Raw genomic sequence first — 104,593 nt, 5'->3', positions numbered from 1 at the left:
CCTGCCACTTTGCCTGGAGCACCTTGGCGTAAGGAGCCGCCGCAAGGCCGCCGACACAGGCGCCCCGCAGCTCGGTGGGGAGCCGTTCCTGGGTGTCCTTGAGGGCAGCGACCACGTCGTCCGGCGGCATGACGCTGCGGATGCCGGCAAGGGACATCTCCGCCGCCATCATGGCGACCGAAACCCCCATGGCGTTGCGCTTGATGCAGGGGACCTCCACCGGGCTGGCGGGCGGATCGCAGATGAGGCCCAGGGTGTTTTTGATGGCCAAAGCCGCCCCATGGGCCACTGCCTCCGGGGAACCCCCCGCCAGCCAGACGGCACCGCCTGCGGCCATGCCGGCCCCAATGCCGATCTCCGCCTGGCAGCCGCCGATGGAGCCGGAGAAGCTGCAGGTGTTGCCCACCACCATGCCCACAGCAGCTGCAACCAGGAAGGACTCCGCCAAGGCGGTTTCATCTTTGTGGAGCTGCTGGGCTACGGTGAACAGCACGCCGGGCAGGGTGCCCGCTGACCCGGAGGTGGGTACCGCCACCAAAAGCCCTGCCGAGGCGCTGATCTCCGCCATGGAGAGGGCCCGGGCAATGGCCATGGAGAAGGTCTCCCCCAGCAGGGTGCGGCCGCTTTTGGCGTAGTCGGCCATGGCCTTGCCATCGCTTCCGGTGCACAGGCCGCCGATCAATTGGTTGTTCCCCTGGATGCCCTGCACCATGGACTTTTGAATCACCCGCACCGACCGCAGGGCTTCTTCCAAAATTTCCTGACGGGTGCGGTGGCTGCGCTGCTCCTCATAGGCGTAGACGGTGTCGATGAGGGGACGGCCTTTACATAAATCCATCCACTCTTCAAAAGTGGTGAACAGCTGGGGTGCATCCCCCTTGTCCGCAAAGGGGTAGAGAGGCTCCACCCGGCGGGAGAGGATCAGGTTTTCCCTGCCGCCCAGATCGATCCACCCGGCAAGCTCGTCCTGGGAGACGGCGTCCCGGGTCTCGGCGATGAGCAGGACTTCCTTCTTGTCCGACCCAAAATACAGGTGGAACAGGTCTTTGCGCCCGGCCCGGATGGCCTCCTGGAGAACGGCGCAGTCGGTCCCTGGGCGGAATAGGAGCAGGGTGAGATAGCAGTTGCCGTCGATGTCGGTTTTCACCTCGTTGACCTGGTCAAAGACGATGTTGCCCCCGCCCACCGAGATGCCGTTGAGCAGCCAATCCACCCCGTCTACCCGGCCGGTGATCCGCATGGTGTTGCGGTCGACTTCCTCCCCTTCGATGGGCCGGCAGGCGAGGGTGATCCCCTCTTTGTCCGCCAGCTGTTTGGAGAGGTTACAGGCTTCGTCATACTCCCGTAGGCCCAGGCACCCGGCCAGCATGGCGATGTGGGTGCGGTGTCCGGGGAACATGCCCATAAAGATGGGGTGGAAGCCGAAGGTCAGTTGCCGGGGCGCGCCGCCCATGATCTGCCGGGCCAGGTACCCAATGCGGTTGGCGCCGGCGGTGTGGTTGCTGGAGGGGCCGTGCATAATCGGCCCTACCACGTCAAATAAACCCAGGCTCATAGGGGTCAACTCCTTTTGTTATGATAAAGTTCTTCAGCGGCAACGGAAAAGGGATTCCGCGGTGGATGTACCCGCCCAAAGGGGATTTTGGGTAGAATTGCCGGTTTAGTCCGCCGCTTCCTCCGAGAAGGTGACGGTCACTGCCAGGCCGGCGTTGCAGTCCACCTCCCGGAAGTTTTCCGAGAGTACCACCGACAGGCCGTTTTGATCAGTGCCAAGGCGCAGCCACAGGGGGATCTCCTTCCCCGCTGCAATGGGGGTGGGATTCGATAGGCGGGATTGCCCAGTCATGGTCGCGGCGCTGAAGTCGGCCTCGTTGGGAAAGCTGGATTTGGTGTGGCCGCTCTTTGTGATCTCGTAGAGGTCGCAGGTGGAATCGTTGACCCGGACGGCGATCCGGTGGCTGCCAGGGGAGGCGTCGCCGTAGACCTTGCCGGCGCTCCGCCACTGGCCCTCCTCATAAAACCACAGGTCATAGGAAACCGACTGGATGGGCTCCTCCACCACGTAGTCGAAGAAGGCGATCTCATCGTCTAGAATTGTCAGCACATCCCGGGTTTCCTGGGAGAAGGATGCGGGGGAGACCTCCATTTTAGCGGGAGAACCGCCGCAGGAGGATAAGGCGAGGGTTGCGGCGAGGGCCAGCAGTGCAGAGATGAACTTTTTCATGGCAGTTGCCTCCTTTACCTACGGGCTGGAAAAGACCAGCTGCCGCAAAACAAAAGGGAGGCGCAAAAGCGCCCCCCTTATACTACCCCTGTGATGCGGGGGCAATGGTCCAATGGAAAATTTACAGAGCGGAAACGATGTCCCGGGTGTCGCGGGCAATGAGCAGTTCCTCGTCGGTGGGAACAACCCAGCACTCGACCTTGGAATCGTCGGTGGAGAATTTCATCTCCTTGCGGGAAGCCTTCTCGCAGCAGTCTTTGCAGACCTTGATGCCCAGGAACTCCATGTTGGAGCAGACATTGTACCGCAGGGAAGCGTCGTTCTCGCCGATGCCGCCGGTGAAGAGGATGGCGTCCAGGCCGCCCATAGCAGCAGCAAAGCCGCCGATGTATTTCTTGATCTGGTAGGCCAGAATGTCCACGGTCAGCTGGGCTCTCTCGTTGCCCTGCTCAGCGGCGGCGATGACCTCACGCATATCGCTAGAAACGCCGGAAACACCTTCCATACCGGACTTCTTGTTGAGCATGTTGGTGACATCCTTAATGGATTTGCCCTCTTTCTCACAGATGTAGTTGAGGATGGAGGGGTCCACGGAACCGGAGCGGGTGCCCATGATCAGGCCGTCCAGGGGGGTGAAGCCCATGGTGGTGTCCACAGACTTGCCGCCGTCCACCGCGGTGATAGAGGAGCCGTTGCCCAGGTGGCAGGTGATGATCTTCAGGTCTTTGATGTCCTTGCCCATCAGCTCAGCCAAGCGGGCGGACACATAGCGGTGGCTGGTGCCGTGGAAGCCGTAACGGCGCACGCCGTATTTCTCATAGTACTCGTAGGGGACGGGATAGGTATAGGCTTTTGCGGGCATGGTCTGATGGAAGGCGGTGTCGAACACGCCGACCATGGGAACATCCTTGCCAAAGACAGACTGGCAGGCTTTGACCGCCTTGACACCGGCGGGGTTGTGCAGGGGGGCCAGGTCGGAAAGGGCGTCGTAAGCGGCCAGCAGCTCATCGGTGATGGGCTCGGACTTGGTGAATTTTTCGCCGCCGTGAACCATGCGGTGGCCAACTGCGTCGATCTCTTTCAGGCTGTCTACCACTTTATACTCGCCGGTGGTGAGCAGTTCAGTCAGTTTTTCAAAAGCCTCGGTGTGGGTGGGGAAGTTGCAGTCCAGCTCAACTTTTCTTCCATCGGGCAGTTTGTGGATAATGCGGCCGTCGATGCCGATTCTCTCACAGAGGCCCTTGGCCAGGACAGACTCGTCGGACATGTCCATCAGCTGGTATTTCAGGGAAGAACTGCCTGCGTTGATAACCAATACTTTCATCGGGTGAAATCCTCCTACTATTTTTTACAATGGCGGGGTCCCCGGAAGGGGAATCCGGTCCCTGGCTTGACACCATAGGATACTATTCTATATTATTACAATACTGGGAAAAATTCAAGCGTTTCCCCTTAGCAGGGCGAAAAAAGCCCCGATTCCCCTCGGCTCCGAGGGGGCTGCACAGGCGGGGGAGAGAAGGAGGGGAGTTTCATGAGGATCGGCGGGGTGGTGGCGGAGTACAACCCGTTCCACAACGGCCACGCCTACCAGCTGATGGAGCTGCGCCAGGCTGGGGCAACCCACATCGCGGTGGTGATGAGCGGCAATTTTGTCCAGCGGGGGGAACCGGCCCTCCTGGATAAATGGACCCGGGCAGAGGCAGCCCTCCTCTGTGGGGCGGATTTGATTTTAGAACTTCCTCTTCCCTATGGGGCGGCCACAGCGGAACGGTTCGCCTTTGGGGCGGTCTCCCTCCTGGAGGGGCTGGGCTGTGTGGATCTGTTGGGGTTCGGATGCGAGTCAGGGGATCTCCCCGCCCTGCAAAGGGCGGCCCGGGCGGTAGAGGACCCGGAGGTCTATGAAGCGGTCCGGGAGAGAATGGCGGAGGGGATTTCCTTTGCCGCTGCCCGGGAAGAGGCGGTTCGGGAGCGCTGGGGAGAAGCCGGGGACGCCCTTCGCCGGCCCAACGACATCCTGGCAGTGGAGTACCTGCGCCAGCTGGGGCGGCTGGGCTCCCCCATCCGGCCGGTGGCGGTGGCCCGAAAGGGGGCCGGCCACGACGGTGGAATCGGGGAGGACGGCTTTGCCAGCGCCTCTTTCCTGCGGGCCCGGTGGGAGGATGGGCTGGAGGCGGTTCTGCCCTACCTCCCCCAGCAAGTCCACGGGGGATATAAACAGGCCAGGGCGGAGGGCCGGGGTCTGGACCGGGAACGGGGGCAGTGGATGGAGCTTTCCGGCCTGCGGACCCTCTCCATAGAGGCGTTTGCCCAGGGACCCGACCTCTCAGAGGGGCTGGAAAACCGGCTCTACGCCGCCTCCCGCCAGGCGGGGAATTTATCGGAGTTCTACAGCCTCTGTAAGGCCAAGCGGTATTCCCACGCCCGGATGCGAAGGCTGGCCTTGGCCGCCTTTTTGGGGGTGGAAGGGGATTTGTGCCGCCTGCCTCCGCCCTACCTGCGGGTGCTGGGCTTTAATGGGCGGGGCCGGGAGATCTTGGCAAAGGCGGCGAAAACTGCCCGGCTGCCCATCTCCCACTCCCTGGCGCGGTTGGAACAGCTGGGGGATGCAGCTGCCCGGTTTGCCGCCTTGGAGGCAAAGGCCGGGGATCAATACGCCCTTGGGTTGCAGTCCCCCCGTCCCTGCGGCTGGGAGTACACCCACAAACCGGTGATCCTGACAAAGGCAAAGGATTGAGTCCCCCCCCTCAGAAAAGACCTTGTGCATTTGGTTTTTGCCCGGTATAATACAGGGTAAAGCGGCATTTTCCAGGTTGAGGGGGAGAAAAAATTGGCAAGTGGAAAATTTATCCTCAAGAAGACGGTATCCGGCGCTTACCGGTTTAACCTTCTAGCCACCAACGGACAGGTAATCGCCACCAGCGAAAACTACAAATCCCTGGAGAACTGTAAAACAGGGGTGGAAAGTGTGCGGAAAAACGCTTTGGCGGAGGTGGAGGACCAAACCGCCCAGGGGTATGAGGCAAAGGCGAACCCCAAGTTTGAAGTCTACCGGGATAGGGCGGGGGAATACCGTTTCCGCCTTAAAGCTGTGGGCGGGGAGATCATCGCGGTGAGCGAGGGGTATAAAACCAAGGTGAGCTGCTTGGGCGGCATCCGCAGCATCGGCCGCAACGCCCCAGAGGCAGTGCTGATCCAGGTGGAGCGGTAACAGTCTGCCTGGGTGGAATAGAATATGGGTATGGGGGGAGAAAAGTGATGAAACAAGCGGTGGTTTTGGCCCCTTGCAAGGTGAATCTGACCCTGGATATCACCAGGCGGCGGTCGGACGGTTACCATGAGATGGAGATGATCCTCCTGGCGGCGGATCTCTGCGACCGGGTGACGGTGACCCTCCATTCCGGGAGGGGAATCCGGGTAGAGTGCGACGACCAGATGGTCCCCTTGGACGAGGGAAATTTGGCGGTGCGGGCGGCCCGGATTTTTTACCAGAGGACAGGGTTGCCGGCACAGGGGACGGATATCGCCATCGAAAAACGGATCCCTATGGAGGCGGGCCTCGCCGGGGGGAGCGCCGACGCGGCCGCAGTTCTGGTGGCCCTCAACGCCCTGTGTGGCACTGGGCTCCCCTTGGAGGAACTGGAGGCGATGGCACTCCCCTTGGGAGCGGACGTGCCCTTCTGCCTGCGGGGCGGGGTGGTCATCGCCCGGGGAATTGGGGAGGAATTTCGGATTCTCCCGGCGCTGCCCGACTGCTTTTTGGTCATCGCAAAACCCTGGGAAGGGGTCTCCACCGCCGCGGCTTTCCGCCGGGCAGATGAGTTGGGCATCCCCCGCCACCCCGACACCCAGCGGATGGAAATGGCTATCTGGTCCCGCAAGCTCCCCAAAATCGCCAAGCACCTGTACAATGTCTTGGAACCCGCCGCAGGTTTGCCCATCATCTCGGAACTGAAGCGGCTCCTTTTGGAGCAGGGGGCGCTGGGTGCGGTGATGACNGGCAGGCTTTGACCGCCTTGACACCGGCGGGGTTGTGCAGGGGGGCCAGGTCGGAAAGGGCGTCGTAAGCGGCCAGCAGCTCATCGGTGATGGGCTCGGACTTGGTGAATTTTTCGCCGCCGTGAACCATGCGGTGGCCAACTGCGTCGATCTCTTTCAGGCTGTCTACCACTTTATACTCGCCGGTGGTGAGCAGTTCAGTCAGTTTTTCAAAAGCCTCGGTGTGGGTGGGGAAGTTGCAGTCCAGCTCAACTTTTCTTCCATCGGGCAGTTTGTGGATAATGCGGCCGTCGATGCCGATTCTCTCACAGAGGCCCTTGGCCAGGACAGACTCGTCGGACATGTCCATCAGCTGGTATTTCAGGGAAGAACTGCCTGCGTTGATAACCAATACTTTCATCGGGTGAAATCCTCCTACTATTTTTTACAATGGCGGGGTCCCCGGAAGGGGAATCCGGTCCCTGGCTTGACACCATAGGATACTATTCTATATTATTACAATACTGGGAAAAATTCAAGCGTTTCCCCTTAGCAGGGCGAAAAAAGCCCCGATTCCCCTCGGCTCCGAGGGGGCTGCACAGGCGGGGGAGAGAAGGAGGGGAGTTTCATGAGGATCGGCGGGGTGGTGGCGGAGTACAACCCGTTCCACAACGGCCACGCCTACCAGCTGATGGAGCTGCGCCAGGCTGGGGCAACCCACATCGCGGTGGTGATGAGCGGCAATTTTGTCCAGCGGGGGGAACCGGCCCTCCTGGATAAATGGACCCGGGCAGAGGCAGCCCTCCTCTGTGGGGCGGATTTGATTTTAGAACTTCCTCTTCCCTATGGGGCGGCCACAGCGGAACGGTTCGCCTTTGGGGCGGTCTCCCTCCTGGAGGGGCTGGGCTGTGTGGATCTGTTGGGGTTCGGATGCGAGTCAGGGGATCTCCCCGCCCTGCAAAGGGCGGCCCGGGCGGTAGAGGACCCGGAGGTCTATGAAGCGGTCCGGGAGAGAATGGCGGAGGGGATTTCCTTTGCCGCTGCCCGGGAAGAGGCGGTTCGGGAGCGCTGGGGAGAAGCCGGGGACGCCCTTCGCCGGCCCAACGACATCCTGGCAGTGGAGTACCTGCGCCAGCTGGGGCGGCTGGGCTCCCCCATCCGGCCGGTGGCGGTGGCCCGAAAGGGGGCCGGCCACGACGGTGGAATCGGGGAGGACGGCTTTGCCAGCGCCTCTTTCCTGCGGGCCCGGTGGGAGGATGGGCTGGAGGCGGTTCTGCCCTACCTCCCCCAGCAAGTCCACGGGGTATATAAACAGGCCAGGGCGGAGGGCCGGGTTCTGGACCGGGAACGGTGGCAGTGGATGGAGCTTTCCGGCCTGCGGACCCTCTCCATAGAGGCGTTTGCCCAGGGACCCGACCTCTCAGAGGGGCTGGAAAACCGGCTCTACGCCGCCTCCCGCCAGGCGGGGAATTTATCGGAGTTCTACAGCCTCTGTAAGGCCAAGCGGTATTCCCACGCCCGGATGCGAAGGCTGGCCTTGGCCGCCTTTTTGGGGGTGGAAGGGGATTTGTGCCGCCTGCCTCCGCCCTACCTGCGGGTGCTGGGCTTTAATGGGCGGGGCCGGGAGATCTTGGCAAAGGCGGCGAAAACTGCCCGGCTGCCCATCTCCCACTCCCTGGCGCGGTTGGAACAGCTGGGGGATGCAGCTGCCCGGTTTGCCGCCTTGGAGGCAAAGGCCGGGGATCAATACGCCCTTGGGTTGCAGTCCCCCCGTCCCTGCGGCTGGGAGTACACCCACAAACCGGTGATCCTGACAAAGGCAAAGGATTGAGTCCCCCCCCTCAGAAAAGACCTTGTGCATTTGGTTTTTGCCCGGTATAATACAGGGTAAAGCGGCATTTTCCAGGTTGAGGGGGAGAAAAAATTGGCAAGTGGAAAATTTATCCTCAAGAAGACGGTATCCGGCGCTTACCGGTTTAACCTTCTAGCCACCAACGGACAGGTAATCGCCACCAGCGAAAACTACAAATCCCTGGAGAACTGTAAAACAGGGGTGGAAAGTGTGCGGAAAAACGCTTTGGCGGAGGTGGAGGACCAAACCGCCCAGGGGTATGAGGCAAAGGCGAACCCCAAGTTTGAAGTCTACCGGGATAGGGCGGGGGAATACCGTTTCCGCCTTAAAGCTGTGGGCGGGGAGATCATCGCGGTGAGCGAGGGGTATAAAACCAAGGTGAGCTGCTTGGGCGGCATCCGCAGCATCGGCCGCAACGCCCCAGAGGCAGTGCTGATCCAGGTGGAGCGGTAACAGTCTGCCTGGGTGGAATAGAATATGGGTATGGGGGGAGAAAAGTGATGAAACAAGCGGTGGTTTTGGCCCCTTGCAAGGTGAATCTGACCCTGGATATCACCAGGCGGCGGTCGGACGGTTACCATGAGATGGAGATGATCCTCCTGGCGGCGGATCTCTGCGACCGGGTGACGGTGACCCTCCATTCCGGGAGGGGAATCCGGGTAGAGTGCGACGACCAGATGGTCCCCTTGGACGAGGGAAATTTGGCGGTGCGGGCGGCCCGGATTTTTTACCAGAGGACAGGGTTGCCGGCACAGGGGACGGATATCGCCATCGAAAAACGGATCCCTATGGAGGCGGGCCTCGCCGGGGGGAGCGCCGACGCGGCCGCAGTTCTGGTGGCCCTCAACGCCCTGTGTGGCACTGGGCTCCCCTTGGAGGAACTGGAGGCGATGGCACTCCCCTTGGGAGCGGACGTGCCCTTCTGCCTGCGGGGCGGGGTGGTCATCGCCCGGGGAATTGGGGAGGAATTTCGGATTCTCCCGGCGCTGCCCGACTGCTTTTTGGTCATCGCAAAACCCTGGGAAGGGGTCTCCACCGCCGCGGCTTTCCGCCGGGCAGATGAGTTGGGCATCCCCCGCCACCCCGACACCCAGCGGATGGAAATGGCTATCTGGTCCCGCAAGCTCCCCAAAATCGCCAAGCACCTGTACAATGTCTTGGAACCCGCCGCAGGTTTGCCCATCATCTCGGAACTGAAGCGGCTCCTTTTGGAGCAGGGGGCGCTGGGTGCGGTGATGACCGGTTCCGGATCGGCGGTGGTGGGGCTGTTCGAAGAGGAATCCGCCGCCCAATCTGCCCGGGAATGGTTAGCCCCCCTCTGCCAAGGGGTGTTTGTGGCCCGGCCCTGCGCCCAAGGGGCGCACTTGGTGCAATTGGATGGCCAATGAATAGAGTGCAAAATCCCGCCCATACTGTCACTGGAAACAATTGACAGGAAGGCGGGACTTTTTATGAAACGTTGGGAATGGGCGATGGCCATCGGTTTGGTGCTTTCGGTGCTGCTGAGCGGGATGACCGCTTTTGCCGGGGAGTGCCAGGAGATCCGGCAGGAGACGCTGCGGCTGCACATTTTGGCCAATTCTGATTCGGCAGAGGACCAGCAGCTGAAATTGGCGGTGCGGGATGCGGTCCTCACCCAATGGGGGAAGGAATTCTCCCGCCCCATGACCCAGGCGGAAGCCCGCGCCCTGGCCGAGGAACTGCTCCCCCAGATGGAGGAGACCGCCCGGAAGGAAATCGCCGCCCGGGGGTATTCGTACCCGGTAAAGGCAAGCTTGACCCGGATGTACTTCACCACCCGAAGCTATACCGGGTTTGCCCTGCCCGCCGGGGAATATGAGGCCATCCGGCTGGAAATCGGCGAAGGGAAGGGAAAGAACTGGTGGTGCGTCATGTTCCCGCCCCTGTGCGTCCCCGCGGCGCAGCCGCGGCAGGAGACCCCGTTGGAGGAGGAGATCTACAGCCTTGGAACCCCCACCTATGAACCCCGCTTTGCCTTAGTGGAGTGGTGGGAATCCCTGCAAAAGAACCGGTAACCTCCGGGCGGGTGCACAAATTCGAAAAAGCAGAGGATGCCGGGGGATCTTTCCCGGACATTCCGCCCTTACAATGTAGTATAATAAAAAGAGCCGCCTTATATGCGGCTCTTTTTTTGCGAAACAGGGGATGGCTGGTGCCATTGGAACTGCCGTCCCCGCACAACCCTGCCGAATATAGGTGTTAATTGAGAAAGGATGGAGTGAACATGGAGCGGATGACCAAACGCCTGGAAGGGGATTTCCCATGGGTGGATGAGGGAGCGGTACAAGCTGTGGAGGGCGGATATACCGGCCCAGCGGTGGAGAAGCTGGCCAAACTGGAAGAACTGTGTGAAATGCTGGCAGCCCAGCAGGTGCAGCTCTCCGGGGAGCTGGAAACCCTGCGCAGGGCAGGGAAGGCAAAATCCCACAAATTTAACGAGCTGTTGGGGAAAAAGCTGACCAACAGCTACTTCCTGGGCCTTTTAAAGGTGTATGGGCTGGATGGGGAATAGCACTGCCCCAGAAATTCGGCGCCGATAATTAGATGGGTTGATAAGTATTCCAAAATGATGTCATTGGCGTACGGAGCATTTGTGGTTATGGTACCATACAGACAAACATCCGCTTGATATGCAGCGCGAATTTGGCCATACTCCTCACTGATCGCCTGCACAGATGGCATTCCCATAAACGGGCCGGCAATTTTGCCATGCAGGGCATTCAATTTGTGTGCTCCCTCTTATAAACATTCGCAGAGGATCTCATAAATATCATCTCTGCTCAATTCGCGGGGATTGCACTTGATGATATTGCAGGTATCCGCTACCTGGCGCAGCACTTGGGGAGCAGTCTCCACTTTGGATTCCAGCTGGCTCATTTTTAATGAGATATATCTTGGAAATTGGCCTGAATGATTTCCTCCAAAGAGATGTGCTCATTGCGGTAGCGGGCCTGGGGGTTCTTCTCCTGGACCGTCAGCTGAATGGCTTTGTGGGGGCAGGCATGGACACAGGCCAGACACGTTTGACAATGTCCAGGCGTATGCCCCGCCTTGCCATTCACCATATGGATAGAGCCGGAGGGGCACACCTTCTCACAAATCCCACAACCCACGCAGCTTTCCGTCATGCGCAATAGGTGTTGCCATGTGTCTGGTGGCATCTGGCTCATGCGGTCCAGGAACTCTTGGTGGGCTGCCCGGTCCCGATCGGTCACAGGAGAAATCCAATGTCGGCGGATTTTTATATCCGCCAAGATATGGGCCAGTTGATTCTCCACCTGTTTATCCAGCAGCATTTGTTCCCCCATGTCAAAACTGGGCAGCCAATTATCTACCATCAGCACCACATTGATATAGGCTACCGGAATGCCGCATTGCCGGCAAAGCTGATGGGCCAGTTCGGCGGCACCGCCATGCCGGTTTCCATAAGTAAGGATCATGTAGAAATACTCTGTTTGGAAAGTTGCCTTTTTCAAGAACTCCTTCACCATAGGAGGCACTTCGTGGCCATAGACAGGAGCAACCACACCGATGGCATCTGCTGCAAAGGCCATGTTCTCTTGCCGCATTACCTGTGGAATGCTGATGGGGCTCCCCTCCAGTTGTTTTGCCACATACAGGCTGTTGCCAGTTCCCGTAAAATAGAAAACCATAAATCTATCTCCTTTCTTCCAAAAACTTGCAGCGCAAATGAATTTCTGTTATAATCGGGTGGATTCAATCGATTGTTACCATCGATTATAAATTCCGATTGTTACAATCGGTCAAGAGGTTTTTCAAAAAAACTTGAATTTTCTGTGAAGAAGCTGGAGGCTACCATGATTTACACCATGATGCAGGTCTGCAAGGAGGCAGACCTAACATATCAGGCCCTAAAGTTCTACTGCAATGAAGGGCTGATTCCCAATGTCAAACGGGATAAAAACAACCGGCGCATCTTTGATGAAAAGGATTTGAAGTGGATTAAGGATCTCGTTTGCTTAAAGAAGTGTGGCATGAGCATACAGGAAATGAAATCATACCTGGATTTGTGTTTGAAAGGGCCGTCCTCCATCCCGCAAAGAAAGGTGATGCTCGCCCAAAAACAAGAATTGCTCCGCCAGTCAATCCGGGAACTGGAGGATAGTGTTGCCTATATCGACTGGAAACAGAATTTCTATGATGAGGTGCTCTCTGGGAAGCGTCCTTATGTGAGCAATCTCATCTATGTAGAAGAATAAAGATGCACAGGAAATGTTTTCGGGAATAAATAAAAAGATATAAACAGATGCAATGCTGAAAAGGAGAAGCCAAGCTTCTCCTTTTTTCCTTTTAGAGAAGAGAGGACCGTTATGGCGCGATGGCGAAGGACGCGGATATACAGAACAGCCCTAAGAGGGGGGATGGTTCGTTTTGGCAGAAAAGGGAATCCCATCCCCCACGCTTGACAAACGCAGAAAAGAACCGTATACTTAAGTAAAGCTACTGAATCAGTATAGAATCCCAATTAAAGGAGCTACTGCAATGCATATTACGCTGGAGACCGACTATGCAGTGCGCATTGTCTACTGCTTGGCAATCAACCGGGAAAGAAAACGGATGGACGCCAAGACAATCGCGGAACAGACGGGGGTAACCCTGCGTTTCTCTCTAAAAATTCTGCGCAAGTTGGTGGCCTGCGGTATTGTGCGGTCTTTCAAAGGGACCCAAGGTGGGTATGAGTTGGCCAAGCCATTGGAGGAAATCACCCTCAACGATGTGATTGAAACGGTGGAAGGGCCCTATGCTCTCAGCCGCTGCCTCAACCCGGAGTTCTGTTGCCCCCGCAATGGAGATGGCATGTGCAAATTCCACGCCATCTACGACGACATTTCAGAGATGGTGCGGGAAAAGCTGAAAGCGGTACGCTTTTCCGATTTGGTGAAATAAATCCGCCGTTGTTTTGGCAAAAGGGTGCTCATTGGAGCGCCCTTTTTCTGTGTTTTAGGTGCAAATGGAGCCAGAATCCAGTATAATGGAATCATTCCAATGGAAGGAGGGGGCGCTATGGCCCGCGCTGCCGGCATTTTGCTGCACATCACATCCCTGCCATCCCCCTATGGGGTTGGCACCCTGGGCCGGGAGGCCTGCCGTTTCTTGGATTTCCTGGAGCGCTGCGGGGTGAAGGTTTGGCAGATCCTCCCCTGGGGGCCCACTGGCTATGGGGATTCCCCCTATCAGTCCTTCTCCACTTTTGCGGGAAATCCCTATCTCATCGACCTGGAAGAATTGGCTGAGGAGGGCCTGCTGGAAAAAGAAGCCCTCGCCGCCATCGACTGGGGGGAGGACCCCGGCAGAGTGGATTATGAGAAGCTGTTTGCCCACCGGTTTGCGGTGTTGGAAGAGGCTTTTTCCCAGGGATTTGACCCGAGCGAGGAGGGATATCGCTCCTTCTGCCAAGAGCAGGCCCACTGGCTGCCTGATTACGCCCTCTTTATGTCCATCAAGGAACAGTATAGCCAGCGGCCTTGGTGGGAGTGGCCCCGCCCCCTGCGGCTGCGGGAGGCGGCAGAGCTTGCGGATTTTGCCCAGGAACACCGAGGACGGATCGCCTTTTGGCAGTTTGTGCAATACCTCTTTTACCGCCAGTGGAGGGAGATGAGAGCCTACGCTGCCGCCCGCGGGGTGAAAATCCTGGGGGATTTGCCCATCTATGTGGCACGGGACAGCGCCGACGTCTGGGCCCGGCCAGAGCTTTTTCTCCTGGATGGGGAAGGGTTCCCCACCGAGGTGGCTGGGGTGCCGCCGGATGGGTTCTCCGCCGACGGGCAGCTCTGGGGGAATCCTCTGTACCGCTGGGACGTGCTGGAAGCGGAGGGGTTCGCCTGGTGGATCAGGCGGGTCCAGGGGGCTTATGCTTTCTGCGACACCCTGCGGATGGACCACTTCCGGGGGTTTGAGGCTTATTATTCCATCCCGGCAGGAAATGCCACCGCCGCCGGCGGGGAATGGAGGCCCGGCCCTGGGCTCAAGCTTTTCCAAGCGTTGCAGGATGCCCTGGGGGAGCTGCCTATCGTCGCCGAAGACCTGGGCTTTTTGACCCCTGCTGTCCACCGGCTTCTCCAAGAGACGGGCTTCCCTGGTATGAAGGTGCTTCAGTTCGCTTTTGAGCCCTGGGGGGACAGCATTTACCTCCCCCACAAATACACCTCTGACTGTGTGGTTTACACCGGCACCCACGACAACGACACCAGCACGAGCTTTTTACAGGGAGGAGGCCCCCAAGCCGCTTTCTGCCGCGAGTATTTGGGGGCGGGGGAGGAGGCCGGTTCCTGGGCGCTGATCCGGGCAGCTTGGCAAAGTGCAGGGGATTTGGCCATCGCCCCGATGCAGGATTTCCTGGCCTTAGGCAGGGAGGCTCGGATGAATACCCCCTCCACTATAGGTGGCAATTGGCAGTGGCGCCTCCTGCCAGGGCAGCTGACCGATGATCTGGCCCTGCGTATCCGCCGGATGGGGAGGCTCTATGGCAGGGATGAAGGAAAAACGGAGGATTGGAAGTAAAAATTCAATGATTTGTTAACGAAATTGTCATATTTCTCCTGGGGAATTGTGCTATAATAAACGCAAATCCTTTTTCAAAATGTCCCAAAGCTGGAAATACCCCAGAATCCAGGGCAACACGGCCTCAAAAATATGAGGAGGAAAATTCATAGAAAAACGAACTGTCCCCGGAGATTGGAGCGTTGGTGCAGTGCGTTGGCAGTCCAGGTCCCTTGGGGCTTGGTAGTGCGCGCGCCTCTAAGCGGGGGAGTTTTTCCATCTGCAAGGCTCAGCGCAAGCTGGGCTTTTTCTATTACCCAAGGCGAAGATGCAGCCTGTGCAGAAGTTGCTTTCAGATTGGAGGGTGGAGGGGGAACCGGCAGGCGGCTTTGTGCTCTGGGTGGAAAAGCGAAACCCCCAAATATCCAAAAAATTCGTGGGCCGATAAGTTTTTGTCAAGATTATGGGAATCGTAAAATAATCTTGCAATTTCCACTAAAAATATAGTATAATATTTTAAGTAATACCAAAGGAGAACAAAAAGCAATGTCCAATCAGAATAAGATGGCCAGGGCCTTAAAAAACCTGGCGTATGTGACGGAACTAGGCTTTTTACTTGTAATTCCGTTGGTACTTTTGTTGTTTTTGGCCAATTTCCTGCAATCCCGGTTTGGGTGGGGCCAATGGACCACAATGGCTGGCCTCCTGCTGGGGATTTTGTGCGGAGTGGCCAATTTTTGGAGTTTTGCCAAATACTGGACCCGTGAAGCCAAGAAAAATGAGGACGAAAATCTATGGAAGTAGTGCTTCAGGAGGCCCGCTTTGTAACAAAAGGGGTGGCCGTCTGTTCTTTTTTGTTCTTGGCGGCTTCTTTGCTGTTTGATTTTTTCAGCCTTCCCCTCCTGTGGGGGGCGGTTTTAGGAGGGGCCTATGCAGTGGCAAACTTCCTGTTGATCGGGTATTCGGTTCAGGAGAGTTTGACCAAAACGCCGGAGAAGGCCAAGGGGTATATGTCCCGGCAGTACTATCTTCGTCTAGCGTTGACAGCATTGGTGCTGTTTTTGGCCATCCAGGTGGATTTCATCAACCCCTGGGGGGTGATTCCGGCACTGTTTTACCCCAAAATTTCTATCTATGCCCGCAGTGTCTATCAATACGCCACTCGCGACCGGTAGCGGCCGGCATCCTTTTTGTTAGAATCGGCATAGGCCGGTTTTATAAATTCTATCAGGATTCCATCTCTTTGTGAAACCAAATGGAAACACTGGGCATCAATCAAGAAAGGAGGCGAGAAAAGTTGAATATCACCGGTCCAAAGGTAATTTTCACCATTCCAGTTCTGGGTGGGATCCCCATCTCGGAAACGGTGGTGAACTCCTGGATTGTCATGGCAATTCTGGTGATCGGGAGCATGCTCCTTACAAGGAACCTTCAGAAGGTGCCGAAGGGGGCGCAGGTCCTGGTGGAAAAGGTTGTTGAGACCTTATACAGCTTTGTGGAAAGCACCATGGGCAAGGACAAAGTGTTTTTTGCACCTTACATAGGCACCCTGTTCCTGTTTTCCTTCTTCAGCAACATGCTGGGGCTGTTTGGTCTGCGGGCTCCCACAGCCGACATCAATACCACGGCTTGCTGGGCATTCATCGAGTTTATGCTGGTGCAGATTTTCAGCATCAAGCGCAAGGGTGTTATCGGCAGGATTAAAGGTCTATGCGATCCGCCCATTGTCACCCCGCTAAACTTGATCAGTGAGTTTTCTACACCAGTTTCGATGGCATTCCGTCACTTCGGCAATATTGCCGCCGGTTTGATCATCACCACCCTTTTGTACGGCGCCTTGACAGGGCTCACCCATATGGTGTTTGGCGCCAACTTCCAAATTCCGATCCTCGCGATCGGCCTGCCTGCTGTGCTTTCGGTCTACTTTGACCTGTTTACTGCATTTATGCAGGCGTTCATCATCAGCATGCTCACCATGGTATTCACTTCCATGGCGATGGATTAACTCTGATTGCCTCAGAGCAAAGGAATTATGTTTTTATATTAAAGGAGGATTTTTCTCATGGAAAGAGCTATCGTACTTGCCGCTTCCGCCATTGGCGCTGGTATCGCAATGATCGCAGGTTTTGGTCCTGGTATTGGCCAGGGTTATGCAGCCGGTAAAGGCGCTGAAGCCGTCGGCCGTCAGCCCGAAGCCCAGTCCACCATCACCACCACCATGCTGCTCGGTATCGCTTGTGCTGAGTCCACTGGTATTTACTCCCTGGTCGTTGCTATGATCCTGATCTTTATGAACCCCCTGGTGAACATGCTGTAAGAAGCAACCCCACTTGGAACTTCATGAAAGGAGGATAAAGCATGACTATGCCATTTCTTTCGATTGATTGGACCTTGGTTGTTCAGTTGATCAATACCGGTATCCTCTTTCTTCTATTGTCAAAGTTTCTCTTCAAACCCGTCAAAGCAATGATTGACTCCCGGGAAGCCGAGGTCTCCAAGATGTATGAAGATGCAAGCGCCGCCAAAGAGCAGGCTGACCGCCTCCAGGCGGAGTACGCCGCCAGCATTTCCGGCGCCAAGGAGGAAGCCAATCAGATCGTCAAGGACGCCCAGAAGAGAGCACAGATGCGCTCCGATGAGATCCTGACCGACGCCCAGACCAAAGCCTCGGCGATGATGACCAAGGCCGAGGAGGAGATCGCTAGAGAGAAGAAGAAGGCTGTCAATGAGATCAAGGATGAGATCTCTGACCTGGCTGTGATGATCGCCACCAAAGTGGTGGGCAAAGACCTTAACACCCAGGACCATGAGCAGCTTATCCAGGAGTTTATCGACGGCGCAGGTGATTTGTCATGGAAGGAATAGTAGCACAAAGATACGCCGCTTCTCTATTTGAGGTCGGTGTGGAGCAAAACTGCCTGGACAGCTTCCTGGAGGAGATGACCGCCCTCAATGAGGTCTTTACCCAGAATGAAGAGTTGGTCAAGCTGCTGCACACCCCCACGGTCTCCAAAGAGGAGAAATTGGAACTGGTTGAGAACATCTTCGGGGGCAAAGTGTCCCAATATGTGCTCAACTTCTTAAAAATTATGACCGAAAAGGGCCGGATGGATCAAATCTTCGGGGTGTACAACCAGTTTAAGCTGTTGTACAACAAGGAGAAAAACATCCAGGAGATCACCGCGGTGACCGCCATCCCCTTGCAAGGTCCTTTGTTTGACAAACTGAAAGAGAAGCTGGAACAGGTGACCGGGAAACAGGTAATCCTAACCAACCAGGTGGACCCTTCCATTTTGGGCGGCGTGATTATCCGGATGCAGGACGACCAGGTCGACGCATCGGTCAAGACCCGCCTGGAAGACCTGAAACAGCACATTTCTGCAATTATTGCGTAAAGGAAAGTTGGTGAGACCATGCAGTTGCGCCCTGAAGAAATCAGCGCGATTATCAAGGAGCAGATAAAGAACTATCACTCCCAAATAGAGCTCAACGATGTCGGCACCGTTGTGGAAATCGGCGACGGTATCGCAACCATACATGGACTGGAAAAATGTATGGCCAACGAGCTGCTGGAATTTGAAGGCGGCATTTATGCGATGGCACTCAACCTGGAAGAAGACAGCGTCGGCGCGGTTATGCTTGGCTCTGATGAAGACATCAAAGAAGGCGATACCGTTAAGAGAACTGGGAAGATTGTATCCGTCCCGGTCGGCGAGGAACTTCTTGGCAGAGTTGTAAATGCACTGGGCCAGCCCATTGACGGCAAAGGCCCCATCGCTTCGGACAACTTTATGCCCATCGAGGCAGTTGCCCCTGGTATTATTGAGCGTAAATCCGTATTTGAACCCCTGGAAACCGGCATCAAGGCCATCGACGCCATGATCCCCATCGGCCGCGGCCAGCGCGAGCTGATCATCGGCGACCGCCAGACCGGTAAAACCGCCATTGCCCTGGACACCATTGTCAACCAGAAGGGCAAAGACGTCATCTGTATCTACGTTGCCATCGGCCAGAAGCGGTCCACCGTAGCCCGTGTGGTCAGCACTCTGGAGAAGACTGGCGCAATGGACTACTCTATTGTCGTAGCCGCTACCGCTTCTGAGCTGGCCCCCCTGCAGTACATAGCTCCCTATGCAGGCTGCACCATGGCGGAGTTCTTCATGCACAAGGGCAAACACGTCCTCATCATCTATGATGACCTGTCCAAACACGCGGTCTCTTACCGCGCCATGTCCCTGTTGCTGAAGCGTCCTCCGGGGCGTGAAGCTTACCCCGGCGACGTCTTCTACATCCACTCCCGCCTGCTGGAGCGCGCGGCGAAGCTCTCTGATGAAAAAGGCGGCGGTTCCATCACCGCGCTGCCCATTATCGAGACCCAGGCCGGTGACGTTTCTGCATATATCCCCACAAACGTCATCTCCATCACCGACGGCCAGATCTTCCTGGAAACCGAGTTGTTTGCCGCCGGTGTCCGCCCCGCTGTCAACCCGGGTATTTCGGTATCCCGTGTCGGCGGCAGCGCCCAGATCAAGGCCATCAAAAAGGTTGCCGGTTCGCTGAAACTGATCTACTCCCAGTATCGTGAGCTGCAGGCATTCAGCCAGTTTGGCTCCGATCTGGATGACGATACCAAAGCCCGTCTGGCACAGGGCGAGCGGGTGGTTGAGGTTTTGAAACAGGGCCAGAACAGCCCCCTGACCATCGAGCATCAGGTTATCATCATCTTCGCGGTGGTCAACAACTTCCTCACCGATATCAAGGTCGAGGACATTGCCCGGTTCCAGGATGAGCTGTTCGAATTCATCGACAACACCCATCCCGAGATCATCGAAAGCATCCATACCACCAAGGATCTGAAACCGGAAAACGCCGAGGCGATTAAAGCTGCAATCAATGAATTCAAAGGGAAGTTTGTGGCATCCAAATAATGGAGGGAGGTAGTATATCCGATGGCAGGCGCTAACACAAAGGATATCAAGCGGCGCATCAAAAGCGTCGAAAGCACCATGCAGATTACAAAAGCAATGGAGCTTGTCGCTTCCTCTAAATTGAGAAAAGCCAAAGAGCGGGTAGAAACTGCCCGGCCTTTCTTCACCATGTTGTATGACACCATGCGGGATGCTGCGATCTCCAACCGCGACTTCTCCTCCGCCTACGTTGCAAAACGGGAAGTGAAGAAGAGCGCGTTTGTGGTCATCGCCGGCGACCGCGGTCTGGCTGGCGGATACAATGCCAATGTGCTGAAATACGCCACCCAGCTGATGGAAGGTAAGAATGCCCTCGTCATCCCCATTGGTAAAAAAGTCGGCGAGTATTTCTCCCGCCGCGGCTACGAACTTCACACCGAAAAATACCATGAGGCGGAAGGGCTTTATCTGGAAGATGCTTATGACATTGCCCAGATGCTCACCGCTATGTACCGGGCAGGCAAAATTGATGAGATCCGCATCGTGTACACCAAGTTTGTATCGATGCTGACCCAGACTCCCGACGATCTGAAGGCGCTCCCCCTGAACTTTAGCGAGGAGCTGACCGAGAAACCCGCCGCGAAAGAGACTTTGTACGATCCTTCGATGGTGGAAGTCCTGGATGTGGTCGTACCCCAGTATGTGGGCGGCCTCATCTACGGCGCGGTCACCGAATCCTTCGCTTCGGAGCAGGGTGCCCGCCGCACCGCCATGGAGGCGGCCAGCGACAACGCTGACACCATGATCTCTGATTTGAACCTGAAGTTCAACCGTGCAAGACAAGCTGCCATTACCCAGGAGCTGACCGAGATCGTCTCGGGTGCAAACGCCCTGCAGTAATGTGCTTCCCATTTGGTCCCGTTCCCCTTCCGGCGCGGGATCCCTTGGCCCTTTTGCCAAGGCCAGCCGATGCTTTCGGCCAGCCGGAAAATATGGGTAGAAGGAGAAGATACAGATGAACGAACCAAATATCGGCACCGTTGTAACCGTCATCGGGCCAGTTGTGGATATTCGTTTCAAAGCTGGCCAGCTTCCCAACCTTCTCAACGCCATTGAGGTCATGAACAACGGCCAAAAGCTGACCTTGGAGGTCGCACAGCACGTTGGCGACGATATTGTAAGATGTATCGCAATGAGTTCTACCGATGGCTTGATGAGGGGAGTTGACGCGGTTGACACCGGCGCCCCCATTTCCGTTCCTGTAGGCAACGAGACTCTGGGCCGCATTTTCAACCTGCTGGGAGAAGCGGTTGACAACAAACCCACCCCCGTCACTGAGGAAAGATGGCCCATCCACCGTCCCGCGCCTTCCCTGGAGGAGCAGGGTGGAACCACCGAGATCCTGGAGACCGGCATCAAGGTCATCGACCTGATTTGCCCCTATGTCAAAGGCGGTAAAGTCGGCCTGTTCGGCGGCGCCGGCGTGGGCAAGACCGTTTTGATCATGGAGTTTATCCGGAACATCGCCCAGGAGCACAGCGGCCTTTCGGTCTTTGCCGGCGTCGGCGAGAGAACCCGTGAGGGCAACGACCTGTACAATGAGATGCTGGAGTCCGGCGTTATCAATAAGACCGCTTTGGTCTACGGCCAGATGAATGAGCCTCCAGGGGCGAGAATGCGGGTTGCCCTGTCTGCTTTGACTATGGCGGAGTATTTCCGCGACAAAGAGGGCCAGGACGTGCTGCTCTTCATTGACAACATTTTCCGCTTTACACAGGCGGGTTCTGAGGTGTCGGCTCTCTTAGGCCGTATGCCTTCGGCAGTAGGTTACCAGCCCACCCTGGCCACCGAGATGGGCGCTCTGCAGGAGCGCATCACCTCCACCAAGAAGGGCTCCATCACCTCCATCCAAGCGGTCTATGTCCCTGCGGATGACTTGACTGACCCGGCCCCTGCCACCACCTTCGCGCACTTGGATGCAACCACCACTCTGTCCCGTGCGATTTCTTCGCTGGGTATTTACCCTGCGGTTGACCCTCTGGATTCCACTTCCACTGCGCTGACCCCCGAAATCGTGGGTGAGGAGCATTACCAGGTGGCCCGTGCGGTCCAGTCTATCCTGCAGCGGTATAAGGAGCTCCAGGATATCATCGCCATTCTGGGTATGGATGAGCTGTCTGACGAAGATAAGCTGACTGTATCTCGGGCGAGAAAGATCCAGCGTTTCCTGTCCCAGCCCTTCTCGGTTGCGGAGCAGTTCACCGGTATGGCTGGCAAATACGTCCCCATCAAGGAAACCATTCGCGGATTCAAAGAGATCATCGAAGGGAAACACGACGATCTGCCTGAGTCTGCATTCCTGTTTGCCGGAACCATTGACGATGTAGTGGAGAAGGCTAAGAAGGGGGTATAGCAAATGGCTAATACCTTTCATCTTCAGATTGTCACCCCCGATGGGCTGGCTTTTGATGGAGAGACCGAATCTCTCATCGTCAAGACCACTCAGGGAGATGTGGGCATTTTAAGCGGACACGCCGACTATTTTGCAGCCATCAGCGTAGGGCGCATCCGGGTGAAAAACCCCGATGGCAGCTACCGCAAGGCGGCGGTCAACGGCGGGTTCCTGCGGGTAACCAAAGAAGTAACCCGCGTGGTGGCCACCAGCTTTGAATGGGCGGACCAGATCGACCTGGAGCGGGCACAGCGGGCAAAATCCGGCGCAGAAAAGGCGTTGGCTTCTGCCTCTGACCCCGGCGAGGTGGAACTGCTGAAGCTTCGGCTGCGGCGGGCCAACAACCGCATCAATGTGGTTGAAGGCAAGTAAATAAAGAAAAGCGACTGGCTGTATGAAAGGCCAGTCGCTTTTTTATGGATAGAGAATCGTTACAGATTTACGCAGGCTTTTTCTCTCTGATGGAGGGTTAGGGCCATGGTGATTGCGATCACCGAACCCAGCCAGGAAGCGCGGATGCCCATTTGGGTGCAGACCAGAGCACCGACCGCGCATCCAACGGCAAAGGAAAAGGCAACCATGACATACCGGGCAAGCTTGGACCATTCCTGGTTCTGATTTTTATCCAAGGCGTCATAAAGATACAGGCCAATGGAGCGCAGGTTTCCGGTAGAAACAATGGTGTTGTGGGCAGCGCCTTCCCACTTGCGGAACAGACAGGACTGAAAACCGGCCAAAAAGGTGAAAGCTGCCCCCACATACACATGGGGGATGGTGGTGGGAACAAACCCGGATAGAAACAGAGCAAACGCCAGAAGCAGCAGCCCCCGCTTGCGCCAATCCCCTTGAAACCAGTGGAGCTTATGCTGCACCACCTGGGAGAAGCAAGCACCCAGAACGCAACAGAACATGACAAAGAAGCATTCATTGACCCCTTTCCAGTTTTGCTGAGCAAAGTGGATACCCAGTTTAGCCATATTTCCGGTTTGGTTGTTGGCGAAGATCCCCCCGCGGGTCATGAAGGTATAGGCATCCATGAAACCGCCCAAGAAGGTGATTCCAGCCATAAAAATGGTCCCTTCCACTAAGGAAGATGTGGTGTTTTTGGTCATACAGCACCTCAAATCCGAAGTATTTCCGGGAAAAAGAAAAAATCGCCTCCCGGTGATTGATACATAACCCATTATATAGCGGTTGATGTCGGATGTAAAGGCTTAGGGGAGAAATTGGAAGGGGATCGGAGCAAGAAAAAACGGCCCCTTGGCCAAAAGCTAGGGAAACCGTTTAATACCCAATTATTTGAGATATTTTTGAAACCGGGGAAGCAGCCCTTCTGCGTCTTTAAGGTGGGCGGGAATCTGCATCAGCAGATGGCCGGGGTACTCGTTCCCCTCGATGAGCTGGGCGCTGTCTTCGGTGACGGCGATATCCCACCCCACATAGCGGATCTCAGGAATCAGCCGGGCAGCAGTGGAAGCGACCTCCTTGACCGCGTCAAAGTTGGGAATTTGGAACCCCACAATCTTGACCCCGGTGTTGGGATGATTTTCAAAAACCATCCCGTCGTAGTTGGCGGCGGGGGTGGTGATTACACCGGTATAGCGGTCTGCCCAAGCGCAGATGCCGCCTTCCGCAACGTTGTCCACCACCGATCCGTTGCTCCCGATTTTCAAACCTACCCACATAATGTCCACCACCGTGCCGGTGAGGATGGTCACCACCCGGACGGTGTTGACCCCTTGGGGGTACAGCTCCTGCAAAGCGTGGTGCTGCTGGATGACCTCTTCCACTAGAGTGCGTTTTTCCTCCAACAGGGAATTATAGAGCTGTTCCACATCGGTGTTCTCATCAACGCCAATCCGTTTGACCCCATGGCCGCCGATGCCGTCCACTGGCTTGGCGATGATCTCGCTGCGTCCTTTGAGGAAGCGGCGGAAAGATTCCACATTCACATCCCGAACATCCAAGTAAGGGCGGGTGACCAGCGGGGAGAACAACTGGTTAAACTCCAGCTTATTCTGAAAACAGTGGTAAAACCTCCGGTCGTTGAGTTTGCGGACCAATTCATTCTGGATGGTGCGGGTCAAGTAGGTTTTGCGCTTGTCCCCATTCAATTTGTAAAACTGGCAGTAGGTATAGTCGGTATACCCTGCCCCGTACTTCAAACCGCACCAAGCCATGTCACAGACCAAGCTGAGCTTGCCTTTGCCAGAACGTTTGGAGACGGTATCCAGTGTTTGGTTTAGATTTTGAAAATCAATGTTGACCACCCGGTCGATCAGGTAGGAGAATTTCATAGGGGAATGGACTCCTTTCGCGAAGTTTCCGTATTCTTATTCAGTCAGGGCTGCCGGCACAAAAAATAGGGGAAGGGGGATGCTCCTGTAAGCCCTTGTGAAACACGATAGCCCAATATGCTGCTGGGAAAACAGATGGCAATGCCACCCCATCAACCATTTGATGATGGAGGTGGTGCTTTCATTGTCGGGGAATTCATCCCCAGCAACCGCTTTGCAATTATTATACCACAAAGTCTGCACAAACTGTAAGCATTGCGGTGCGGCTGTTGCCGCAAAGGGCTTCGCCCTGCAAGCAATTCTTCGAATGGCACAGCTTTGCTGTGGCTATTGTACCACAAAACCCGTATGGAAAACAGTGGGGATTCCGTTTTCCTCTAAAATTATTTCCCCATTGAGCTGGGTTGTCCGGATCAGGGGCTCCACCGGATTTGAGCTGGAGGCTGTTTCTATCTGGGGGTTGCAGAGGAGGGATGCCCGCTGGGCGCACAGGGCGGCGCCTCCCAGAGAGGAGACAAAAACGGCGGCGGCAATCCATAGAGAACAGCGGGTAGTCAGCTTCATATTCATATAAATTCCCCTTCCCTTTCTCTTTGCCCAAGCAACAGGCGGCAACATTGTTCTATCTCTAGGATACTGCAAAAAGGGAATCTTTTTGGGGGGAAATTCCAGTCGGTTTTCTTACGATTTCAGTGGGACAACAAAAAGCGGGCAGGCCAAGCCTGTCCGCTTTTTGCAGGGTGCGAATTGCTCGCTGCACTGCTCTTGTTAGAGCCGTTCCCTAATTATCTTTGGCAAAGAACTACTTAATGGAGTTCTCGTAAGCCTCGATCATTTTTTTGACCATCTGGCCGCCCACGCTACCAGCCTCACGAGAGGTCAGGTCGCCGTTGTAACCCTGCTTCAGGTTTACGCCAACTTCGTTGGCAGCTTCCATTTTGAATTTGTCCATAGCCTCACGAGCTTCGGGAACGACGATACGATTGGAACCGCTGTTATTAGAGTTGCTAGCCATAATAAAATACACTCCTTGATTTTTATTCTTTCAGATTGAAGTTTTGCCGCTTTGCGTTTGCAGTAATAGTATCCTCCTGACCGCTTGTGTTATGACTGTCAATTTTTGTGAAATTTTTAGGAAGGATTCGACGTGAGCTGCAAACAGGGAAAGCGGTTCTACAAGGAGAGTTGGGCAAATTGGGGCAGGTGATCCAGTAGGAGCAGGACAGCGGCCACCGGCAACACCAGGAGCGGATTGCGGGGACAGGAGAGGGTGAGGGGGATTTCCACCGGCTCCACTGGGGCGCCGGAGAAGCTGGTGATCCCCCGTTGCAGGCTGATCAGAAGGCTGTCTGCAGTGCTGCTGGAAAGAGTGATAGTATCTTTGGCGGAAAGGCCGCAGGTAATGGCGGGCAGTCCACTTTGGGCCACGGCCTTTCGCACCTGTGGGGAGGCAGTTGCCACCACAGCGATCCCGTGTTTGGGGATTGCGGGCGGGCGATCCATGCTGCCGGTATAGATCGCGATGGCGTTGCCCGGCAGTTCCACCCGGAAAAAGTCCCCTTCCACAATCAAAAAATCCGGCGGGGAGCTGCTGGCTGCAATCCGTTCCCGGGCGATCAATGCGGTGGAGTGAAATGGGCGCAGCGCCCGCCACAGGGCGGTGGAAAGGCGGCATTCCGGATCGCCGGATTGAATGACAATGGGTATCATATAACATTCACCTCGGCCTTAGTTTGCCCATCTAGCCGCATAATAATGCCAAAATCCCCTGGAAGGCCAGCCTTCCAGGGGATTTTTACCAGTCGTGCAACTAGGCGCGATGAGTCAATTCAATGATTTTTTGCTTGGGCATCAGGCCGATTTCCCGGCTGACCTCTTTGCCATCCTTAAACAGCACCAAAGTGGGGATGGTCATGACGGAGAATTTGGAGGCGGCAATAGGGCAGGCATCCACATCCAGCTTGCAGACGGTGACTTTGCCTTCCAGCTCTTTTTCCGCTTCTTCCAAAATAGGGGCCAGCATCCGGCAGGGACCGCACCAGGTAGCCCAAAAATCCACCAGGACAATGCCTTTGGATTCCAATACATCAGTTTTAAAGGTTTCTTCAGTCAGATGAACAATAGCCATACGTAACACTCCGTTTCTCCGGCGGCAGCGAAGGGCCTGTCCATTTCCGCCGGTCTTTGGACAAGGTGCTCCCGACCGCAATCCGGCGGAAGCGTTCGCCCTTATATGCAAAATTTAGCACATCCTAATCATACACCAGAATGGTATGAATTGCAATACCTTAGGCGTGCCTTTCGGGGCTAGTTTTCACAAAAATCCTCTAATTATGAGGGCAGTAGGCATTCTACCGCGCTTTTATGCCAAATTGCAGGGCAGCCCAATGGATTTTTTGAAAAAACCGGTATGGCAACGAAAGCCATACCGGTTCCTTGGTAGGACTTCACCTTTTCATTAGATGCGGGCGTCACAGTATTCGCAGCAGGTGTGTTCCCCGTCTTTGTGGCAGGCATGGGGAAGGTATCCTTCGCTCTTGGTGATGCATTTGGGGTTGGGGCAGCGGAAGGAAGCATCCTCGCCGCCAAAGGTAATGCCTTGGGCAGGGGTTTCTTCCAGCAGGTGGAGAATGAGGGACATCCGGGCGTAGACGCCGCATTTAGCCTGGTAGAAGTACAAGGCGCGGGGATCGTCATCCACTTCATTGGTGATCTCGTCCACCCGGGGCAGGGGATGGAGGACGATGAGGTCGGCTTTGGCTTTTTTCATCTTCTCAGGGTCCAGGACATAAACATTTTTCAGCCGCTCATACTCCTCCAGGGAATCAAACCGTTCCTTCTGGATACGGGTCATGTAGAGGACATCCAAGGAGGGGATAGCCTCCTCCAGGGAATCACAGAAACTGTAGGTGCAGGGGGAGTGGTCTAGGATTTCGGTGATGTATTCCGGCATGGTCAGCTCCTTGGTGGAGATAAAGACAAAGTGGGCCTTCAAGCCGAATTTGGCCATACTGTTGCACAGGGAGTGGACGGTGCGGCCGTTCTTTAGGTCGCCGCACAGGCCAATTGTGAGGCCCTCCAAGGTGCCTTTCTGATCTTTGAGGGTAACCAGGTCAGTGAGGGTCTGGGTGGGGTGGAGATGGCCGCCATCTCCGGCGTTGATGACAGGGCAGGAAGCATACAATGCCGCGGCTTTGGCAGCGCCCTCCATGGGGTGGCGCATGGCGATAATATCCGCATAGCCGCTCATGATGATGGTGGTGTCTTTCAGAGTTTCCCCCTTGGAGACGGAAGTGCTCATGGGGTTGTCAAACCCGATCACCTGGCCGCCCAACCGCAGCATAGCGGTTTGGAAGGAGTTGCGTGTCCGGGTGGAGGGCTCATAAAACAGGGTGGCAAGGATTTTGCCCTTGCAGCGGTCGGCATAGGCGGCAGGATTTTTTTTGATCTCCAGTGCCTGGTCGATGACTGCCGTCAGTTCCTCCAACGAAAGGTCGGTCAAATCGATGATGTTTTTTGCACGCATTGCATTACTTCCTTTCATTTTATCTCCTACCATTTTAGCAAGATCCGGTGGGAATGGCAATGTTTCTGAAAGAAATATTTTGGCGGATTGCAGGAAAGAAAATGGCTATTTTCCCGAAAATGGGCGAGTTGGGGCCTATGAAGAAAAAGAGAAAAAATCCCAAATAATAGGTTGACAAATAGTGGCTGGCATAGTATAATAATAAAGTCGATTGAGGGAATACTTCAAACGATTGGTTGTTGCCCGATTGTGTAAAGGTAGCACGACAGACTCTGACTCTGTTTGTCTGGGTTCGAATCCTAGTCGGGCAACCAATGAAGAAACCTTGGAAAATAGCTTGAAAAAGCGGTTTTTCAAGGTTTCTTTTTTTGTAAACTGCCTACATTAGGCCGCTCTATATTTTGGTCGGAGACCTGCTCTGAGAGCTTCTCCAACAGGTAGGGCGAGGGCCTGCCGGACTGATTTTAGCTTTTGATCCCCCAAAATAATGGCCGCCCCCAACCAGAATTTTATGATGGTTGGGGGCGGCTTTGTAGTTTTCTTAGCTGTGTATTTGGATAGCTTTCAAACAGCATCCTTTATGGATGGCATGGATGCAAGAACTGGGGTACCTATCCATTCTTGCGCTCTGGGTAGGTGTAATCGTCCACCAGCCAGATACCGTTTTGTTTGACAACAGTGAATGGAACCGTATCATATTCCGGGACATAGGCGGGGTCCTCGCCGGCGCCAGCGTACCCGGGATTTTTGATATAGGTGGCCTCTGCCACAATTCGATCCGGCTGAACCTCTAACCCGCGCAGGTCAGTCAGCGCCCATGCGTAGGAGTAGCCGGTGCGCCATGGCCCTAAACGGTATACTTTGCCGTCAGCGGTCTTTTGAATGAGGACGACATCGCTGGCTTCATATTGGGCGATGGCGCGGGGGGTGAAAATCTTCGGGAGCACTTCATCATAATTGGTCAGTTCGATGAACTGGGGATGGTTATCCAAAAGGCTGACCCAATCCCCGGTCTCAAACACCACCATTCCGTCTACGTCATAAGCGTCGCTGGCACAATACCACAGGTCGATTAGGATTTTGGATACATCGTTTCCATCAGCATCCAATACTTGAATGCCGCTGTAATCCCGGTCGGCGTAGGCATCGCCAAAGCGTTTGCCGCTCAGCCCATATTCAGAAGGCATCAGATGCAGGCTTTGGGCGATGGTGCGAAGGGTCCCCTCATCCACCCCATAGCCCTCAGCGAATTGTATGGCTGTATAGACAGTAAGGTCATCGTTGTAGCAGAGAATACCGGGAACTTGAACCTGAGGAACTTCTGCCATGGCTCCAGGATGGTTCTCCAGCTGAGTGGGGTTTAAATAGGTGACGGTGGCCAGGGCGCTTTCTGAGCCCTCCTCGGTGCGCACCGGGGTGTAATCCCCCCAGTTCACAAAACTGCCAAGGCGCAGGTTGGGGTATACGGCCTTGTAGTATTCCTCCCGGGGCAAATCGCCGCCTTCGTACCGCTCATAGCGGGAGAACCCCATGGTGGCCACCGGGCCATTTTCATCATAGATTTCCACCGAGGTCCAAAGGGGGCCGCCAGTTGCCCGTTCTTCCCGAGCGGGGAGGGAGACCTTCCAGTTTTGCGGGAGCTGCAGGACTGCGTCAAATGGCTGTGTATCATACTGGAAGCTGTTGTCTGCCGTGCGCCCGTCCTGGTAAGCGGGGAAGGTGACGTAGACGGTGTTGTAACCATGTAAGGTGGTATCGCCTCCAGTTTTGGCCAAAAGGTCTACCGTGCGGGAAAGAGATTCGTCACTGTATAGGGAGATATCCATAGAGAGCTCTAGGTACTGTGCTTCTGCCAAGTCGATGGTGTAGGTCTTGCCCGCTTGCCAGCTGCGGTCGCTGTTTTCCGCTTCGAATAAGTGGATGCTCATACCTGCGCCGTCCATTCCGGCCCTGCCGTAGACCTGGATGTTCCAATCTTCGGCATTGGCATAACCGGCGGGCAGGGTGAACGCGATGCTGTTGTCCTGGAAATGGATGCTCTGTTCCAAACTGTCCACAGCCTGTGCCCCAGTGAGGGTTTTGCCGGTAAAGGTACAGCTCACCAGCAGGGCAAGGCATACCAGGACAGCCGCCAGCGCCGAACAAGAGGTCTTGGGGGATTTGACGATCATAAGAATCCGCTCCTTCATATTGCTTTGGCCCAAGGCCATAGTGGTGGCGGTGTAGGCCAGGTGGGAGAACCGGGGCTTCTCCCGCACCAGCTCCACCAGGGTTCTGCTGTAGGCCAGCTTTTGTTCCTCCCCCAGGGTGGCTACCGCGAGTTCGTCACAGGCCAATTCACAGTCGGACCGGCTATAGGCAGCAGCGGCCCACACCAAGGGGTGGAACCAATAGAGGGACAAACATAGTGTCCGCACCAACGACCAGATATGATCCCATTGGCGGAAGTGGCAATACTCGTGGGTGAGAACATGGGACAGGGTGCTCTCATCCTCTGCCGCCTGGGGGGAAATGTAGATGCTGGGCCGCAAGAGGCCGAAGAGGCAAGGGGAGGGGATATCCTTTGCCAGATAAACCGGCAGAGGGCATCCGGGCGCATCAAAAGGCTGTCGTTGGCGCCGCAGCCGCCGGGAGAAGGAAAGGTTCACCACAGCAAAGGTGAGTCCGGTGGCAACGGCTCCCCCCAGCCATACTGCGTGCAGCAGCATTCCCCTAGAAATGGGGGAGGCCGCAGGTTCCCTTGAAGGGGAATCTTCCTCTGTGGAAAGGGCATCGGAAAGGTCCGGGTTGACCCGGATGACCTGCTGGTTGATAAATTGCTGTGCTCCGGAAGGGTCTACCGCATTCATGACACTGACGGGAGAGGGGATTGAAATGGGCAGAAGAAGCCGCAGAGCCACCACCAGCCACAGACCATACAGCATACGCCGGCTGACCCGCCCGCGGAGCAGCATCCGCAGCAGCAGCACCGCCAGGATGAGGAAGGATGAAGTGATAAGCTGTTCTATCATGGCTGCTCCTCCTCCGCTTTCTTTAAAATGGCATAGAGTTCGTCGATTTCCTCTTTGGAGATCTCCCGTTCCTGCACCAAGGTGTTGAGCATCAGGCCAAGGCTGCCATTGTAAAGCCGTTCCAAGAAGCTTTGTGTCTCCCGGATTTTGGTCCCCTCCGGGTCGATGGCCGGGTAAAACTGTTTGGCGCGGGCGCCCTCCTCATGGCGCACAGCTCCTTTGGCCTCCAGCCGGGAGAGCATGCTGATCACCGTGTGCTTGCTCCAACCGGTGTCCTCCTTAAGCTGGTACACCAATTCGGTGATGGTGCGGGGGGCATCTGCCCACAGCAGGTTCATCAATTTCCACTCGTTGTCCGATAGATTGACTGTCTGCATTTGATGTCTCCTTCCATTCATTTGATTGGTATACAAACGTCTACCTTTGATTCCAGTATAGACTATAGGTAGACAAATGTCAACCCAAATGGGGAAAATTTGCCCGCCGGATGAGGGTGGCCTTGTTGCAGCAAAGAGGGAAGAGCCTTAAGATAATTATGGTTCGATGACCGAAACCCATGAAAAAAGGTGCGGCAGTTGCCGCACCTTTTTTGGAATCTCTGATTTTGTTAAATTATGTAGAGATTATCTGCGTTTCCGGGAGAAGGTCGCACCGGCAACAGATACTGCGGCAAGGGCAGTAATCAAAGCAGCCATAGGATAGGCATCGCCGGTGGAGGGGTTGGACTTATCGGGTTCAGAGGGCTGTTCAGGGGTTGTGCCGGGTTTGTCTTCAGAAGGCTGCTGGCCTTTGTACAGCTCTGCCAGAGAGGAGAGAGGCCAGTACAGGCGGGACCCCTCTGTGGACTGGGCTTTGCCAGCGGGGATGGTGATGGTATCACCGCCGTCCCACTCGATAACCAGGGTGACATTGTGTTTCCCCAGCAGCTCCATAACAGTCCAGGGCATATTCTCGTAGCTCTTAGCGTCGATCTTGATAGTGTCGCCGTCTTTGGATTCGGAGATCTGGTCTTTCACATCCTGCCAGAAGTCATCGACTTTATCCTGGTAGGAGCCGCCGCTGTGGCCGCTGGAACCACCAGAGCTGGGTTTGGAATCGGTGAAGGTCAGGGTGAAGGGGCTGAAGTGGGTGGCGGACAGCTCAACGTATTTGGCGCCGCCTTCGCTCAGGATATCAACATACTGAGTTTTGTCGCCTTTGTGCTCAACTTTGGCATACTTCGCGGTGACGGAGGAAGGAACAGGCAGACGGAAGGTAATGGTGTTGCCGTTCAGGTTCGAGATGAGGCCGCTTGTATTGCCGACGACCCATTTGGGCTCTACGTCGAACTGAACAGAGGTGACAACGACAGACACGGTGCCATCCTCATTTTTGACTTCTTTGGTCCCTACTTCTTCCACCACAGTGGAGATGACCACTTTGATCTCAGCGGCATTCTGCTCTTCCGCAGCTTTTTTCGCCTCTTCGGGGATCACAACAGTCTCAAGGCCGGTGGGCGCAGTGGTAGCAGCCGGGTTGTCCCGAGAAGTCAGGTCGTTTTTGGCTTCTTCAATGGCCTTCTTCTCTTCCTCGGTTGCGCCGGAGGGAATGGTCACTTCATCTGTGGGGGTGCTGGGGGTGGGGTCTACTTTAACGTCATCGTCTGCGCTCACTACCACAAATTTGTCGCCGGACTTTCTGCACTCATAGCCGGGAACCAGGTATTTGGCATCGACTTCTTTGTTAAAGGTGCCGCCGGAGATAGAGGGGGCATGGGGGGCTTCGGGCTTGGTGGCAGTCGAACCGTTGAAGGTGCCGCCGGTGATGTTGAGGTGGCCGCCTTTGGGTTGGTCTGCATTGATGTCGCTCGTCACAACACCATAGCCAAACAGGGAGCCTTCGCCATTGTTGGCCGCAGTAAAGGTGCCGCCGGTGACAGTCATTTGGCCTTTGTCTGCGTTCTCGTCTATATAGCCGTTGGCGAGAACAGACTTGGAAGCGTTGTTTACAGTAAAGGTGCCGCCGGTGATGGTGGCTTTATTCCAGTTGAGGACAGCGGGGCCATCGGTGTTCTCAAAGGTGCCGTCCTCAATGGTCAGCACGCCGTAGTCGTCGTTCTTGACGGTGTTCATGCCGCCGGAGAAGGTGCCGCCGGTGATGGTCAGGGCGATGGTGTTATCTACAGGAGGTCTTACTCCAAGGTCACCGTCACCGCCGCTACTACCAACAAAACCATTGTCGATGGCACTGGAGCCAGCATGCTCCTGAACCAGGTCGGCGCCGCTCATGGTGAGTGTGCCCAGGTTTTTGATGACATACCATGTGTTACCGGTAAAGGTGCAGCCCTTCAGGGTGGCGGTGGCGCCGGGGTAGTTGGCCAAAGCCGCTCTGCTCCCGGTAGTATTTTCCACTGTGCCGGAACCGGTGACGGTCAGGGTACCATGGTTTTCAATGGTATGGCTGCTGGTATTTTTCAGGGTTATACCGCTGGCAATATCCAGGGTGATGGTTGTTTTTTCCGGGATCACCACGTCCTCGGAGATATCCTTGGTGATGGAAATGGTCTTGCCGTCGCCTTCCTTAATGGCGTCAGCGATGCTGTTGTAATACTTGCCATCGATGGCAATGCCGGTTTCTTGGGGAGCGGGAGCAGCCGGGGTCAAAGGCTGAGCCGGGACCTGCTCCTGGGGAGCTGTAGGGGTAGAGCTGCTGCTCTCCCCGGGCACTTCAGGAGTAGAGCTGGAAGCATCTTCTCCTTCAGGGGCTGTGGGGGTGGAGCTGGAAGCATCCTCCCCTTCGGGGGCTGTAGGAGTAGAACTGCTATTCTCCTCTTCGGGAACTGTGGGAGCGGAGCTGGAAGCATCCTCTCCTTCAGGGGTTGCGGGAGCGGAGCTGCTGCTCCCCTCTTCGGGGGCTACAGGGGCAGAACTGACCTCTTCAGCAAAGACAGTCATGCCGCTCATGGTTACAACAACCATAGCTGCCAGAATCGCAGATAGGATTCTGTTTGCCCGTTTTTTCATGGTTAATTCCTCCTTGTTCTCACAATAGTTACCAAAAACCCAATATGAAACCACTGGGAAAATGGTACAACAAAAAAAGCGATTGTCACACGGAGGTCACAAATTCACTTTTCTCCAATATTATACACCATAAAAGGCCGAATTTAAAGGGAAAATAGAAAAAATTAGGGAGAATAGGCTGGAAATAAAATAATCCTACCCTTTTATAATCAGGGTTTTTGACGGATTTTATCGAAAAAAGACAGCACGGATATGGAACCATCCTGCGGAAAGCCAGATAGGGGAGGATTCTGTGATGGTCTTGTGAACAAGTGATAGGTCTATTCATATATTTCTGGAATTTCTTACAAAATGTTCACAATGTTTCCTTGACACTCACAAAATCCTCACGCTATAATAAATAGCGTGCTATTTCCCATTCTAAAAGGAAGGAGGACTGTAATTGGTGTATAGCGTCGGGACAGAGGGGCAGCTTCTCCAATTGTTTAAAATGGTACACAATGCTATGGTGGAGGAGTTTAACCGCAAGGTCAAAAGCTTAGAACTCACCTCCGCACAGGTCCTGGTTCTCGGGTGTTTGGATCAGGCCGAGGAAAATGAGCTTTGCCAAAAGGATTTGGAAGAAATCCTGAATCTATCCAACCCCACTATAACAGGGATTGTCAAACGTTTGGAGGCCAAAGGCTTTATCGAGCGGCGCTCTTGGGAGAAAGATGCCCGCTATAAGCGGATTTGTTTGACCGAAAAAGCCCGCGACATAAAAACAGAAGCGCTTAGCTGTGTTTCTGAGGTTTGGGGCAGATTCCTCTCATGTCTCACCCCTGAGGAGGTTGACACGTTGATTTCCTTGCTTTACAAGATTCAAAATAATCAGCAAAATCACTGAAAATAAATATATAGCTTGCTATGTATTTGTAAAATAGAAATAGTATCTCTCTGTGTATTGTTTCTATACCGTCCACAAACCCACTACTATTTACTATCTAGGGGGCGTACTCAATGAATCAATCTCATCGTTTCCAAAGAAAAACTCTCGCCATTTTGTTGGCGGGCCTCTTGGTTTTTGTCGCCGGCTGCGGCAATGAAGCAGCTCCGGCCTCCGCTCCAGTGGAGTCAGAGGCTGAAACCTCGGCGATCCGTGTACTGACTACCACTGCTAGCCGCGGGGATTTGAGCCGGGGCACTGAGTTTGTCGGTCGCTTGGAAGCTGCGGAAAGCGTCAAGGTTTTCCCCAAAAACCAGGGGCAGATTGTACATACCTATTTTAGTGCAGGCGATGTAGTCCAAGCCGGAGACCTCCTCTTTGAGCTGGATACCGAGGACTTGGAGACCAACCTGGAACTGGCCTATTTGCAGTATCAGACTGCGGTGATTGGTGCGGAGACCAGCTTGATGAATGCGGAGCGCACCAAGGAGAACAGCGCCCGGCAGTATGTGACCGTCAAGGACAATTGGGAAGACCTGGAGGAGGACTACGACGACCAGCGCAGCGCCCTGCGGGATGCTAGGGATGCGGCAAAGGAAAAACTGGAAGCTGCCCGAAAAGAGCTTGCAGATGCAGAACTAGCAGGGAAGACAGAAGAAGAATTAAAGACATTCAAAGAGCAAGTCAAAACGGCCGAGACGGCATACGAAACAGCCGCCACCGCTTTCACCACCTTTGTCAACACCTATGAAAAAACCGAGGACACCTATAAAACCAACAAGAAAAACGCCAAAACCGATTTGGAGTACGCAGAGCGTGCCTATGATTTGGTCAGCGGCGGTGGAGATGGGGAGACCCTGGGCTCTGCGGAAAGCGCTATTCGCCAAGCCCAGCTGAGCTACGAAAGAGCCCAAAAAGCTCTGGAAGACGCCAAGGTTTACGCCCCTATCTCCGGGGTGATCACCACCAAAAACGCCGATGACAGCGATATGGTCGCCATGACCAACCCGGTGTATGTCATCTCCAGCCAGGACAAAGCCCCGGTGGTCTCCTTCAACCTGTCGGAGGACGGCGCCAACGCCCTTTCGGTGGGGGATGGGGTCACTGTGGTGTACAACGGCAAGGAGTACCAGGCCACTATCATTGAGATGGCTGCAGAGGCCGATGCTGCAACCGGCTTGTATGCGGCGAAAGCCCAGCCAGTGGTCCCCCTGGAGTCCGTTCGCTCCGGCGCTGTAGTAAAAGTGAAAGCTTCCACCGCCAATGCCCAGGACGAGCTGATCCTCCCCTTGGACCTGATCGAATACGATGAAAACCAGCCCTATGTCTATGTATACCGGGATGGGGTGGCTGTCCGGGTAGACTTGGTCACCGGTGTGTCTACCGCCGATTCCATTGTCATCGAAAGCGGCCTCACAGACGAGGATCAAATCATCACCACCTGGCATCCCGATCTGAAGGATGGCGCGGCGGTTTATGCCCCCTCTTTGGAAGCCAGTGCTTCCCAGCCGGAGGAGGCCCCTTCTGGGGATTCCAGTGAAGAGCAGCCTCAGGAGAGCTCTTCTTCTGCAGGCGATGAGAAAGGGGAATAAGGAATATGTTTTCTCTCCCCAAGTTTTCCATCAAACGGCCGGTCTGCATTCTTATCTGCATTGTCAGCCTGGTGACCTTTGGTATTTCTTCCATCTTTGAGATGCCTTTGGAATCCACCCCGGAGATTGAAATGCCGGTGCTGATGGTCATGACCCAATATCCAGGCGCCTCCCCTGAAGAGGTGGATAAAATGGTCACCGATCGGGTGGAAGCGGCCATCGCCAACGTGTCCGAGGTGGACAGCACCCAGTCGGTCTCCAGTGAAGGGGTGTCCATGGTGGTCATGATGTTCGAATATTCAGCGGACATCGATAAAAAATATCAGGATGTCTCCTCTGCCTTGGCATTGGTCCCGCTGCCGGATGATTGCACCGACCCAGTGCTCATTGAAGTCAACACCAGCAACCTGAACAACAGCATCATGTCCCTCTCCATCAAAGCGGAGGCGAACGACAATGTCAAGGCCTATGTGGAGGACAACGTGGTGCCGGAGATTGAGAAGATTGAAGGCGTGTCTGACGTGTCGGTGAGCGGCGGATCCCGAAAATACGTCCAGGTACTGCTGGATGAGAACAAGCTCTCCCAGTACAAAATCACCATGCAGCAGGTGGTCTCGGCCATTGCCACTGCCGAATATGAGGTCACCCTGGGTGACCTGGACCGGGGCAACGTCACTGTCGGTTTGATCGGCAGCCAGGAGTTCACCGAATACCACAGTTTGGAAGATGTGCCCATCACCCTAAGTTCCGGGGACATTATCCACGTTTCGGATGTGGCCCAGGTCAACCTGGCCGACGAGGAAATCTCTTCCTACTACCGCCAGGACGGCAAAGAGACCATCGGCATCTCGGTAGCCAAAAACCAAAGCGCCAACACGGTGGACATCTGCAACCAGGTGCTTAAGGTGGTAGACAATCTGAACAGCCAGCAGCTGGGCCTGGAGATTGAGGTCACCAGCAACAGCGGCGAGGATATTATGGAGAATATCCGCAGCGTGGCCTCCGCTTTGGTGGAGGGCCTTGCCATCGCCGTAGTGGTGCTGTGGGTCTTCCTAGGGGAGTGGAAAGCTTCCCTGATTGTGGGCCTTTCCATGCCCTTCTCGGTGCTTGCTACCTTGATCCTCATGTCCTTCTTCGGCATGACCATCAACCTCATCTCCCTGGGCGGTTTGGTCATCGGCATCGGCATGCTGGTGGATAACTCCATCGTGGTTATCGACAGCTGCTTCAAAGCCCAGGCAGGGGAGCGCAGCTTTGAAGAAAACGTCATCAAGGGCGCGGAGCTGGTGCTGGGGTCCATTGTGGCTTCCACCTTGACCACCATCGTGGTCTTCCTGCCCATCGGCATGATGCAGGGGATGAGCGGCCAGCTCTTCCACGACATCTGCTATACCATTGTGTTCTCCTTGACCGCTTCTCTGGTCAGCGCGTTGACTTTGGTACCCCTTCTGTTCGTCCGCCTCAAACCGGTGGAGCGCAAGGACTTCTCTTTTGCCCGGGCTGTGCGGCGGCTGGAGGAGCGCTACGGCCAGCTGATGCGCAAATTGCTTGATAAGCGCGCCCTGGTGGTGGTCACCGCCATTGTGCTGTTTGTGGCGGCCTTGGGCATGTATTCCCAGATTGACATGGAATTGATGCCGGCTATGGAAAACGGCCGGATCTCTATGAGCGTCGATGTAAAAAACGGCCTCAACCTGGAATCCACCAGTAAGATCATGACCCAGATTGAGGACATTGTCAAAAAGGAGCCGGATGTGGAGACCTACTCCATGTCGGTGGGCGGCGGTTCTGGCCTGGCCAGCATGATGGGCAGCGGTTCCGGCGGCTCCATTTCCTTAAAGCTGAAGGACGACGCCTCCATGACTAGCGACGAGTTTGTACAGCGGATGCGGGACTTGACTGCCGGCATCCCCAACTGCAGCGTGGAGGTCAGCAAACAAAATATGATGTCCATCGGCACCGGCGACTCGATACAGCTCACCTTGCAGGGCAAAAACTTGACTTCCCTCAAGGAGCAGGCAGAGCTGGTGCGGGAAGAACTGGTGAAGATGCCGGAATTCCAGACGGCCAGCACCAGCCTTTCCGATGGTAGCCCCCGCGCCAAGATCGAGGTGGACCCCATTTTGGCCGGTTCGGTGGGGATGACCCCTTCCTCGGTTTTAACCAATGCCAGAAGCAAGATCTCCGGCTCCCAGGCGATGACCCTTCAGCAGGGGGACACCGAATACTCGGTCATGGTAGAATATGACCCTGAGCGGTTCCAGGATATCAGCGACCTGTACGGCTTGATGATTGACACCCCACGGGGCGGACAGGTGGCCTTGACCGATGTGGCCACCATCACTTACTCCACCGCCCCCTCCTCTATTATGCGGATGGACGGCGAGTATCTGGTCACTGTGACAGCGACCCCTCCCGCCGGGTCCAACATCAATAATATGACCCGGCTGGCCATCCAGCAGGTACAGAAGATGGGCCTTCCCGAAGGCATCAAGCTGGGGGAGGGCAGCAACATGGAGATGATGTATGAGGAATTCGCGGCCATCGGCCGCGCCTTGGTCATCGCCATCTATCTGGTGTTTGCCGTTATGGCCATCCAGTTTGAATCCCTGCGGTTCTCCTTGGTTGTCCTGATGTCGGTGCCTTTTGCACTGACTGGGTCCTTCTTTGCTTTGCTTCTCACTGGGAGCTCCATCAACATGGCATCCCTCCTTGGCGTTGTCATGCTAGTAGGCATCGTGGTAAACAACGCTATCGTCCTCATCGACTACGCCAATATCTTGCGCCGGGATGAGGGGATGGAGATTCGCGACGCTTTGGTAATGGCGGGAAAATCCCGTCTGCGCCCCATCCTGATGTCCACCCTTACCACCGTTGTGGGGCTGGTTCCCATGGCCTTTGGCTCTGGCGTGGAGATGATGGAGAGTATGGCGGTAGTAGTCATCGGCGGCCTGTTGTTCTCCACCTTGCTAACCTTGATTTTGATCCCCACCTTGTATTTGATTTTCGACAAAGAGGACCGCAAGTCCCGAAAACAGCAGAAACGGCAGAAGAAGTTGGAAGCCGCTGCGAAATAAAATCCATCCTAGCCAAAAGCCACCCCCGGAGGGAATCCTCCAGGGGTGGCTTTTGCTGTGTGGGTGGAAGGGGGAGATACTCTGGGGGGTTAAATAGGTAGGGATTCGCAAAGGCAGCGCCGCAGCTGTTAGACAGCGGTCACCAAGAAGAGGGCAGACCCTATGCTAAAGGAAGGCAAAAAGAAAAACAGCACACCCTTATAGGGTGTGCTGTTTAATTCCGGATGATTATAATTATCTTCTGTTTGCAAAGCAATCACTGCAGTAAACAGGGCGATCCTCTCTGGGCTGGAAGGGCACTTTGCAGGGTTTGCCGCACTCAGCGCAAACAGCATCAAACATCTCACGGGTGCCGTTGCTGGATTCGCCTCTGGCGTTTTTGCGAGCGTTGCGGCAAGCTTTGCAGCGCTGAGGCTCGTTGGTGAAGCCTTTCTCAGCGTAGAACTCCTGCTCGCCAGCAGTGAAGATGAATTCGGATCCGCAGTCTTTGCAAATTAAAGTTTTGTCCTGAAACATGGAGTAGTATACCTCGTTTTTTGAAAAAATTTTCTGAACCATTCGTTCAGCTTGACTTTAACTATACGTGAAAAATGTGAAGCTGTCAACTGTTTTGGCAAATTAAATATTTTCGCTGTAGGATGTTCCAGAAATTCATTGATTTTTTATCCAGAGATGTCAAAAATGGCTATGGCACGGTAAAAAGATGGGAAGGAACTTTCCCGCCTAAAGGCGCTGGATGACAGCTTTTCCCCGGTGGTACACGGCTCGGATATCCTCCGGCTTGGTGACCTCCAAACCGGGGATTCCCCTCGCTGCCAGGAAGGTGGCCTCCATCCCCGGCAGGAGCTGCCCAAACCGGTTTTCGCATCCCATGACCTTGGCGGGGGCGGCGGTCAGCAGGCGCAGGCAATCGTTTTCGCTCCAGCCTTTTTCCCGCAGGAGGACCATGGCCGGCTGGGCCAGCAGCATCAGGCTTTCGGTTCCGTAGAGCTTTCCGGGGGAAAGGCCCAGCCCCTCCGAAGGGGGCAGGTAAGCGTCGGTGGCGATGGCGACCTCCACACCGGCTTCCAGGAGGGATAAAATCTCCTCTGGCTGGTTGGGGGAAAGGTGGGTTCCCCCCAAGGGGGTGGCCACCACCATGGCCCCTTGGAGGGCTGCCTGCCGCATTTGGGCGGGTGTGATGCCATGGGCGTGATGAAGGACATCCACCTTGCAGTCCAGGGCCATCTGGATGCCCTGCCTGCCGCCCACGTGGACCCCGACCCGCTTGCCCTGGCGGTGGTATTCCTTGACGATTTGCAGCAGTTCCTCCCGCCGGAAGACCAGTTCCCCCGCCTGGGGGGTCAGGGAGAGGGGCAGGTTGGCTGGGGTGGCGTTGAGAAAGACATTCTCCCCCGGGTAATCGTTCCCCTCTACCAGGTCCCCCAGCAGCTTGGGGGAGAGAAGGTCGGATTTCCCCACAGGGGTACTTCCTGTCAAGGCGGAGTAATGGGGTGCCCCTTCGGTGCCCAGGGTGATGCCGCAAAGGGCAAACCGGACGGTGAGAGGAAGCCCTTCCACCGCTTGGCGGTATTCCTCTACCGAGAGGCCGCAGGCCGGGTGCCCGCAGATCTGTTCCCCCAAGGCGGTTACGCCGCTGCAAAGGGCGTTCAGCAGGAGGGCTTTCCCCGCCAGCAGATGGGCCGGTTCCGCTACCGGATACAAAGACCCGGCTGCGTATTCCAGCAGGTGGCAGTGGCAGTCCGCCAAGGCGGGGGTGACGGTCAGTTCCCCAAAGTCCACCAAGGGGAGGGCCCGCTCTTCGGGCGTGAGCTCCCCTTCCGGGACAACCCGCAGCAGGATACCATCCTCCACCACCAAGGCGCCTTGTTCGATGGCGCCAAGAGGCCCTGCTGTGACAATTTTTTTGGCGCGGACCACATACGTTTCCTTCATGGCGCTACCTCAAGATGAAAGGGGTGAGCCAGTAGGCGAGAGCCGCCGCTGTGGCCAGCCGGATGCCGCAGCCCAGCACCGCGGCGATGAGGCCGTCCTTCTCCGGCAAGCCGGTGGACTCCGCCCAGGTGGCGGGGACTTGACCCAGCACCACTGAAAGCGGGAACCCGGAGTTGGCGAGGACGAAGCCTCCTACCACCAAGCGGGGGTCGATGCCGGTGAGGGCCGGCAGCTGGGCTACCGCCAGGGTGGGGCTGACCAAGACGCTGAGCACCCCAGTGCCGGGCTCAATGCAGAGGGCGGAGAGCAGGGAGCCAATACCAGCCTCTATGGCGGCCCAGACGCCCAGAAAATCCAGCACGCCGATGAGGGTGAACACAACGGCCACTGCGGGGATGATCACCAAGAGGAGAAGCTGCATCCCCTCTATGCCGGAGTCGAAAAGGACCTTCATCATCGGGGTTTGGGGGGTGAAGCGGGGAAGGGTTTCCAGCTCCACCGCTTTGGTGTCCCGATACAGGGTGCGGGAGAGGAGAAAGGGCACCACGATGAGGGGCAGGAAGATGGAGAGGAGAACCACCGGCAGCGGGTTGATGCCGAAGGCGGTCAGGGCCACCAAGCCGATGGCAAAGGTGGCGAAGGACTGGGGGTTCTGGATCATAGTGGCGATGGAGAGCTTGATCTCATCCCGGGTGGCGCCCGCTTTGACCAGGATGGGGCCGGCGATTTTGCCGGAGGCGTTGATATCCCCTAGGATATTATAGACGCTGGGGATGATCACCGAGGGGTTGATTCCCATGGTCCCCATCACCGGCAGGAAAATGCGGATCAGGGCGTCGGTGAAGCCAAGGCGTTCCAACACCCGGCCCACAATGACACTGACCACAATGGCTACTCCTACGTCGCTGGTGAGAAAGACATCCACCACAATGGGGCAGACCCGCGCGGTGATGGCGGTGAAAAGGCCCGACAAGCTGTCGGGGGCATAGAGCAGTGCCGCGAGAGAGGATAGAACCAGGGCTAGGCCGGTCAATTCCATGGCGGACCACCTCTGGCGGCTCGGTTTGGATGGTTGGTTGTTCATAGGTTTGCCTCCACAACTGCATGTATTTGCCGCATGCCCTGCGGCGGAAAAAGAAAAAAGGCGCTGCGCCTATTGGTATACTATGAAGGTTTGGGGGTGGAGGCTCCCCTACAGGGTTGAGTTCCAGGGGGGAAGGATGTCGAAATAAGGGGATGGTGTTTCCGCCAGTCGTCAGTAGGGCAGAGGGAAGAGGTGGAGGGAGCCGGTCACCGAAATGGGGGCCGGGCTGTTGGTGGCCAGCTGCAAAGTCAGGTACATTGGGTTGGCTGCGGGGAGTAAAAACCCTCCGGAGACTCCTACCCGTTCCTCTTGGATTCCGCTGTGGCCGGAACTGGAAAAGGGGATGGGGTCCTCGCTCCCAAAGTAAGGCAGCACTTCCAGGGATGCCCGGGGAGGAAGTACCCCTTGAATCAGGTAGGAGACAAAATAGTCCCTGCCCGGAGTGAGGGCTAACGTAGCTTCATCCGGGGAGATCCCCACTCCTTCCCCTCCACGGTAGGACCAGCGCAGGGAATCGCCGCTCTTGTACCAGGAGGGTTCCACCAGCCATTGGGATGCAGAATAGGGCACGGGGTACTCCCCTGGGCAGGATGGGCTAGAGGGAGCTGCCCCACATCCGGCACAAGTCCCGCTGTAGAGAGGGGTGCAGTAAAAGAAAGGGCTTGATTGGTTTCGATAAATGTTCATCAGCATAACCTCCTATCCCCAAAGTATGCCGGGGGCAATGGCAGGGTTCCTCCTCAAATGGGGAGAAACTGGCGGAATTTTGCCTCCAATTTTAAAATTTGGGGTGGATTTGCATTTTTGAGTGTTTTCAAAATAAACAAGGCCCCCGCACATAGCGGGGGCCAAAAAGGAGAGAAAAGTGGGATGAAAGCACGACCTCATCAGAGGAAATTGGAAATATCAGTTAAAAATCTGTTCTTCTGTTCAAGCCGATTCTACACGATTCAAAAAACGAATATATAGGTTTTCTGTTTACTGATGGCTTAGATTGCTCATCATTCGGGTAAATCACTCAAACGGTTGAGCGTCAGCGCAATATCACTGAGTAAAAACCCAGGTGTACTAGAAGAAACCTGGATTGTGGAAGAGGTTTCTGATACCGCGAATGCGGTACTGAGAGAAACCGTTGCATATTCATTGCTTGACTGGAATGTGTGGCGAGCTACACCGCCAGGAAGAATATCACCATCTTGTAGAATTGAAATTTGTATTGCCGCAGGCGTCACCTGGGAAGCGGAAACGGTACAGTGGAAAAACACTTGATAGATACCAGATTGGTTGATTACGATATTTCCAGAATCGATGGTGTGGGTGATGTTGCTTCCGGAGAATACCACATTGTCATGAAAAGTCATCGGCAAGTTATTCCCACTGGGCTGCGGTGGCGCATCAGCTACAGTAATGAGCTGTGGTATAGCAGCACTACTACCAGTAGCACCACGAGGAATAGTAAACTCAAATACGGCGTGAGCGGAAGAGCCAGAATTTCTAACTGTGGCCTCAGTGCCGGGTTCCGTAGTTGTCACAGAGCCAATTTGAACGGTAGCAGCATCCCCGTCACTCCCAGTGGGTCCAGTTGGGCCGGTAGGACCTGTGGGCCCGGTCGGCCCAGTCACACTGGCGCCAGTTGCACCTGCCGCACCGGTAGGACCAGTTGCGCCAGTAGGCCCGGTTGGGCCGGTAGGACCTGTGGGCCCGGTCGGCCCAGTCACACTGGCGCCAGTTGCACCTGCCGCACCGGTAGGACCAGTTGCGCCAGTGGGTCCAGTTGGCCCAGTCACACTGGCACCAGTTGCACCCGTCGCACCGGTAGGACCAGTTGCGCCAGTGGGTCCAGTTGGCCCAGTCACACTGGCGCCAGTTGCACCCGTCGCACCGGTAGGACCAGTTGCGCCAGTAGGCCCGGTTGGGCCGGTAGGACCTGTGGGCCCGGTCGGCCCAGTTACACTGGCGCCAGTTGCACCTGCCGTACCGGTAGGACCAGTTGCGCCAGTGGGTCCAGTTGGCCCAGTCACACTGGCGCCAGTTGCACCCGTCGCACCAGTAGGACCAGTTGCGCCAGTAGGCCCGGTCACACTGGCGCCAGTTGCACCAGTGGCACCGGTTGCACCCCGGGGGATAGTAAAGGAGAGCACGGCATTGCTGGCGGTACCTACGTTGACTACGCTGGCTGGGGTGCCAGGCTCACCAGTGGTCACGGTACCGATAGCCACAGTGGCATTTTCACCGGCAGGGCCCTGTGGGCCTACAGGCCCCGGGCAGCAGCAGACCGACGGGCAGGGCGGAGGACACGGCCTAGGGCAGGGAGGAGGACAACAGCCATCGTTGGGACGATATATATTCAAATCGAATACCCCCATTTGGATAAAATTTTGGATTACTCCACTGCCAGTATATGAAAATCCCAAAAAGTTGCTACAGCAAAAGAGGGTTTTTTCTCGGCTGTGGGAAAAAATCTGTCTTTTCAAGGGGAGAAAATCCTCTTTTTTATCGAAGTGGCACCCATGGGATCCCTCCCGTGGGGAAAAGAAAACAACCGGAGCTCATCCTTTGAGCTCCGGTTGGAATGGTTAGCGCGCGATGCCGTTTTGGAAGGCGTTGTACTCCACTACCCGCCAATCGATAAGGGGGAACCACTGATCTAGGTATTCGGCCCGGCGGTTTTGGTACTGGAGGTAGTAGGCGTGTTCCCAGACGTCCACCAGAAGGAGGGGCCGCAGCCCTTGGGGAAGCGGCGTGTCCTGATTGGCGGTGGAGAGGATTTTGAAATCCCCTTTGGGGTCTTGGACCAGGTAGGCCCAACCGGACCCGAAGCGGGCTAGGGCCGCCGCCTTCAGCTGCTTCTGGAATTCCTCCAGGGAGCCGAAGCAGCGGTTCAGTTCCCGCTCCATCCGCGGGGAGGGGGAGGTCTTATCCCCGGTCATACACCGGAAATACAGCTGGTGGTTGTACACGCCGCCGGCGTTGTTGCGCACTCCGGTGGCAGCTTGAGGCGGCAGGGAGCCGTAATCAGCGCAGAGGCGTTCCAAGGTCCAGTCTTGAAACTGGGGATAGGGTTCCAGCGCCTTGTTGAGATTATCCACATAGGTTTGCAGGTGCTTGTCGTGGTGGAAGTGGAGGGTGGTCTCGTCGATGTTGGGGGAGAGGGCGTCATAGCTGTAAGGCAGGGGTTCCAGCTGAAAGGGGTAACGGGAGTTTTCCATAAAATCAAATCCTTTCCCATGGGTATTTCCCCAATAGTTTTTGCAGTTGCGGCTGGAATATCAGCAAATAAAGGAAATTGAGCTGTGAACAATTAGACAATTTTAACACGGTAAACAATTGACCAAGCGGCGGAAACCTGCTACAATAAGACCGTCCCCAAACGAGACAAATTTAGTCGAGAAAAGAAACGGAGAAAACACAATGAGCGATTTGATGAAACGAGCCGAGGAACTCAAAGACGTGATTGTCAAGGATAGAAGAACCATCCATGAGACTCCTGAAATCAACGCTGAGCTCCCCGAGACCACAAAATATGTGATCAAGTGCCTCAAGGAGATGGGGTACGAGCCCAAGGAAATCTGCAACTGCGGCGTAGTGGCCACCACCACCCCCAAGCCCGGCAAGGTGCTGCTGCTGCGGGCCGATATGGATGCCCTGCCCATGCAGGAGACCAGCGGTGTGGATTTTGCCTCGAAAAACAACTACGCCCACACCTGCGGCCACGACTGCCACACCGCCATTCTTCTGGGCGCTGCCCGCCTGCTGAAAGAGCGGGAGGACGAGCTGGAGGGCACTGTGAAATTCATGTTCCAGCCCGATGAAGAGGGCCTGACCGGCGCCCAGGCTATGATCGACGCCGGCGTTATGGAAAACCCCAAAGTGGATGGCGCCTTTGGCATGCACATCACCGGCGAGGGCCTGCCCTGCGGCCACATCGGCTTCCATGAGGGGCCCTTCATGGCTTCCTCTGACCGGTTTACCATCACCATCCACGGCAAAGGCGGCCACGGCGCTTACCCCCACACCAACATCGACCCCATCAATGTTGCGGCTCATACCCATATCGCATTGCAGGAGATCATCAGCCGTGAAGTCAACACCGCGGAACCCGCCGTGCTGACCATTGGCTCCATCCATGCCGGCGACGCCCCCAACATCATCCCCGAGTATGCGGTGATGGAGGGTTCCATCCGCACCTACAACAACGATGTGCGGGAGTACATCAAATCCCGCCTGGTGGAGATCGCCCAGTACACTGCCCTGAAATTCCGCTGCACCGCTGAGGTAGTGTACACCGGCGGCGTCTGCCCGCTGATCAATGAGAGCGCCTTCACCAAGGAGATGCACGGCTACATCAGCGACTTCCTGGGTGCGGACAAGCTCCACGAGATCCCCGCAGTCATGGGCTCTGAGGACTTCGCCCTGCTGACCGGCCTGGTGCCCGGCGCCTTCTTCAACATCGGCGCTGAGGTTGCTGACCCTGAGGGCCGTTACTCCTGCCACAACCCCAACGTGGTCTTTGACGAGAGCGCCCTGCCCATCGGCGCCGCCACCTTTGCCAACTGTGCCATCCAGTGGCTGAAACACAACAAATAACCTGGTAAAACGGCGAAAGAGGCCGGCCCAATTTGGGCCGGCCTCTTATTATTATGCGGGGACTTTGGAAAAGATGCCAGGGGTTAACCTACTACATTGATGGGGTTTCCCGCCAAATACGCATCGATATTCTTTTTGAGGAGGGAGAGGAGCCGCTGCCGGGTCTCCAGCCCTTTCCAGCCCATGTGGGGAGTCAGGATGACATTCTCCATGGTGTAAAGGGGGTTGTCCTCTGCCGGGGGCTCAGTCTCCTGGACATCCAGCGCCGCGCCTGCGATAACCTTGTTTTGCAGTGCCTCAATGAGGGCGGCCTCATNCGCACCGGTAGGACCAGTTGCGCCAGTAGGCCCGGTTGGGCCGGTAGGACCTGTGGGCCCGGTCGGCCCAGTTACACTGGCGCCAGTTGCACCTGCCGTACCGGTAGGACCAGTTGCGCCAGTGGGTCCAGTTGGCCCAGTCACACTGGCGCCAGTTGCACCCGTCGCACCAGTAGGACCAGTTGCGCCAGTAGGCCCGGTCACACTGGCGCCAGTTGCACCAGTGGCACCGGTTGCACCCCGGGGGATAGTAAAGGAGAGCACGGCATTGCTGGCGGTACCTACGTTGACTACGCTGGCTGGGGTGCCAGGCTCACCAGTGGTCACGGTACCGATAGCCACAGTGGCATTTTCACCGGCAGGGCCCTGTGGGCCTACAGGCCCCGGGCAGCAGCAGACCGACGGGCAGGGCGGAGGACACGGCCTAGGGCAGGGAGGAGGACAACAGCCATCGTTGGGACGATATATATTCAAATCGAATACCCCCATTTGGATAAAATTTTGGATTACTCCACTGCCAGTATATGAAAATCCCAAAAAGTTGCTACAGCAAAAGAGGGTTTTTTCTCGGCTGTGGGAAAAAATCTGTCTTTTCAAGGGGAGAAAATCCTCTTTTTTATCGAAGTGGCACCCATGGGATCCCTCCCGTGGGGAAAAGAAAACAACCGGAGCTCATCCTTTGAGCTCCGGTTGGAATGGTTAGCGCGCGATGCCGTTTTGGAAGGCGTTGTACTCCACTACCCGCCAATCGATAAGGGGGAACCACTGATCTAGGTATTCGGCCCGGCGGTTTTGGTACTGGAGGTAGTAGGCGTGTTCCCAGACGTCCACCAGAAGGAGGGGCCGCAGCCCTTGGGGAAGCGGCGTGTCCTGATTGGCGGTGGAGAGGATTTTGAAATCCCCTTTGGGGTCTTGGACCAGGTAGGCCCAACCGGACCCGAAGCGGGCTAGGGCCGCCGCCTTCAGCTGCTTCTGGAATTCCTCCAGGGAGCCGAAGCAGCGGTTCAGTTCCCGCTCCATCCGCGGGGAGGGGGAGGTCTTATCCCCGGTCATACACCGGAAATACAGCTGGTGGTTGTACACGCCGCCGGCGTTGTTGCGCACTCCGGTGGCAGCTTGAGGCGGCAGGGAGCCGTAATCAGCGCAGAGGCGTTCCAAGGTCCAGTCTTGAAACTGGGGATAGGGTTCCAGCGCCTTGTTGAGATTATCCACATAGGTTTGCAGGTGCTTGTCGTGGTGGAAGTGGAGGGTGGTCTCGTCGATGTTGGGGGAGAGGGCGTCATAGCTGTAAGGCAGGGGTTCCAGCTGAAAGGGGTAACGGGAGTTTTCCATAAAATCAAATCCTTTCCCATGGGTATTTCCCCAATAGTTTTTGCAGTTGCGGCTGGAATATCAGCAAATAAAGGAAATTGAGCTGTGAACAATTAGACAATTTTAACACGGTAAACAATTGACCAAGCGGCGGAAACCTGCTACAATAAGACCGTCCCCAAACGAGACAAATTTAGTCGAGAAAAGAAACGGAGAAAACACAATGAGCGATTTGATGAAACGAGCCGAGGAACTCAAAGACGTGATTGTCAAGGATAGAAGAACCATCCATGAGACTCCTGAAATCAACGCTGAGCTCCCCGAGACCACAAAATATGTGATCAAGTGCCTCAAGGAGATGGGGTACGAGCCCAAGGAAATCTGCAACTGCGGCGTAGTGGCCACCACCACCCCCAAGCCCGGCAAGGTGCTGCTGCTGCGGGCCGATATGGATGCCCTGCCCATGCAGGAGACCAGCGGTGTGGATTTTGCCTCGAAAAACAACTACGCCCACACCTGCGGCCACGACTGCCACACCGCCATTCTTCTGGGCGCTGCCCGCCTGCTGAAAGAGCGGGAGGACGAGCTGGAGGGCACTGTGAAATTCATGTTCCAGCCCGATGAAGAGGGCCTGACCGGCGCCCAGGCTATGATCGACGCCGGCGTTATGGAAAACCCCAAAGTGGATGGCGCCTTTGGCATGCACATCACCGGCGAGGGCCTGCCCTGCGGCCACATCGGCTTCCATGAGGGGCCCTTCATGGCTTCCTCTGACCGGTTTACCATCACCATCCACGGCAAAGGCGGCCACGGCGCTTACCCCCACACCAACATCGACCCCATCAATGTTGCGGCTCATACCCATATCGCATTGCAGGAGATCATCAGCCGTGAAGTCAACACCGCGGAACCCGCCGTGCTGACCATTGGCTCCATCCATGCCGGCGACGCCCCCAACATCATCCCCGAGTATGCGGTGATGGAGGGTTCCATCCGCACCTACAACAACGATGTGCGGGAGTACATCAAATCCCGCCTGGTGGAGATCGCCCAGTACACTGCCCTGAAATTCCGCTGCACCGCTGAGGTAGTGTACACCGGCGGCGTCTGCCCGCTGATCAATGAGAGCGCCTTCACCAAGGAGATGCACGGCTACATCAGCGACTTCCTGGGTGCGGACAAGCTCCACGAGATCCCCGCAGTCATGGGCTCTGAGGACTTCGCCCTGCTGACCGGCCTGGTGCCCGGCGCCTTCTTCAACATCGGCGCTGAGGTTGCTGACCCTGAGGGCCGTTACTCCTGCCACAACCCCAACGTGGTCTTTGACGAGAGCGCCCTGCCCATCGGCGCCGCCACCTTTGCCAACTGTGCCATCCAGTGGCTGAAACACAACAAATAACCTGGTAAAACGGCGAAAGAGGCCGGCCCAATTTGGGCCGGCCTCTTATTATTATGCGGGGACTTTGGAAAAGATGCCAGGGGTTAACCTACTACATTGATGGGGTTTCCCGCCAAATACGCATCGATATTCTTTTTGAGGAGGGAGAGGAGCCGCTGCCGGGTCTCCAGCCCTTTCCAGCCCATGTGGGGAGTCAGGATGACATTCTCCATGGTGTAAAGGGGGTTGTCCTCTGCCGGGGGCTCAGTCTCCTGGACATCCAGCGCCGCGCCTGCGATAACCTTGTTTTGCAGTGCCTCAATGAGGGCGGCCTCATCCACCAACGGCCCCCGGGAGGTGTTGATCAGATAGGCAGAGGGCTTCATCAGAGCGAGGGCTTCCTTGTTGATGATGTGGTGGGTGGAGGGCAACAGCGGGCAGTGGAGGGTGACATAGTCGCTTCTGCGCAGCAGCTCCTCCAGGCTGACAAAGTGGACCCCATCGGCGTCCTCCTGTGCAGGCACCGTGTAAGAGATAACCTCCATCCCCAGGGCCTGGGCGATCTTGATGACCTCTTTTCCGATGTTGCCTGCGCCGATGACCCCCAGGGTCTTGCCGTTGACCTCGGTATGGGAAACCTGGAGGCACTTGGTGAAGTTGTCGTGATTGCCCCGGGTGAGCATCGCCTGCTGGATTTGCAGGGAAGAACTCAGGTTCAGAAGCAGGGCGATGGCGGTGTGGGCCACCCGCTGGGTGCTGTAAGCGGGGATGTTGCAAACGGTGATCCCCTTCTTTTTGGCGGCAGCTAAGTCGATGTTGTTGTAGCCGGTGCCGGCCTCGCAGAGCAGTTTAACCGAATCGGGGAACTGAGCGATCAGTTCCGCTCCCACGGGGATTTCCTTGGTGACCACGATGTCATACCCTTGAATCCTCTGGAGGAATTCCTCCGGCTGGGTGTCATCGTAGACGGTGGTGTGGGGGGTCAGGGAACTAAAATCCACATTGCCATCAAAGTTGGTTTTTTCTGCGTTGAGAACTACTACTTTGTCGTTCATCTTCATCATCCTCTTGTCAGTTTTGGAGAATTGTCCTACCTTTCATTATACCGGCCATGGGAAGGGCCTGTCAACGCAAAGAGGGGCTTGTTTGGCGGGGCGGCATTACTCCTTGGCCTTTCCAAAGTTGTACCGATAGTTGACCCAGGTGAAACAGAGGATTTCCAGGAACAGAAATCCCAATAAAAAGTAGACTGCTAGGGAGGATTGGGTTTTGTATTCATAAACCCATGCGGCGATCAGCACGAAGGTACTGATTGCCCGGGAGGTATAATCATAAAGCTTGGAATCCCGGAATTTGTCTTTGGGCCGGAACCAGGCATTGTGGGTCCGCAGCAGCCAGAGGACTCCCCACCACAAGAGAAATCCCCCCGCCAGCCATGGGAGCCAACCCACTTGATTCCAACAGACTATGAGAAGAGAGAACGCACAAAAACCCAATGAAATCAGATGTTCGGCAAGGAATTGCAGTTTATCTTTTCTGCGGTTGTCTTCCATTTACAATCCCTCCTTCATCGCTCCTCGGGAAGGAGCAATTTGTAGAAGTTGTGCGAGTTTAAAACGACTGGGGAATAGGGGTTCGCTCGTAAAACATACAGGAAAAAGCGATGTTGCCGTAAGGAAACAGCAAAAAAACCCTTTGTATGGATAATATGACACGGCAGTTCTCCCCCTTTCTGGCATGGCAGATGGCAGCGATATACACTATAACTTTATTATACCATAAAGTCTGTATAAATTGGGAAAACTCGGCTTGGTTTTACCCTTGTAACGGGAGCACAGCGCTGGGGGAGAAAAGGCCACTGCCCCCTGGCATCCTGGGCGGGGATCCGCTATTTGATGCGGATTGGCCGCCACGAAACGCTTCTTTGAGGAGGGCCACTGGTTTGTAGAGGGGAAGGACGCCCCAGAGAGGGAATAAAAAATCCCCCGGCCAGATGATATATCTGGTCAGGGGATTTCTTGCTGTCAATCAAAGCATGCCATTGGACAGCAAAAATGCAATAGTCTTGACTTGCATCTTTACAAAAAACACCCTGTTTTTGCCCTGTTTTGGCAAGGGTATAAGCCGTTTTAGAAGATAAGAAAAACCCGCTAAAGGCTGATTCTAAAGCCATTTAACGGGTTTTTTCTGTTGGTCGAGATGACAGGATTCGAACCTGCGGCCTCTGCGTCCCGAACGCAGCGCTCTACCAAACTGAGCCACATCTCGGTATGGAAATATAAGATAGCTGTATTATGATATACCAAATTTGGGCAAATGTCAACCCTCCCGGTTAAAACGTCCGGCTGTATAGTGGACGTTAACATTCTTTTAAAAACCATGGAATAATCTGGAACCCCAAGTTTCCCATTTTTCCACGGCTTTGCATATCCTGTTTAGGGGGCCGGCACCCCTATCTTTCAAAACTTTACTTCGATAAATGAAGGTGGCATGAGGGATCATGCCGCCTTTTTTGTGGATATGTTGAGGATCGCCCCCTCAAATTGAAGGAATCCCTTCACATAAAGAATGATTTGAGATATTTTACACAGAAAATAACCGACAAAATTAGGAGATATCACAGCAAAATTTCCAAAAGAACCCCTTGCTTTTTACAAGTTGGGGGACTATAATGAAGAAAATGACGCAAATCATGCATCAAAAACATGAATTCACATTTTTTGAAAGAGAAATTTCAATAAGGGAGAGAGCGATATGGCATTTCGTACCGAAAGCGATTCCATCGGCAGCAAACAGATCCCCGCTGAGGCTTACTATGGGGTTCAGTCCCTGCGCGGCGCGGAGAATTTCCACATCACCGGCGCAAAACTCCACCCCGAATTTATCAACAGTTTGGCGGCCATTAAAAAAGCTTCTGCGTTGAACAACCTAGCGGTGGGCGAATTGGACAAGTCCATCTGCGACGCCATCTGCCAGGCCTGCGATGAGATTATGGCCGGTCAGTTCCACGATCAGTTTATCTGTGATGCCATCCAGGGGGGAGCCGGCACCACAGCCAATATGAACGCCAACGAAGTCATCGCCAACCGCGCCATTGAAATCCTCGGAGGTACGAAAGGCGATTACAGCGTGGTTCATCCCAACGACCACGTCAACCGCGCCCAGTCCACCAACGATGTCATCCCCACCGCGGGCAAAATCACCACCATTAAATTGCTGCAGGCCGCTGTCAAAGAACTCCAGCGGCTGGAGAAATCCCTGGCGGCCAAAGAGAAGGAGTTCGACTCGGTGGTGAAGATGGGCCGCACCCAGATGCAGGATGCCGTCCCGATCCGTTTGGGCCAGGAATTCGGCGCCTACCGCTCGGTAGTCGCCCGCGACCTGAAACGGTTCAGCGAGCTGATGCCCTATCTGTACAGCATCAACATGGGCGGCACCGCCATTGGCACCTGCCTCAACGCCAACCGGGGTTATGTGGGCCACATTGCTGTCACCCTGGGGGAGATCACCGGCCTGCCCTTGGTCAAAGCCGACGACTTGGTGGATGCCACCCAGCATGTAGATGTGTTTGCCCAGGTCTCCGGGGTGCTGCGCACCTGCGCCCTGAGCCTTTCCAAAATGGCCAATGACCTGCGCCTGATGTCCTCCGGCCCCCGCACCGGCTTTGGCGAGATCAACCTGCCTGCCAAACAAAACGGTTCTTCCATCATGCCCGGCAAGGTAAACCCGGTCATCCCCGAAGTGATGAGCCAGGTGGCCTTCAATATCATTGGCAACGATGTGGCCATCACCATGGCAGCGGAAGGCGGACAGCTGGAGCTCAACGCCTTTGAGCCGGTGATCTACTACAACCTGTTCGAATCCATCATGACCTTGACCAATGGGGTCAATACCTTCATTGACAACTGCATTGACGGCATCACTGCCAACGAGAAGCATTGCGCCGATCTGGTCCACGGCAGCGTGGGCATTATCACCGCCATCTGCCCCAAGGTGGGGTATCAGCTGGCGGCCAGCATTGCCAAAGAAGCCATCAAAACTGGGGCCTCGGTCCGGGAACTGCTGGAACGGGAGAACATCTTCACCAAAGAGGAGCTGGACGAAATCCTGGACGTCTATGCCATGACCAAATAACTAGACCAATCGACAACAATAGGGGCGGGGGAATTTCCCCCGCCTTTTTCTTTTTCTCAGGTTTGGGAACAGATTCTCTCTACTGGTAAAATTTTAACCGTTTTTTCACAGGATTGTGTTATAATAATCTCAAAGGGCGATGATTCGTCAAAAAGCCTTTGTCCATTGCCGCAAGCAAAGCCTATGGCATGCTATGAGTTGCTGTTGGGATGGAATCCCTCCCTCCTGCCGTGTACCGGCAGCGCAATTCTTTGAGGGCATAGCCCATCCCGACGCGAAGTGTCAACGGGCTTTTTCTAGCCTATGGGAATTTTATGCCACAATAAAAACTATAATCAGCAGCGGTTTGCAAAGAAAGGGGGGAGAGAAGATGCCGCCTTATCGGGATTCGGATATGATCCATATGTTTGGGGCGCTGATGCGTACCCACGACATCCTTCTCAACAGAATTTTAAACCGCTATGGGCTGTACAAAAGCCAGCCCTTTATCCTGGAATTGTTGGAACGTTACCCGGGAATCACCCAGCAAGAGCTAGCCGATTGCCTGAAGGTGAGCAAGGCCACCATTGCCGCCTCCCTTAAGCGGATGGAGAAGGTGGGATTTGTCCAGCGGGCTCCTGACCCCCAGGACACCCGCCGCAACCGGATCACCATCACCGAGCTGGGGCGCAAAGCCTCCCACGACTGCCGCCAGGAGGTAGATCACCTGCGGGATACGCTGTTTTCCCAGGTGACCCCCCAGGATGAAGAACTGCTCACTGACCTGCTGCGCCGGATGTACGAGAGCCTCAACCGCCTCCGGGAGGAGGATGAAGACACGGAAGGGATGCGGCCGCGGAACCACCACCAGAACCCGCGCTGGGAGGAAGGACCGGACATGTAGCTGCGTCCAAGTTTGGCAAGACATCCGCGATAAAACGGATATATTTCAATGGAAACAGCCCCTTGAAAAAGGAGCTGTTTTTATCTTTGGTAGCCCTGTTGAGGGATTGGGGAGTTTAGGCGCCAAAAAACGATGTTCGCTTTATAGGGAAAGCGGCTTGGGGCAGGGCGTCTACCGCCAAAAAATATTCTTGTAAGTCCTACGGCAAGGGGCTAGATGCACAAAATTTGCTGTCCAATAGGTTTGATATCGACTACTTTTTAGGCACATATGATTATTTTGTGAATTCGTATCTGTGCGTATTGACAATTAAAATCCGGTGAAGTAGAATAGGATAACAATAAATAGTAAGTCGGCTTACCAAATTGTAAGCCCTTCCTAACATTAAAGAGATATGGGGTGAAAATATGATAAAAAAATTTGCGCCCTACCTATCCAAGTATAAAAAATGGGTGGGTATGGGCTGCCTGTGCGGCATTATGGAGGCAGTGTTTGAGATGCTGATTCCTTTGGTGATGGCAAACATTGTGGATGTGGGCGTGCAGAACCACGACGCGGCCTACACCATCCGCATGGGTTTGCTGATGGCCGCAATGGCTGTAGTATCCATGGAGTTTGGCATGGGTTTGGCCCGCTGCTCCTCCATCGCTGGGCAGAGCTTCGGCGCCGAGCTGCGGGAAGCCCAGTACAATAAAATCCAGGAGTATTCTTTCAGCAACATTGAACGGTTCAGCACCGCCTCGCTGATCACCCGCCTGACCAATGACGTCAACGCCATGCAGATGAGTATCACCATGGGCATGCGGATTCTGGTTCGCGCCCCTGTGATGCTGGTCAGCGCCCTCTTTTTGGCGGTGATGATCAACGCCAAGCTGGCCATGGTGTTCCTGGTGGCCATCCCGGTATTGCTGGGGTCGCTTTATTTCATCATAAGCCACGTGCGCAAACGCTTTGGCATTCTCCAGGGCCGGATTGACAACATGAACACCGCTGTGCAGGAGAACCTGATCGGCATCCGTACGGTAAAGGCCTTTGTCCGGGAGGATTTTGAGCGCAAAAAGTTTGAGACCGCCAACGGCAACCTGCGCAAGGCTTCGGAAGAGGCTTTCGGGTTTGTGGTTCTCAACATGCCGGTGATGCAGATGGTCATGTTCTCCACCATCATCGCCATCCTGTGGTTTGGCGGCGGAATGGTGTACACCGGCGCGCTGCAGGTGGGCAAACTGACCAGCTTCATCACCTATGTGACCCAGATTTTGATGTCCTTGATGATGGTCTCCATGATCTTCATGATGCTTTCCCGGTCGGTGGCATCCGCCCGCCGTATCCTGGAAGTGCTGGAAGAGGTCCCCGATATCAACGACAACGCCTGCGACCCACAAGCACAGGTGGCCGACGGCTCGGTGGTCTTCGACCATGTGAACTTCAGCTATGATGGAAAAGAGGACGATCTGGTCCTCACCGATGTCAACCTCACCATCCCCTCCGGCTCTACAGTGGGCATTTTGGGGGGCACCGGTTCGGCCAAGACCACCTTGGTGCAGCTGATCCCCCGCCTGTACGACGTCACCTCCGGCCGGGTGCTGGTGGGCGGCCGGGATGTGAGGGACTACAGCCTGGAACACCTGCGCAACACCGTCGCCATGGTGCTCCAGCAGAACACCTTGTTCTCCGGCACAATCCGGGAAAACCTTTTGTGGGGGGATGAATCGGCCAGCGACGAAGAGATCTGGGCGGCCTGTCAGGCGGCCTGCGCCGATGAGTTCATCAGCCGGATGCCCCAGGGATTGGAAACTGACCTGGGCCAAGGCGGCGTCAACGTCTCCGGCGGCCAGAAACAGCGGCTCTGCATCGCCCGTGCCATCCTGAAGAAGCCTAAGGTTCTCATCTTGGACGACAGCACCAGCGCCGTGGACACCGCCACCGATGCCAAAATCCGCCGGGCCTTCCGGGAGGATCTCTCCGGCACCACCAAGATCATTATCGCTCAGCGGGTCAGTTCCATCAGCGACGCCGACCAGATCATCGTGCTGGATGACGGTCATGTGGCGGCCCATGGCACCCACGAGGAGTTGCTGGAAAGCTGCGATATTTACCGCGAGGTCTATCAATCTCAACAGGAAGGAGCTGGTTTGAGTGAGTAACAATACCAAAACTGCCGCACCTATGCGCGGACCCGGCAACGGACCGGGCAAACACGGGTATGCGCGCCCTCAGAACATGGGAAAAACTCTCCGCTTCCTGATGGGGTATATCGGCAAACACAAGCTGCTGCTGGTGGTAGTCATTGTATGCCTGTTTGCCAGCTCCTTTGCCATGGTGGCGGGGAACTACTTCCTGCGGCCATTGATCAACAATTACATCCTGCCCGGCGATTTTGCCGGTTTGGCCAAGATGCTGACGGTGATGGCCCTAGTTTACCTGACCGGTGCCTGCTGTTCCTACGCATACGCCCGCATTATGGTTCACATCTCCCAGCAGACGGTGTATGAGATGCGCCGGGACTTGTTTGACAAGATGGAACAGCTCCCCCTGAGCTATTTCGACAGCCACACCCACGGCGAATTGATGAGCCGTGTCACCAACGATATCGACACCGTCAGCGAGGCGGTCAACAACAGCTTCGCCTCGCTGATCTCCAATGGGCTGACTTTTGTTGGCACCCTTTCTATGATGGTCTTCCTAAGCCCTGGGCTCACCCTGATTTCCCTGGGCTTTTTGGGGCTCATGTTCCTGCTCATCAAAGTCATCGGCGGTAAGAGCCGGTTTTACTTTGGCCAGCAGCAGCAAAAGCTGGGCAATGTAAATGGATACATCGAAGAGATGATCGAGGGCCAGAAGGTCATTAAGGTCTTCTGCCATGAAGAAGAGGCTAAAGCCCAGTTTAAGGAGCGCAACGATGCGTTGCGCCAAGCGGCCATCAGCGCCCAGAGCTATTCCGGCATCATGATGCCTATGATGGGCAACCTCTCCCACGTCAACTACGCAGTCACCAGCTGTGTCGGCGGCCTGATGGCCATTGCCGGCGGCTTGGACCTGGGTTCCCTGATTTCCTACCTCCAGTACACCCGTCAGGTGGCGAACCCCATTTCCCATCTATCCCAGCAGATTAACACCATTCTGGCGGCTTTGGCCGGCGCGGAGCGGGTGTATGAAGTGATGCAGGTGGAGCCGGAAGTGGACGAAGGCACCGTCACCCTCACCGAGGCCATCCGCAAAGAGGACGGCACCCTGGAGGAAACCAGCGAACACACCGGCATTTGGGCCTGGAAAGCCCTAGGCCCCGCCGGTACTGTGGTGCTGGAGCCGGTTCTGGGGGATGTGCGGTTCCACAACGTGGTGTTTGGCTACAACAAGGATAAGACCATCCTCCACGACATCAGCCTGTTTGCCAAACCCGGCCAGAAAATCGCCTTTGTGGGTTCCACCGGTGCGGGCAAAACCACCATCACCAACCTGATCAACCGGTTTTATGAAATCCAGTCGGGCACCATCACCTACGACGGAATCGATGTCCGGCTGATTGAAAAGGACTCCCTGCGCCGCTCCTTGGGGATCGTCTTGCAGGATACCCACCTGTTCACCGGAACCATCGCCGACAACATCCGCTACGGCAAGCTGGATGCCACCGACGAAGAGGTGGTCGCCGCGGCCAAACTGGCCAACGCCCACGCCTTTATCAAGCACCTGCCCCAGGGGTATGACACCGTCCTCACCGGGGATGGCGACAACCTCTCCCAAGGCCAGCGGCAGCTGCTGTCCATCGCCCGGGCAGCGGTGGCCAACCCGCCTGTGCTGATTTTGGATGAGGCCACCAGCTCCATCGACACCCGGACCGAGAAGCTTATCGAGAAGGGCATGGACCGCCTGATGGCCGGCCGGACGGTGTTTGTCATCGCCCACCGCCTCTCCACTGTGCGAAATGCCAAGGCCATCATGGTCTTGGAGCAGGGGGAGATCATCGAGCGGGGCACCCATGAGGAGCTCCTGGAGAAAAAGGGCCGGTACTACCAGCTCTACACCGGCAAAGCCGAATTGGAGTAAAAAAGATCCCTCGCTGCGGCGGGGGATTTTCTTTTTTTGCTCGGTTGTGAAAAGCCTGGCGGTGTGGTACTATAAGACCGTAGAATTGTATCGGAAGGGGGAGCGCTGTTGTGAGAGGAGCTGTCAAAATTGTGGTTTGCATAGCTTTTGCTGCGGCAATTGCCGCTTCGTTCTTCCTAGGAAGCTACAAAAAGGAGCAGGAGTATACCGAAAGTAGAATACAGCGCTGTAACACGCTAATTCTGTTTGCGATTGATAAAGCTGAGAAGGAGGATCTGTCCAATCAGGAGACGATGAAGGCACTAATTAGCAACATCTATGCCGCTTACGAACTTTGTGACAACCCCATTGGAGCGCAGCAGCTGCATGATTTGTGGAATACCATGATTTTTGAAGGTGAAACCTATATTGGCAAAGAGGATATGTTGGCTGACCAGCTGAGAGGTATTTTAAATAGAATGCAGGCAGCGGAATAACAACCCAAAACTTTTGAAGGAAAAGAGAGCTTGCACCCGGACTTTTCAACAAACCGGGGGAAGTGTATAATAGGAACGGTAATAAGGGGGATGAGACATGTTTTTGCCAGTAGGGGTATCGGGCCTTTTGGAGGCGCTGGAAACAGCCGGATTTGCCGCCTATGCGGTGGGCGGCTGTGTCCGGGACAGCCTTTTGGGCCGAGTCCCCCAGGATTGGGACATCGCCACCTCTGCCCGCCCGGAGGAGGTGCTGGCCCGGTTCCCCCACGCCATACCTACCGGTATCGCCCACGGCACTGTTACAGTGGTGTGGGAGGGGGAGCCCTTTGAAGTGACCACCTTCCGGGCGGAGAGCGCCTACACCGACCACCGCCATCCGGATCAGGTTCGGTTTGTCCCGGATTTGGAGGCGGACCTGGCCCGGCGGGATTTCACCGTCAATGCCATGGCATGCCGCCGGGATGGGCAGGTGATCGACCGGTTCGGCGGCCGGGAAGATCTAAAAAATGGGATCATCCGCTGTGTGGGGGACCCAGGGGAACGGTTCCGGGAGGACGCCCTCCGGATCCTGCGGGCGCTGCGGTTCGCCGCCTGCTATGGGTTTCGGCTGGAGGAAAAAACTTCTGCCGCGGTGCTGGAATCCCGGGAACTCCTCTGTTATGTGGCGGCGGAACGGATCTGGGCAGAGTTTTCACGCCTTCTCTGCGGCATAGACGCCGGTCGGGTGCTGAGGGAGTTCCCTCAGGTGATTTTTGCAATTTTGCCAGAGCTTTTCCCAATGGAGGGATTTTTGCAGTACAACCCTCACCACGACCGGGATGTGTGGGAGCACACCTGTGCCGCAGTGGAGGCATCCTCTCCTGAATTGGCAGTGCGCCTTGCCATGCTGCTTCATGATTGCGGCAAGCCCGGCTGTTTCACCTTGGACGGAGAGGGAACAGGACACTTCTATGGCCACGCTCAAAAAAGCTTGGAACTGGCTGGGACGGTGCTGAGGCGGTTGCGGGTTCCCCGTTTATTGGGGGAACGGGTACTTCTCCTCATCCATCTTCACGACCGGCCGGTGTTCCCGGAGGAGAGGTGGGTCAAGCGCCAGCTGGGCCGCTGGGGGGAGGAGGTCTTTTTCCAGTGGCTGGCGGTCAAGGAGGCGGATACCCTGGCGCAAGCCCTGGCTTTCCAGCCGCCCCGTTTGGCAAACCTCCGGGAGGTGGAGGCCGCCGCCCAAGCCGTTTTGCGGGAAGGGCAGTGCTTCAGCCTCAAACAGCTGGCGGTCACCGGCTGCGATCTGTTGCAGCTGGGCATCCCCCAAGGGCCTCAAGTGGGGGCGCTGCTGGAACAGTTGGTTCAGGCGGTCATCGACGGCCAGGTGGAAAATCAGAAAGAAACCCTGCTGGCTTATGTGGCGTTCCTGTCCACAAGCACAGGGGAGGAGCCGGGAAAAGGAGGGAACCCATGGCCCAATATGTAACCGATTTCCCTGGGAATTTGGATGTGTTTTCCCAGGAGCTGCAAAACGGGATACTAGGGGGGAGCGCCTCCGCCAGTTTGGAGGAGGAAAGCCGCTGCCGTATCGGCAATGTGCGATGCTGTGTCCAGGCATACGAGCGCTACAGTTACACTGGGGGCAATCGGGTCAGCCTGGGGGTCACTATGCTGGAATCGGAGGGGAAGATCCACCTTGTAGCCATCGCCACCGGCGGCAGCCAGGCGATGTTCTTCAAAATCAACACCTTTGGCGAGGAGGCCTTTTTGGAACAGTTGGTGGAGGTGGTGGAACGGTTCCGGTCGGCAGCGGCGATCCCTCGTTAAAAATCCAATGCATTTATTTAATATGTAACCTATTTGACAGGAGGTTGTTTCCCTATGGCAAAGACCCAAGAAGTGCAGAAACAAATGATGATGGCGCTGAAAAACAAGGAGCACGCCCGAAAGGACGCACTGTCCCTTCTCCTCTCCGCCCTGAAGGCCAAGGCCAAGGACAAGCGGGAGGATTTGACCGAGGAGGAGGAAGACGCCATCATCCTCAAGGAGATCAAGCAGGTCAAGGAAACACTGGAGAGCGCCGCCGGCCGCCAGGACATCATCGAGGAATGCGAGTTCAAATTGAAGGTCCTCTCCGAGTTCGCCCCCCAAAGCATGAGCGAGGAGGAGATCCGGGCGGCGGTGGAATCGGTGCTGTCCAGCCTTGGCATTGAGGTGCCCACCGTCAAGGAGAAGGGCCTCATTATGAAAAATCTGATGCCTTTGGTGAAAGGCAAAGCCGATGGCAAGCTGGTCAACCAGGTAGTGGAGGGCTTTTTCCAAAAATAAAGCAAGCAAAACAGGGGAGGATACCTATATCCTCCCCTGTTTTTGTTTCAAAGATTATTCCTCTACTGTGATGACCGAGACAGGGCAGCTCTCCTGGGCAGTGATGGCCCCTTGTTTGGCTTCTTTGGGCACAGGGCTTTGGTGGACAGCGGCAATGCCGTCCTCCGCCATGCAGAAAACTTCTGGGCAGAGTTCCACGCAAAGGCCGCAGGAGATACAGCCCTCCCGGTTGATATGAGCGAACATACAATCACATCCTTTGGTTACAGCGTTTCTTTGAGATGCTCGGCCACCTGCATCAGTTCCCCCAGGGTGGAAATCTCCACATTGGACTGGAGAATGAACATCTGCACATGGTTGGGCAGGGAATTGAAATAGGCGGAAAGGTCGGAATTTGCCTGATAATACTCTTGCATTTAATCACCCTGCATTAGTTTGTGCGCCGATGGCACAGCCATGCCCGGCAAATTTCGGGGAACTGGCGAGAAAACCTTGGCAAAATCCATTGCATACCTTCTGGGAATGTGATACAATACCCATGAAATTCATAGATAAAATAAATTAAAATTATAAAATACATAATATTTTACCTATGATAAAAATGACGGATACCTTTCCGCCAATCAAAGGGGAGAATGAAGTTGGAAAAAAGTAGAGTGGAATTGGCGGCAAAGCGCCATGCGGGAGGCTATAACTGCTGCCAGGCGGTGGTCTGCACCTATTGCGATTTGTTGGGGATGGATGAAGTGACTGCGTTCCGCGCGTCGGAGGGGTTTGGCCTGGGAATCGCCGGCATGCAGGAGACCTGCGGCAGCGTTTGTGCCATGGTGTTTTTGGCGGGCCTCCGGAACAGCGACGCCAACCTGCAAAAGCCTGCAACCAAATTGGCGACCTTTGCTTTGGGCCGCCAGATGGCCGAATCCTTTGCAGAGAAGAACAGCACGGTGGCCTGCAAGGTGCTCCGGGGAACCGATGGGGTCACTGACCGGCTGCGCAGCTGCCGCGGCTGTGTCATCGACTGCGCCCGGATTGTGGAAGAGACCCTTTTCCCCGGAAAATTCGCGGCCTATGAAGGCCCGGAGGATGAATCCCCAATATCCAACCAAAAAGGCACCAGCTTATAGCCGGTGCCTTTTTTCGCGCAGGACATAAAAGTTATTGGTTGGTCCAAGCGGGGAGGTAGGAGCCTTTGTAAGTTTCTTCGATCACCTTGGCCACAGCGTCGGTGTGGTAGGCGTCCACCACTTTTTTGTACACCTCATTGTCTTTATCTGCAGTGCGGGCGACGATGACGTTGATAAAGGGGTTGTTCTCCGTTTCGCTGCTGTCGGTGGACTCCAGGAAGATGGCATCCTGGGCGGGGATCAACCCAGCGTCCACTGCATGGCCGCCGTTGATCACTGCGATAGCTACGTCAGGCAGAAGGCTGGGGGTCTGGGCAGCTTCCACCTCATAGATATCCAGGTTTAGGGGATTCTCGACGATGTCGGCCTTGGTGCCCAGGTACCCCACCTCTGGGTCTATCTTCAAAAGGCCGGCGGATTCCAGCAGCTTGAGGGCGCGGCCGCCGTTGGTGGCGTCGCTGGGGATGGCCACTTTATCCCCCTCCTTGACCTGGGAGACCTCCTGGACGTTGACCGAGTAGATGCCTAAGGGGGCGATGATGGTCTCGCCAATCACTGTCAGATCCAGGTTCTTTTCCTCGATTTCCTTGTTTAGAAAGGCGTAGTGCTGGAAGCTGTTTAGGTCGATGTCCCCATCGGCCAAAGCCTGGTTGGGCAGGCTGTACTCGCTGAATTTGACCAGTTCAATCTCAATGTTGTCCGCAGCGAGGGCAGCTTTTACTGGCTCCCACTGCTCGCTGTTCTCCCCGACAACGCCGATCTTGACGACGGTTTTGCCACCCTCCCCAGAGGAGGAATTTTCAGCGGGTTTTCCGGAACAGGCGGTGAAAGAAAGAGCTAGGGCTGCGGCCAACAGGGCGGATGCGAGGCGTTTCGTGGTTTTCATAATGGATTCTCCTTTTTTCATTGGTTTTGGATTAATGGGTGGTTTTCTTGATGATATAATTGCCGATCCCTTGGATCAGGCTGATCATGAGAAGGATGATCACCACAGTGACATAGGTGATGTCCACCATGTTGCGCTGGTGGCCGTAGCGGATGGCGAAGTCCCCTAAGCCGCCGCCGCCCACAGCGCCAGCCATGGCGGTGAGACCAACCAAGCTGACAAAGGTGATGGTGGTGGCCCGGACGATGCCCGGCACGCTCTCCTTGAGATAGACCCGGAAGATGATCTCCCAGGGGCTGGAGCCCATGGCCTGGGCGGCTTCGATGAGGCCCTTGTCCATCTGGGCTAAGGCAGTCTCAATCTGCCGGGCGAAGAAGGGCACGGTGCCGAAGATCAAAGGCAGGATGGCCCCCTTGGTGCCGATGGCAGTCCCCACCACCGCGCGGGTGAGGGGGATGAGGGCGCCGATGAGGATGATGAAGGGGATGGAGCGGAACAGGTTGATCACCCGGTCCAATGTAGTGTATACCAGTTTGTTTTCTAGGATGTTGCCCGGTTTGGTGACGGTGAGCACCACCCCCAGCACCATGCCGATGACAAAGGAGATCGCGCCGGAAAAGGCGATTAAATACAAGGTCTGCTGAAAGCTTTTGACCAGTTCGGGCACCCGGTCGAGGACGTTAGGGATCAGGCTTGCGATTACTTCTGGCATTGTTTGAGTACCTCCACTTCTACCTTTTGCTGCCGCAGATAGGCGATGGCCTGGGCGATGTCCCCCTCCCGGCCGCTGGCAATGATAATGAGCCGGCCCAAGGGGGATTCCTGGATGATTTCAATGGAACCGAAGACGATGTTGCAGTTGATGGAAAACTTCCGGGACACTTCAGAGATCAGCGCTTGGGAGGCCCCCATCCCCAGGTAGGTCAGCTGCAAAATCTGTTCCCCGGGTTTCAAGGCCACCACGGGGGAGCCTTCCCGGTCCAACTCCTCCACCTTCTGGGCCAGGGAGGAGGTGTTGATAAACCCTTGGGTCACCGGGCTCTGTGGGGTGGCGAAAAGGCTGTACACATCCCCTTGTTCAATGACTTCGCCGTGTTCCATCACCGCGGCCCGGTTGCAGATTTCCTTGATCACCGCCATCTCGTGGGTGATGATGACGATGGTCACCCCCAGTTCCCGGTTGACCTGTTTCAGCAGCTTGAGGATGGCAGTGGTGGTCTGGGGGTCCAGAGCGCTGGTGGCCTCGTCGCAGAGGAGGACTTGGGGGTCGGTGGCCAAAGCCCGGGCGATGGCCACCCGCTGCTTCTGCCCGCCGGAGAGCTGGGAGGGGAAGACATCCCGTTTGTCCGAGAGGCCGACCAGCTCCAGCAGGGAGGTGATCTTCTTCTCAATCTCCTCTTTGGGGCGGCCTTTGAGGGGATAGGCGATGTTTTCAAACACTGTGCGGGAGGGCATCAGGTTGAAGTGCTGGAAGATCATCCCGATGTTTTTGCGGGCTTGCCGCAGTTCTTTTTCCGAAAGGCCAGTCAGTTCCACCCCGTCTACGGTGACGGTGCCTTCAGTGGGGGTTTCCAGCAGGTTGATGCAGCGCACCAAGGTGGATTTTCCCGCGCCGGAAAAGCCCATGATACCGAAGATATCCCCCTTGTCGATGGAAAGGGTGACGTGTTTGACCGCTTCCACCACCTTGCCAGGGGTTTCAAACCGTTTGGAGATGTTGCTTAATTGAATCATTGGGTGTGTGCCTCCTTTTGTGATTGGGCAAAATTCAAAGACAAATGTGGGAGCGGCGAAAATCACAATAAAAAAGCCCCCGTCCTCGAAAAACAATTTCAAGGACGAGAGCTAAAATAGCTTCGTGTTACCACCTTAATTCACCCATGCCTCACGGCATGAGCCTTGACAAGTACGGGCCGATGAGCCGATACTCTGACGCGATTACGGGCGCACCCGTCGTATCCTATGCCGGGGAAACCGGCGGTCGGTACGCAGCTCCGAGACCATGTTCAACCACATTCTTTGTACCTCTTTCCACCAGCCGAGGCTCTCTGTGACACGCCTTGTGATCTACTCTTCTCTTCACAGCTTTTGTCTGTGTTGAATTTTTCTACATAATACTGCGTCTTTTGGAATCTGTCAAGAGGTTTTTTTCATCAAGTTTGGAAGGAGAGGGAAGAAATCCTGATAAAAAGGCGTTTGAGCCATAAAAATTTTGTCCTCTCAAAGGATTGGTTACCGGCTGCGCGGCGGATTGTGCCGGGCGGCTCTGGCGCGGTTTCCATGGGAAGAGAGGTCGGAGAGCTCCTTGATGCTCCACAGACAGGTGAAGCCCAGCACTCCCAGTACAGCGGAGAGGAGAGGGGCGGCGGTGCGCAGGGACAGCACCAAGAAGAGAATCCCTGCGGCGAGGAAGGCAACCCAAATTTTGTTGGAAAATTTCTCCTCAGCAAGGACCACCAAGGGGTGGAACAGAGCGATGATGAGGAAGGTGGCAAGGCCGGTCCACAGGCCGATAGTCTGCATGGGAAATCCCCCTTTGGCGAAAATGGTGGGCATTTTTGTGCCGCTTGAGGAAATTGTATGCGGCTGCAGGGGAAAGAATGCGAAAAATTTTTGGAGGAGCAAGGCGAAAATTTGAGAGTTCGCACCAAATCTTGAAAAAAGGGTTGCAACTTGGAGCGAAATGTGGTATCTTAAATAAGCAGTTTCTGGGTATGGCGCAGATTGGTAGCGCGCTACCTTGGGGTGGTAGAGGCCGTGGGTTCAAATCCCGCTACTCAGACCAAAAACCAGGTTCAATTGAGCCTGGTTTTTTTGCTGTATTGGGATATCTATCTAAAGAAAAGCGCCTTTTGGCAATTCTCCCATTTCCTTGAGAATGCTCTCATATCGGCATCAAAAGGCCTGTCTGCAGATCTTCATACTCAGTATTGAGGAGTTTTTGCATGGACGATAAAATTGATATATATTCCCCCAACAGAACTCCCATGTGCTTTCCGTCGTCCATATCGCCTGCAAACTTATATTCTTCATCGGTTTCCACCCAGAGCATCTAAGTGGAAACTCCCAAATCTTAGGGAGCTGGCTGACGGTCACGACATAGTGGGTTCTCCCACTTCTGGATTTCATAGAAAATGCAGCACAGTGTTAACGTCAAGGGAAAATGTATCAATCCTTGGCAGCCGTTATGTTTTACTAAGAAAAACTGTTCCGCGGGGCTGGGGCAAAAAGAAAGCAGCCGGTGTACAAGTGTACACCGGCTGCTTTGGTCTGAGTAGCGGGATTTGAACCCACGGCCTCTACCACCCCAAGGTAGCGCGCTACCAATCTGCGCCATACCCAGAAAGCTTTATTATTATAGCATGGCGCTTTTCAATTTGCAAGCCCTTTTTGCAATTTTTGTCGGGAGAGGGCGTGAGTATTTAAAAATTATGTTGGGAACCGGGCACAACACACATACCTTTACCCTCTATTCTTCTTCCCGCCAGCCTTTGCAGACGTCCACCCACCCGGCGGCCCGGGAATAATCGAACAGCTCCTGAGGGGTTAATTCAATGGCGTTGTGGCTGCTCCCGCAAGCGGGGAACACAGTGGAAAACCGCTGGAGGGAGACATCCAGGTATACCGGAATCCCTTCAGGAAGGGCAAAAGGGCAGACCCCGCCGACAGCGTGACCGGTTTTTTCCAGCGCCTCCTCTGGGGTGAGCATCTTCGCCTTGAGGCCGAATTGGGCTTTATAAGCGCCGTTGTAGAGTTTGGCATCCCCTGCCATCACGATGATCAGCGGGCTTTCTTTCCCTTGAAGGGAAAGGGTTTTGGCAATGCGTGCAGGCTCTACTCCCACTGCTTGGGCAGCCAGTTCCACGGTGGCGGTGGTGGCTTCAAAGGTGAGGATATCCCCACCCCGGCCAAATTGATCCAAATATTCTTTAACTGCTTGGGTAGACATAATAACACGACCATCCTTCGCTTTTACTTTTGTTTGCAGGAGACGCTCGACTGGGCGGGATTCCCGCTGGGAATCGCTTTGCGATTATTGTAGCACAAATTCCCCTGCCTGTGGAAGAGCGGCGGGGAGAATCCGCCTGAATTCGGGAGGAAAAAGCATCCGGTGGAAGGGCAGTGTTCCCTTGCAAAAGGCCACCTTTATAACATTGGGAAAAAAAGGAAAATATGAGTGGTGAAAACCGATGATTCTTAGAGAAAATCAGAGAATTTTTGAGAAAAACAGGTGGTTTTACCCAAAAAATCGGCAGAAATCCCGCAAAATGCAGATAAATATGGATTTTTTGCGAAAAATCATTGACAATTCTAAGAATTATGTTATATTGGTTTTTGCATCTGTGTAAACAGTAAAAATGAGCACAGCGACGTATGTACCGCCTAACAACGGGCGCCGGTTTTCCGGCCGCCACGATTAGAAACTAACCTTTTGCGGGGAGCGGTCAAAAGGCGCTGTGGGCCCATGGGGCCCCGTAGGGGCCGGCAGGGCTAAAAATCCGCAAAGGGGGATGCAGAATGGAAAACTGTATTATCAATTTAAAAGACATCGTCGTCGAATACGACGGCGAGCGTGTACTCAACGGGTTGAACCTGGAGATACACGACAAGGAATTTGTCACGTTCCTTGGCCCCTCCGGTTGTGGGAAAACCACAACGCTGCGAATCATCGGTGGATTTGTGGAGCCAAAGGAAGGCGACATTTTTTTTGACGGGGTGCGGATCAACGACCTACCCCCTCACAAACGCCAGCTGAACACCGTGTTTCAGCGGTACGCCTTGTTCCCGCATTTAAACGTGTATGAAAATGTCGAGTTCGGCCTGAAGTTGCGCAAAATGCCGGAATCGGAGCGCAAACAGCGGGTGCGGGAGATGCTGGAGCTGGTCAACCTCAAAGGGTTTGAGCGGCGCAACATCAACCAGCTTTCCGGCGGCCAGCAGCAGCGGGTAGCCATCGCCCGGGCGCTGGTCAACCATCCCAAAGTCCTATTGCTGGACGAACCCTTGGGCGCCCTTGACTTAAAACTGCGCAAAGAGATGCAGATCGAGCTCAAACGCATCCAGCAGAGCCTGGAGATCACCTTCATCTATGTCACCCATGACCAGGAAGAGGCACTTACCATGTCCGACCGGGTAGTGGTCATGAAGGACGGTTACATCCAGCAGATCGGCACCCCTCAAGACATTTACAACGAACCGGCCAACGCCTTTGTGGCCGACTTCATCGGTGAAAGCAACATCATGGACGGCCTGATGTACGACGATTTTAAAGTGCAGTTTGCCGGCAATGAATTTGAATGTGTGGACAAGGGCTTCGGCCAGATGAAACGGGTGGACGTGGTGGTCCGGCCTGAAGACGTCAAGGTCGTTGCCCCGGATGAGGGCCAGCTCAACGGCGTGGTCAATTCGGTCATCTTCAAAGGCGTTCACTTTGAAATGATGGTGGAGGCCGCTGGCTACAACTGGATGATCCACTCCACCAAAATGGAGGAGCCCGGCTCCATCATCGGCATGCGCATTGACCCCTTCGACATCCACATCATGCACAAGATGGAGGATGAAGAATGAAAAGTAGATACTCTGCCTACCCATACGTAATTTGGATGGTCATCTTTACCGTGGTGCCCCTCCTGTTGGTGGCCGCCTTTGCGATCACCGATTCCTCCGGCGCCTATACGCTGGAAAACATCTCTGCGGTGGGGGAGTACACCCCGGTTTTGATGCGCTCCATCTGGCTGGCGGCCATTGCCACGGTGCTCTGCCTGGTGATCGCCTATCCGTTAGCCTACATTCTGTCGCGGAAAACCGGGAGCCAGCAGCGCACCATGCTGATGCTGGTGATGCTGCCCACCTGGATGAACTTTTTGCTTCGCACCTACGCCTGGATGACCTTGCTGGAAAAAAACGGCATCATCAACCGGCTGCTGGGCTTTATCGGCCTTGGGCCCTTTGAGATGATCAACACCCAGGGTGCCGTGGTGCTGGGCATGGTGTACGACTACCTGCCCTTTATGATCCTGCCCCTGTATTCCATCATGACCAAGATCGACAACAGCGTCATCGAAGCGGCTCAGGACTTGGGGGCCAGCACCCCGCAGATTCTGCGCCGGGTGCTGATCCCCCTGAGCATGCCGGGCATCACCACCGGTATCACCATGGTGTTTGTACCGGCGGTCTCCACCTTTATTATCTCCCGGATGCTGGGCGGCGGCGGCAACCTGCTGATCGGCGACCTGATTGAGCTCCAGTTCCTGGGCAACGCCTACAACCCCAACCTGGGTGCGGCCATCGCCTTGGTGCTGATGGTTCTAATCCTCCTTTGCATGAGCATCACCAACCAGTTTGACGGTGAGGATAAGGAGGATATGATCATATGAAAAAGACTAGCTGGTATTCCAAAGCATATATGTCGGTGGCGCTGGGCTTCCTTTACCTGCCCATCCTGGTGCTGATTGTGTTCTCCTTTAATGAGAGCAAATCCCGCGGGGTGTTCACCGGCTTCACCTTGGATTGGTATGTTAAACTGTTTCACAACGAGATGATCCTCTCCGCCCTGTTCAACACCCTTGTCATCGCGGCTATCGCCTCGGTGGTGGCGACGGTGATTGGCACATTGGCGGCCATCGGAATCAACGGCATGAAAAAATGGGCGAAAAGCCTGGTGATGAACGTCACCTACCTGCCCATCATCAACCCGGAGATTGTCACCGGCGTTTCCATGCTGCTGCTGTTTGTCTTCATCCGGGACAAATTCAACGTGGACATGGAGCTGGGCTTCTTCACCCTGCTTCTGGCCCACATCACCTTCTGCACCCCCTACGTCATCCTCAATGTGCTGCCCAAGCTGCGGCAGATGGACAAACACACCTTTGAGGCGGCCCAGGATTTGGGGTGCAGCCCGGCACAGGCCATCTGGAAGGTGGTCATCCCGGAGATTATGCCCGGCATTATGGCGGGCTTCCTGATGGCGTTCACCTATTCCATCGACGACTTCATCATCTCCTACTTTGTCAGCGGGCCCACCTCCCAGACCTTGCCCATCGCCATCTATTCCATGACTCGGCGCAAGGTCAGCCCCCAGATCAACGCCCTATCTACCATCATCTTTGTGGTGGTGCTGCTGGTGCTGTTAGGGTCCAACATTGTGGAGGCCCGCCGGGAAAAACGGCTGAACCGGAAGGAGGAGGACTAGGATGAAACGGATTTTTGCCCTCCTTTTGGCCCTCGCATTGGCTGCCGGCCTTTCCAGCGCCGCTTTTGCCTTGGAGGAAGAAGACCTGGATATGGAATACTACACCCGCTTCAAAGGACAGAACATCTCCATCAACGTCTACAACTGGGGCGAGTACATCTCCGATGGGTCGGACGACTCGATGAATGTCAACAAAGAGTTTGAGGAGCTGACCGGCATCAAGGTCAACTACACCAACTTCGCCACCAATGAGGAGCTCTACGCCAAGCTGAAAACCGGCGGCGTCAGCTATGACGTGATCATCCCCTCCGACTACATGGTCGCCAGGATGATCAACGAGGGGATGCTCTCCCCCATAAACTTTGACAACGTCCCCAATTTTAAGCACATCAGCGAAGAGTTCAAGTACCAGCCCTATGACCCGGAGAATCTCTATTCGGTGCCTTATACCTGGGGTGTGGTGGGCATCATCTACAATACCACCCTGGTGGATGAAAGCAAGGATATGGAGACCTGGGACATCCTGTGGGATGCGGACTACGCTGGGGAAATCCTGATGTTCTCCAACCCCAGGGACGCCTTTGGCATTGCCCTGAAAAAATGCGGCTACTCTATGAACCCCGACAGCACCGATCAGCTCCGGGAGGCCACCGAGGCCCTCAAAGACCAGAAGTACCTGGTGCAGGCCTATGTCATGGATGAAATCTTCGACAAGATGACCGGCGGCGAGGCAGCCATCGCCCCCTACTATGCCGGCGATGCGGTCACCATGATCGACGACAACCCCGACCTGGCCTTCGCCATCCCCCGGGAGGGGACCAACCGGTTCCTGGACGCCATGTGCATCCCCAAGGAGGCGAAGAACAAAGAAGCCGCCGAGATGTACATCAACTTTATGTGCGAGCCGGAAGTGGGCGCCGCCAACGCGGAGTACATCGGCTATTCCTCCCCCAACGACGCGGCTTTTGAACTGCTGGATGAGGAGACCCAAGAGAGCCCCATCATCTACCCCAGTGACGAGGTGATCGAGAAATCGGAGTTCTTCAACGAGCTCCCCACCGAGATCAACCTGGCCATGGATAAGATGTGGACCGAAGTGCTCAGCAACGATGAGCAGTACAGCGAGTGGTTTATTCCCATTTTGCTCGTGGTCTGCATCGGCCTCTCCATCGCCATCAATGTGGTGCGCACCTTGCGGCGCAAGCGGGAATCCCGCAATTATTAAACATTTTTTCCCATTTTGAGGAGCCTTCCGGCGGGAAGGCTCCTCTTTTCGCCGTTTTGGTGAATTTTTCTTGCTAATTTCTCACAAAATAAGCAGGAATACAACCAAAACAAAGGAAGTGGCAGACGATGGACCGGCAAACCTTAGAATGGGACGACAGCGCCTATTCCCTGATGATACAGTGCAAACGGGCCCAAAAACAGCTTTCCCTGCGGTATCACGAGGCGAAAAACGCCTCTTCCCCCAGCGGGGCTGGGCAGTGGCTGGTGGATAATTTTTACATCCTTTCCAGGGAGGAGAGGGAGACCCGCACTGCCCTAAAAGCCAACCCCAAGGGAGTGGCCAGGCTGGCTGTTCTCTTTTTTGGGGAACTGCGCCGCCACCCCTTGGGCGAGCAGGAACTGCGGGATTTGATCCTTATGGAAGACAGCCGCAGCCGCCTCACGGTGGAACAGCTGGAGCAGGTGGCACTCTCCCTGAAAGTGGCATACCTGCTATTGGCCGCCGACGCCTTTGGGGAAGAGGAGCGGGAGGAGTGGATTTCCCGGGCGGTCNCATGCCGGGCATCACCACCGGTATCACCATGGTGTTTGTACCGGCGGTCTCCACCTTTATTATCTCCCGGATGCTGGGCGGCGGCGGCAACCTGCTGATCGGCGACCTGATTGAGCTCCAGTTCCTGGGCAACGCCTACAACCCCAACCTGGGTGCGGCCATCGCCTTGGTGCTGATGGTTCTAATCCTCCTTTGCATGAGCATCACCAACCAGTTTGACGGTGAGGATAAGGAGGATATGATCATATGAAAAAGACTAGCTGGTATTCCAAAGCATATATGTCGGTGGCGCTGGGCTTCCTTTACCTGCCCATCCTGGTGCTGATTGTGTTCTCCTTTAATGAGAGCAAATCCCGCGGGGTGTTCACCGGCTTCACCTTGGATTGGTATGTTAAACTGTTTCACAACGAGATGATCCTCTCCGCCCTGTTCAACACCCTTGTCATCGCGGCTATCGCCTCGGTGGTGGCGACGGTGATTGGCACATTGGCGGCCATCGGAATCAACGGCATGAAAAAATGGGCGAAAAGCCTGGTGATGAACGTCACCTACCTGCCCATCATCAACCCGGAGATTGTCACCGGCGTTTCCATGCTGCTGCTGTTTGTCTTCATCCGGGACAAATTCAACGTGGACATGGAGCTGGGCTTCTTCACCCTGCTTCTGGCCCACATCACCTTCTGCACCCCCTACGTCATCCTCAATGTGCTGCCCAAGCTGCGGCAGATGGACAAACACACCTTTGAGGCGGCCCAGGATTTGGGGTGCAGCCCGGCACAGGCCATCTGGAAGGTGGTCATCCCGGAGATTATGCCCGGCATTATGGCGGGCTTCCTGATGGCGTTCACCTATTCCATCGACGACTTCATCATCTCCTACTTTGTCAGCGGGCCCACCTCCCAGACCTTGCCCATCGCCATCTATTCCATGACTCGGCGCAAGGTCAGCCCCCAGATCAACGCCCTATCTACCATCATCTTTGTGGTGGTGCTGCTGGTGCTGTTAGGGTCCAACATTGTGGAGGCCCGCCGGGAAAAACGGCTGAACCGGAAGGAGGAGGACTAGGATGAAACGGATTTTTGCCCTCCTTTTGGCCCTCGCATTGGCTGCCGGCCTTTCCAGCGCCGCTTTTGCCTTGGAGGAAGAAGACCTGGATATGGAATACTACACCCGCTTCAAAGGACAGAACATCTCCATCAACGTCTACAACTGGGGCGAGTACATCTCCGATGGGTCGGACGACTCGATGAATGTCAACAAAGAGTTTGAGGAGCTGACCGGCATCAAGGTCAACTACACCAACTTCGCCACCAATGAGGAGCTCTACGCCAAGCTGAAAACCGGCGGCGTCAGCTATGACGTGATCATCCCCTCCGACTACATGGTCGCCAGGATGATCAACGAGGGGATGCTCTCCCCCATAAACTTTGACAACGTCCCCAATTTTAAGCACATCAGCGAAGAGTTCAAGTACCAGCCCTATGACCCGGAGAATCTCTATTCGGTGCCTTATACCTGGGGTGTGGTGGGCATCATCTACAATACCACCCTGGTGGATGAAAGCAAGGATATGGAGACCTGGGACATCCTGTGGGATGCGGACTACGCTGGGGAAATCCTGATGTTCTCCAACCCCAGGGACGCCTTTGGCATTGCCCTGAAAAAATGCGGCTACTCTATGAACCCCGACAGCACCGATCAGCTCCGGGAGGCCACCGAGGCCCTCAAAGACCAGAAGTACCTGGTGCAGGCCTATGTCATGGATGAAATCTTCGACAAGATGACCGGCGGCGAGGCAGCCATCGCCCCCTACTATGCCGGCGATGCGGTCACCATGATCGACGACAACCCCGACCTGGCCTTCGCCATCCCCCGGGAGGGGACCAACCGGTTCCTGGACGCCATGTGCATCCCCAAGGAGGCGAAGAACAAAGAAGCCGCCGAGATGTACATCAACTTTATGTGCGAGCCGGAAGTGGGCGCCGCCAACGCGGAGTACATCGGCTATTCCTCCCCCAACGACGCGGCTTTTGAACTGCTGGATGAGGAGACCCAAGAGAGCCCCATCATCTACCCCAGTGACGAGGTGATCGAGAAATCGGAGTTCTTCAACGAGCTCCCCACCGAGATCAACCTGGCCATGGATAAGATGTGGACCGAAGTGCTCAGCAACGATGAGCAGTACAGCGAGTGGTTTATTCCCATTTTGCTCGTGGTCTGCATCGGCCTCTCCATCGCCATCAATGTGGTGCGCACCTTGCGGCGCAAGCGGGAATCCCGCAATTATTAAACATTTTTTCCCATTTTGAGGAGCCTTCCGGCGGGAAGGCTCCTCTTTTCGCCGTTTTGGTGAATTTTTCTTGCTAATTTCTCACAAAATAAGCAGGAATACAACCAAAACAAAGGAAGTGGCAGACGATGGACCGGCAAACCTTAGAATGGGACGACAGCGCCTATTCCCTGATGATACAGTGCAAACGGGCCCAAAAACAGCTTTCCCTGCGGTATCACGAGGCGAAAAACGCCTCTTCCCCCAGCGGGGCTGGGCAGTGGCTGGTGGATAATTTTTACATCCTTTCCAGGGAGGAGAGGGAGACCCGCACTGCCCTAAAAGCCAACCCCAAGGGAGTGGCCAGGCTGGCTGTTCTCTTTTTTGGGGAACTGCGCCGCCACCCCTTGGGCGAGCAGGAACTGCGGGATTTGATCCTTATGGAAGACAGCCGCAGCCGCCTCACGGTGGAACAGCTGGAGCAGGTGGCACTCTCCCTGAAAGTGGCATACCTGCTATTGGCCGCCGACGCCTTTGGGGAAGAGGAGCGGGAGGAGTGGATTTCCCGGGCGGTCCTGGGCCTTCAGCAGCTGGGTGGGGTGGACTTCGCCGCCCTGGAGGAACTGGGCGCGGTGGAGGAAACCCTGTGGGAGGACCCCGCTGGAATCTATCCCCGGATGACGGTGGAAAGCCGCCGCCAATACCGCCGCACCGTGGCTTGGATCGCCAAGCTGCAAAGGGAAAAAGAGGAAACAGTGGCCCGCTGGGCAGTGAACCAAGCCCGTGCCGGCGGCGTGGAGCGCACCCGCCACGTGGGGTATCCCCTCCGCCACCAGGTCCAGATGGAGGAGGCCCGCCGCCGGCGGGGGAGACTCCTCCTGTGGGGGAAGGGCCTTCTTCCGCTGGCCCTCTCCTTGGCGGGTGGTTGGTGGGCAAAAAACGGGTGGATTGTCCCGGCTCTATACCTTCCCCTGTGGGAGGCGTGCGGCCCCTTTTTGCAGCGCCTTGCCATGGCCGGCGTCAAGACGGATTACCTCCCCCGGATGGAGCTCACACCAGGGGAAGCCCCCCGGTGCGCCGTGGTGGTGACCACCCTTTTGCCTTCCGCTGCCCGAATGGGGGAACTGGGGGAGCACTTGGAGCAGCTCTATCTCTCGAACCGGGAGGAAAATCTGGTGTTCTGCGTGCTGGCAGACTTTCCAGAGGGTCCGGCCCTCACCGCGCCAGAGGATGATTCCCAAGCCAGGGCCGCCCGGGAGATGATTGAAGAATTGAACAGCCGTTGGGGGAGCCGGTTCCTGCTGGCCCTGCGCCCTCGTACCTATTTGCGGCAGGAGGATTTGTACCGCGGCTGGGAGCGCAAACGGGGCGCCCTGGTGGAATGGGTCCGGTTTTTGAAGGGCTTCCCGGTCACCTGGCACACCTTCTGTGGGGATGCCGCACTGGTGCAGGACTGCCCCTTAGTCATCGCCCTGGACAGCGACACCCAGCTCCTCTTCGGCTCGGCCAAGCGGATGATCGCCGCGGCGGTCCATCCCCTTAACCGGCCGGAGGTGGACAAGGCCCTGGGGCGGGTGACCGAGGGTTACGGCATCCTCACCCCCCGGATGGTCACCCGCATGGAGGGGAAGACCCGGTTTTCCCGTTTGATGGAGGGCTGGGGAGGGGTGACCCCCTACGACCTGGTCAGCCGGGATGGGTACCAGGATTTGTTTGGCGAGTCCATCTTCTGCGGTAAGGGAATTTTCTGGGTGGATACCTTTTTCGACCTTCTTTCCGAGAGGTTCCCCCAAAACCAAGTCCTCAGCCACGATGTGCTGGAAGGGGAGATTCTGCGCACCGGCTTTTTGTCTGACATTGAGCTGGCAGACGCCGCCCCCCGCACCGCTACCGAGTGGCTGGAGCGGCTTCACCGCTGGGTGAGGGGTGATTGGCAGAATGCCGGCTGCTTGTGGGATGGGCAGTTTTCCCCTCTTTCCCGCTATAAGATTGGGGACAACCTGCGCCGCTCCCTGACCCCGGCGGCGGTTCTGCTGGCGGTGGTCTTAGCAGCCTGCTCCACAGGCCGGACTGCAGCCGCCCTCGCTGTCGCGGCGCTCTTGGCCCTTTGCCTCTCCCCGGTGGTATCCGCCCTGGAGACTGTCTTGGCCGGCGGGTGGTTTGCGGTCAGCCGCAAATACTTCACCGGCGCCATCCCCAAGGCCTTTGAACTGCTGGGACGGGCGGCCTCCTCCCTCATCTTGCTGCCCCAGAGGAGCTTTGTCGCCCTGGATGGAGCAGTCCGAGGGGGGATCCGGCGGTTTTTTACCCACCGAAAATGCTTGGAGTGGAGGACAGCCGCCCAATCCGGCGGGGGAGGGCTGGCCCTCTCCCGGTATCTGCCTGCCCAGATGCTGGGCCTACTCCTCCTGTTTTCCCGCAGCGGGGAGGGGCGGTTTTTCGGCCTCTGCTTCTCCTTGATCATCCCCTTTGTCTGGTTCACCGCCCAGAGCGGAAGCCGCAAACGGGGGAAGCTGACCCCAGCCCAGCGGGACGCCCTTCAAAGCCAGGCGGCGGCCATGTGGAATTTTTACGAGGACTATGTGAACCGGGAAAACCACTTCCTGCCGCCGGACAATGTCCAGTTTGCCCCGGTGCTCCGGGAGGCGCGGCGCACCAGCCCCACCAACATCGGCATGTACCTGCTCTCCGCCTTGGCGGCCCGGGATCTGGGGCTCATCGATTCCAAGGGCCTGGCCCTGCGGGTGGGGAGGACAATCGCTTCGGTGGAGAGGCTGGAAAAATGGCAGGGGAACCTGTACAACTGGTACGACACCAGCTCCCTCACGGTGCTGCCGCCCCGTTATGTCTCGGCGGTGGACAGCGGCAACCTGGCCTGCTGCCTTGTAGCGCTCAAAGAGGGGCTCAAGGAGTACCGGGGGGAGGAACCGGCCCTCACCGGCCTGATCCGGCGGGTGGAGGCGCTGGTCGATGGGACAGATCTATCCCCCTTTTACAACAAAAAGAGGAACCTCTTCTCCATCGGGTACGACAGCGAAACGGGGGAGCTCAGTGCCTCCTGTTACGACTTCTTGATGAGCGAAGCGCGGATGATGAGCTACTTTGCCCTCAGCATGGGTCAGGCCCCCCGCCGCCATTGGGGGGCGATGAACCGCTCCATGAGCCGCAGCGGTTTCTATGCCGGACCCCTCTCCTGGACCGGCACCATGTTTGAATACTACATGCCCCACCTGCTGCTCCCCGCCGGGGAGGGCACTTTGCTCTGCGAGGGCCTGCGCTACTGCCTCTACTGCCAAAAGAAGCGGGTTCGGGCCAAAAAACTGCCTTGGGGGATCAGCGAAAGCGGGTACTATGCCTTCGACGGGGAGCTCAACTACCAGTACAAAGCCCACGGGGTACAGCTGTTAGGGGTAAAGAACGGCTTGGACCAGGAGTTGGTCCTCTCCCCCTATTCCACCTACCTGGTATTGCCTTTCAGCCCCCAAGGCGCCTTTGCCAATTTGAAAGAGCTGGAAGCCCTTGGCCTGTGGGGGAAATACGGCCTTTATGAGGCGCTGGACCTGACCCCCTCCCGCCTGGAGGGGAATAGTTCAACTGTGGTGAAGAGCTATATGGCCCACCACGTGGGGATGAGCCTTGCCGCCTTGGACAACGCCTTCTTTGAAAATGCCATGCAGCGCCGCTTCCTGCGGGATAAGCGGATGAAGTCCGCCCGGGAGTTTTTGGAGGAGCCAGTGTCCGGCGACCCAGCCGTCTGCCGCGGGGAGGGGGAGGAGGGGCCTGCCCCTGCCATACAGCCCCAGTTGGAGGAATATGTGGGGAAAGTGCATCCCCAGTCCCCCCGGTGCGTCTTTCTCTGCAATGGGGAGGTGACCGACGTTCTCACCGACGTGGGGGCAGGGTTCTTCCGCAAGGGGGAGATTGAGCTCACCCGGAGGGGGGAGGACTTGCTGTGCCACCCACAAGGGGTTTACGCCTTTTTTCAAGGGCCACAGGGCTGCTTGGCCCCCACCGCCGCCCCTTTTTATCAAGAGGGGACAGAACACCAGGTCAAGCTCCAAGGGGGTGGGGTGACCTACTTTGGACAAAAGGGGAATCTGGCTGCCGAGCTGTTCTGCGGGGTGTACCCCCGCCTACCGGTGACTTCCCGGACGCTGACCCTCCACAACCGCGGGGGGGATGCCATCCAAGGGGAGGTGCTCTTTTACCTGGAGCCGGTCCTCTCCACCCAGAGGGAATATGAGGCCCACCCCGCCTTCTCCAAACTCTTTTTGGAGTTTGACTGGGAGCGGGAGAGCCGGGTGGTCACCGTCACCCGCCGCCTGCGCCACGGGGGGAAAGGGGAGCCGCTGACCGCCGGCCTTCTGGAGGAATTCCCTTATGAGCTGGAGTGCAAGCGGGAAAACCTGACCCCCAACGGAAAGGGGATGGAGGCCCTGAAAGATTTTGCGGGGCTCCCCTTTTTGGGCTCCAACAGCGTACCGGATGGGGCCGTGGCCCTGCGGGTGAAGGTAGAGCTCCCCGCCGGGGGAAAGAAGAAGTTGACCCTTCTGTTGGCGGCGGGCGGCCCGGATACCCTGATTGCCGCACGGCGGGAAGGGGAGCTAACCGCCAAAACCGCCGCCCAATCCCCCATGCTGCGGGACAGTGGAGAGGGGCGCCTCGCCATGGCGGTGCTGGGGCAACTGTTCTACAACAAGAGGGATGGCCGCCACAACCTGGCGGCGCTGCGAAAAAACACCCTGGGACAGCCTTCCCTCTGGCCTATGGGCATATCTGGTGACCTGCCCATCGCGGTGGTGGAGACCGGCGACGCTCCCGATCCCCAGCGGCTGGAGGCATACCTGAGGCTCCACGCCATGCTGCGCCTCTGCCTCCTCCGCTTTGACCTGGCGTTGCTCTTCGATTCCCGCAAAAGTCCCCTCGCCGCCGGGGAAATCCTGGAGATGGTGCAGGCCTCCGGCGGGATGGAGGTCCTGGGCGCCCGGGGCGGAATCCATTTGGTGGACTCCCAAAACTACCCGCCGGAGAATATCCTCCTCCTCAAGGCGGCGGCGCGGCACATCTCCCCAAAGTCGATGGTTCTCTTTTCCCATCCCGCTGGAAGCTACCGCCCGATGGAGATTCTGCCGGTACAGGGGGATTTGCTTCCCTCCCAAGGGGTGAAAACCAGCGGGGGAATCTTGGCGGGGGATCGGTTTTATGTGGACCGCTCTTCCCCTCTGCCGTATTCCCACATCCTGGCCAACCCCGCCTTTGGAACCTTGGTTTCCGACGGGGAACTGGGATTCACCTGGGCAGTCAACGCCCGGGAAAACAAGCTGACCCCCTGGAAAAACGACTTCGCCTCCGGCAACGATGGGGAAAAACTGCTCTGCCGGGTGGATGGACGCTGCTTCTCCTTAACCCGGGGGGCCCTCGCCTCCTTCGCCCCCGGCGATGCCCGGTATGAAGGGGAATTCTGCGGAATCCGCTTCCGGCTGACGGTAACGGTGCCAAAGAAGGGGAGCGTCAAGCGGATGCATCTCTCCCTCACCAGCGGGCAGGGTGTGCCCAAACAGGTGGAGGTCGCCTATTACACCGAGCCAGTGCTGGGCCCAGGCCGGGAATACGCCCGGTTCCTGAAAACCCGGTTCACCGGCCGGGAGCTGATTCTGGAAAACCCCTACCAGACCGCGGTGCCAGGGGTGGTTGTACTCAGCTGCGGCAGGCGGGAGTTGACTGCCACCTGCGACCGGGCCGCCTTCCTCTGCGGGTCTTGGGAAACCGGCCCTATGGCTCCGGTCAGCGACCCCTGCGCAGCCCTTGTGGCCCGGGCCGCCCTCCTCCCTGGGGAGGAAGAGGAGATGGAATTCCGCCTGGCCTTTGGGGCAGAGGAGAAGGCCGCCCTCTACCTGTCGGGGATGGACTTCCCCGCAAATCCGGCGGACGGGGATTTTATCGCAGTCCGCACCCCCGATGAAGGGTTTAACAGCTTGGTCAGCCACTTCCTCCCCCATCAGATCCTCAAGGGAAGGGTGGAGGGCCGCACCGCCTTTTACCAGTGCGGAGGCGCCTATGGATTCCGGGATCAGCTCCAGGACGTCTGCGCCCTGCTGCTCACCCACCCAAAGGCCGCCCTACGGCAGATTACCCGCTGCTGTGCCGTCCAGTTTGAAGAGGGGGACGTCCTCCATTGGTGGCACCCCCTGCCCAAGGCCGGCGGCGGTGTCAAAGGGGTGCGCACCCGTTTCTCTGACGATTTGATCTTCCTGCCCTGGGCGGCAGCCCAATACGCCAAAGCCACTGGAGACACCGGTTTCTGGGATACCCCCATCCCTTACCTGAAGGGGGAGGAGCTGGAACCAGGGGAGATGGAACGGTATTTCGCCCCCCAAAAAAGCGGCCTGCGGGAACCTGTTTACTGCCACTGTGTCCGGGCGCTGGAACGGGCGTACCGGCTGGGCAACCATGGCCTGCCTCTCATGGGCTGCGGCGATTGGAATGACGGTTTCAGCGCCGTGGGCTCCGGCGGCAAGGGGGAGAGCGTCTTTGTGGCGCTGTTCCTCGCCATGACGCTGGAGGCTTTCGCCCCTGTCTGCGAGGGGAGGGGGGATATCCAGCTGGCCGCAGAGCTACGTGAGCGGGCACAATTTCTAAAAGGAGCGGTGGACCGCTCCTGCTGGACCGGCGCTTGGTACCTGCGGGCTTACTTTGACAGCGGCAGTCCCATGGGGGCCGGCGGAAAGGAATGCGCCATCGATTCCCTGCCTCAAAGTTTTGCCGCCCTGGCCGGCATGCCGGACAAAGAGCGGGTGAAAACTGCCCTGCTGGCCGCCTACGAACATCTGGCCGACTTTCAGGTCGGCATTGTCCGGCTGTTTGAAGGCCCCTTTGTAGGAGGAGGGGAAAATCCCGGTTACATTGCGGCCTATAGCGCCGGTGTGCGGGAAAACGGCGGCCAGTACACCCACGGGGCCATCTGGCTGGCCCTGGCTCTCTATCAGGCGGGGTTGGAGGACAAGGGGTGGCAGCTGCTACAGCTGCTAAACCCCATCCGCCGGTGCCAAAACCCCCAGTGGGCACCAAGCTATAAACTGGAGCCCTACTATCTGGCGGCAGACATCTATTCCAGCCGGGAAGCCATGGGACGGGGCGGCTGGAGCCTTTACACCGGCGCGGCTTCTTGGTACTACCGGGCGGCGGTAGAGACGGTGCTGGGCATCCGCCGGGAGGGGGGACGGCTCTTCCTTTCGCCCCATCTGCCCCCAGAGTGGGAGACGGCGGCCTTCTCCGCCCGGATTGCCGGGACGCCCTTAGAGGTTGAGTACCGCCGGGGGAAGGCCCTGCGCCTCACGGTGGATGGGGCGGAACGGGAAGACATCCCCCTGGATGGTATCCCCCATCGGGCGGTGCTGGAAATCCCCCGGCCAATTGAAAACAAACCCTGAACATTATAGGGTAAGATTGGAAAAAAAGAAGGGCTTGTGCTATAATAGTCGCCAAGCAGCGATTGGTGAAAAAGCTTTGTTGGGGAGTGTCTCTTCCGCCGCAGTGCGCCGCCAAGCTTTTTCGGATCTGTGCAAATTTTTATGTTGTCAACAATTCCAGCAGTATTTTCTACCGGCGCTTGGGTCCCCAAAAAGCGGACCCAAGGGCCTGCAACCCATTTTGATTGGAGATGGACAGATGAACAACACATTGCGCCGCCGGCGCATCGGGGAAGAGGTCTACTTCAGTTCGGTGACCGACCCCAAATTCAAACACAACCGCATATCCGTCAACTATATTCTGCCCCTTGAAAAAGAGACGGTCTCCGCCAATGCCCTCATCCCCTTCCTGCTGCGCAAAGGTAGCCGGGAATGCCCGGACTTTACCCTTCTCAACCAAAAGCTGTATAGCCTTTACGGGGCGACCCTTTCCGCGGACGTCTCCAAATACGGCGGCTACCAGGTTTTGGATGTCTCTATCTCCGGGCTGGATGACAAATTCACCCTGGATGGGGAGGCGATGGTGGCCCAGTGCGCCGGCCTGCTGGCAGGCTTGGCCACCGACCCCAACCTGGTGGACGGCGCCTTCCCAGAGAAGGACGTGGAGCTGGAAAAACAGTATCTGATTGACTCCATCGAGGCGGAGATCAACGACAAACGGGCCTATGCCATCAACAAATGCCGCACCATCATGTGCGAAGGGGAGCCCGCTGCCCTTCGCAAATACGGCTATGTGGAGGATGTAAAGAAGATCACCCCCCAATCGGCGGCCGAGACCTTCTTGCGAGTCCGCCGCACCGCCCGGGTGGAGATCCTCTTTGTGGGCTGTGGCGACTGTACCCCTGCTGAAGAGATTATGGAGGCCACCTTTGCCAAGCTGGACCGGGCGCCCATCGCCCTGCCGGAACAGGTGCGGGTCCCCGCCGCCGCCCAGGTGAAGCAGGAGGTGGAGCGGATGGATCTGAGCCAATCCAAACTGGCCATGGGTTTCCGCACCGGCGCAGCTCAAAACATGGACGAGCTCTCGGCCATGCGGCTGATGGTGGCCATGTTTGGCGGCACCCCTTTCTCCAGGCTGTTTGTCAACGTGCGGGAGAAACTCAGCCTCTGCTATTACTGCGCCGCCCGGTTTGACCGGATCACCGGCATCATGCTGGTGGACAGCGGGGTGGAAGCCCAGAATCGGGAAAAAGCCCAGGCGGAGATCCTCAACCAATTGGAGGTCATGAAGCGGGGCGGGTTCACTGACGAGGAATTGGAGAACACCCTGCTCACCATGAAGAATTCCCTGTATACTGTGTCCGACTCCCTCTCTGGGCTGGAGGACTGGTATATGGCCCAACTGATGCAAAGCACCGCCCGCTCCCCCCAAGAGGAGGCAGAGCTGATGGCAAAGGTCACCCGGGAGGACGTGATGGCGGCGGCCCAAAAGGTCACCCTGGACACCGTGTATTTCCTCACCGGGGAAAAGGAGGATTAGCCCAATGAAAGAGATCATCAAATCCCAGCGCCTGGGGGAGGAGTTTTTGCGGATTAAGCACAAAAGCGGCCTGACCCTCCTTCTGTGCCCCATGAAGGGCTATTCCAGCGCCTATGCCCTCTTCGGCACCGAGTACGGCTCGGTGGAGTCCAGCTTCATCGACAAGGACGGCGCCCTTATACAGATCCCCGCCGGCACCGCCCATTTTTTGGAGCATAAAATGTTTGAAAGCGAGGAAGGGGACGCCTTTGCCCTGTACGCCAAAACCGGCGCTTCGGCCAACGCCTACACCTCCTTTGATAAAACCGCTTACCTCTTCTCCTGCTCGGACAATTTCAAGGAGTCCCTCTCCATTTTGATGCACCTGGTCACCGAGCCTTACTTCACCCCCCAAACGGTGGAAAAGGAGCAGGGGATCATCGGCCAGGAGATTAAGATGTACGACGACAGCCCCGAGTGGCGGGTGATGTTCAACCTGATGGAGGCGCTGTTTGAGAAGCACCCCCTAAAGATCGACATCGCCGGCACGGTGGACACCATCGCCCAAATTACCGCGGACACCCTGTACACCTGCTACAACGCCTTTTACAACCTAAACAACATGGCCTTGGCCATTGCCGGCAACTTTGAGGTGCAGGACGTCCTGGACCTGGCCGACGAGATCTTAAAACCAGCCGAGCCCATGACTGCCCAGCGGATTTTGGTAGACGAGCCCGCCCAGGTGGTGAAGCACCGGGTGGAACAGCAGCTTCCGGTGGCTACCCCTTTGTTCCAGATTGGATTTAAGGCGGTGCCCAAGTCCAAGGAGGAAAATCTGATCAACCAGGTGTACGATGAGATCCTCTTGGACACCATCGCCGGGGAGCACACCGCCCTCTACCGCAGCATGTACGATGAGGGAATCATCAATTCCACCTTTGTGGGCGAAGTTATGGCGGGCCGCGATTTTGCCGTCACCTTGTTTGAAGGGGAATCCCGGGACCCGGACAAGGTGTATGAGGCCCTGTGTGGCGAGATTCGCCGGATGCAGCGGGAGGGGATCGACCGGGATGCCTTTGAACGCAGCCGCCGGGCCATTTACGGCCGCTACCTGGGGATGTATGCCCGGGTGGATTCGGTGGCCAGCCTGATGCTCACCACCCAGTTTGGCGGCGCGGATATGTACACGGTGCTGGAAGCCGCCGCCGGGGCGACCTATGAAATGCTGACCGCCCGCCTCCTGGAGGCCTTTGACCCGGAGCGCAGCGCCCTTTCAGTGGTGACCGCCCCCAAGGAGGCATAGCGCCATGAAAGAGACCCTTTTGTTCCCCGGCCTGGGGCTGGAATTTGAACTGAGCCGGGTGGCTTTCCAGCTGGGGCCGATCACCGTGTACTGGTACGGCATCATCGCCGCCACTGCCCTCACCCTGGGGATGCTCTATTGCTACCGCAAGGCCCGCTCTTTCGGGGTGGACCCGGATAAGATTGTAGACCTGATCCTGGTCACCGTCCTTTTGGGGGTGGTGTGTGCCCGGATTTACTATGTGGTCTTCTCCTGGGACCAGTATAAAGACGACCTAATGAGCGTCTTCCGCATCTGGGAAGGGGGTATCGCCATCTACGGCGGGATCATCGGCGGGCTGATTGGCATAGTGATCATGTGCAAAGTCACTGGCATCAAGCTGCTGCCCATGCTGGATCTGGCGGTGGCCCCCTTGATTCTGGGCCAGGCAATCGGCCGGTGGGGGAACTTTGTCAACATCGAAGCATTTGGCTCTAACACCACCCTGCCCTGGGGGATGACCGGCCCGTCCATCGTCAACTACCTGGCCAGCCATCAAAAATCCCTGGCGGAGATCGGAGTCGTGGTGGACCCCACTCAGCCGGTCCACCCAACCTTCTTTTACGAATCCGCCTGGTGCTTCCTGGGCTTCCTGATCCTGCTTTACCTGACCCGCCACCGCCGGTTTGACGGTCAGTTGACCCTCTTTTACGCGGGGTGGTACGGCGCGGGCCGGTTTGTCATCGAAGGGCTTCGCACCGACAGCCTGATGTGGGGCGGGGTGCGGGTCTCCCAGGCGCTGGCGCTGGTAGGCTCTGTGGCCGCCTTTGTCATTCTGTTCGCAGTGATGTCTAAGATCAAAAAAGCCGGCGACCCGGAGTACCTCAAGGTCTTTGCCCTGACCCCAGAGGGCCAGAAAATCGTCCTGGGCCAGCCGGAAGGGCCAAAGCCAGAGCCGTCCCCCCAGGAGCCCTCTGGGGATACATCTGGCGGCGGGGAAGAGCCTAGCCCATCCCATGGGGAAGGGAAGCCGCAAGACTAGCCCCTGGGGGTCCCCCTGCGGGGTACATACTTGAAAAATCTCGTGGTGCGCAAAAAGCGGTTGACAAGCCCCTTGCAATATGGTAAAATCTATTCTGCCGCATGTTCCGGGCTCAAAGTGCGCCGTTTTGCGCCGCCTTAGGAGACAGCGAGTTTAAGAAAAGGGCAGGTGCCTTATTGATGTACGCTATTATTGAAACCGGTGGAAAACAGTATCGTGTCAGCGAAGGCGATATTCTTTACATCGAAAAACTGGATGCCGAGGCTGACTCCACCGTTGAGTTTGACCGCGTTATGGCAGTCGGCAAAGAGGATGGTACTGTGATCGGCGCTCCCGTTGTCGAGGGTGCTAAAGTTTCCGCCAAAGTTCTCAAAAACGGCAAAGCGAAGAAGATCACCGTCTTCACCTACCGCGCCAAGAAAGATTCTAAGCGCAAAATGGGCCACAGACAGCCTTACACCAAGGTTGAAATCACCGCGATCAACGCCTAAGTTTTTTCGATGATTACAGCCAGGTTCACAGGGAAGCCCATCGCATCGGCCAGCATATCCGGCCACGCCGGCTTTGCCGACTACGGCCACGATGTGGTATGCGCCGCTGTGACGTCCGCTGTGCAGCTCACCGCCAATGGCATCACCGAGGTGTTAAAAGCCCCTTGCCAGGTGTCGGTGCTGCAAGATAAGATTGTATTGACCCTTCCGGGCAATTCCACCAGGGAGGCACAGGCTTTTTTGGAAGCTTTACGGCTCCATTTGACTGTCCTTTCAGAGGACTACCCGGGCACGATTGAAGTATTTGTTTCGGAGGTGTAGATATGTTAAGACTTAGCATGCAGTTCTTTGCTCATAAAAAAGGTGTCGGTTCCACCAAGAACGGCCGTGATTCCGAGTCCAAACGCCTTGGTGTCAAACGCGCCGACGGCCAGTTTGTCCTCGCCGGCAACATCCTGGTTCGCCAGAGAGGCACCCACATCCATCCCGGTACCAACGTTGGCATCGGTTCGGATGACACCCTGTTCGCCCTCACCGACGGCAAGGTGAAATTTGAGCGCTTGGGCCGTGACCGCAAAAAGGTCTCCATTTACCCGGCCAACTAGTTTTACAGAACGAAGTGAGAAATCCCCGGCCTTACCGCTGGGGATTTTCTTTATGGAAAAATGGCGGGAACGAAGAAAAGTTTGGATTTTTTTCCGCTTTTTTGATATAGTAAAAGAGATAGAATAGATCAAGTCCCCTCTTTGGCGCGCTCAAAGGGGGATAAAGGAGTAAAAAGATGTTCGTAGATGTTGCGAAAATCAGAATAAAAGCCGGGGATGGAGGGGCAGGCGCCGTCTCCTTCCACCGGGAAAAATATGTGGCGGCCGGTGGCCCTGACGGCGGCGACGGCGGCAAGGGCGGCGATGTCATCTTCCAGGTGGACACCAACATCTCCACCCTGGTGGATTTTAAGTACAAGCGCCGGTATTTTGCCCCCAATGGGGAGCCGGGCCGCGGCTCCAACTGCTCGGGGAAAAACGCCCAGGACCTGATTATCTATGTCCCAAAGGGCACAGTGATCAAACACGCCGAATCCGGCCGGGTGATGGCTGACCTCTCCGGCCCGGAGCCGGTGGTGGTGGCCCGTGGCGGCAAGGGGGGGTGGGGCAACCAGCACTTTGCCACCCCGACCCGTCAAATTCCCCGGTTTGCCAAACCCGGCCTGCCCGGGGAGGAATTTGAGATCACTTTGGAATTGAAGCTCCTGGCGGATGTGGGCTTGGTGGGGTTCCCCAACGTGGGCAAATCCACCCTGATCTCGGTGGTCAGCGAGGCCAAACCTAAGATCGCTAACTACCACTTCACCACCCTGACCCCAGTGCTGGGGGTGGTGAAGATCGCCGAGGGCAAGAGCTTTGTCATGGCGGATATCCCCGGCCTGATCGAAGGCGCCAGCGATGGGGTTGGCTTGGGCCATGAGTTCCTGCGCCATGTGGACCGTTGCCGCCTGATCGTCCATGTGGTGGATGTCTCCGGCATCGAGGGCCGGGACCCCAAAGAGGATTTTGAGGCCATCAACCGGGAACTTTACAACTTCAGCGAGGAGCTTTCGGAGCGGCCCCAGATTGTGGCGGCCAACAAGTGCGATATGGCCTCCCCGGAGCAGATCGAGGCATTCCGCCAGTTCGTGGAGGAGAAGGGGCTGGAGTTTTTCCCCATCTCCGCCGCCACCCGGCAAGGGGTGGACGCGCTGATCGGCGCCGTAGCCGCCAAGCTGGATACCCTGCCCCCCATCAAGGAGTATGAGGTGGAACATGTGCCCTTCACCGAGGTGCTGGACCGCCAGCGGTTTGAAATCACCGTGGAAGATGGCGTCTATGTAGTGGACGCCGATTGGCTCAAGCCTGTATTGGGTATGGTAGACGTGGAGGATTATGAATCCCTCCAGTACTTCCAGCGGGTGCTGCGCAACAGCGGCGTCATTGACAAGCTGGAGGAAATGGGCATCCAGGAAGGGGATACCGTCAGCATCCTGGGCTTTGATTTTGATTATGTCCGCTAGCGGCGAAAGGATGAATAACCACGTTTGATTTAAAAGAGCACATCACAAACCCCAAACAGCTCAGCCCGCTGACCCTCGCTTTTTTGGGGGATGCAGTGTTTGAACTGCTGGTGCGGGAGCGTTTGGCTGCCCAAGGCAGCATGCCCGCCCACATCCTGCATAAAAAAGCGGTGAAAAAAGTCTGCGCTGTAGCCCAGGCGAGAGGGTACGACCGGGTGGAGCCTCTCCTCACCGATGAGGAGTTGGGGATTTTAAAACGGGGGCGCAATGCCAACTCCACCCATGTGCCCAGAAGCTGCGACCCTTCGGATTACCGCAAGGCCACCGGGGTGGAGGCGCTGTTTGGCTACCTGTATTTAAAGGGGGATCTCCAGCGGCTGGAAACCCTGTATGAACGGATGGAGGACGACGGGACAGAGGAGGATTAGGCTTTGAAGGAACAGGTTTTTTCCAAGGGAAAGGATTTCCTGCTGGATATTCTGTACGATGTGGCTAGTTCGATCATGATGGCCATCAGCATCAATGTGTTTACTGCCCCCAACGGCATCGCACCGGGCGGCATCTCCGGTATTGCCATCATTATCAACCACTTTACCGGGCTGCCCATCGGCACCCTGAACCTAGCTATGAACATCCCCTTGCTGCTTATTGGCTACAAAGTGCTGGGCAGGCGGTTCACCTTCAACACCCTAAAGACAATTGCCATCGGCACGGTATTTTTGGATGTCATCCTGGTAAACCTGCCCACCTATACCAGCAACCCTCTGTTGGGGGCGCTGTTTGGCGGCGTCTGCCTGGGCGCATCTCTGGGCTTAGTGTTCCTGCGGGGCTCCACCACTGGCGGCCTGGATATTGTCACCCGGCTGGTGCAGAAGAAAAGGCCGCATCTCTCTATGGGCCGGGTCATGCTCATATTGGATTTCTGCGTCCTGGGGGCATCTATGGCAGCCTTTGGCAGCATTGAGGTTGGCCTTTACGGACTTATCAGCATCTTTGTCACCTCTCAGGTGGTGGATGCCATCCTCTACGGCGCCGATGTGGGCAAGTTGGCCCTCATTATCTCGGACAAATCGGATGAGATCGCCCGGGCGGTGATGAGCCAACTGGATCGGGGTGCCACCCTTCTCAAAGGGGTAGGGGCCTATTCCAGCGAGGAAAAACACGTCCTCATGTGCGCGTTGCGCAAGCAGGAGTTCTACCGGCTGAAAAAATTGACCTATGAAATTGACCCTAAGGCATTTTTGATCGTCACCGAAGCCGGCGAAGTGGCGGGGGAGGGCTTTAAATCCCTGGAGGGATGAGGAATTTTCTCACCCCACAATAGAAGAAACCCCAGCCTGGGATACTTTACAGTATCCCAGGCTGGGGTTTTGTAGGTTTGGAAGGAAAAAGGAGTTAGAACTGTTCGTTGTTTCTCTTCTTCTGCTCAATTTTAATGGGAACTTCGTTGTTGGCGTTTGGGTTCTGTTTGTTTTCTGCCTGGTTCTGTGCTTTCTGCTTTTTCTCTTTTTTTGCCATTTTGCGTACATCCTTTCCGCCGCCGTACTGCGGCACTGGGTTTTGTTTGAGAGAGATTTCCTCTCGTCGCTGTTAGTATTTGAGAAGCGGCACGGCTTATTCTACCGGTGGGTTTGCAAAAAATGCCAGCTTTGGGAAATCTTTTGAAAAAAACGTTACAATGTGTTAAAGTATACACGCTATACTGATCAAGAAGGGGTTGCTGAAGGCTTTTCTTCGGAACCCAGCGCAGAGGAGGATTTGGCGTTGGCAAAAGTAATCCGGCCAAACGGCGGCAACAGCGTGGGCAGGCAGTATCTGAAAAAAATGTGTTGGCTGGTCCTCTGTTTGGCTGCTGGCATCGGCTCCGCCATCCTTTGCGCCAGGGCCTCTCAATGGGCCGCCAGCGCATTTTGTCTGGGGGCAGCGGGGATCGGCGTCCATTTTCTGTGGCGCTCTGCGGCGATTTTGAAAGTGGGGGCACAGGGGGAAAGCGAGACCCTTCGGCTTCTGAAAAAGCGGCTGCCCGGCAGTTATACCGTCCTGCCTGACTTGACCCTTGACCACCGGGGGCACAAAAGCCAGCTGGATTATGCGGTAGTCTGTCCGGGGAGAGTGTATGTGGTGGAGTGCAAAAACGTCTCCGGCCAGATCTCAGGCAGCAGTAGTGGCAGCAATCTCAACCAGACCAAATACCGGGGTGGTCAAATTATCGAGAAAAAGACAATGTACAACCCGGTTTTGCAGGTAGAAGGCCATGCCCGCACCCTGCGGGGCATCCTGGAGGACCAAAAGCTCCATGCCCAGGTGACGCCGGTGGTCTACTTCGCAAACCCCCGCGCCCAGCGCAGGATGGATTTTGCGGGCCGTCCAGTGTTCTTCCAACAGGAGGGCGGGGCGGATTCGTTGATCCGGTACCTCACCTCCGGGCCACCTGCCCGAGGAGGGAGCACCTCTGAAGAATTAATAAAAGGAATTATTCTAAAAAATGTTAGTAAAGGGTAAAAAATCCCCTTGACTATGATACACCAAAGTGGTATACTTTAGCCATGGAAGAAATTCCCCTGAATCCGACAACAAAAATAGAAACATTACATAGGAGGAAACTGCAATGAAAAAATTTATCTGCACCATCTGTGGTTACGTTCATGAAGGCGAGACCGCTCCCGAGTTCTGCCCCCAGTGCAAAGCCCCCGCATCCAAATTCCAGGAGCAGTCCACCCAGACCATGAGCTGGGCTGACGAGCACCGCATCGGCGTTGCCGCTGGCGTAGACGCTGAGGTCTATGAGGGCCTGCAACAGAACTTCATGGGCGAGTGCACTGAAGTTGGCATGTACCTGGCTATGGCCCGTCAGGCTCATCGTGAAGGCTATCCTGAGATCGGTCTGTACTACGAGAAAGCCGCTTACGAGGAGGCAGAGCATGCTGCTAAGTTTGCCGAGCTGCTGGGCGAAGTAGTTTACGCTGACACCAAGAAAAACCTGGAGCTGCGGGTCGCTGCTGAGAACGGCGCTTGCGACGGCAAGAAGAAACTTGCTTCCAGAGCAAAAGAGCTGGGCTTGGATGCTATCCATGACACCGTTCACGAGATGGCTAAGGATGAGGCCCGCCACGGCTGCGCTTTCCAGGGCCTGCTGAACAGATACTTCTCCAAATAAGTTGTTTCATAAAAAACCGCTGGATTTTATCCGGCGGTTTTTTGTTTTCCGCCCCGAAATGTCAAATCATGCCAGGGTCATTTCAGAAAACTGGATTTTATGGTACAATAGCCACAGCGAAGCTGTGGCATTCGAAGAATTGCTTGCAGGGTGAGGCCCTTCCCTCTACTTTGCAGCAATGCAATTTTTCGGGCAGCATGACTTTCTGTGGCAAGAGCGCACCAGGATTTATCCAATCGGTGCTGTGGCATCGGAGTTACAGTGATCGTTCGGGGGAGAACCCTCGCCAGGTTCTCTTCCAAAATTTCTCATTTACAGGCGGGAGGATATTATGGACGAGCTCAACATCGGAAAAAAACTACAGGAGTTCCGCAAACAGCGGGGCCTTACCCTGCGGGAGGTGGCGGAACAGACGGGCATAACCCCTTCCATGCTCAGCCAAATGGAGCGGGGCCTGGTAAACCCATCCATCAATACCCTCAAGGCGATCTCCAAAACGCTGGATATTCCCCTGTTCCGCTTCTTCCAGGAGGGGGAGACAGGCCGTACCCTGGTGGTTCGGGAGGGGATGCGCAAAACCATCGGCTGGCCGGATCAGCACGATGTCCAGTACGACCTGTTGACCCCGGATGTCTCCGGGAGCATCGAATTCTGTTTGATGAAACTCCCCGGCCGGTGCAGCTCTGGCCAGGCAAACCAGCGCCACGATGGGGAGGAAGTTGCCTATATCCTCGCCGGGCCGGTGGTGCTATCTGTGGAAGGGGAGAAGACCGAACTGTGCACCGGAGACAGCGTCCGCATCCCCGCGGGAAGCGAACACCGGTGGGAAAACCCTGGGAAGCAAGATGCCCAGGTGATTTTTGCAGTGACGCCCCCCAGCTTTTAATGGGGGATGGAAGAAAAGCCTTGACTTTTCTGCAAAGAATGTTAATATAAAATTAAAATAATTAATTTAAAATTAAACACAAAATGGGAGGAATTGATTTGCTGGACGTTCTGATTCAAAATGCCTCCATAGTGGATGGAACTGGTGTGCCCGCCTACCAGGGCTCGGTGGGCATCCGGGAGGGGAAGCTTACCCTCGATGTGGACAATCAACCCGCTAGGGAGACCATTGACGCGGCCGGCCGGGTCCTTGCACCCGGATTCATCGACGCCCACTCCCACGGGGACTTGATCCTGGGGGAGGAGTTTGCCCGCCTGTGCAAGACCAGCCAGGGCGTCACCACCGAAATCGGAGGCCAATGCGGCCTTTCTATTGCACCGGTCAACCCCCAGCGGCTGGAGCTTCTGCAGGGGCAGCTGGCAGTGGGTGCCCTCTCCTTTCCGGAAGAGATGGCTGGGTTTACCAGCTTTCAATCCTACTGCTCCTATGCGGACCGGGTCCCCAAGACGGCGAATATGGCTATGTACATCGGCCACAGCACCCTTCGCATTGCAGTGATGGGCTTTGACAACCGGGAGCCTACCCGCGATGAACTGGAGCAGATGAAAGCCCTCCTGCGGGAGGCTATGGATCACGGGGCCATGGGCCTTTCCACCGGCCTGATTTACACACCCTGCTGCTATGCCAAAACTGAGGAGATTGTGGAGCTTGCCAAGGTGATCCGCCCCTATGGCGGCATCTACGCCTCCCATATGCGCAACGAATCCTACGCTGTGGTGGAGGCCGTCCGGGAGACCATCGACATCGGCCGCCAAGCCGGGGTGCCGGTGTTCATCTCCCATCACAAGGTCTGCGGCAAGGACAACTGGGGCCTGCAAAAGGAGACCCTCCGCCTGATCCACGAGGCCCGGCAGGAGGGGATCATGGTCACCAGCGATCAGTACCCCTACGCTTGCAACATGACCCACCTCAACGCCTGCGTACCCCCGTGGCATTTTGACCAAGGGGTGCAGACCATGGCTGAGCGACTCAAGGACCCTGCGACCCGCCAAAAGGTGCGGGCGGAGATGGAGGATCCGGCATCCCCTTATGACAACTACTACCGCAATGCCGGCGGCTGGGAGGGGGTTCTGGTCTCCTCCAGCCCCAAGTGCCCGGAAGTGGAGGGCAAGACCATCGCCCAATATGCCAAGGAGACTGGGCGGGACCCCTTTGAGGCATTCTTTGACATCCTGGTGGCCAACCAGGGAGCCAGCAGCGCGGTGTATAGCAGCATGTGCGACGAGGACGTCTTTGCCATCGCCAAAGATGAAAACACGGTGGTGGGCACCGACGGCCTGACCCGCAAACCGGGGGAGAAGGGCCATCCCCGGGCCTACGGTTCTTTCCCCAGGGCTATCTGCTATTATGTGAAGGAAAACGGCATCTTCACCTTAGAGGAGTGCATCCACCGGATGACCGGCCTCCCTGCAGAGCGGCTCATGCTGCCCGGTAAAGGCCGGATCGCCGAAGGGTATGATGCCGACCTGGTGCTCTTTGACCTGGAACGGCTTCGCGACCGGGCTACCTATACCGATCCCTGTGCCTTGACCGAGGGCTTGGACCTGGTGATGGTCGCTGGGGAACCGGTCTGGAAAGACGGCAAGCTCACCGGGAAAACCCCCGGCAAACTGCTGCGCCACAACCAACGATAACCTGTAAACAGCGGGAGGAAATACGCCATGAAGATTCTTGGAAAACCCATCGGCCAGTGGGAAGAGGAGTTCCCCATTGTCCGCGATCTGATCGACCTGAAGGAGACCCTTTGGATCAACCCGAAAAAGCTTCCCATCGATGAGGCTGTCGCCGAAAGCTCGGTGACCATGGAGGACGTTTTGGATGCCTCCGCCCGGCTGGAGCGGTTTGCACCTTATCTTGCTTTGGCTTTCCCTGAGACGGCTAAAACCGGCGGCATCATCGAATCCCCCTTGGCAGAGATTGAGAATATGCGCCCCTACCTGGAGGGGGAAGCCGGCGGCAGCATCCAGGGCCGTCTGTTGTTGAAGCTGGACAGCCATCTGCCCATCTCCGGCTCCATCAAGGCCCGGGGAGGCATTTATGAGGTGCTCCACCACGCTGAGGACATCGCCCTTCAGTCCGGTCTGCTGAAGCTGGAGGACAACTACGCCGTCCTCATGGAGCCCCGGTTCCGGGAGCTCTTTTCCCAATACTCCATCGCGGTGGGTTCCACTGGAAACCTGGGCCTCTCCATCGGCATCATGAGCGCCAAACTGGGCTTTAAGGTCACTGTGCACATGTCCGCCGACGCCCGCCAGTGGAAGAAAGACCTGCTCCGCTCCAAAGGGGTGCAGGTGGTGGAGTACGCCGATGACTACAGCAAAGCTGTGGAGGAGGGCCGGCGCCAGGCCCAGGGGGATGACCACTGCCACTTTGTGGACGATGAGAACTCCAAAACCCTGTTTATGGGCTATTCGGTGGCGGCTCTGCGGCTGAAAAACCAGCTGGCTGAGGCCGGTATCCCGGTGGATGAAACCCACCCCCTCTTTGTCTACCTGCCCTGTGGCGTAGGCGGCGGCCCCGGCGGCGTTGCCTTCGGCATCAAGCAGGTATTCGGAGGGGCGGCCCACTGCTTCTTCGCCGAGCCGACCCATTCCCCCTGCATGATTCTAGGCCTTTCCACCGGGTATCACGACCAGGTGTGTGTCCAGGATTTCGGCATCGACAACCGCACTGCGGCCGACGGTCTGGCGGTGGGCCGGGCCTCCAGCTTTGTGGGCAAGGTGATCCAGCCCTTCCTCAGCGGCAGCTACACCGTCACCGATGAGCGGCTGTACCAGTATCTGGCGGCCCTCACAGACCAGGAGGGCATCCGCCTGGAGCCCAGCGCTCTGGCTGGTATGAAGGGCCCTGGCAACGTCTGTGCCACCGAAGGGGGCAAGGCTTACCAGTCCAAGGAAGGCATCACCTCGGCGATGGCCGGCGCCACCCATCTGATCTGGGCCACCGGCGGCAACATGGTCCCGGAGGCGGAGATGAGCGCCTATTATCAAAAAGGGAAATCCCTCCTGACAAAATAAATACAATGCTATAGAACCGGGTCTTGCAGGACCCGGTTTTTCCTTTTTGCAGAGGATAGGGGGGCCGATGACGGCTCTTGCTTGGCTTTAGATTCGGGTGAGGGGGGCCAAGCGGCTGGGAAAGAATTCAAACCTGGGGCCATCCCAATTCTGGTACGTGCCAAGGAGCAGCTGAGGGAACCCGGCCATACAGGCGGGGTCGATCTCGGGAAGGGCCTAGGGCAGGGAAATTCTGGATGAAGCCCCAGAGCCGCGGAAAAATTCCCCATATTCTGGGGCGAAGGTTGGGTTTAGCGCCAGGTTCTGCCGGTTTTCCCTGCAAAAGTGCACTTTTGTGGCCTCTATACGCATAGAATGAAGGGCGGAGCCGATTGCGGATTTTACTTGAACAAATAGGAAAAAGCTGTCATAATAGGGGCAAGGCGAAAAAACGGCCCAAAAGGAGGGATGGATTTCGGCCAGTGAGCCCCAGCGCCATGTACCGCGCCAGGCGGTTGACGAGGCGGGAGAAGTATCGAATGTTTCGGCGGATGTCTCCCCGTCATGCTTCCAGACGTACGGCAGGACAAAGCCCGCAGGTGACTGCGGGGACAAATCCCGGGCCGGGGAAGCGCAAGGACTACAAAATAACATCGGACGGACCACGGTGCCGAAGCCGCGGTTTCTTTGGCGTCCGCACAGTATGAAAGCTTGGAGGAACACAATTATGTGTGGTATCGTTGGTTATAGCGGCCCCCAAAATGCAGTGGACATCCTTTTGGAGGGGCTGGAAAACTTGGAGTACCGCGGGTATGATTCCGCGGGGATTTCGGTGTTTGCCGGGAATGGCATCACCACCGTCAAAGCGGAAGGGCGGCTCAAATGCCTGCGGGAGAAGCTGAACACCTCCCCGGTGAGCGGCCACTGCGGCATCGCCCACACCCGCTGGGCCACCCATGGGGAGCCCAGCGACCGCAACGCCCATCCTCACGGGACAGAGCGGGTCATGCTGGTTCACAACGGCATCATTGAAAACTATCTGGAGCTGCGCAGCCGGCTCACCGCAGAGGGCTATGTATTTAAGACACAGACCGACACCGAGACGGCCGCCCTGCTGCTGGATTCCCTCTATCAGGGGGACCCGCTGGCCGCCATCCGGGAGATGATCCGGCAGATCGAGGGGGCTTATGCCCTGGCCATCCTGTTTGCCGATCGACCGGGGGAGGTCTACGGGGTGCGCAAAGACAATCCCCTCATCGCCGCTCTAGGAGAAGGGGAGAACTTTATCGCTTCAGACATCGCAGCGGTGCTGAGCCATACCAAACGGTTCTTTACCCTGGAAGAAGGGGAGATCGCCGTGGCCTCCCGCTGCGGCATCACCGTCTACTCCCCTGAGGGTGCGCCGGTGGAGAAGAAAGTCCACACCGCCACCTGGGATGTGGAGCAGGCCCGGAAGGACGGTTACCCCCATTTCATGCTCAAGGAGATTTTTGAGCAGCCCAAGGCCCTGCGGGATACCATCCACCCCCGCCTCAAAGACGGCTTGCCCTCCTTTGAATACGACGGCATCCCCGAATGCCTGTTTAAAGGCCGCGGCCGGATTCACATTGTGGCCTGCGGTACCGCTATGTACGCCGGCCTGGTGGGCCGGGATTTGATCGAAACCCTGGCCCGTATCCCGGTGGAGGTGCAGATCGCCTCGGAATTCCGGTACCGGGACCCCATTTTATCCAAAGATGACCTGGTGGTCATCATCTCCCAGTCTGGGGAGACCGCCGACAGCTTGGCTGTCTTGCGGCTGGCCAAACAGCGGGGAGTTCCCACCCTTGGCGTGGTCAACGTGGCCGGCTCCACCATCGCCCGGGAAGCGGACTATGTCATCTACACCCACGCGGGCCCGGAGATCGCCGTAGCCAGCACCAAAGCTTATTCGGTGCAGGTGTCGGTGATGTACCTGCTGGCCTTCGCCATGGCTCGCTCTGCCCGCACCTTGGGGGAGGAAGAGATCCGCGCCAAGGTAGAAGAGCTGCTGCAAACAGTGGAAAAACTGCCCCGGGTGCTGGAACAGAACAATGCAATCGCCTCCATCGCGGGGCGTTTCCAGGAGAGTGAGAGCATCTTTTTCCTGGGCCGGGGGCTGGATTGGGCCCTCTCCCAAGAGGGGGCGCTGAAGCTCAAGGAGATCTCTTATATCCACTGCGAAGCCTATGCCGCCGGTGAGTTGAAGCACGGAACCATCTCCCTGATCACCAATGGGGTGCCGGTGGTGGCGGTGGCCACCCAGGAACATCTGCTGGGAAAGATGGTCAGCAACATCAAGGAGGTCAAGGCCCGGGGCGCTTGGGTGCTGCTGCTGGCCCAGGAGGGCTCCCCCATCGACGAGGAGGTCTACGACCAGGCCATCCGGCTGCCAAAGGCCCCGGATCTCTTCACCCCCCTCTTGGCTGTTGCGGCCCTTCAGCTGCTGGCTTATCACACTTCGGTGTGCCGGGGCTGCGATGTGGATAAACCCCGCAACCTGGCCAAATCGGTCACTGTGGAATAGGGATTCCCAATCGAACAATAGATGAAAAACTCCCCTGAGGATTGGAGTCCTCGGGGGAGTTTTTTGCGTATTGATGGATGGCGGGGGAGAAAGGCTTATTCCCCCAGCATCATATGGGCGCATTTGTAGACGTCTCCGCAGCCCAGGGTGATGACCAGGTCGCCGGGCTGGGCCTCTTGGATCACGTAGCGGGCAATCTCAGGGAAGGTCTCAAACCAGACGCAGCCGGGGATTTTATCCGCCAAGTCTTTGGCGTAGATCCCATAGGTGTTGACTTCTCGGGCGCCCATGATGGCCGAGAGGACCACCCGGTCTGCAATGGGGAGGACCTTGGCAAAATCCTCCAAAAGGAGGGCGGTGCGGGAGTAGGTGAAAGGCTGGAACACCGCCCATACCCGATTGAAATCCATCTCTTTGGCGGCCTCCAAGGTGACCTTCAGCTCAGCGGGATGGTGGGCGTAGTCGTCGGCGATGGTGACGCCGTTCACCTGGCCCAGCACCTCAAACCGCCGGTGAGCGCCCCGGAACTGGGGCAGATGCTCCTGGATCTGGGCGGGCGTGGCCCCTACAGCCAGGGCGGCGGCAGCGGCGGCCACCGCGTTGAGGATGTTGTGCCGCCCGGGGACATTCAGTTCGATGTGGCCTAGGTTTTCCCCGCGGCACATCAGGTCAAAGCCGCACTTGACCCCGCCTTTCTGGACGATATTAGCAGGGTAGAAGTCATTGTCCTCCCTCCAGCCGAAGGTGGTCTTGGGCTGATCAAGCCCCTCTACCGCTTTGCAGGTGTTGGGGTCATCACCGTTGTAAAGGATGGCCTTGGTGGCCATTCCAGCGAATTTGTGGAAGGATTTGATGATGTTTTCCAGAGTGCCGAAGTAATCCAAGTGATCGGCGTCTACATTCAAAATCACCGCGTAATCTGGGGCCAGGTGGAGGAAGGTGTCCACAAATTCACAGGCTTCACAGGTCATGATGGAGCTGCTGCCAGCCCGGCCGCTGCCGCCGATAGCAGGGAGCTTCCCCCCGATCACAGCGGTGGGGTCTAGGCCCGCGCCGTATAAAATTTGGGTGAGCATCGCTGTGGTAGTGGTCTTTCCGTGGGTGCCGGAGACACAGATGCAGTCGCTGTAGTGCCGGGTTAAAAGGCCCAACATCTCCGACCGCTCCACCACCGGCACACCCATCTGCCGGGCAGCTACCAGTTCAGGATTATCTTCCATGATGGCGGCGGAGTAGACCACCAGCTCCGCCCCTTTGAGATTCTCCGGGCGCTGGCCCATGTATACAGTCACCCCCATAGCCTGTTCGGCGTCCAGGGTTTCCCCGGGGTTGTTGTCTGACCCGGAGATGGCATACCCTTGGGAAAGCAGAATCTGCACAATGGGGAACATGCCGGAGCCGCCCACCCCAATGAAGTGGATGTGGTGTTTGCCGGCGAGAATGGTATCGTCAATATGTGTCATCGTGGCACCTCTTTGTCAGCGATTTTTGGCCGAAGCCTTCCTTTTCCATTATAGGTATTATAGTGCTTTTTGGCTACAAAATAAACAGCAAAACCAAGATTTCGCCGCAAAAGGGCATTTCTCCCCGTTGGGGTGATCGCCCGGCTGAGGGGATAGGCGCCCACCGGGGGGCAAATTTTCCATCTTTGGGTTTCGATTCGGCACAGCGGGAATCCCCGTCCGCGGGTGCTCCGCCTTTGCCAGGAGGACCATCTATTGGGAAAAATGGCTAAAACGTGCCATCTGGTATGTAAAATCCCCCGCTGGGGGATTGGCTACAGCTGTGCGGCTTCTGGGGTGTCCACCTTCGGCGGCTCCTCTTCCTCCAAAGGCAGAAATTCCGCCGTGGCCAGGTATTCCTGGTAAGCGTGAATGATGGCGTCTTCCAGCTGGCGGCGGGCCGCGGTGGTGATGGGGTGGCAGATGTCCCGGTACACCCCGTTTTCATCTTTGCGGCTGGGCATGGCTACAAACAGGCGGTCAGGCCCCTCGATAATTTTGATGTCATGGACGGCAAAGTCGCTGTCCACCGTCACCGAGACCATGGCGCGCAGCCGGTTGGCGGAATAGGTTTTGCGAATGCGGATATCGGATATTTTCATGTAACTACGCCTCCTTTTGTTGTCTGAACCTAGTATTCAGCCACAAAGGAAGGTTTATACAATTTCTTCTAAAAATTGGGAATGTTAGGGGTTGGAATCCAAAAGAAACTGGGAGGCCAGTTGGCGGCACAGCTCCAGGAAGGCCTTGGCCGACCGGCTCAAATACTTGTTTTTATGATAGATGATCTTTAGTTTTCGCCGGAAATCCATCCCCTCCACCGTCAAGGCGGTCAGCCGGCCTGCGGCCAGGTCCTGTTTCACCAATGCGTAGGGGAGGGCGGTTACCCCCAGCCCCTGGACCACCGCTTCCACGATGGATTCTGCGTTGATGCTCTCCCAGGATGGTTCCACCGAAAGGTCGTGGGCCAGGAGGACACTTTCAAACAGCTCCCGGACGCCGCTCCCCCGCTCCCGCAGCAAAAACCGTTGGCTTTTCAGGTCCTGGGGGAGGAGGGGCTGCTCTTTCTGGGCCAAGGGGTGGCCGGGTGCAGCCACCAGCAGCATTTGATCCTCAGCGAAGTCCTGGGCCACCAGGTTGGGGTCGTGGACCGCCCCCTCCAGCAGGCCGAAATCCACCTCGTTGGCCAGCACCTTTTTCTCGATGACCTGGGAGTTGTCGATGACCATTTTGATCTCCACATCGGGGTATTGCTGGGAGTAAAGGGCCACTGCTTTGGGGATGAGGGCCGCACCGATGGTGATGCTGGAGCCGATGCGCAGGGCGCCCAGGGTATCCCAGTTCTGGATATCCCGCTCCATTTCATCGAATAGGGAAGAGATGTGGACGGCATATTCCAGAAACCGGTTCCCCGCACTGGTCAAATAGAGCTTGCGGGAGATGCGGTCGAAGAGTCGCACCCCGTAATGCTCCTCCAGCTCGTGGATGGCAAGGCTCACCGCCGGCTGGGAGAGGTAGAGCTTCTCCGCCGCCAGGGTGACGCTGCCCTCTTCGCAGACCGCCACAAAAATCCGCAGGTGGCGTAGGGTCAAAGAGATCCCCCCCTTTTATATGAAAAACAATATAAATATAATAATATTATATTATTTTACTTATGGAAAAACAAGGAGTATACTGGAACAAGATTGAACAAAGGAGACAATTATATGGAACAGCAGAAGCGGGACCTTTCTTTTTATTGGAAACTCTTTTACGCCACCTTGACCTTGAGCGCTTTCACCTTCGGCGGCGGCTATGTCATCGTGCCGTTGATGAAGGAGCGGTTTGTAGACGACTACCACTGGATTGATGAGGAGGAGATGATGGATCTGGTGGCCATCAGCCAATCCTCCCCTGGGCCGCTGGCCATCAACGCCTCCATCCTGGTGGGCTACCGGATGGCCGGAGTGGTAGGGGCGCTGATCACCATCCTGGCGACGGCGTTGCCGCCCCTGGTGATTATCACCATCGTCTCCTATTTCTATGAGGCGTTCCGCTCCAGCCCCATCGTGGACGCGGCCCTCAAGGGGATGCAGGCGGGGGTGTCCGCCGTCATCCTCAACGTGATTTACACCATGGCGGGCAATGTGATCAAACAAAAGGATGCCCTGGCCATCGGCATCATGGTGGCGGCGTTTGCGGCCACCTACATCTTTAAAATAAACGTTATGTTTGTGGTGCTGGCCTGCGCGGCGCTGGGGGTGGCCCTCTCGCTGTCCCGCAAGCCGGGAAAGGAGGGGGAATAAGATGGTTTTGCTCAAATTGTTTTGGAGTTTTGTCCAGATTGGCCTGTTCAGCATCGGGGGAGGCTACGCCGCCCTGCCGTTGATCCAGCAGCAGGTGGTGGATATCCACGGCTGGCTGACCATGACCGAATTTGCCGATGTCATCACCATTGCAGAGATGACCCCAGGGTCCATCTCCATCAACTCCGCCACCTTTGTGGGCACCAAAATCGCCGGCATGCCGGGGGCGGTCATCGCCACCATCGGCTGTGTGCTGCCCTCCTTTGTCATTGTGTTGACCTTGGCCTTCTGCTATTACAAATACAAGAATTTGACGGTGGTACAGGGGGCGCTCTCCTGCCTGCGGCCGGCGGTAGTCTCACTGATTGCCAACGCGGGTTTGGCTATTTTGCTGCTGGCGGTGTTTGGGGGAAAGACCTTCTCTGGGCAGGTCAATCCTGTCGCCATCGGCATCATTTTGGTCTGCCTGTTCTGCCTGCGCAAATGGAAGCTTTCCCCCATTCAGATCATCGCCGGCTCTGGCGCAGCGGGAGTGGTGATCTATTACCTGATGGGGATTGCGTAGGGGAAATGTGGATTCGGCGCCCTGCCTGCCGAACGGGGGCGAGTAAAAAACTGTGGATGATTGGGGAGGGGGACTGCGCGCTCCCTCCCCTTTTTGCGGCTAGGCGCAGGAAAAGCGCCATTTGAAGATTTTCCAGGCAAAGTATGCACAGGATGATACAAAAATAACAAGAATGCCGCCGCACACCCATTTCTATGGAGATTTTTTCCATTTTTAAAGGGATGAGAGACCATTTGTGCAGGAAGTCTAGCGAAATCCTGCAATTCAACTTGCATTTTCCGGTAGATTGGTATAAGATAGGGATACCACCCCACAAATGGGGAACGACAGGTACAGGAGGATCTTGTATGAGCAAAGATTTACTCTCGTTGATTGAAGATCGGATGCCCGAATTCTCCAAAGGGCAGAAACTGATCGGAAAATTCATCGTCAACCATTATGATAAGGCGGCGTTTATGACCGCTTCCAAACTGGGGACCACCGTCGGGGTCAGCGAATCCACTGTGGTCCGCTTTGCCTCCGAAGTGGGGTACAAAGGCTATCCCCAGCTGCAAAAGGCCCTCCAGGAGCTGATCCGCAACCGGCTGACTTCCGTCCAGAGGATGGAGGTCACCAACGAACAGCTGGGGGAGTCGGATGTGCTCTCAAAAATCCTCTCCTCCGACATCGAAAAAATCCGCAAAACCATGGAAGAGATCTCCAAGGAGGAGTTTGAGGCAGCAGTGGAGTGCATTGCCGGGGCGAAATCGGTGTACATCATGGGCAACCGCTCGGCTTCGGCTTTGGCCAAGTTCATCCACTTCTACTTCAATCACATCTTCGACCACGTCAAGCTCATCGAAACTTCGGGCACCAGCGAGATGTTCGAGGAGATTTTCCGCATGGGGCAGGGGGATGTATTTATCGGCATCAGTTTTCCCCGGTACTCCAAGCGGACGGTAAAGGGGATCAAGTACGCCAAACAATGCGGCGCCAAGGTGGTTGCCATCACCGACTCCACCAGTTCCCCCCTGGCGGAGAACGCCGACCACCTGCTTTTGGCCCGCAGCGACATGGCTTCCTTTGTGGATTCCCTGGTGGCCCCTTTGAGCCTGATCAACGCCATGATTGTGGCGGTGGGGATGAAGCGCAAGGAGGAGATCAGCCAGACCTACGCCAAGCTGGAACGGATTTGGGACGAGTTTGAAGTCTACGAAAAAGCAGAGGAGAACAACGCTTAATGGCAAACCACTTTGATGCTGTGATCATCGGCGGGGGAGCTGCCGGCCTGCTCTGCGCCGGTTTTGCCGCCCGGCGGGGGATGCGGGTGGCGGTGCTGGAGAAAAACGGCCGGCCCGCCCGCAAGGTGCGGATCACCGGCAAAGGCCGGTGCAATGTCACCAACAACTGCGACAACAACGATTTTATCCGGGCGGTGCGGGGCAACGGCCGGTTTTTGTACAGCGCCATCGCGGCTTTTTCCACCGCCGATACCATGGCGTTTTTTGAAGGGCTGGGCGTCCCCCTCAAGACTGAGCGGGGCAACCGGGTGTTCCCGGTCTCCGACCAGGCCACTGACATCGTTGACGCCTTGGTGGGTTTTGCCAAGGATGGCGGGGCTAAAATCTTCACCGGACAAGCGGCGAAGGAGGTCCTCGCCGAAAACGGGCAGGTGACCGGCGTGCTGCTGGAATCGGGGGAGGTCATCCCCTGCACCCGGGCGGTAATCGCCACCGGCGGCAAGAGCTACCCCCTC

99 protein-coding genes, 4 tRNA genes, 1 pseudogene and 1 other annotated feature are annotated in these 104,593 nt (G+C 56.4%); of the genes and pseudogenes, 65 read left to right on the top strand and 39 right to left on the bottom strand.

What is annotated here, in order from left to right; all coding sequences use genetic code 11:
- The 3 genes from BQ5353_RS02865 to BQ5353_RS02855 form a co-directional block, all read right to left on the bottom strand.
- Positions 1–1,555 (bottom strand): L-serine ammonia-lyase, iron-sulfur-dependent, subunit alpha (locus tag BQ5353_RS02865; RefSeq protein ID WP_071427287.1); only part of this gene is annotated, 1,555 nt, incomplete at its 3' end.
- Between the two features lie 105 nt (positions 1,556–1,660).
- On the bottom strand, positions 1,661–2,224 hold the full coding sequence (locus tag BQ5353_RS02860; protein ID WP_054330824.1) for a hypothetical protein: 564 nt from the start codon (positions 2,222–2,224) through the stop codon (positions 1,661–1,663).
- 121 nt (positions 2,225–2,345) lie between these two features.
- Positions 2,346–3,548 (bottom strand): acetate/propionate family kinase, encoded by a 1,203-nt coding sequence (locus BQ5353_RS02855; protein ID WP_054330825.1) that lies wholly within the window; start codon positions 3,546–3,548, stop codon positions 2,346–2,348.
- 207 nt (positions 3,549–3,755) lie between these two features.
- Here BQ5353_RS02855 and BQ5353_RS02850 point away from each other — a divergent pair, with 207 nt between their 5' ends.
- The 3 genes from BQ5353_RS02850 (at position 3,756) to ispE (BQ5353_RS02840) (ending at position 6,232) form a co-directional block, all read left to right on the top strand.
- Positions 3,756–4,958, top strand: a complete 1,203-nt coding sequence (locus tag BQ5353_RS02850) for a tRNA(Met) cytidine acetate ligase (protein ID WP_071427286.1) — start codon at positions 3,756–3,758, stop codon at positions 4,956–4,958.
- A 93-nt stretch (positions 4,959–5,051) separates the two neighbouring features.
- The gene (locus BQ5353_RS02845) at positions 5,052–5,432 is read left to right on the top strand and encodes a YegP family protein (RefSeq protein ID WP_054330827.1); all 381 of its coding nucleotides are present in this window, start codon (positions 5,052–5,054) and stop codon (positions 5,430–5,432) included.
- A gap of 47 nt (positions 5,433–5,479) precedes the next feature.
- On the top strand, positions 5,480–6,232 hold the full coding sequence (gene ispE / locus BQ5353_RS02840; protein ID WP_071427285.1) for a 4-(cytidine 5'-diphospho)-2-C-methyl-D-erythritol kinase: 753 nt from the start codon (positions 5,480–5,482) through the stop codon (positions 6,230–6,232).
- Here the strand turns inward: ispE (BQ5353_RS02840) and BQ5353_RS02835 are convergent.
- The gene (locus BQ5353_RS02835) at positions 6,162–6,563 is read right to left on the bottom strand and encodes a hypothetical protein (protein ID WP_456152279.1); all 402 of its coding nucleotides are present in this window, start codon (positions 6,561–6,563) and stop codon (positions 6,162–6,164) included. The two genes, ispE (BQ5353_RS02840) and BQ5353_RS02835, sit on opposite strands and share 71 nt — an antisense overlap.
- A 264-nt stretch (positions 6,564–6,827) precedes the next feature.
- Here BQ5353_RS02835 and BQ5353_RS02830 point away from each other — a divergent pair, with 264 nt between their 5' ends.
- From BQ5353_RS02830 to BQ5353_RS02810, 5 genes are all read left to right on the top strand, one after another.
- On the top strand, positions 6,828–8,030 hold the full coding sequence (locus tag BQ5353_RS02830; RefSeq protein ID WP_054330826.1) for a tRNA(Met) cytidine acetate ligase: 1,203 nt from the start codon (positions 6,828–6,830) through the stop codon (positions 8,028–8,030).
- A 93-nt stretch (positions 8,031–8,123) separates the two neighbouring features.
- A complete protein-coding gene (locus tag BQ5353_RS02825) occupies positions 8,124–8,504 on the top strand; it encodes a YegP family protein (RefSeq protein WP_054330827.1) in 381 nt (126 codons plus the stop codon).
- A 47-nt stretch (positions 8,505–8,551) separates the two neighbouring features.
- On the top strand, positions 8,552–9,439 hold the full coding sequence (gene ispE, locus BQ5353_RS02820; protein ID WP_071427283.1) for a 4-(cytidine 5'-diphospho)-2-C-methyl-D-erythritol kinase: 888 nt from the start codon (positions 8,552–8,554) through the stop codon (positions 9,437–9,439).
- 63 nt (positions 9,440–9,502) lie between these two features.
- Positions 9,503–10,087, top strand: coding sequence for a stage II sporulation protein R (gene spoIIR, locus BQ5353_RS02815; protein WP_054330829.1), 585 nt, complete (start codon positions 9,503–9,505; stop codon positions 10,085–10,087).
- Between the two features lie 209 nt (positions 10,088–10,296).
- Complete coding sequence (locus BQ5353_RS02810) at positions 10,297–10,584, top strand: hypothetical protein (protein WP_054330830.1); 288 nt, start codon at positions 10,297–10,299, stop codon at positions 10,582–10,584.
- A 367-nt stretch (positions 10,585–10,951) separates the two neighbouring features.
- Here the strand turns inward: BQ5353_RS02810 and BQ5353_RS02805 are convergent, their stop codons facing one another.
- Positions 10,952–11,725, bottom strand: a complete 774-nt coding sequence (locus tag BQ5353_RS02805) for an EFR1 family ferrodoxin (protein ID WP_054330831.1) — start codon at positions 11,723–11,725, stop codon at positions 10,952–10,954.
- A gap of 165 nt (positions 11,726–11,890) precedes the next feature.
- Between BQ5353_RS02805 and BQ5353_RS02800 the strand changes: the two genes are divergently transcribed.
- From BQ5353_RS02800 to malQ, 3 genes are all read left to right on the top strand, one after another.
- Positions 11,891–12,292: a MerR family transcriptional regulator gene (locus tag BQ5353_RS02800; protein ID WP_054331237.1), complete on the top strand. Its 402-nt coding sequence runs from the start codon at positions 11,891–11,893 to the stop codon at positions 12,290–12,292.
- A gap of 283 nt (positions 12,293–12,575) precedes the next feature.
- On the top strand, positions 12,576–12,980 hold the full coding sequence (locus BQ5353_RS02795; protein ID WP_054330832.1) for an RrF2 family transcriptional regulator: 405 nt from the start codon (positions 12,576–12,578) through the stop codon (positions 12,978–12,980).
- A 117-nt stretch (positions 12,981–13,097) separates the two neighbouring features.
- A complete protein-coding gene (gene malQ / locus BQ5353_RS02790; RefSeq protein ID WP_071427282.1) occupies positions 13,098–14,594 on the top strand; it encodes a 4-alpha-glucanotransferase in 1,497 nt (498 codons plus the stop codon).
- 331 nt (positions 14,595–14,925) lie between these two features.
- Here the strand turns inward: malQ and BQ5353_RS12615 are convergent, their stop codons facing one another.
- Positions 14,926–15,267 (bottom strand): hypothetical protein, encoded by a 342-nt coding sequence (locus BQ5353_RS12615; protein ID WP_143117140.1) that lies wholly within the window; start codon positions 15,265–15,267, stop codon positions 14,926–14,928.
- On the opposite strand from BQ5353_RS12615, the gene BQ5353_RS13450 reads away from it, so the two are divergent.
- The 10 genes from BQ5353_RS13450 to atpC all read left to right on the top strand — a co-directional run bounded on the left by BQ5353_RS13450 (position 15,168) and on the right by atpC (position 22,304).
- Positions 15,168–15,377 carry an AtpZ/AtpI family protein gene (locus tag BQ5353_RS13450; RefSeq protein ID WP_407657172.1) on the top strand — a complete coding sequence of 70 codons (210 nt, stop codon included), beginning with the start codon at positions 15,168–15,170 and terminating at the stop codon, positions 15,375–15,377. The genes BQ5353_RS12615 and BQ5353_RS13450 overlap by 100 nt on opposite strands.
- Complete coding sequence (locus BQ5353_RS02780) at positions 15,368–15,748, top strand: ATP synthase subunit I (protein WP_054330835.1); 381 nt, start codon at positions 15,368–15,370, stop codon at positions 15,746–15,748. Before BQ5353_RS13450 ends, BQ5353_RS02780 begins: the two co-directional genes overlap by 10 nt.
- A gap of 122 nt (positions 15,749–15,870) precedes the next feature.
- A complete protein-coding gene (locus tag BQ5353_RS02775; RefSeq protein WP_231358575.1) occupies positions 15,871–16,578 on the top strand; it encodes a F0F1 ATP synthase subunit A in 708 nt (235 codons plus the stop codon).
- A 57-nt stretch (positions 16,579–16,635) separates the two neighbouring features.
- A complete protein-coding gene (gene atpE, locus BQ5353_RS02770; RefSeq protein WP_054330836.1) occupies positions 16,636–16,890 on the top strand; it encodes an ATP synthase F0 subunit C in 255 nt (84 codons plus the stop codon).
- Between the two features lie 41 nt (positions 16,891–16,931).
- The gene (gene atpF / locus BQ5353_RS02765) at positions 16,932–17,438 is read left to right on the top strand and encodes a F0F1 ATP synthase subunit B (protein WP_054330837.1); all 507 of its coding nucleotides are present in this window, start codon (positions 16,932–16,934) and stop codon (positions 17,436–17,438) included.
- Positions 17,426–17,968, top strand: a complete 543-nt coding sequence (locus tag BQ5353_RS02760; RefSeq protein WP_071427280.1) for a F0F1 ATP synthase subunit delta — start codon at positions 17,426–17,428, stop codon at positions 17,966–17,968. Before atpF ends, BQ5353_RS02760 begins: the two co-directional genes overlap by 13 nt.
- A gap of 18 nt (positions 17,969–17,986) precedes the next feature.
- The gene (gene atpA / locus BQ5353_RS02755) at positions 17,987–19,501 is read left to right on the top strand and encodes a F0F1 ATP synthase subunit alpha (RefSeq protein WP_054330839.1); all 1,515 of its coding nucleotides are present in this window, start codon (positions 17,987–17,989) and stop codon (positions 19,499–19,501) included.
- Between the two features lie 21 nt (positions 19,502–19,522).
- On the top strand, positions 19,523–20,380 hold the full coding sequence (gene atpG, locus BQ5353_RS02750) for an ATP synthase F1 subunit gamma (protein ID WP_054330840.1): 858 nt from the start codon (positions 19,523–19,525) through the stop codon (positions 20,378–20,380).
- 115 nt (positions 20,381–20,495) lie between these two features.
- Positions 20,496–21,893 (top strand): F0F1 ATP synthase subunit beta, encoded by a 1,398-nt coding sequence (atpD, locus tag BQ5353_RS02745; protein ID WP_054330841.1) that lies wholly within the window; start codon positions 20,496–20,498, stop codon positions 21,891–21,893.
- A gap of 3 nt (positions 21,894–21,896) precedes the next feature.
- A complete protein-coding gene (gene atpC / locus BQ5353_RS02740; RefSeq protein WP_054330842.1) occupies positions 21,897–22,304 on the top strand; it encodes an ATP synthase F1 subunit epsilon in 408 nt (135 codons plus the stop codon).
- Between the two features lie 59 nt (positions 22,305–22,363).
- Here the strand turns inward: atpC and BQ5353_RS02735 are convergent, their stop codons facing one another.
- From BQ5353_RS02735 to pyrB, 7 genes are all read right to left on the bottom strand, one after another.
- The gene (locus BQ5353_RS02735) at positions 22,364–23,044 is read right to left on the bottom strand and encodes a YoaK family protein (protein ID WP_071427279.1); all 681 of its coding nucleotides are present in this window, start codon (positions 23,042–23,044) and stop codon (positions 22,364–22,366) included.
- Positions 23,045–23,227: 183 nt separating this feature from the next.
- Positions 23,228–24,229 carry a sugar-transfer associated ATP-grasp domain-containing protein gene (locus tag BQ5353_RS02730; protein WP_054330845.1) on the bottom strand — a complete coding sequence of 334 codons (1,002 nt, stop codon included), beginning with the start codon at positions 24,227–24,229 and terminating at the stop codon, positions 23,228–23,230.
- Between the two features lie 327 nt (positions 24,230–24,556).
- Entirely contained in the window at positions 24,557–24,799 is a 243-nt protein-coding gene (locus BQ5353_RS02725; protein WP_071427278.1) for a hypothetical protein, read from the bottom strand.
- Positions 24,800–25,031: 232 nt separating this feature from the next.
- Positions 25,032–25,244, bottom strand: a complete 213-nt coding sequence (locus BQ5353_RS02720) for an alpha/beta-type small acid-soluble spore protein (RefSeq protein ID WP_071427277.1) — start codon at positions 25,242–25,244, stop codon at positions 25,032–25,034.
- A 158-nt stretch (positions 25,245–25,402) separates the two neighbouring features.
- Positions 25,403–25,939, bottom strand: coding sequence for a hypothetical protein (locus tag BQ5353_RS02715; protein ID WP_054330846.1), 537 nt, complete (start codon positions 25,937–25,939; stop codon positions 25,403–25,405).
- A 100-nt stretch (positions 25,940–26,039) separates the two neighbouring features.
- Positions 26,040–26,357, bottom strand: a complete 318-nt coding sequence (gene trxA / locus BQ5353_RS02710) for a thioredoxin (protein ID WP_071427276.1) — start codon at positions 26,355–26,357, stop codon at positions 26,040–26,042.
- 330 nt (positions 26,358–26,687) lie between these two features.
- A complete protein-coding gene (pyrB, locus tag BQ5353_RS02705; RefSeq protein ID WP_054330848.1) occupies positions 26,688–27,755 on the bottom strand; it encodes an aspartate carbamoyltransferase in 1,068 nt (355 codons plus the stop codon).
- Here pyrB and BQ5353_RS12610 point away from each other — a divergent pair.
- A complete protein-coding gene (locus BQ5353_RS12610) occupies positions 27,736–27,930 on the top strand; it encodes a hypothetical protein (RefSeq protein ID WP_143117138.1) in 195 nt (64 codons plus the stop codon). The genes pyrB and BQ5353_RS12610 overlap by 20 nt on opposite strands.
- Positions 27,931–27,995: 65 nt before the next feature.
- Positions 27,996–28,069, top strand: a tRNA-Gln gene (locus BQ5353_RS02700).
- 297 nt (positions 28,070–28,366) lie between these two features.
- On the opposite strand, the gene BQ5353_RS02695 is transcribed toward BQ5353_RS02700, so the two are convergent.
- The 3 genes from BQ5353_RS02695 to BQ5353_RS02685 all read right to left on the bottom strand — a co-directional run bounded on the left by BQ5353_RS02695 (position 28,367) and on the right by BQ5353_RS02685 (position 33,768).
- Positions 28,367–30,766, bottom strand: a complete 2,400-nt coding sequence (locus BQ5353_RS02695) for a M56 family metallopeptidase (RefSeq protein ID WP_071427275.1) — start codon at positions 30,764–30,766, stop codon at positions 28,367–28,369.
- On the bottom strand, positions 30,763–31,143 hold the full coding sequence (locus tag BQ5353_RS02690) for a BlaI/MecI/CopY family transcriptional regulator (RefSeq protein ID WP_054330850.1): 381 nt from the start codon (positions 31,141–31,143) through the stop codon (positions 30,763–30,765). Before BQ5353_RS02690 ends, BQ5353_RS02695 begins: the two co-directional genes overlap by 4 nt.
- A 246-nt stretch (positions 31,144–31,389) precedes the next feature.
- The gene (locus BQ5353_RS02685) at positions 31,390–33,768 is read right to left on the bottom strand and encodes a hypothetical protein (RefSeq protein ID WP_071427274.1); all 2,379 of its coding nucleotides are present in this window, start codon (positions 33,766–33,768) and stop codon (positions 31,390–31,392) included.
- Positions 33,769–34,213: 445 nt separating this feature from the next.
- On the opposite strand from BQ5353_RS02685, the gene BQ5353_RS02680 reads away from it, so the two are divergent.
- From BQ5353_RS02680 to BQ5353_RS02670, 3 genes are all read left to right on the top strand, one after another.
- Complete coding sequence (locus tag BQ5353_RS02680) at positions 34,214–34,654, top strand: MarR family winged helix-turn-helix transcriptional regulator (RefSeq protein WP_231358642.1); 441 nt, start codon at positions 34,214–34,216, stop codon at positions 34,652–34,654.
- 113 nt (positions 34,655–34,767) lie between these two features.
- The gene (locus BQ5353_RS02675; protein ID WP_071427273.1) at positions 34,768–36,285 is read left to right on the top strand and encodes an efflux RND transporter periplasmic adaptor subunit; all 1,518 of its coding nucleotides are present in this window, start codon (positions 34,768–34,770) and stop codon (positions 36,283–36,285) included.
- Between the two features lie 5 nt (positions 36,286–36,290).
- A complete protein-coding gene (locus BQ5353_RS02670) occupies positions 36,291–39,362 on the top strand; it encodes an efflux RND transporter permease subunit (RefSeq protein ID WP_071427272.1) in 3,072 nt (1,023 codons plus the stop codon).
- Between the two features lie 234 nt (positions 39,363–39,596).
- On the opposite strand, the gene BQ5353_RS02665 is transcribed toward BQ5353_RS02670, so the two are convergent.
- The 6 genes from BQ5353_RS02665 to BQ5353_RS02645 all read right to left on the bottom strand — a co-directional run bounded on the left by BQ5353_RS02665 (position 39,597) and on the right by BQ5353_RS02645 (position 45,590).
- Positions 39,597–39,878, bottom strand: coding sequence for a zinc-ribbon domain containing protein (locus BQ5353_RS02665; RefSeq protein WP_054331239.1), 282 nt, complete (start codon positions 39,876–39,878; stop codon positions 39,597–39,599).
- A 207-nt stretch (positions 39,879–40,085) separates the two neighbouring features.
- A complete protein-coding gene (locus BQ5353_RS02660; protein ID WP_071427271.1) occupies positions 40,086–41,297 on the bottom strand; it encodes an amidohydrolase family protein in 1,212 nt (403 codons plus the stop codon).
- A gap of 4 nt (positions 41,298–41,301) precedes the next feature.
- The gene (locus BQ5353_RS02655) at positions 41,302–42,381 is read right to left on the bottom strand and encodes a hypothetical protein (protein WP_054330859.1); all 1,080 of its coding nucleotides are present in this window, start codon (positions 42,379–42,381) and stop codon (positions 41,302–41,304) included.
- 171 nt (positions 42,382–42,552) lie between these two features.
- Positions 42,553–43,068 carry a hypothetical protein gene (locus BQ5353_RS02650; protein ID WP_143117137.1) on the bottom strand — a complete coding sequence of 172 codons (516 nt, stop codon included), beginning with the start codon at positions 43,066–43,068 and terminating at the stop codon, positions 42,553–42,555.
- Positions 43,069–43,382: 314 nt separating this feature from the next.
- Positions 43,383–44,747 (bottom strand): collagen-like domain-containing protein, encoded by a 1,365-nt coding sequence (locus tag BQ5353_RS13500; protein ID WP_456152278.1) that lies wholly within the window; start codon positions 44,745–44,747, stop codon positions 43,383–43,385.
- Positions 44,748–44,957: 210 nt separating this feature from the next.
- Positions 44,958–45,590, bottom strand: coding sequence for a superoxide dismutase (locus BQ5353_RS02645; protein ID WP_054330861.1), 633 nt, complete (start codon positions 45,588–45,590; stop codon positions 44,958–44,960).
- A 202-nt stretch (positions 45,591–45,792) separates the two neighbouring features.
- On the opposite strand from BQ5353_RS02645, the gene BQ5353_RS02640 reads away from it, so the two are divergent.
- Entirely contained in the window at positions 45,793–46,968 is a 1,176-nt protein-coding gene (locus tag BQ5353_RS02640) for a M20 metallopeptidase family protein (RefSeq protein WP_071427270.1), read from the top strand.
- Positions 46,969–47,051: 83 nt separating this feature from the next.
- Here the strand turns inward: BQ5353_RS02640 and BQ5353_RS13495 are convergent, their stop codons facing one another.
- Entirely contained in the window at positions 47,052–47,774 is a 723-nt protein-coding gene (locus tag BQ5353_RS13495; RefSeq protein ID WP_456152277.1) for an NAD(P)-dependent oxidoreductase, read from the bottom strand.
- A gap of 210 nt (positions 47,775–47,984) precedes the next feature.
- Entirely contained in the window at positions 47,985–48,617 is a 633-nt protein-coding gene (locus tag BQ5353_RS02635; protein WP_054330861.1) for a superoxide dismutase, read from the bottom strand.
- Between the two features lie 202 nt (positions 48,618–48,819).
- Here BQ5353_RS02635 and BQ5353_RS02630 point away from each other — a divergent pair, with 202 nt between their 5' ends.
- On the top strand, positions 48,820–49,995 hold the full coding sequence (locus BQ5353_RS02630; RefSeq protein WP_071427270.1) for a M20 metallopeptidase family protein: 1,176 nt from the start codon (positions 48,820–48,822) through the stop codon (positions 49,993–49,995).
- Between the two features lie 83 nt (positions 49,996–50,078).
- Here the strand turns inward: BQ5353_RS02630 and BQ5353_RS02625 are convergent, their stop codons facing one another.
- From BQ5353_RS02625 to BQ5353_RS02615, 3 genes are all read right to left on the bottom strand, one after another.
- Positions 50,079–51,029, bottom strand: coding sequence for a 2-hydroxyacid dehydrogenase (locus BQ5353_RS02625; RefSeq protein WP_054330863.1), 951 nt, complete (start codon positions 51,027–51,029; stop codon positions 50,079–50,081).
- A 105-nt stretch (positions 51,030–51,134) separates the two neighbouring features.
- Complete coding sequence (locus BQ5353_RS12605) at positions 51,135–51,389, bottom strand: hypothetical protein (RefSeq protein ID WP_143117136.1); 255 nt, start codon at positions 51,387–51,389, stop codon at positions 51,135–51,137.
- Positions 51,390–52,165: 776 nt separating this feature from the next.
- Positions 52,166–52,242: transfer RNA gene (locus tag BQ5353_RS02615), tRNA-Pro, on the bottom strand.
- A 486-nt stretch (positions 52,243–52,728) separates the two neighbouring features.
- Here BQ5353_RS02615 and BQ5353_RS02610 point away from each other — a divergent pair.
- The 8 genes from BQ5353_RS02610 to BQ5353_RS02575 all read left to right on the top strand — a co-directional run bounded on the left by BQ5353_RS02610 (position 52,729) and on the right by BQ5353_RS02575 (position 61,821).
- Positions 52,729–54,108 (top strand): aspartate ammonia-lyase, encoded by a 1,380-nt coding sequence (locus tag BQ5353_RS02610; RefSeq protein WP_054330865.1) that lies wholly within the window; start codon positions 52,729–52,731, stop codon positions 54,106–54,108.
- A 370-nt stretch (positions 54,109–54,478) separates the two neighbouring features.
- Positions 54,479–54,991, top strand: coding sequence for a MarR family winged helix-turn-helix transcriptional regulator (locus BQ5353_RS02605; RefSeq protein WP_054330866.1), 513 nt, complete (start codon positions 54,479–54,481; stop codon positions 54,989–54,991).
- A gap of 407 nt (positions 54,992–55,398) precedes the next feature.
- Complete coding sequence (locus BQ5353_RS02600; RefSeq protein ID WP_071427268.1) at positions 55,399–57,135, top strand: ABC transporter ATP-binding protein; 1,737 nt, start codon at positions 55,399–55,401, stop codon at positions 57,133–57,135.
- Between the two features lie 22 nt (positions 57,136–57,157).
- Entirely contained in the window at positions 57,158–59,035 is a 1,878-nt protein-coding gene (locus tag BQ5353_RS02595) for an ABC transporter ATP-binding protein (RefSeq protein WP_054331240.1), read from the top strand.
- A gap of 110 nt (positions 59,036–59,145) precedes the next feature.
- Complete coding sequence (locus BQ5353_RS02590; RefSeq protein WP_071427267.1) at positions 59,146–59,511, top strand: hypothetical protein; 366 nt, start codon at positions 59,146–59,148, stop codon at positions 59,509–59,511.
- Between the two features lie 97 nt (positions 59,512–59,608).
- Positions 59,609–60,979, top strand: coding sequence for a CCA tRNA nucleotidyltransferase (locus BQ5353_RS02585; RefSeq protein ID WP_071427266.1), 1,371 nt, complete (start codon positions 59,609–59,611; stop codon positions 60,977–60,979).
- Entirely contained in the window at positions 60,964–61,320 is a 357-nt protein-coding gene (locus BQ5353_RS02580) for a DUF6054 family protein (RefSeq protein WP_054330868.1), read from the top strand. Before BQ5353_RS02585 ends, BQ5353_RS02580 begins: the two co-directional genes overlap by 16 nt.
- A gap of 54 nt (positions 61,321–61,374) precedes the next feature.
- A complete protein-coding gene (locus BQ5353_RS02575; RefSeq protein WP_054330869.1) occupies positions 61,375–61,821 on the top strand; it encodes a GatB/YqeY domain-containing protein in 447 nt (148 codons plus the stop codon).
- A gap of 54 nt (positions 61,822–61,875) precedes the next feature.
- On the opposite strand, the gene BQ5353_RS02570 is transcribed toward BQ5353_RS02575, so the two are convergent.
- Positions 61,876–62,067 (bottom strand): ferredoxin, encoded by a 192-nt coding sequence (locus BQ5353_RS02570; RefSeq protein ID WP_054330870.1) that lies wholly within the window; start codon positions 62,065–62,067, stop codon positions 61,876–61,878.
- A 17-nt stretch (positions 62,068–62,084) separates the two neighbouring features.
- Entirely contained in the window at positions 62,085–62,237 is a 153-nt protein-coding gene (locus tag BQ5353_RS12870) for a hypothetical protein (protein WP_153801611.1), read from the bottom strand.
- 225 nt (positions 62,238–62,462) lie between these two features.
- Between BQ5353_RS12870 and BQ5353_RS02565 the strand changes: the two genes are divergently transcribed.
- Positions 62,463–62,945 carry a C-GCAxxG-C-C family protein gene (locus BQ5353_RS02565; RefSeq protein ID WP_071427265.1) on the top strand — a complete coding sequence of 161 codons (483 nt, stop codon included), beginning with the start codon at positions 62,463–62,465 and terminating at the stop codon, positions 62,943–62,945.
- Positions 62,946–62,976: 31 nt separating this feature from the next.
- On the opposite strand, the gene BQ5353_RS02560 is transcribed toward BQ5353_RS02565, so the two are convergent.
- The 4 genes from BQ5353_RS02560 to BQ5353_RS02545 form a co-directional block, all read right to left on the bottom strand.
- Complete coding sequence (locus tag BQ5353_RS02560) at positions 62,977–63,831, bottom strand: MetQ/NlpA family ABC transporter substrate-binding protein (RefSeq protein ID WP_054330871.1); 855 nt, start codon at positions 63,829–63,831, stop codon at positions 62,977–62,979.
- 31 nt (positions 63,832–63,862) lie between these two features.
- Complete coding sequence (locus tag BQ5353_RS02555; protein WP_054330872.1) at positions 63,863–64,543, bottom strand: methionine ABC transporter permease; 681 nt, start codon at positions 64,541–64,543, stop codon at positions 63,863–63,865.
- Positions 64,531–65,565 (bottom strand): methionine ABC transporter ATP-binding protein, encoded by a 1,035-nt coding sequence (locus BQ5353_RS02550; RefSeq protein ID WP_054331241.1) that lies wholly within the window; start codon positions 65,563–65,565, stop codon positions 64,531–64,533. The genes BQ5353_RS02555 and BQ5353_RS02550 overlap by 13 nt, the downstream gene beginning before the upstream one ends.
- Positions 65,566–65,662: 97 nt before the next feature.
- Positions 65,663–65,923 (bottom strand) — a binding site (T-box leader).
- A 140-nt stretch (positions 65,924–66,063) separates the two neighbouring features.
- Complete coding sequence (locus BQ5353_RS02545) at positions 66,064–66,354, bottom strand: DUF4491 family protein (RefSeq protein WP_071428398.1); 291 nt, start codon at positions 66,352–66,354, stop codon at positions 66,064–66,066.
- Positions 66,355–66,539: 185 nt separating this feature from the next.
- Here BQ5353_RS02545 and BQ5353_RS02540 point away from each other — a divergent pair.
- Positions 66,540–66,616: transfer RNA gene (locus tag BQ5353_RS02540), tRNA-Pro, on the top strand.
- 481 nt (positions 66,617–67,097) lie between these two features.
- Here the strand turns inward: BQ5353_RS02540 and BQ5353_RS02535 are convergent.
- Both BQ5353_RS02535 and BQ5353_RS02530 read right to left on the bottom strand, forming a co-directional pair.
- A tRNA-Pro gene (locus BQ5353_RS02535) sits at positions 67,098–67,174 on the bottom strand.
- Between the two features lie 126 nt (positions 67,175–67,300).
- On the bottom strand, positions 67,301–67,780 hold the full coding sequence (locus BQ5353_RS02530) for a YbaK/EbsC family protein (protein WP_054330873.1): 480 nt from the start codon (positions 67,778–67,780) through the stop codon (positions 67,301–67,303).
- A gap of 569 nt (positions 67,781–68,349) precedes the next feature.
- Here BQ5353_RS02530 and potA point away from each other — a divergent pair.
- The 17 genes and pseudogenes from potA to BQ5353_RS02440 all read left to right on the top strand — a co-directional run bounded on the left by potA (position 68,350) and on the right by BQ5353_RS02440 (position 90,163).
- Positions 68,350–69,399 (top strand): spermidine/putrescine ABC transporter ATP-binding protein, encoded by a 1,050-nt coding sequence (gene potA, locus BQ5353_RS02525; RefSeq protein WP_071427264.1) that lies wholly within the window; start codon positions 68,350–68,352, stop codon positions 69,397–69,399.
- On the top strand, positions 69,396–70,208 hold the full coding sequence (locus tag BQ5353_RS02520) for an ABC transporter permease (RefSeq protein ID WP_071427263.1): 813 nt from the start codon (positions 69,396–69,398) through the stop codon (positions 70,206–70,208). The genes potA and BQ5353_RS02520 overlap by 4 nt, the downstream gene beginning before the upstream one ends.
- Positions 70,205–71,023, top strand: coding sequence for an ABC transporter permease (locus BQ5353_RS02515; RefSeq protein WP_071427260.1), 819 nt, complete (start codon positions 70,205–70,207; stop codon positions 71,021–71,023). The genes BQ5353_RS02520 and BQ5353_RS02515 overlap by 4 nt, the downstream gene beginning before the upstream one ends.
- A 1-nt stretch (position 71,024) precedes the next feature.
- Positions 71,025–72,248 (top strand): ABC transporter substrate-binding protein, encoded by a 1,224-nt coding sequence (locus BQ5353_RS02510; protein ID WP_071427259.1) that lies wholly within the window; start codon positions 71,025–71,027, stop codon positions 72,246–72,248.
- 556 nt (positions 72,249–72,804) lie between these two features.
- Positions 72,805–73,053: pseudogene (locus BQ5353_RS02500) on the top strand (ABC transporter permease); the annotation flags it as partial.
- Entirely contained in the window at positions 73,050–73,868 is an 819-nt protein-coding gene (locus BQ5353_RS02495) for an ABC transporter permease (protein WP_071427260.1), read from the top strand. The pseudogene BQ5353_RS02500 and the gene BQ5353_RS02495, both read left to right, overlap by 4 nt.
- 1 nt (position 73,869) lies before the next feature.
- The gene (locus BQ5353_RS02490) at positions 73,870–75,093 is read left to right on the top strand and encodes an ABC transporter substrate-binding protein (RefSeq protein WP_071427259.1); all 1,224 of its coding nucleotides are present in this window, start codon (positions 73,870–73,872) and stop codon (positions 75,091–75,093) included.
- Between the two features lie 128 nt (positions 75,094–75,221).
- Positions 75,222–82,502 (top strand): GH36-type glycosyl hydrolase domain-containing protein, encoded by a 7,281-nt coding sequence (locus BQ5353_RS02485; protein WP_071427258.1) that lies wholly within the window; start codon positions 75,222–75,224, stop codon positions 82,500–82,502.
- Positions 82,503–82,740: 238 nt separating this feature from the next.
- Entirely contained in the window at positions 82,741–84,021 is a 1,281-nt protein-coding gene (yfmF, locus tag BQ5353_RS02480; protein ID WP_071427257.1) for an EF-P 5-aminopentanol modification-associated protein YfmF, read from the top strand.
- A gap of 4 nt (positions 84,022–84,025) precedes the next feature.
- A complete protein-coding gene (gene yfmH / locus BQ5353_RS02475; RefSeq protein WP_054330881.1) occupies positions 84,026–85,303 on the top strand; it encodes an EF-P 5-aminopentanol modification-associated protein YfmH in 1,278 nt (425 codons plus the stop codon).
- A gap of 4 nt (positions 85,304–85,307) precedes the next feature.
- Positions 85,308–86,324, top strand: a complete 1,017-nt coding sequence (lgt, locus tag BQ5353_RS02470; RefSeq protein WP_054330882.1) for a prolipoprotein diacylglyceryl transferase — start codon at positions 85,308–85,310, stop codon at positions 86,322–86,324.
- 179 nt (positions 86,325–86,503) lie between these two features.
- Positions 86,504–86,815: a 50S ribosomal protein L21 gene (gene rplU / locus BQ5353_RS02465; protein WP_071427256.1), complete on the top strand. Its 312-nt coding sequence runs from the start codon at positions 86,504–86,506 to the stop codon at positions 86,813–86,815.
- 9 nt (positions 86,816–86,824) lie between these two features.
- Positions 86,825–87,136, top strand: a complete 312-nt coding sequence (locus tag BQ5353_RS02460) for a ribosomal-processing cysteine protease Prp (RefSeq protein WP_054330883.1) — start codon at positions 86,825–86,827, stop codon at positions 87,134–87,136.
- 2 nt (positions 87,137–87,138) lie between these two features.
- Positions 87,139–87,420: a 50S ribosomal protein L27 gene (rpmA, locus tag BQ5353_RS02455; RefSeq protein ID WP_054330884.1), complete on the top strand. Its 282-nt coding sequence runs from the start codon at positions 87,139–87,141 to the stop codon at positions 87,418–87,420.
- Between the two features lie 176 nt (positions 87,421–87,596).
- Positions 87,597–88,862, top strand: coding sequence for a GTPase ObgE (gene obgE, locus BQ5353_RS02450; RefSeq protein ID WP_071427255.1), 1,266 nt, complete (start codon positions 87,597–87,599; stop codon positions 88,860–88,862).
- A gap of 83 nt (positions 88,863–88,945) precedes the next feature.
- A complete protein-coding gene (locus BQ5353_RS02445; protein WP_083386353.1) occupies positions 88,946–89,290 on the top strand; it encodes a Mini-ribonuclease 3 in 345 nt (114 codons plus the stop codon).
- Positions 89,291–89,293: 3 nt separating this feature from the next.
- Complete coding sequence (locus BQ5353_RS02440; protein ID WP_054330885.1) at positions 89,294–90,163, top strand: YitT family protein; 870 nt, start codon at positions 89,294–89,296, stop codon at positions 90,161–90,163.
- Positions 90,164–90,257: 94 nt separating this feature from the next.
- On the opposite strand, the gene BQ5353_RS13375 is transcribed toward BQ5353_RS02440, so the two are convergent.
- Entirely contained in the window at positions 90,258–90,380 is a 123-nt protein-coding gene (locus tag BQ5353_RS13375; protein ID WP_267888272.1) for a hypothetical protein, read from the bottom strand.
- A gap of 246 nt (positions 90,381–90,626) precedes the next feature.
- Between BQ5353_RS13375 and BQ5353_RS02435 the strand changes: the two genes are divergently transcribed.
- The 6 genes from BQ5353_RS02435 (at position 90,627) to glmS (ending at position 98,506) form a co-directional block, all read left to right on the top strand.
- Positions 90,627–91,364: a nuclease-related domain-containing protein gene (locus tag BQ5353_RS02435; RefSeq protein WP_054330886.1), complete on the top strand. Its 738-nt coding sequence runs from the start codon at positions 90,627–90,629 to the stop codon at positions 91,362–91,364.
- Positions 91,365–91,470: 106 nt separating this feature from the next.
- Entirely contained in the window at positions 91,471–92,019 is a 549-nt protein-coding gene (locus BQ5353_RS02430) for an NADH peroxidase (RefSeq protein WP_054330887.1), read from the top strand.
- A 331-nt stretch (positions 92,020–92,350) separates the two neighbouring features.
- A complete protein-coding gene (locus BQ5353_RS02425; RefSeq protein ID WP_054330888.1) occupies positions 92,351–92,905 on the top strand; it encodes a helix-turn-helix domain-containing protein in 555 nt (184 codons plus the stop codon).
- Between the two features lie 98 nt (positions 92,906–93,003).
- The gene (locus BQ5353_RS02420) at positions 93,004–94,599 is read left to right on the top strand and encodes an N-acyl-D-amino-acid deacylase family protein (RefSeq protein ID WP_071427253.1); all 1,596 of its coding nucleotides are present in this window, start codon (positions 93,004–93,006) and stop codon (positions 94,597–94,599) included.
- 27 nt (positions 94,600–94,626) lie between these two features.
- Positions 94,627–95,982, top strand: a complete 1,356-nt coding sequence (locus BQ5353_RS02415; RefSeq protein ID WP_071427252.1) for a D-serine ammonia-lyase — start codon at positions 94,627–94,629, stop codon at positions 95,980–95,982.
- A 706-nt stretch (positions 95,983–96,688) separates the two neighbouring features.
- Complete coding sequence (gene glmS / locus BQ5353_RS02410) at positions 96,689–98,506, top strand: glutamine--fructose-6-phosphate transaminase (isomerizing) (protein ID WP_054330891.1); 1,818 nt, start codon at positions 96,689–96,691, stop codon at positions 98,504–98,506.
- A 95-nt stretch (positions 98,507–98,601) separates the two neighbouring features.
- Here glmS and murC read toward each other — a convergent pair whose 3' ends face one another.
- From murC to BQ5353_RS02395, 3 genes are all read right to left on the bottom strand, one after another.
- Entirely contained in the window at positions 98,602–99,969 is a 1,368-nt protein-coding gene (gene murC, locus BQ5353_RS02405; RefSeq protein WP_071427251.1) for a UDP-N-acetylmuramate--L-alanine ligase, read from the bottom strand.
- A 314-nt stretch (positions 99,970–100,283) separates the two neighbouring features.
- Positions 100,284–100,610 carry a SpoVG family protein gene (locus BQ5353_RS02400; protein ID WP_054330892.1) on the bottom strand — a complete coding sequence of 109 codons (327 nt, stop codon included), beginning with the start codon at positions 100,608–100,610 and terminating at the stop codon, positions 100,284–100,286.
- Positions 100,611–100,694: 84 nt separating this feature from the next.
- A complete protein-coding gene (locus BQ5353_RS02395; RefSeq protein ID WP_054330893.1) occupies positions 100,695–101,600 on the bottom strand; it encodes a LysR family transcriptional regulator in 906 nt (301 codons plus the stop codon).
- Positions 101,601–101,714: 114 nt separating this feature from the next.
- Here BQ5353_RS02395 and BQ5353_RS02390 point away from each other — a divergent pair, with 114 nt between their 5' ends.
- The 4 genes from BQ5353_RS02390 to BQ5353_RS12980 form a co-directional block, all read left to right on the top strand.
- Entirely contained in the window at positions 101,715–102,293 is a 579-nt protein-coding gene (locus BQ5353_RS02390; protein ID WP_054330894.1) for a chromate transporter, read from the top strand.
- A gap of 1 nt (position 102,294) precedes the next feature.
- Positions 102,295–102,858, top strand: a complete 564-nt coding sequence (locus tag BQ5353_RS02385; protein ID WP_054330895.1) for a chromate transporter — start codon at positions 102,295–102,297, stop codon at positions 102,856–102,858.
- A 347-nt stretch (positions 102,859–103,205) separates the two neighbouring features.
- Complete coding sequence (locus tag BQ5353_RS02380; RefSeq protein WP_071427250.1) at positions 103,206–104,078, top strand: MurR/RpiR family transcriptional regulator; 873 nt, start codon at positions 103,206–103,208, stop codon at positions 104,076–104,078.
- Positions 104,078–104,593, top strand: a 516-nt coding sequence (locus BQ5353_RS12980) for an FAD-dependent oxidoreductase (protein WP_162273102.1), incomplete at its 3' end; no start/stop codon positions are given. The genes BQ5353_RS02380 and BQ5353_RS12980, both read left to right, overlap by 1 nt.

This window comes from Merdimmobilis hominis (assembly GCF_900104615.1).
Classification (GTDB): domain Bacteria; phylum Bacillota; class Clostridia; order Oscillospirales; family Ruminococcaceae; genus Merdimmobilis; species Merdimmobilis hominis.
This window is presented reverse-complemented; position numbering and strand designations above follow the sequence as displayed.

What these genes read in the sequence shown, in the direction of transcription:
- BQ5353_RS02855 (WP_054330825.1), bottom strand. Translation starts at nt 3,548, where the DNA reads ATGAAAGTATTGGTTATCAACGCAGGCAGTTCTTCCCTGAAATACCAG.
- BQ5353_RS02795 (WP_054330832.1), top strand. Translation starts at nt 12,576, where the DNA reads ATGCATATTACGCTGGAGACCGACTATGCAGTGCGCATTGTCTACTGC.
- BQ5353_RS02720 (WP_071427277.1), bottom strand. Translation starts at nt 25,244, where the DNA reads ATGGCTAGCAACTCTAATAACAGCGGTTCCAATCGTATCGTCGTTCCC.
- rpmA (WP_054330884.1), top strand. Translation starts at nt 87,139, where the DNA reads ATGTTAAGACTTAGCATGCAGTTCTTTGCTCATAAAAAAGGTGTCGGT.
- BQ5353_RS02725 (WP_071427278.1), bottom strand. Translation starts at nt 24,799, where the DNA reads ATGAATATGAAGCTGACTACCCGCTGTTCTCTATGGATTGCCGCCGCC.
- BQ5353_RS02830 (WP_054330826.1), top strand. Translation starts at nt 6,828, where the DNA reads ATGAGGATCGGCGGGGTGGTGGCGGAGTACAACCCGTTCCACAACGGC.
- BQ5353_RS02550 (WP_054331241.1), bottom strand. Translation starts at nt 65,565, where the DNA reads ATGATTCAATTAAGCAACATCTCCAAACGGTTTGAAACCCCTGGCAAG.
- BQ5353_RS02580 (WP_054330868.1), top strand. Translation starts at nt 60,964, where the DNA reads ATGGCCCAATATGTAACCGATTTCCCTGGGAATTTGGATGTGTTTTCC.
- BQ5353_RS02430 (WP_054330887.1), top strand. Translation starts at nt 91,471, where the DNA reads ATGAAAAAATTTATCTGCACCATCTGTGGTTACGTTCATGAAGGCGAG.
- ispE (WP_071427283.1), top strand. Translation starts at nt 8,552, where the DNA reads ATGAAACAAGCGGTGGTTTTGGCCCCTTGCAAGGTGAATCTGACCCTG.
- BQ5353_RS02425 (WP_054330888.1), top strand. Translation starts at nt 92,351, where the DNA reads ATGGACGAGCTCAACATCGGAAAAAAACTACAGGAGTTCCGCAAACAG.
- BQ5353_RS02400 (WP_054330892.1), bottom strand. Translation starts at nt 100,610, where the DNA reads ATGAAAATATCCGATATCCGCATTCGCAAAACCTATTCCGCCAACCGG.
- BQ5353_RS02800 (WP_054331237.1), top strand. Translation starts at nt 11,891, where the DNA reads ATGATTTACACCATGATGCAGGTCTGCAAGGAGGCAGACCTAACATAT.
- BQ5353_RS02780 (WP_054330835.1), top strand. Translation starts at nt 15,368, where the DNA reads ATGGAAGTAGTGCTTCAGGAGGCCCGCTTTGTAACAAAAGGGGTGGCC.
- BQ5353_RS02485 (WP_071427258.1), top strand. Translation starts at nt 75,222, where the DNA reads ATGGACCGGCAAACCTTAGAATGGGACGACAGCGCCTATTCCCTGATG.
- BQ5353_RS02585 (WP_071427266.1), top strand. Translation starts at nt 59,609, where the DNA reads ATGTTTTTGCCAGTAGGGGTATCGGGCCTTTTGGAGGCGCTGGAAACA.
- BQ5353_RS02860 (WP_054330824.1), bottom strand. Translation starts at nt 2,224, where the DNA reads ATGAAAAAGTTCATCTCTGCACTGCTGGCCCTCGCCGCAACCCTCGCC.
- BQ5353_RS02810 (WP_054330830.1), top strand. Translation starts at nt 10,297, where the DNA reads ATGGAGCGGATGACCAAACGCCTGGAAGGGGATTTCCCATGGGTGGAT.
- lgt (WP_054330882.1), top strand. Translation starts at nt 85,308, where the DNA reads ATGAAAGAGACCCTTTTGTTCCCCGGCCTGGGGCTGGAATTTGAACTG.
- pyrB (WP_054330848.1), bottom strand. Translation starts at nt 27,755, where the DNA reads ATGCGTGCAAAAAACATCATCGATTTGACCGACCTTTCGTTGGAGGAA.
- BQ5353_RS02675 (WP_071427273.1), top strand. Translation starts at nt 34,768, where the DNA reads ATGAATCAATCTCATCGTTTCCAAAGAAAAACTCTCGCCATTTTGTTG.
- BQ5353_RS02570 (WP_054330870.1), bottom strand. Translation starts at nt 62,067, where the DNA reads ATGTTCGCTCATATCAACCGGGAGGGCTGTATCTCCTGCGGCCTTTGC.
- murC (WP_071427251.1), bottom strand. Translation starts at nt 99,969, where the DNA reads ATGACACATATTGACGATACCATTCTCGCCGGCAAACACCACATCCAC.
- BQ5353_RS02805 (WP_054330831.1), bottom strand. Translation starts at nt 11,725, where the DNA reads ATGGTTTTCTATTTTACGGGAACTGGCAACAGCCTGTATGTGGCAAAA.
- BQ5353_RS02695 (WP_071427275.1), bottom strand. Translation starts at nt 30,766, where the DNA reads ATGATAGAACAGCTTATCACTTCATCCTTCCTCATCCTGGCGGTGCTG.
- BQ5353_RS02390 (WP_054330894.1), top strand. Translation starts at nt 101,715, where the DNA reads ATGGAACAGCAGAAGCGGGACCTTTCTTTTTATTGGAAACTCTTTTAC.
- BQ5353_RS02605 (WP_054330866.1), top strand. Translation starts at nt 54,479, where the DNA reads ATGCCGCCTTATCGGGATTCGGATATGATCCATATGTTTGGGGCGCTG.
- BQ5353_RS02640 (WP_071427270.1), top strand. Translation starts at nt 45,793, where the DNA reads ATGAGCGATTTGATGAAACGAGCCGAGGAACTCAAAGACGTGATTGTC.
- BQ5353_RS02560 (WP_054330871.1), bottom strand. Translation starts at nt 63,831, where the DNA reads ATGAAAACCACGAAACGCCTCGCATCCGCCCTGTTGGCCGCAGCCCTA.
- BQ5353_RS02715 (WP_054330846.1), bottom strand. Translation starts at nt 25,939, where the DNA reads ATGATACCCATTGTCATTCAATCCGGCGATCCGGAATGCCGCCTTTCC.
- BQ5353_RS02735 (WP_071427279.1), bottom strand. Translation starts at nt 23,044, where the DNA reads ATGACCAAAAACACCACATCTTCCTTAGTGGAAGGGACCATTTTTATG.
- BQ5353_RS02625 (WP_054330863.1), bottom strand. Translation starts at nt 51,029, where the DNA reads ATGAACGACAAAGTAGTAGTTCTCAACGCAGAAAAAACCAACTTTGAT.
- BQ5353_RS02645 (WP_054330861.1), bottom strand. Translation starts at nt 45,590, where the DNA reads ATGGAAAACTCCCGTTACCCCTTTCAGCTGGAACCCCTGCCTTACAGC.
- BQ5353_RS02545 (WP_071428398.1), bottom strand. Translation starts at nt 66,354, where the DNA reads ATGCAGACTATCGGCCTGTGGACCGGCCTTGCCACCTTCCTCATCATC.
- atpC (WP_054330842.1), top strand. Translation starts at nt 21,897, where the DNA reads ATGGCTAATACCTTTCATCTTCAGATTGTCACCCCCGATGGGCTGGCT.
- yfmF (WP_071427257.1), top strand. Translation starts at nt 82,741, where the DNA reads ATGAACAACACATTGCGCCGCCGGCGCATCGGGGAAGAGGTCTACTTC.
- atpE (WP_054330836.1), top strand. Translation starts at nt 16,636, where the DNA reads ATGGAAAGAGCTATCGTACTTGCCGCTTCCGCCATTGGCGCTGGTATC.
- obgE (WP_071427255.1), top strand. Translation starts at nt 87,597, where the DNA reads ATGTTCGTAGATGTTGCGAAAATCAGAATAAAAGCCGGGGATGGAGGG.
- BQ5353_RS02495 (WP_071427260.1), top strand. Translation starts at nt 73,050, where the DNA reads ATGAAAAAGACTAGCTGGTATTCCAAAGCATATATGTCGGTGGCGCTG.
- BQ5353_RS02530 (WP_054330873.1), bottom strand. Translation starts at nt 67,780, where the DNA reads ATGTCTACCCAAGCAGTTAAAGAATATTTGGATCAATTTGGCCGGGGT.
- BQ5353_RS02730 (WP_054330845.1), bottom strand. Translation starts at nt 24,229, where the DNA reads ATGAAATTCTCCTACCTGATCGACCGGGTGGTCAACATTGATTTTCAA.
- BQ5353_RS02760 (WP_071427280.1), top strand. Translation starts at nt 17,426, where the DNA reads ATGGAAGGAATAGTAGCACAAAGATACGCCGCTTCTCTATTTGAGGTC.
- BQ5353_RS02690 (WP_054330850.1), bottom strand. Translation starts at nt 31,143, where the DNA reads ATGCAGACAGTCAATCTATCGGACAACGAGTGGAAATTGATGAACCTG.
- BQ5353_RS02520 (WP_071427263.1), top strand. Translation starts at nt 69,396, where the DNA reads ATGAAAAGTAGATACTCTGCCTACCCATACGTAATTTGGATGGTCATC.
- spoIIR (WP_054330829.1), top strand. Translation starts at nt 9,503, where the DNA reads ATGAAACGTTGGGAATGGGCGATGGCCATCGGTTTGGTGCTTTCGGTG.
- glmS (WP_054330891.1), top strand. Translation starts at nt 96,689, where the DNA reads ATGTGTGGTATCGTTGGTTATAGCGGCCCCCAAAATGCAGTGGACATC.
- BQ5353_RS02380 (WP_071427250.1), top strand. Translation starts at nt 103,206, where the DNA reads ATGAGCAAAGATTTACTCTCGTTGATTGAAGATCGGATGCCCGAATTC.
- BQ5353_RS02555 (WP_054330872.1), bottom strand. Translation starts at nt 64,543, where the DNA reads ATGCCAGAAGTAATCGCAAGCCTGATCCCTAACGTCCTCGACCGGGTG.
- atpA (WP_054330839.1), top strand. Translation starts at nt 17,987, where the DNA reads ATGCAGTTGCGCCCTGAAGAAATCAGCGCGATTATCAAGGAGCAGATA.
- trxA (WP_071427276.1), bottom strand. Translation starts at nt 26,357, where the DNA reads ATGGCTATTGTTCATCTGACTGAAGAAACCTTTAAAACTGATGTATTG.
- BQ5353_RS02510 (WP_071427259.1), top strand. Translation starts at nt 71,025, where the DNA reads ATGAAACGGATTTTTGCCCTCCTTTTGGCCCTCGCATTGGCTGCCGGC.
- BQ5353_RS13375 (WP_267888272.1), bottom strand. Translation starts at nt 90,380, where the DNA reads ATGGCAAAAAAAGAGAAAAAGCAGAAAGCACAGAACCAGGCAGAAAAC.
- BQ5353_RS02515 (WP_071427260.1), top strand. Translation starts at nt 70,205, where the DNA reads ATGAAAAAGACTAGCTGGTATTCCAAAGCATATATGTCGGTGGCGCTG.
- BQ5353_RS02660 (WP_071427271.1), bottom strand. Translation starts at nt 41,297, where the DNA reads ATGAAGGAAACGTATGTGGTCCGCGCCAAAAAAATTGTCACAGCAGGG.
- BQ5353_RS02415 (WP_071427252.1), top strand. Translation starts at nt 94,627, where the DNA reads ATGAAGATTCTTGGAAAACCCATCGGCCAGTGGGAAGAGGAGTTCCCC.
- BQ5353_RS02670 (WP_071427272.1), top strand. Translation starts at nt 36,291, where the DNA reads ATGTTTTCTCTCCCCAAGTTTTCCATCAAACGGCCGGTCTGCATTCTT.
- BQ5353_RS02850 (WP_071427286.1), top strand. Translation starts at nt 3,756, where the DNA reads ATGAGGATCGGCGGGGTGGTGGCGGAGTACAACCCGTTCCACAACGGC.
- potA (WP_071427264.1), top strand. Translation starts at nt 68,350, where the DNA reads ATGGAAAACTGTATTATCAATTTAAAAGACATCGTCGTCGAATACGAC.
- atpF (WP_054330837.1), top strand. Translation starts at nt 16,932, where the DNA reads ATGACTATGCCATTTCTTTCGATTGATTGGACCTTGGTTGTTCAGTTG.
- BQ5353_RS02460 (WP_054330883.1), top strand. Translation starts at nt 86,825, where the DNA reads ATGATTACAGCCAGGTTCACAGGGAAGCCCATCGCATCGGCCAGCATA.
- BQ5353_RS02595 (WP_054331240.1), top strand. Translation starts at nt 57,158, where the DNA reads ATGCGCGGACCCGGCAACGGACCGGGCAAACACGGGTATGCGCGCCCT.
- BQ5353_RS02610 (WP_054330865.1), top strand. Translation starts at nt 52,729, where the DNA reads ATGGCATTTCGTACCGAAAGCGATTCCATCGGCAGCAAACAGATCCCC.
- BQ5353_RS02655 (WP_054330859.1), bottom strand. Translation starts at nt 42,381, where the DNA reads ATGAACAACCAACCATCCAAACCGAGCCGCCAGAGGTGGTCCGCCATG.
- BQ5353_RS02385 (WP_054330895.1), top strand. Translation starts at nt 102,295, where the DNA reads ATGGTTTTGCTCAAATTGTTTTGGAGTTTTGTCCAGATTGGCCTGTTC.
- BQ5353_RS02685 (WP_071427274.1), bottom strand. Translation starts at nt 33,768, where the DNA reads ATGAAAAAACGGGCAAACAGAATCCTATCTGCGATTCTGGCAGCTATG.
- BQ5353_RS13500 (WP_456152278.1), bottom strand. Translation starts at nt 44,747, where the DNA reads ATGGGGGTATTCGATTTGAATATATATCGTCCCAACGATGGCTGTTGT.
- BQ5353_RS02490 (WP_071427259.1), top strand. Translation starts at nt 73,870, where the DNA reads ATGAAACGGATTTTTGCCCTCCTTTTGGCCCTCGCATTGGCTGCCGGC.
- BQ5353_RS02665 (WP_054331239.1), bottom strand. Translation starts at nt 39,878, where the DNA reads ATGTTTCAGGACAAAACTTTAATTTGCAAAGACTGCGGATCCGAATTC.
- BQ5353_RS02630 (WP_071427270.1), top strand. Translation starts at nt 48,820, where the DNA reads ATGAGCGATTTGATGAAACGAGCCGAGGAACTCAAAGACGTGATTGTC.
- BQ5353_RS12610 (WP_143117138.1), top strand. Translation starts at nt 27,736, where the DNA reads ATGATGTTTTTTGCACGCATTGCATTACTTCCTTTCATTTTATCTCCT.
- BQ5353_RS02635 (WP_054330861.1), bottom strand. Translation starts at nt 48,617, where the DNA reads ATGGAAAACTCCCGTTACCCCTTTCAGCTGGAACCCCTGCCTTACAGC.
- BQ5353_RS12870 (WP_153801611.1), bottom strand. Translation starts at nt 62,237, where the DNA reads ATGCAAGAGTATTATCAGGCAAATTCCGACCTTTCCGCCTATTTCAAT.
- yfmH (WP_054330881.1), top strand. Translation starts at nt 84,026, where the DNA reads ATGAAAGAGATCATCAAATCCCAGCGCCTGGGGGAGGAGTTTTTGCGG.
- malQ (WP_071427282.1), top strand. Translation starts at nt 13,098, where the DNA reads ATGGCCCGCGCTGCCGGCATTTTGCTGCACATCACATCCCTGCCATCC.
- atpG (WP_054330840.1), top strand. Translation starts at nt 19,523, where the DNA reads ATGGCAGGCGCTAACACAAAGGATATCAAGCGGCGCATCAAAAGCGTC.
- BQ5353_RS02575 (WP_054330869.1), top strand. Translation starts at nt 61,375, where the DNA reads ATGGCAAAGACCCAAGAAGTGCAGAAACAAATGATGATGGCGCTGAAA.
- BQ5353_RS02650 (WP_143117137.1), bottom strand. Translation starts at nt 43,068, where the DNA reads ATGAACATTTATCGAAACCAATCAAGCCCTTTCTTTTACTGCACCCCT.
- BQ5353_RS02600 (WP_071427268.1), top strand. Translation starts at nt 55,399, where the DNA reads ATGATAAAAAAATTTGCGCCCTACCTATCCAAGTATAAAAAATGGGTG.
- rplU (WP_071427256.1), top strand. Translation starts at nt 86,504, where the DNA reads ATGTACGCTATTATTGAAACCGGTGGAAAACAGTATCGTGTCAGCGAA.
- atpD (WP_054330841.1), top strand. Translation starts at nt 20,496, where the DNA reads ATGAACGAACCAAATATCGGCACCGTTGTAACCGTCATCGGGCCAGTT.